Below are 115,343 nucleotides of genomic sequence, written 5' to 3'. Positions count from 1 at the left end.
GTAATCTCGTTCAAGTAGCCATTTCATTTTAGGTACCTTCGCCTCGACAGCTAGAGGTTACGCAATACCCCTCGTAATGAATCCGGGAATGAAATGTACTTCATGACGTTTACAATGGCTGTCTTATTTGCACAACTTCCAGTGTATAGATATTGATGAAATAAGTCAAGTCTAAAAAACAAATTAAAGGAAAGACTACTAATTTCAAAATAGTAGACGTATCTAAACGAAGTTCGGGGTATAATAACCTATAAGAGTTTATAAGAAAGAAGGGACCTCCATGGATACGCACGTAACAGATCATCTTCATACAATTATGGAAGAGCTATATTGTTCCCTTCTAGCTGAGGGAGAGTTAACGGGGAATGAACGAGTTAGGCTCCTCGACCAACGCAAACAGGTTATTTGTGCTGTACTTCCCGAGAAACATCAATCGGACAAGTTTTCCAATAATGATGACAGAGACCCTTCTATTACGTATATTATGCAAGAATCAAAGCCCTTTACAATAGAAAACTATACCATGATTGTTACTGTAGAAGGTACAAATGCAGACAAAGTGCTCTTCCTTCCAGAGACTATTCGTAAAGCATTACTCATTCTCATTCGAACAACGTTGCCAGTACATCGCAAAGCAGAAGCAGAAAAGGACGCTGTGCTACAACTATTATCTGAAATGTCTGAAGACCACAGTTTATTAAGCTTCTCAGAACGTTTTATTCATTACTTTAAACATATCGTGCAGGAATATCCAGTTACGTTGTTTTTAAAAGAAGAGGCGACAAATACCTTCCATCCATTAGCCTCTTCATTGGAGTCTATAAAGGCAACTCCACAGGAACATATTGTTTCAGATATTGAAATTTCACATTGGCAGCCTTTAAGAGTCCATAACCTTCAGTTTGAGCAAGCAGATGCTTGGGAGGGCCTCCTATCTGGCGAACCGATCTTTTTATTACCTATATTGTCGCAGAAAGAGATCATTGGTGCTGTTGGCGTGCACACAACCTTTAGCGCATTTTTGCAGGAGCAAAAAAATACTATATCAAGCTTTATTCATTCGTTCTCACCTTGGTTTGCAACGTTACGTGTGCAAGAAAAAATGTTAAAAGAAAAAATGCGTAAAGAGCTTTTATTAAAAGTAAATAAAACGTTCCACTCTTCTATGGATGTAAACAAAATTCTAGAGGAAGTACTTCTAGCAATTAAGGGAGCTTATCCTTCGTTCCGATTACAGTTATTTCTATCCCATGACTGGGAAGTAGCAGATGAATTACCTGTAAAACCGCTTGATTTGCAGACGTATCGCGATGGCGAGGCTGCGCAGGCGTATTTAAGTGGTCAAACGCAAGTAGTTCGAGGTAACGGCCAAACCCATGTATACGTTCCTTTAAAAGGGAAGCAAGGTATTTATGGTGTCTGCCAAATTAAGACGCCTTTCGCTAGAGCGTTTACCGATGAAGAATTGAGCTTTATTCAAGTCCTAACGGACACGGGTGGAATGGCCATTGAAAATGCGGATCTATATCAGCAGTCAAGACAGCATATTGAGGATCTGCAGATCATTAATCAAACTGCACATGAATTGAATGCGAATCGAGATATATCAGAGGCAGTTCATTTTATGGAAGCGAAGATGAAACAAGTTTTTGAGGCTGATGCTGTAGGGTTTATGATGTTCCAAGATAGATGGTATAACAAAAGCCATCGCTTTACTCTCTCGGAAGAAACTCTAATGAGCGATATCATGCGATCACACATGCAACCACTTCTTGACCGTATGCAAAATGGCAAAGAAGAAATTTTTATTGGTGATTGGAGCAGAGAGAGTGAAAAACCTCCGTTCTTATCCGTTATTGGTATCCCAATGATACACGATGACGAAGTCATTGGAGCAGCCTTTGTTTTTGGAAAGAATATGTATGCATTTAGCTTTGAAACATTTAAGCTATGTCAATCACTGGTCCATCATTCTACCTTAGCCTTTGTTAATGCAATGCTCCTTGAAGAGATGAAGAGCTTACTTGTAACCGATTATTTAACGAACCTCTATACTCGTGCACACATGGATGAACGTGTTCAACAATCGATGGAACAAGATGAGAAAGGGGCATTTATTCTCTTAGACATTGATCGCTTTAAACTGATTAATGATAAGCACGGTCATCAAATTGGTGATGCTGTTTTAGTTCAAGTCGGACAAGTCATTAAAATGCTTGCGAGGGATGCTCTAGATATTCCTGTTCGCTGGGGAGGAGAGGAGCTCGCCTTATATCTACCAAGTGTAGATATGGAGTACGCGTATGATGTTGCCGAAAAAATTCGTGAGCTCGTGCCTACTAAGACGAATCCTTCCGTTACGGTGTCATGTGGCGTATCCGTTTGGAAAAAAGCCGATGGCGTCCCTTCTTTAACAAAGCTATTTGGTCGAGCTGACGAAGCTATGTATCATGCCAAAAACTCAGGCCGAAATAAAGTAGTATTAGAAAATAAGACGCAAGCTACAAAAAAAGAAAATCACATGTAAAAAAGCAGCGGCCAATGGTCGCTGCTTTTACATATGTTATAAGTGTTTTTGTAGGATTTCTACGAATGCTTCTAATCCTTTTTGGTCTGTCTCGCTAAAACGAGCTTTAGAAGGGCTGTCGATGTCTAAAACACCATAAATCTCGCCATCCTTAATTAAGGGGATAACAATTTCGGAATTAGAGGCTGCATCACAAGCAATGTGACCAGGGAACGCATGCACGTCCTCGATTCGCTGCGTTTTTCTTTCAGAGACTGCAGTGCCACAAACGCCTTTACCTGATTTGATGCGAACACAGGCAGGTAACCCTTGGAAAGGACCTAATACGAGCTCGTCATCCTTCCACACATAGAAGCCAACCCAATTAACATCATCTAAAAATGCATTAAGTAAAGCAGAGGCATTACTTAAATTTGCGATCGTATCCTGCTCTCCATCAAGAAGTGCATCTAATTGCTTGCCTAGAAGGTTGTACTGCTCTTCCGTTGTACCGCTGTATGCTTGTGCTTGAAACATAATACCCTCACCTTTCCGAACTTTTTGAAAAGTATAGCACACCTTTATAAATATAAAAACCGTCAAGATTTGTCGAGCGAAAATTAAAGGATTTTCTGCTCTTCATACGAATTTAACATGACGGAGGGAAAGGGGTTTTGGCATGTGAGAAAGACATCTAAAGAAAAAGTACTTGAAGCTGCTGTAGAGCTATTTTATGCGAAAGGATATGCTAATACATCTGTGCGTGAAATTGCATCTCGTGCAACGGTTAATGTAGCGCTAATATCCTACCATTTTAATGGCAAGCAAGGACTTTTAGAAACGCTAATGACTACTTTTTTTGATGGATATATAGGTGCTTTAGAAAAAGAATGCGAAAAAGTAACGAATAGTACCAACAGTATTCGCTCTCATCTGGAGTCTGCCTGTAGATCCATGCTCCTTTTTCAGCAACAGTTTGATGTGCTCTCTCGCTTTGTGCATCGGGAAATGACGCTCGACTCCATTTTAGTAAGAGAAATTATGTCATCGTATTTAACGAAGGAGCGTCACTTATTTCGTTATTTGTTAGAAGAGGCGTTTGCTCAAGGAGAGATGATCACTCCGGTCAACGAATATATGATTATTCAGCTTCGTGGCCTATTAACATTACCGTTTTTGCATTCTCAATATATTCGAGAAGTGCACTACATGGTTGCGAGCGAATCGTATTTCTTAGATCGCTATTTTGAGACTGTCCGTAAGTGGTTAGATGCTCATATTGGAGAACCTAGTATTGTATAAATTAGGTAGTGGCAAAACCCTCCACTATTTCTCGATCAGCCCCTAAGGTGGAAATATCATGTGAATCCGACCCATAAATAAGGGGGATTTGCTTCTCTTTGGCTTGTTTTTGAATCTGTTCATCGGGATAAATCTCTAGGCAGTGTTCCTTTCGTAAGCCTGCCGTATTTAAATCAAGTGCGTATCCTTTTTTTGCAACAGCCTCCAGTACCTCTGAAATATAGTAGCTATCATTAAAATTTCGGGGGTGAGCGACTTGGAATTTGCGAGCTAAGGTCATGTGGCCAATCCTGTTAGGCTTATAGATTCCAAGATCTGATTGAATAGACTTCAGAACTGCCTGGTAGTATTCTTTGTAAACGTTTTGCACGCCTCCAAATGCCGTAACCAATTCCCCGAATGCCTCTTTACTTAAATCCATACATTCGTAGATTGAACCGACCTTTAAAAAGTGGACCGATAAAATACCATCATCGAGCTGATCACCGTACTCGTTTAAGAATGCCTTCGTCTCATGCTCGAATTCTGCTATATAATCGACTTCGAGCCCTGTTCGAATAAGTAGACGACCTTTATACTCCTGTTTCACCTTTTCAACAGAGGTAAAATAGGCTTCGAGATCATGTAACGACATCGCGCTATCTTGATCGGGCACAGGGTCTCTGAAGGACGGAGGAAGTGGTGCATGCTCGGTAAAGGAGATCTCCTTCAACCCCAATTCTATTGCTCTTTCGCAGTATTGCTGAAGAGTGTCAGGCGAGCCGTGTGGACAAAATGGTGTGTGTACATGCCGATCATACGTAATCATCTAAATCCCTCATTTCATTATGTCTGAAAATAATTTGCCAGGAATGTGAATAAATTGTTTCAATCCGTCTCATACATGATAAAATACACATATGAGACAGACGTAAAAATAGTTATTATGAAGCATTAATGCGATTAACAGATGAATCTAGTATATATAATCTTTAAATAGAACGAAAGGTTGTTAGCTTAGGGGGTTAGTTCATGACAGTATATGTAATTATTGGTGTAGTCGTTGTGCTTGCAGCACTCATTGGCTATGGAGCTTTGTCTAGAAAACGAATCTATCAGGAAGTGGACCGGCTTGGTGCTGTTAAGATGGAGCTTATGAATAAGCCTGTAACAGAGGAGCTCTCTAAGATGAAAGGCTTAAAAATGTCTGGAGAGACAGAAGCAAGGTTTGAGCAGTGGCGTGAAGAGTGGGATAGTATCGTTACCGTTCAATTACCCGATATGGAAGAAAAACTGTTTAATGTCGAAGAGTATGCGAATAAATATCGATTCTCTCGTGCAAAGCAAGAGCTTGAATTAGTAGACGAACAACTACTCGCAATTTCTCAACATATGGAGCAACTCGTAAAAGAAGTGAAAGAACTCATACATAGTGAAGAGAAGAATCGGTCCGATATCGGAAGCATGAAAGAGCTTTATGATGAGACAAAAAAGAAGCTATGGGTACAAAAAGGAACGCTTGGTCCAGCGGTTCCTGCGCTAGAACAAACACTGAAAGACGTACAAGAAAAGTTTACTGTTTTTGAAGAACAAACAGAAGAAGGCAACTACTATCAGGCACGAGAGACGCTTCAAGAAATAGAGACTCAGTTGAATCAATGTCAACAAATTATCGAAGAAGTTCCTCATTACTTATTAAAGACACAAAAGGAAATTCCGAATCAGCTGTCTGATTTAAAGGCTGGTATGCAAGAAATGGCAGCAGAAGGGTACCCAATGGAACATTTTTCGGCATCTTGGCAAGTCGAAGAAATAGAAAAGCGACATGAGATGCTACTTCCTCTAATTGTGAATCTGCAAATAGAAGAAGTAAAAGAGCCAGTTGAAACTATTGAGTCAGATATTAATGATATTTATGACAAGCTAGAGCATGAGGTCTTGGCACGTAAAGCAGTGGAATCAGAGAGAATAGATGTCGCAACTAAAATGGAACAACTGCCTATCTTATTGCAAGATTTAGAAACGGAAATGGAACTTGTAAAGGCGAATTATCGTCTGACGGAAGAGGATGATCGTAAGCTCATTCAAATTACAAAAGAGCTTAGAGAAATCCAAGCGAAATTTGCCGTTTTGGATGACGTCATTACAGAGCGTAAGCAGACATTTACGACAGCTAGGAAGAGAATGGACGAATTCAAAGAAGAGCTAGAAGCATTCACTCAAGAACTCACCCAGTCAAAAGAAAACTTCCGTCATTTACGCAGTGATGAACGAAATGCGGAAGAAGCAATATTGCATATGAAGCAAGAAATGACTCGTGGGTTACGCACGTTAAAGCGAAGTAACCTTCCTGGAATACCAGAGACACTCGTTCATACGATGGATGCTGCAGAGGACATTCTTCAGGAGGTTAGTGAAGAGCTCAAGCAGACACCCATCTCGATGCAAGAGGTGAAGCGGAAGCTACAAATAGCTGAAGATGAAGTAGAAGGTGCTATTGGACAATTAGAGGACACGATTTATTTCGCTACGATGGCTGAACGAGTAATTCAATACGGTAATCGCTACAGAAGTACACATGATCATATTCATATTTTACTTCTTCAAGCAGAAGATCGTTTTAGAAGCTATTTATACGAAGAAGCCCTTGAATTAGCGCTTGAAGGGGTAGAATCAAAGGATCCATATGTACTAGATAAAGTAAAGGATAAAGATCTTGTATCTCAATCTAATTCTTAAGTCATGTTTAGGTCGTAGATAATGTGGTATAATAGAACTAATATATCATCTTAGGAGGCCATTCACGTGAAAAAAGAGCGCATCATCGTAGGAGCTGCCATTCTCGCATGTGTATCGATTTGGGGAGTAGTCCTCGTATTATTTCTCGGAGATGAAGAAATGGATGTACCTGACTTAGGGGTATTTTATGCAGATGAGTTTAAGTCTGCGGAATCAACTCCAACGACTATTACGACGACTGAAACGTTGACACCAATTGTAGCAGAGCCGCGAGAGCCGAATAGAACAATTCCTATTGAGGAAGAAGTGACAGAAGACACCACGCCACCTATTGACGCAGATCTTGCCGTCGATCAGGATGAATTGTTCTATAAAGAGGACGGGAATTGGCTAATCGATGAGCAAATATTAGAGGAAGTCGGATTTAATCGACGTGATATAGAGACTATTTTTGGTGAAACAAACATTTCCATTGATGACGTATTGGCGCTCTTGGATGTATCGGAAGAATAAATACTTAGGCTGGGGCACGCTGACCCAGTCTTTTTTTGTGCGAGGATTAACCGGAAATGAGGCACAATTAACCGAAAGTGGTCGTTGATTAACCGGAAACATGGCGTCATTAACCGAAAGTGGTCGTTGATTAACCGGAAACATGGCGTCATTAACCGAAGCGGAGCGTTGATTAACCGGAAACATGGCGTCATTAACCGAAGCGGAGCGTTGATTAACCGGAAACATGGCATCATTAACCGAAGCGGAGCGTTGATTAACCGGAAGCATGGCATCATTAACCGAAAGTGGTCGTTGATTAACCGGAAACATGGCATCATTAACCGAAAGTGGTCGTTGATTAACCGGAAACATGGCATCATTAACCGAAGCGGAGCGTCGATTATCCGAAAACGTAGCTCCATTATCCGAAAACGTAGCTCCATTATCCAAAAATGCCTCTACTTATTCGCCTCTTCCTTACCCTATCCTTTTTTTAACAGGACACGTTTTTCATATAACAAACAAACCTAGTCAAAACATATCCCATTATGTATGTTTTTTCGGCGCCATATATGCTAAGATAACGTGTTGAGAATACGAACGGAATGGGGCAGAAAGACATGATTTATTTTGACAACAGTGCGACGACAAAGCCAAGACAAGAGGTCATGGACACATACCTCAAAGTAGCAACAACGTATTTTGCAAATCCTAACTCTATTCACCCACTAGGACATCAGAGTAGAAACCTCATGGAACAGGCGAGAAAGCAAATACTTGACGTTATGAAAGCAAGGGGCAAGCAAGCCTATTTTACTTCTGGTGGGACAGAAGCAAACAACCTTGCATTACGTGGGATAGCAAAGTCTTTCGCTAATCGAGGAAAGCATATTATTACAACAGCCATGGAGCACCCTTCTATTTTGGAATCAGCAGAAGCGTTAAAAGCAGAAGGGTTTACAATCACAGTTATTAATCCAGATGAAACTGGAAAAGTATCTGTAGAGGAAGTCATGGCAGCGGTGCGAGAAGATACAATCTTAGTTTCTGTCGTGCATGTAAATAGCGAGGTAGGTACGATAAATCATATCGAAGAGCTCGCAGACAAATTAAAGTCTTCTTCAACCACCTACTTACACGTCGATCATGTACAGGGAGTCACGAAGGTGCCGCTTTGTTTAGATGATATAGATTTAGTCACGATCTCAAGCCATAAGTTCCACGGTGTCAAGGGCAGTGGGTGCTTGCTTGTGAACGAATCTATTCGTATGGAGGCGCAAATTCTAGGCGGCGGACAAGAAGAGGCTGTTAGATCTGGGACGGAGCACGTGCCAGGCGTTGTTGCGATGGCTAAAGCGTTGCGTTTAGCTGAGGAAACTCGGGAGGAGACCACAGCTAGATTGCGAGAGATAAATGTGTTTTTAGAAGAGAAACTATCGCTCATGGACGGTGTCATTATAAATAGTCCAACGGACCGAGCGCCTCATATTTTGCAATTTTCTATCCCAAATCTTAAACCAGAGGTCCTCATTCAAGCTTTGGCTGAAAGAGATATCTATGTATCAACTACAACAGCTTGTGCTTCGAAACACCAAAAGCCAAGCCAGGCATTAATGGCAATGAACAAAGAAAAGCTTGCAAGCTCTGCTATTAGAGTGTCATTATCCTCATTTAGTACAATGGAGGAAGCAGACTGTTTTATTGTCGTGATGCAAAAATTACTAAAGACATTAGCAAAGGTAGGAAGATAGCATGCAATATGAGCACGTGTTAGTAAGGTACGCGGAATTATCGTTAAAAGGGAAAAATAGAAAAAAGTTTGAAAGACAGCTTGATCAGAATATTCGAGAGGCTTTAAGCGAATATCCAGCTGTAAAAACAACACGCTCATTTGGGAGACTCTATGTGTTACTTAATGGGACGGCCTATGAGGATGTTAGAGAAAAACTAAAACATGTATTTGGGATTCATTCTTTTAGTCCAGCAATGAAAGTAGATTTTGACGTTGATGCCATGTGTGAAGCCGCTTATACGTTAACAAAAGAAGCACTTGAACAACGTAATGGTGCAGGCACATTCAAAATAAATGTTAGACGAATAAATAAAGGATTTCCTCACGGCTCAGCTGAACTAAATTATACGTTAGGTAGCTATGTGCTAGCTAGAATGGAAAAGCTAACGGTTGATGTGAAAAAGCCAGATGTAGAGATAAAAGTAGAAATTCGCTCAGAGGCCGTTTTTGTGACAGGCCAAACAGAAAAAGGGGCTGGAGGATTACCAGTCGGTACGAGTGGGAATGTATTACTTATGTTATCCGGTGGAATTGATAGTCCAGTAGCAGGCTACTTAGCGTTAAAGCGTGGAGTAACACTAGAAGCCATTCATTTCCATAGTCCTCCTTATACGAATGCGCAGGCAAAGAAAAAAGTAGAAGATTTGGCTAGAAAATTAACAAAGTATGCGGGAACTGTGAAAGTGCATTTTGTGCCGTTTACGGAGCTTCAGCTCGCGATTCATAAACAAATTCCAGACAACTGTGAGATCACCGTAACAAGGCGATTCATGCTTCGTATTGCTGAGCAGTTTGCAAAACAGAATGGCAACAAAGCACTTGTAAATGGGGAGAGCCTTGGACAAGTTGCTAGTCAAACGCTTGATAGTATGGTAGCGATTAATGACGTGACAACGATGCCAGTTCTGCGTCCGTTAGTCACAATGGATAAACAAGAGACGATTGAGATTGCCCGGGAAATAGATACGTATGCAACATCCATCTTACCATTTGAAGACTGTTGCACGATTTTTTTGCCGGCAGATCCTAAAACTCGGCCGAAGCTTGAAAAAATCCGCTATTACGAGAGCTTTATGAACGTGGAAGAGCTTGTGAATGAGACCGTAGCAAAGATCGAGACAGTGGAAATAAGAGAGAGAGAAGAAGAGGAGTTTACCTCTTTACTTTAACCATAAAATGATTTGGAGGAGAAGCTGTGAAGACGTTATGGTATGGGGGACGTGTGAGAACGTTAGTTAGTCCAAAGCAAGTTGAAGAGGCAATTGTCACAGAAGAGGGAAAGGTTATTGCGGTCGGGCAAGAAACGGATTTGCGCGCACGCTTCGCTATTTCCGAGGAAATAAAAGTAGACGGTGTGATTTACCCTGGCTTTGTCGATAGTCATTTACACATGGTTGGACATGGAGAGAAGCTGTTGAAGCTAGATGTATCAGAGCTTACATCCATTCGAGAATTAGTGGAGGAGCTACGAGTAATCGCCAACGATACGCCCAAAGGGGAATGGATCTTAGCAGAAGGATTTAATGAAAATCTGTACGAGGGCTACACATTACCTGACAAAGAGGTATTAGATAACGTGTCAGTAGACCATCCCATCATGGTAACGCGAGTTTGTCGTCATGCGATGGTAACGAACTCAACTGGTTTAAAGCTTGCGGGAATAACGGCAAATACAGATGACATCGCGGGTGGTGTGATCGTTCGAGATGACCACGGAGAGCCTACTGGCTACTTACATGACCAGGCGCAGGAGCTTTTAAAAGAAGTGCTTCCTAAAAAAGATCGAGCATATGTAGGACGAGCTCTTCGAGCATCTGTGAAGGACCTCTTATCAAAAGGGTTTACTGGTGGACACACAGAGGATTTATTTTATTATGATAGCCCAACAGACACGCTTGACGTCTTTAACGAAGTGCTGGATGAAACCCCGTTTCGAACGAATATGCTCGTACACCACGAAGCGGCGGAGGAGATTTTAAGCCTAGACGAGAAGCTTCATGAACATATCACGTTAGGATCGGTCAAGATCTTTGCTGATGGTGCATTAGGTGGACGGACGGCTTATTTATCTGAGCCATATGCGGACGATCCATCAACGCATGGGGTAGCAATTCATTCGCAGGAAGGGTTAAACGAATTAGTTCGTTATGCGAGAGAAAAAGGGATGCCCGTAGCCATTCACGTAATAGGAGATCAGGCTTTAGAGATGGCTATCATAGCAATTGAACGTTATCCGGTTCCAGTAGGGAAGAGAGATAGATTAATTCATTTGCAAGTAACGAGAGAAGAACTTGTGGAGCGATTAAAGCAACTTCCTGTTATTTTAGACATTCAACCACGCTTTGTTGCATCTGATTTCCCTTGGGTAGAGGAGAGATTAGGGGAGAGAGCAGCGCGTTCATTCGCATGGAAGTCACTTCTTGACGAAGGGATTATCTGTGCAGGAGGTTCTGACGCTCCTATTGAACCAATAGAGCCGATGCTAGGCCTGCATGCTGCGGTAACGAGAAGACGACCTTTTGAGCAACATCCGGGATACAACCCTGATCAAAAGCTTTCCGTATTTGAATCGCTTAGGTTGTTCACCTATGGAAGTGCGCAGGCGATCAGTAAAGAAGAAGAGTACGGACTTATTAAACCAGGCTATCACGCAGATTTCACCATCCTTTCTCACGACTTAGAGGACTTAGAACCCGACGAGTGGTTAAAGGTACATGTCGAGAAGACGGTAATAGGTGGCGAGGTTGCCTACGAGGCACATTCTTAACACAAAAAGGCGCATTAGGTAAGGGCTTCACTCTAATGCGCTCTCTTTCTATCTACTTATAAAAAGCTTCTCTTTACTTTGTGTAAGAAGAGATTATCCTTCATACGAAGCGTTTTAATTTCTTTATCAGAAACCTTAATACGAACCTCATGTGAATGGCGAATGCTCATTGCTTCGTTATCAAGACCAATGATAGGATGGTCATTTCCATCTTGAACGATCTTTAAAACAAGCTCTCGTCCTTTACTTAAAAGTAGAGGAGCGCCGAGCGTTCGATACTGGCTATTGTTAACAGACGCAATTTCTGTTAATTGCATCGCTTTTAGCTTAGGGTCGACAACTGCACCACCTAAGGATTTGTTATAAGCAGTACTTCCTGTTGGTGTGGATACTACTAAGCCATCACCTCGGAATGTCTCGAAGTATAAGCCATCGATATGTACATCGATTACAAATGTCTTAATAATATTCGAACGAATCGAGAATTCATTTAAACAGTGGAAACTTTTCATGCCATCAATCGTAACTTCTAGAGTAGGGTAACGAAGGACTTCGATTAATTCGGATTGCATACCGAGTTCAATTCGTTCTAAGTTATCTAAATGGAAGTCGGTATAGAAGCCTACAGAATCATCATTAACGCCGATGTAAAGGCAGTCTTCTCTAAAGTGCGTCTTTCGCACAGCCTGTAAAAAGGCACCGTCTCCACCAATGCTTGCAATGATGGATGCTTCGCTTGGGTGATCGACAAGTTTAAAATCGTATTTACGACCAAGTTTTTTTACTTCTTCGAGCTTTGAATCAATGTCATCCGAATGTTTGTAAAATAAATACGCGTTTTTCTGGTTTGTCATTATAGTCAATCTCCCTTTCTTTTATTAAGAATGCGGTTTCCTATTTACTATGATAACAAAACCTTTAAATAATAACAGCTTTCTATCGTTTAGAAGAGAGCAATTTTTTTGAGGAGGAAGATACAATGAATGGAAAACGCTGGATAGCACTTATAGCGGCAGCATCACTTTTACTCTTTTCATCTGCGATTAGTTTCTTTCAAGCAGGATTAGGGAGTAATATGGAGGAATTTTTTGCTTCTACGACAGACCCAGTTAATGAGCGGGTAATTGAACCCGGGACTGGTCGAGATAAAATTGCGGTCTTATCTCTAGATGGCATCATTCAAGGTGGTGCAGCAGGATTATTTGGTGGAGGATACGATCATCAATTATTTTTATCTCAGTTAGACCATGCGGCAAATGATCCAAATGTTTCAGGTGTCGTTCTTCGAGTCAATACGCCTGGTGGTGGAGTTGTGGAAAGCGACGAGATACATAGAAAGATTGTAGAGCTCCAAGAGGACTTCGGTAAGCCAGTATACGTAGCAATGGGTTCTCAGGCTGCGAGCGGTGGCTACTACGTCTCGGCACCAGCAGAAGCGATTTATGCGAACCCTCAAACGATCACAGGTTCACTTGGTGTGATTATGTCATCGATTAATTTTAGTGGTCTTGCAGAAGATTTAGGCATTGAAGAGCAAGTGATTAAGAGTGGCCCTTACAAAGATATTATGTCTGCTACTCGTGAAATGACGGACGATGAGCGAGAGATTTTACAGTCCATTGTAGATGATGCTTACGGACAGTTTGTAGACGTTATCGATAGCGGACGTGATAATTTATCTAGAGAGCAAGTATTAGAGCTTGCTGATGGAAGAATTTATACGGGTTCACAAGCAGCTGAGAATGGATTGATTGATGGGGTTGGTGACACAACCGACGTTATTGAAGCGTTAAAGGAAAATCTTGGTCAGCCAGATATAACGGTTGTGGAGTATGAACCAGGATTAGGTTTTGGATCCCTATTAGGTAGCACGCTAGACGGCGTATTTAATCAGCAGGCACAGCTAACGGACTTTTTAAACCAGCATCAAGGTCCAAAACTTATGTACCTATACACAGATTGAGGTGATATCAATGGCAACTAAACTAAAATATGAAGGCGAGTCGCTCGCGTACGCAGGATTCTGGATGCGTTTTTGGGCGTACTTTGTAGATATTATTTTAACATCTTCATTAACTGGAGCTGTGATTGCGTTAGTTTTCGGTCAGTCTGAATGGTCATTTGGTGTCATCACATTAAGTGGCTTAATAGGAGCAATAATCACGTATGGCTATTTTGTCATACTGACAAAACTCTTTCAGCAAACGCTAGGGAAACAATTATTTGGGATTATCGTTCTTTCGAATGAGAAGAGAGAGCTCTCATGGCTTGATGTCCTTTTCCGCGAGGTGATAGGACGATTCATTTACCGATCCTTAGTATTCACGAATTTGCTTTACCTTATCGTACCCTTCCAGAGGGAAAAGAGAGGGATTCACGATTTTATCGGTAACACCTACGTGGCTTTAGAGCCAAGGAAGAAAAGAGTTGTTACACCAGTTGAAGAAGTAACTGCTTATCCAGTAACCCCAGAGGTTTCTTCGTAAGTAGTATGAGGAAAGGCACCTTCGTCCACAATGTGGAAGGAGGTGCCTTCTTATGTATGTCATTCTTGTGATCTTCCTACTTCTATGGATATGGTACTTACCACTATCTGTACAAATCCGTCTGCGCGGCACGCATCAAGAACTATCCGTTGAATGCAAGCTCTACGTTTATATAAAACAATTAGGTATTACAAAGAAATGGGAAAATATCTTGCTTACGCCTGAAGGGTTAAAGGCGACTAGTAAGACGAAACATAAACAAGAGAAATCACGATTTACGCTTAGGGACGTCCTTGTTGATCTTGAAATCTGGAAAAAGATCCAGGCGAATATCTCTGGCCTTCATCGTTTAGTGAAAGCATGTTTAGGTGGCATTCATATCAAGAAGTTTTCCTTCGTTTCTCATCTTGCCTTAAAAGAAGCGCATCATACGGCCCTCGTTACGCAAGGCGTTCACACGTTTGTGTACCTGCTTCTTGCAATCATGTCGACTTATATGAGGCTTGACCGTAAGCCTCATGTTGTCGTGATTCCACACTTTAGTAAAGGAAGAGGAGCTACTGTCCGGTTCGATTGTATAGGGAGAATAAAAGTCGGTCATACTATTCGTATTCTAGTAGCAGGTATTCGCTATGGTTTAATACGTACGTGGCGATCCATTCGAGAGGAGTTAAAGCATGAGCGAGCATCCGATTCAAGGGTTAATGAAAACAGCAATGGAAAACATTAAAGAGATGGTGGACGTAAATACCATCGTTGGTGATCCTGTAGAATCCCCAGATGGAAGTGTTATTTTGCCAATTTCACGAGTGGGATTTGGATTTGCAGCAGGAGGAAGTGAGTTTGTCGTTGGTAAAGAAAGCAGCCTTCATGGCGAGAACGCTCATCCATTTGGCGGAGGGAGCGGGGGCGGTGTGTCGATCACGCCAATTGCGTTCCTTATTGTTAACGGACGTGAGATTCGACTTGTTCACGTGGATCAGCAAACACATTTACTTGAGAAGCTTCTAGAAGTGGCGCCTCAGGCTTATGAGAAGATCCAAGAGCTGATGGCAAACAAAAATAGAGGGAATCACAACTCTTTTTAGGATGAAGTTCTCCTTTTTCTGTGGTAGGCTTTAAGAAAAAGGAGGAATTTACATATGACACAATTTACATTTAAGCACAACCCAATTACGTTAGTAGGGGACACAGTAAAAGTTGGAGAAAAAGCACCTTCTTTTACTGTACTAAAAAATGATCTATCTCCTATTTCTCTTGAAGAAGCAAAGGGAAAGAAGCTTTTAATTAGCGTCGTTCCATCTATCGATACAGGTGTATGCGATGAGCAAACTCGTCGCTTTAATAAAGATGCGTCTGAAATCGACAATACAGAGGTGTGGACGATTAGTGTGGATCTTCCATTCGCACAACGTCGCTGGTGCGCAGCAGCAGGACTCACAAATGTACTCACGCTTTCGGATCATAAGGATCTAGATTTCGGCAAAAAATATGGTGTTGTTATTGAAGAAATGCGTTTACTTGCGCGCTCTGTATACGTGATCGATACGACGGGAACTATTTCGTATATCGAGAACGTTCAAGAAGGTAGCGATCACCCTAATTACGAAGCAGCAATCGAAGCGTTACGTCAAGCAAAGTAACAATTGGGCGTCGTCACTTATAGATAGTGGCGACGTTTTGCTTTTCTTTAGCATGATATTCTACTATCATGGGTAAAGGAATTTAGAGAAGAGAGAGGGATACTATGGCACAAGCGACAGATACAGAGAAGTACTTTGAATGGTTAGATAAGGGAACGACCCGTTTACAAAAGGAGCTTGATCTCGTTTACCTAGAGGCATTAGCCCTAATGGGTGAGAGCGTGTTTCAGAAAGAGGTTCCTGCAGAGATAAAAGAAAAAGAGCTAATTAAAAATCTTATCAATAAAATAGAAAAGCTCGAGGCACCTAAAGAAGCCGTTAGACGGGCCATTCAACTTGCGGTGTTAAAGGGGATGAGAGAAGCAACGCAACCTCATCACGCCATGACACCTGACGCAGTTGCTTTATTTATTGGATTTTTACTAGATAAACTCCTATCTAAGACAATGGACGAAAATAAATATGTTCTCTACGATCCGGCATTAGGAGCAGGCAATTTGATGACGGCCGTGAGTAATCAAATGAAGTCTGACACACATTTTATTGGGGTCGAGCCTGACGAGACACTCTTGCAGCTAGCTTTTGTCAATGCTAATTTACAAAAGCACTCTGTAGACTTATTTCATCAGGACAGCGTAGCCTCACAAGCGATAAAAAATGTACATGCTGTTGTATCGGACCTACCAATTGGCTATTACCCAAATGATGATATTGCAAGTAAATTTAGTGTTGCGGCATCGAGTGGCCACACGTACGTGCATCACCTTCTTATCGAACAGGCAATCGACCATACGGTTGAAGGAGGCTTCCTAGTATTTTTAGTGCCAAACAGTCTGTTCCAATCGGAGCAATCCGATAAGCTACATGCTATGGTAAAACAAACGTCGGACATTTACGCGTTTCTCCAGCTTCCTGCAACGATGTTTAAAACGAAACAGGCTGCTAAGAGTATTCTTGTATTAAGAAAGAAGAAGGACGGTGTTATTCCACCAAAGCAGGCACTTTTAGCTGAGCTACCTTCCTTTGCAAGAGAGGATGCACTTAAAGACATGATGGCGCAAATTTCCACCTGGTTTGATCAAAACTTATAAACGAAGCAAACTGTACTATTTTGTATGCATGTATACGATTACAACTGTGTAATAGGATACAAAAAACTCTGAAAAATATTGATTTGTAAGGTTTTTAAACAATTCGATGTGTTATAGTCTTTATTGTGAAAACATTATTACAGTACTTGCAATCTCGTGTTGTAGGTGGTTTAATAATGGAGAGTCTAAATCGGATTTTTAAACGAATGAAGGAGCGATGTAACGATGTCAAAAATCATGGCAATCAATGCCGGTAGCTCATCTTTAAAGTTTCAGCTACTAGAAATGCCTAGTGAAGAAGTCGTAACGAAGGGAATTGTTGAGCGGATCGGAATGAACGATTCTATCTTTACGATCGAAGTCGATGGCGAGAAGAAAAAAGAGGTTGCTGACATTCTTGACCATGCAGAAGCGGTTAAAATTCTTCTCGACAAGCTTACAAAGTACTCCATTATTAATTCTCTAGATGAAATCGAAGGAATTGGTCACCGTGTCGTTCACGGCGGAGAGAAGTTTAACGACTCTGTATTAATTACAGACGATGTTATTAATGGAATCGAAGAAGTGTCCGAGCTTGCACCACTTCATAACCCAGCTAACCTAACAGGAATTAACGCATTCCGCGAAGTACTACCAAACGTACCTGCAGTAGCCGTATTTGATACAGCCTTCCACCAAACAATGCCGGAAGAATCGTACCTATACAGCTTACCTTACGAGTACTATGAGAAATACGGAATTCGTAAGTACGGTTTCCACGGTACTTCTCACAAGTATGTATCGGAGCGAGCTGCAGAAATGCTTGGTCGTCCAGTTGATAACCTACGTTTACTATCTTGTCACCTTGGTAACGGTGCTTCTATCGCAGCCATCCAAGGCGGAGAATCGATCGATACGTCCATGGGCTTCACACCACTTGCTGGTGTAACAATGGGAACTCGTTCAGGTAATATTGACCCGGCCCTAATCCCATACATCATGTCTAAAGCGGACCTATCTGCTGAGGAAGTCATGGATGTGTTAAACAAGAAGAGTGGTATGCTTGCGTTATCTGGTTTCTCCAGTGACCTACGTGACATTGAGCTCGAGTCTAATGACGGCAACGATCGTGCGAAGCTTGCTCTAGATGTATTCACATCTCGCATTCACAAGTACATTGGCTCTTATGCTGCGCGTATGCACGGCCTTGATGCAATCATCTTCACGGCTGGTATTGGTGAAAACAGTGAGTTTATCCGTAGCCAAGTATTAAAAGGTCTTGAATTTATGGGCGTTTACTGGGATCCAGCACTTAACAAAATCCGCGGTGAGGAAGCGTTTATTAACTACCCTCATTCACCGGTAAAAGTTATTGTTATCCCTACGAACGAAGAAGTAATGATTGCACGTGACACAGTACGTCTAGCGTCTAAATCGTTTGCTTAACTTATAATGGTCTTCTCTCACGCGAGTGAGGGGAGGCTTTTTTGTTTTGGAAACGATGAGGATTCTATTTTTGCAGGTGGGTTTGGAGGAGGAGAAGCATTTTCTTTTGCAATAATAAAGGATTCCTTCGTCACAACACTACCTAAAAACGATAAAGCGGGTGGAAAGAACACATCGTGCTCTTACAGGTTTCTTGATTTTTCTTAAAAAAAGAGGCAATTGCTCCCCCAAAAACGATAAAGAGATGTACTTATGTGTTGGAGAGCGGTTTATATGGTTAGTTGCTATAACGCTACTTCTCTTATAAGATTGGGGGCTACCATAATGAGTGCAACAAAGGTAATGATGCAAGCGAATGAGTACACGAAGCTTAGACAATTTAGTCGTTTTGAAACGTTGGACGAACTTAATGATACAGTGAGTCACTATCTTACATATACGAAGCTAGGTCGCACAGAACGCCAATTTCTGCGACTCTTATCTCGCTATTCTGCGTTTGATACGCATAGAGGGGTTTGTTGGCGGAAAGCTGCTACACTTGCGGATGAATTAGAAGTAACGACGAGATCCATTAGTCGATACATTGCTACCTTAGTTAAGCTCGGGATAGTAGCGATTGTGGAAACCTATTCGTTAACGGCTGATCGTAAGGCAAAGAGAGGGGCAAATATCTTTGTGATTTTACCCTATCAAAAAGAAGAAGTATTACTACCTCAGGCAGAAGCGAATCATCAGTCAGAGGACAATATGTCTAGGTTAATAAAACGTGAAAAACAATCTAATACTAAAACAAAAAGAGATACGGGGATTGTCCATGAAGAAGAAGTCAGTGGAAGTCATTTAAAAAATAGTATTCCAAAAGCACTTTACAATATGTTGAAGATTTTTCATGTGAAGGATATGTACACACTAATCGGTGTTATTTTCCGTGCGAAGGCAAGCATTTCAAGCGAAGTGACGATCGAAGAGAATGAAGGACTCTATATGGATGCTCTTAGAGGGTGTATCTTTAATCTAAAGCGTAACAAAGTTCGTAATTTGTATAGCTATATTTTTAGTGCTGTGCAACGAGTAACGGCTCAAATAACGCGTATGCATGCACAAACTGGCTCGTGGCTTGATCGGTAGTGTAGTAAAGGAAAAGAGCACGCCGCCTTGGATGAAGAAATGCACGTAGTGGACGAAGAAATGCACATAGCCAAAATAAATGCAGACGAACGGGGTGTGAATGCAGACAGCGCGGGTAAGAATGCACGCGGTCAAAAAAATGCACATTTAAAGACTTCATATGCATAACATCATCCCAAAAAGCGCCACTTTTCTCCCATTCTATAGAGATACATAAAAAAATGCTGAGACACTCATCTCTGTCCCAGCATCCGTGTATTTAATCGTTTAACGGATTGTCCTCACATTCCGAACGAACGATAAGTACGTCGCATTTTGCGTATCTGGTGATGTGCTCGGATACACTACCAATGAGGAAGCGTTCGACAGCATTTAAGCCAGTAGCACCAGTAACAATTAAATCAACGTTATGTTTAACTGCGACGTCTTTCGCTATTTTTACCTTGGGAGAACCGTAATCAATCACCATGGATACATTGCTTAATCCTTTTTCTTTTGCTAAATCCTTATACTCCGCTAACATTTTTTTTGCGTACATTTCTGCTTCGGTAAAAATGGTGCGGTCGTAGTGTTCGACAGAAGCGAATGTTCTTGTATCAACAATGTGAGTCAGTAGTAAAGTAGCATCATGATCTAAAGCTAGGAGAACTGCTTTCTTAAACGCTCGTTTCGCTTCTTGTGATCCGTCCACGGCAACAAGTATTGTCTTGTAACGAACTGGCATTAGAATCTCCTCCTTTATTGGTGATGATTGATACCTTAATTATAAAGATAACGCTTTCATTAGGTCAATAGAAGAAGAAAAAATGAGTATTTCCTCTAACTTAAGATCAGAATTTTTTACTTCATATACCAGAGCAATTATACTAGTAAATAGAGATGCCAAATGAACTAGCCAGACACATTTAATGAGGTGATGGATTGATGCGCCACGCAGTAATTACAGCAGGATCGAAAGGTCTTGGGCGGAAAACGACAGAAGCACTATTAAAAGAAGGATATTCAGTCACAGTTCAATACAGGTCGGACAAAGAAGCAGCTGAAAAGCTTCTTCATGATCTTGCTCCTTACAAAGACCATATTCAACTTGTCCAAGGAGATGTACAACAAAAAGAAGATCTTATCACACTAATCGATAAAGCCTACAACTCGTTTGGGCGCATTGATGTGTTAGTGTTAAACGCTGGTCCTTATATTTTTGAACACGCAACTCTTGCAGATTACGAGGAAGAAGACTGGCATGCCATGATAAATGGTAATTTAAACGCAGCATTTTATTTACTTAAACAAACGATTCCTATTATGCGTAAGCAGAAGTTTGGTCGTATCATCACCTTTGGTTTCCAAGACGTTATGCATACACCAGGGTGGCTTTACCGCGCCCCGTTTGCTGCAGCCAAGGTTGGACTTGCTTCTTTAACAAAATCAATTTCAATTGAAGAAGCTTCAAATGGCATTACGGCAAATATGATTTGTCCTGGCGAGATTTTAGGGGAGATGAAAGAAGCAAACATTGAAGACGCTACGGATGATGGTAAAACACCAGTAGGACGTTCAGGTACAGGGGAAGATATCTCTCGCGCTGTTTTATTTTTAGCAGACGAAAAAGCGGGGTTAATGACAGGCTCTGTTATCGAAGTAACAGGTGGGCTCGACGTCTTGCATAAAAATCGAATAAAGTAACGAGTAATGGGCATTCTACTCATGAGGTGATCATGATGAGAATGCTTTTTTTATTGGTTGCAACGACAATAGGTCTTTATCCATTTAGTTCGATAGATATTACGTTGATGATGGAGGATAAGCAGGTAGAGTGGGAATATCAAAACCCAAATAAAATCGAGTTTGAAGAAGGCTCTTCTATTTACCGAGATGAGCGTGCTGTAAAATCCTTTGAAGAAATAATGGAAAGCCTCCCAGATGGTGCGTATACGTCAGCTTCACTAGAAGCAGTCCGGGAACTGTATCCTTCTATGACGTCTATACTCGTAAAGAAAGTGACCAAAGACAAAGAAGAGTTCATTTGGTCATGGCAAAAAGACGAGGAATAACCTAAAGGAGCGGTATCATCCTAAACTGATGAGACCGCCCCTTGTGTGGTGGGTAACTATGTGATTATCTTATTTATTAAAGATTAAAGTAAGTCCAACGTATTTCGACGGTTTGCGCCAGGTGCCTGGTACCCCTAGACTCGTTCCTTCACCACCGTTAATTCCTTCGTAAACGAGGTTAACGTCTCATAACCAGATTCTGTTACAAGGACATCATCTTCAATACGAACGCCCGCTTTGTTTGGTACATATATACCTGGTTCGATTGTAAAAGTAAACCCAGGCTCTAATACTTGCTCGTTCGTTTCTGTCACATAAGGTGCTTCATGCACGTCAATACCTAGCCCATGACCTAACCGGTGTGGGAAGAAGTCGCCATAGCCTGCTTCAGCTATATGTGTACGTGCAAGAATGTCCAATTCTTTTAACGCTCGTCCTGGAGCACTATGCTCGAGGGCTTTTTGCTGCGCTTCTAAAACGGTTGTATAGATGTTCGTTTGCTCCTCACTCGCATGCCCGTAAAACACAGTGCGTGAGATATCGGAGCAATATCCTTTATGAATGACTCCTAAGTCAAATAATACCGCATCTCCTGGCTGAAGCTTTCTGTCTCCAGGATTGCCGTGAGGATCACCTGCTTTTTCGCCGAAAAGAACGAGAGTACTAAAGGACATTGCGCGAACACCGTGAGTCTTTAACTGGTGCTCGATGTGCGCGATTACCTCCGTTTCTGTCACGCCTGTGCGAAGAGCATCAATTCCAATTTGTACACCTAAATCAGCTAGCTTACAAGCTTCACGCATAATAGTGATCTCTTCATCCGATTTTACTTGACGAAGCTGCTGAAGTGTCGCATCAAATTCGGTATAGGAAGCATCAGGATAAAGGGCAGAGAGTGATCGGTATCTACTCCAGCTAATCCCGCCTTCAAGAGCAATGCTCGAAAGCTGAACATCTTGAAGTCGTTCTTTTAACAAATCCCATGGATTTTGTGTATCTTTGTAACCAATAATCTCACCTTTAAATACGTCGCTAATTTGATTGACCTCCATAGAGGGGCAGATCAGAATTGGCTCATGGTCTTTAAAAATAAAAACTCCGATTAAGCGTTCGTGAGGGTTTGCATTAAAACCTGTGGCGTAAAAAACATTTGACTGTGATTGAAGAAGTACAGCATCTGTATTTGTTGACTGTAAAACGTGTTGTAGCTTATTTAGTGTCGTCACAAGGACCATCCTCTCCATATGTATATAGTCACATCTTAACACATATTGTGCTTATTTTAAGACGATTCGGGTAAAGGACTAGGTGAGCACGTACCATATTTTGAAGGAGAGGGTTATTCATGAAAGTATCGTATCATGGTCATTCTGTCGTAAAAATCGAAACAAACGGAACAAATATTTATATTGATCCTTTCATAACAGGTAACGGTGAAACGGACTTACATGCAGATGATACAAAGGCAGATGTCATTCTTTTAACACATGGCCACAACGATCACGTTGGTGATACTGTCGAGATGGCAAAGCGCAACGATGCGTTAGTTGTTGCTCCATTTGAGCTTGCTACTTACTTAGGTTGGCAAGGAGTTAATGCACATCCTTTGGCGATTGGTGGAGGCTATGACTTTGGATTCGGTCGTGTGCAACTAACGCAAGCCTTTCACGGATCTTCCTACACGGAAGAAGATAATCAAAAAATTGTCTATACTGGAATGCCAGCAGGAATTTTATTCACCGCGGAAGGTAAAACCATTTACCATGCAGGAGATACTGGGTTGTTCTCCGACTTAAAATTGATTGGCGAGCAATACGAGGTAGATCTTGCATTTCTTCCTATAGGAGACAATTTTACGATGGGACCAAGAGATGCAGCGCTTGCTGCTGAATGGGTAAAGGCCAAAAAAGTTGTACCAATTCACTACAATACGTTTCCGCAGATCGAACAAAATCCAGCTGACTTTATTAATCAGCTATCAACCAGTGAAGGAATTGTACTAAAAGCTGGAGATTCAATCGATTTGTAACAATAAAAAGCTAGTGCCTTCATTTCAGGCACTAGCTTTTTATGAGTTTGTTGCACGGGTAGATAAAGATTCTAAGACCTCTTCAGAGTAGCGTTGAGCGATTGCTACTGTATCTAAATCTACGCCATCCTCTTCTCTATACTTGGCTTGTAAAATAGGGTAAAGTTCTTTCCAAATGACTGTCCGTTCAGCATGGTCGCGATCAAACTCTTTAAAAAAATCTTCTAATGATAGCTGAAGTGAGTTTGCCATTCCGACAGCTGAAGCCGGCGGACTATCTTGATAAAGATCATATGCATAAGACGCCTGTTGCTCAATAGAGTCTTCTGTTAATTCAATCTCATAGTTTGTTTTCGCTAATTGCTTCCACTCATGTTCATACATCGTTCGTTCTTGAGCTAGCGTCATCATCTCATCAGGAGACCATACCTCTCCTGCTTCTTTCATTTGGATGTAGTACCTGATAAACCATTTTCGAATCTGATCAGATTGCTCTGATTGATATGGGATCATACTATTAAACACTTCTACTGCTTCGTCCGTAAAGATTTGATAATCTATTTCATCGAGTACTTGCTGATCGTTGTCTAAGATGAGCTCAACTGTCTCTGGTTCAACCTGAGAGGGAGTGTTAATGGATGTGCTTGACTCCGAACAGCCTGCTAGTATTCCTATAATAATAATCAGGATGGATGCCTTCATTATCCTCATCCCCTTTCTATATGTAAACGTCTTCCATTCTACTAATACCCATTATTATACTTACTATATCAAATTTTTAAGAAAAACCTGTAAAAATCTCAAATAACATGTATTTAGTACTAGTTTTACTGAATAACTGACTTGAAGAACCTTCCTTCTACGTCTATACTTGTAGTAGTACAGAAATTATCAGGAGTATAAACAGTTTTCAAACAAGGGAGTGCGCCTTACAATGACAAAGCATGAACAAATATTACAGCATATCCGAACCTTAGAAGTAGGGAATAAAATATCCGTTCGTCATATTGCAAAAATACTTCAAGTGAGTGAAGGTACGGCGTATCGAGCTATTAAAGATGCTGAGAATCAAGGACTAGTGAGCACGATTGAGCGAGTTGGAACGATTCGAATCGAAAAAAAAATAAAAGAAAACATTGAACGTCTTACATTTGCGGAAGTTGTCAATATTGTGGAGGGCACAGTACTTGGAGGGCGTAACGGACTTTATAAGACGTTAAATAAATTTGTAATTGGTGCCATGAAGGCTGACGCCATGATGAGATACGTGGAAGCCAACAACCTCTTGATTGTTGGGAATCGAGACACCGTTCACGAGTTAGCGTTAAAAGCGGGATCTGCTGTCCTTGTTACAGGAGGATTCGATACATCTGAAGAAGTCAAAAAGTTAGCAGACGAGCTTCAACTCCCTATTATATCCACATCTTATGATACATTTACCGTTGCTACGATGATTAACCGAGCTATTTATGATCAGTTAATAAAAAAAGAGATTCTCTCTGTTGAAGACATCTTAATTCCGATCACGCAAACAAGCTATTTAACGACAGACCAACACGTAAGCACGTATCACGAGTTAAATAAAGCAACAGGGCACAGTCGCTATCCGGTCATTGATGAAGCGGGACGTATTCAAGGAATCGTGACATCGAAGGATATTATAGGATCGGCGCTTCACCTAGAGATCGAAAAAGTGATGACAAAGCAGCCGATCGTAGCAACGGAGAAGACGTCTGTTGCATCAGCCGCTCATATGATGGTGTGGGAGGGTATTGAGCTCTTACCGGTAATTGGTACGTCTAAAAAGCTAATAGGTATCATTAGCCGTCAGGATGTTTTAAAAGCGCTTCAAATGGTGCAACGCCAGCCACATGTTGGAGACACGATCGAGGATTTAGTAACAAGGCATTTAGAGGATGTTTCTACTACAAAAGAAACTCGATTTAAGCTTGACGTTACGCCTCAAATGACGAGTCACCTTGGTACCATCTCTTATGGAGTGATGACAACCATTATGTCTGAAGCGGCAAGTAGAGCGCTCCGTCGTTTTAAAAAGGGTGACTTAGTCGTCGAAAACATGACCATCTTTTTTATCAAGCCCGTGCAAATAGATGCGTCTATACACATCCATCCTAACGTATTAGAGGTTGGACGGAAGTTTGGTAAAGTAGATGTAGAAATTTATCATGAAGATCAAATGGTTGGGAAAGCGATGCTGATGGCGCAGTTAATTGATCGATAAGAAACGGATCGGTTAGGGGAAGATTCGGATAATGGGAGCACATTTTCGGATAATCGAAGGGTGAACGCGGATAATGGGAGGCCATTTCCGGATAATCAAAGGGTAAAAGTGGATAATGAGCGCACATTTTCGGATAATCGCGGCACACCACCGGATAATCAAAAATTAAAACAGGATAACTAAAGCCCAAACCAATAAAACAAACGTAAATCCACGCAAAAAGGCTGAGACAAATGGATCGCTCCGCTCTTGTCCCAGCCTTCCTAGATTCCATTATGCTTCGCGTTCTTTTAACGCATACGGCTTTACTTCTTTATGGCGCTGCCAACCAAAGAAAATGTTGGCGCCACCCATTAAAATAAATACAATTGCTACAAACAAGGCAACTTGCGTACCTAACCCCATATAGCTATTCATACCAAACGCAAGCATGAACAGCCCGAAGCACATGCTACCTTTAGCAGCATAAAACTTCTTCTCCATTGGACCTTGGACGCGTGCCTGTTGGACCTTGAAATAGACAAACAAAATTAACGAACTAACGATAGCTATTATAAAAATCAGCATGTATGTGACCCCTTTATCAAAATCTAGCTTCACTATCTATTCTAGCGAAGCAAAGGCGAAGTCGCAACATCAGATAGGAGTATGTCAAATGACGGATGTAAAAAAGCGAATTATTGAAGAAATTAAACAATGGGATTCTATCATCATTTTACGCCATGTTCGTCCTGATCCGGATGCTATCGGCTCTCAGGCAGGATTAAAGGAGCTTATTCTCACCTTTTTCCCCGATAAAAAGGTATATCTAGGGGGCGAAACGGAGCCGTCGCTCTCATTCTTGAGTGAAATGGATGAAATTAGCGAGGAGACGTTCGAGCAGTCACTTGTTATTGCATGTGATACCGCGAACACGGAGCGAATTGATGATGAGCGCTATCAAAAGGCGTCTAAGCTGATTAAAATTGATCATCATCCAGAAGTGGATCGGTACGGGGATATTCAGTGGGTTTCGACTGACGCATCTTCGACGTGTGAGATGATTACGGAGTTGTACTTGGAGCTGTCGAACGATACTCCTGAGAACGATTTAGCGCGCCTTTTATACGCAGGGATCGTTGCTGATACAGGTCGCTTTAAATTCTCTAATACGACAGAAAAAACGTTTAGGTATGCGAGCTTTTTAATTAATGCGTCCTTTTCTCGGGATGAGATCCACGAGAAGCTATATGAAAAAAAGCGTAACGTCATGAAGCTTGAAGGGTTTGTCCTATCAAACGTGGACGTGATGCCGTCTGGGGCTGCAGCTATTAAGTTAACGAAAAGCGTATTGGAAAACTATCAAGTGACGTCTAAGGATTCCTCGGCTATCGTGAATTGCTTCTCTACACTAGAAGGTTTAAAGGCGTGGGTATTTTTTGTAGAAGAAGAGGATATTATTCGCGTTCGACTTCGCTCTAAGGAGCCCATTATTAACACACTTGCTGAGCAGTATAACGGAGGAGGGCACCCGATGGCGTCGGGTGCGAGCGTTGCGACTTGGGAAGAAGCTGATGAGTTAATTAAAAAGCTCAATCAGCTTTGTGAGGATGCTTCGTGAACCTCCACGTGAACTTCGAGCGTTGTGTATAAAAATAGCTGAATGAGGGATACTTGGTATTCTTGTTGGTTTACCGTAAATGTTTTATTTTCGAGCATTCGTTGAAGGAAAAACCGTGATTCGGCAACGTGGGCGATATCTTTATTTCGTACATCTTCCACTTCCTGCTCAATCAAATCTTTTAACTCATATAAAGTCCATTCACTTAACTTAGAGGTGCGCTCATTAGCAATAATGATGCGGACCTCTTGTACGGTTAAGCGACGTTCATTTTCTTCGTTTTGCTTCACCTGATCCTCCCGTAAAATATCAATTGTACGCGTTTGTTTGGCGAGTTCAGATTCGAGCGTTTGAATGTCGAGTAGTAGAGATTCGTGCACGTCCCCATATTGATAAATAAAAAATAGCCAGCCAATTAACATACCTAATACGACCCCAACTAAAAATCGTTTTACTGCGGGAGTGGGAGTTTCCGGGACTCTCATCGCAAGCCTTCCTGCGTTAGCCACTGAATAAACACAGATCCAGAGTGTGCGCCAAATAAGGCAGCAACAATAATAATGCTTGTCTTCACGATATCAGCATGCGTGCCTTCAAAAATGCCTCGTTCAATGGTAGAAATAGCGTCGAAGGTACCTCCAATTGCAGCTACAAGAGCCCAAATCTTTAAAGTCGTTGCTAAATCGTTCATAATAGTTAAAGGAGGCTTCCCGATTAAATAGGCACCGATTCCTCCTAGAAATGATCCACCGACAATAACACCGAACGCGACAAAAAAATCAATAATTAAAGTTGCTAAAAAGTCTTTGTCCACTTTTATCTCCTCCTTAGCTCGGCTCCTTTTTATAGCTATGCAGAGAGATTGAATTATATGAGAATATTTATAGAACTTACGTTCGTATTTTGTTTGTTGCCATGGTAAACTAAAAAGAAAGGAGGGATTTCAATGAGTTTCGTACATTTGCATGTACATAGTGAATATAGCTTACTTCAAAGTGCGGCTAGAATTGATGGTTTAGTGAGACGTGCAAAAGAACTTCATTATGACACGTTAGCATTAACAGATATTGATGCGATGTACGGGGCGATCCCGTTTTTTGAAGCATGTCAAAAATATGAGATAAAGCCTATTATCGGCGTGGAAATAAGCGTGGAGTCAGCGAGTACCAGGCTTCTTTTACTCGCTAAAAATCAGTCTGGCTATGAAGGCCTAGTAAAGCTTGTCACGATATGTAATACAAAAGAGGAGCGCGAGCGATTTATTACGTATGAAGAACTTGCAGAATTCGCTTCTAATTTCGTTATTATTTCGCCATTTATCGAAGGACCCATTCAAGCTGCTGTAATGTCAGGACAAGACGCCCTTGCTATATATAAACAACTTAAAGCCATGACGGAAAACGTATATGTGGAGCTTCAGCCTATTCGTACGAGAGAGGCACGTCAAAAGCTCTTAGATGTGAGCGCTTTTGCAAAAGCAAACACAATTCGAACAGTTGCATCTAATCATGTGCAGTTTTTATATCCTGAGGATATGGAAGCAACAAAAACACTTCATGCGATTAAGCTAGGGTGTTCGATTGAAGAACTGCCTACAGTTACCGCAGAAGAAAATTATTTAACGAGTCCAGAAGAAATGGTAGAGCACTTTTCCTCTTTGCCAGAAGCGATTCGAGCCACTCGTGAAATAGCGGATATGTGCTCGTTTGAGCCACCAATGAATGAATTACACCTTCCGTCTTTTGATGTCGCAGATAGTAAACGAGAATTAGCAGAGTGGTGTGACAGAGGGCTTCATAAACGCTATGGGAAAGCCATAACAGAGGACATTCAAAAGCGACTTCAGCATGAACTATCCGTTATAGGCAACATGGGGTTTGAAGATTATTTTTTGATCGTCGCAGACTTCATGCAATTTGCTCACCGAGAAGGGATTCCTACAGGACCTGGTCGAGGATCGGCTGCAGGTTCCCTCGTTGCCTACGTGTTGGAAATAACGAATGTGGACCCGATTAAATACGGGCTATTATTTGAGCGGTTTTTAAATCCAGAGCGTGTCTCCATGCCGGATATTGATATCGACTTTTCTGACATAGATCGGGATCTCGTTATCCAATACGTTGCGAATAAGTATGGAAAGGAGCGAGTCGCGCAAATCGTCACGTTTGGAACGTTGGCGGCTAAAGCGGCCCTTCGAGATAGTGCGCGAACACTCCAAATTGACCCACGGAAGATTGATCAGCTTGCGAAGCTTGTTCCATCAAAGCCTCAGACCAAGCTCAAGGATGCGATGGAAGTGAAGCGATTTAAAGAGCTTGTCGATGGAGATGAGGAGCTTGCGCGTCTCTATCGGATCGCGGAGACGATTGAGGGACTGCCGAGACATACTTCTGTCCATGCGGCCGGAATCGTGATGAGTAAAGAGCGGCTCGATTCTTTAGTACCACTCCAATCAGGTAACGATGGACTATACATCACGCAGTACCCCATGGGTGTTTTAGAAAAAATCGGTCTACTTAAAATGGACTTTTTAGGATTGCGCAATTTAAGCTTTATGCAACGCGTGCTTTATTTATCTCGCGAGCAGGGGAATGCGATAGACATAGAAAACCTTCCGTCGTCAGATGAAGCGACCTTTAAGGTATTAGGTGATGGTGATACATCTGGTATATTTCAGCTTGAATCTCAAGGGATGAGGAGTGTATTACGTCGTCTTAAACCTACTTCTTTTGAAGATATTGTGGCAGTAAATGCTCTTTATCGTCCAGGTCCGATGGAACAAATCCCTGTCTATATTAATCGAAAGCATGGGAAAGAGGCAGTTCAATATCCACATACTGATTTAACGGACATTTTAAAGCCAACTTACGGGGTTATGATTTATCAAGAGCAGATCATGCAAATAGCTGCCAAAATGGCTGGGTATCGTCTTGGAGAGGCAGATTTATTACGTCGAGCCGTTAGTAAAAAGAAGCGTGAGGATTTAGAACAAGGAAGAGAGCAGTTTGTTAATGGAGCGCGTCGCCTTGACTATTCGGAGCAGGATGCTCTTACTGTCTATGATTTAATCGTGCGTTTTGCCGACTATGGATTTAACCGTAGTCATGCGGTCGCCTACTCCATGATTTCCTACCAGCTTGCCTATTTAAAGGCGCATGTCCCACATGCCTTCATGTCTGGACTTATGGATACGAGCCTTCATCACCACGAGAAGCTAGCTGACTACGTGAATGAGACGAAAAAGATGGGGATAGCTGTCCTTGCTCCATCTGTCACGGAGAGTCACGTACGTTGTACGCTTGAAGGAGACGCGATTCGTTTAGGGTTAGGGATGATTAAACATATTGGCTACCGGGCGATGCAACAGATCGTCGATGCACGTCGGGAAAAGCGATTCGCAGACTTCTTTGACTTCGTTGACCGCTTGCAACATGTCCTCAATCGTCGTGCACTAGAGGTGCTTATCGTGAGCGGAAGCTTAGACGATATTCATCCGAACCGTAATGAACTTTTAGCTTCTTTAGATGAAGCGCTCGTGTTTGCTGAAAAAGAACAGGAAAAACGTCAGCAGGGCGACGACTTTCTTTTCTTCGAAGAGGATGTTCGTCCGACGTATAAAGAAGCGAAGGAGCTTCCGCTTTTAGAGCGACTTCGCTTAGAAAGAGAGACCGTCGGATTTTACTTGTCGGGTCATCCACTAGAGGAGGCCATGGAGCTACTTAGCACGTATAAGCGGATGACGATTGCGGAAGCGAAGGAGCAAAAGCCTCACGTGTCTGTTCGGGTCGCCGGTCTTGTGGAGTCCGTGCGTGCAATCGAAACGAAAAAGAAGGAACAAATGGCGTTCGTTCTTTTAAGTGACGAAAGTGGCGAATTAGATATTACTGTTTTCCCTAAGCAGTATAAAGAGCATCAGCTTAAGCTAACTCCAGGAGATCAATTGTTTATTGAAGGGAAGCTCCAAGAATATTCAGGAGAGCTTAGTCTTATACTAGATAAATGTACGACAGTCGAGACACTCATGGAGCGAGCAGAGGCGGAGAGAGAGCCAACTCTTTATTTATTTATTCCTACTGTGAAAGAGAAAACGGGACTCGACGAGTTAAAAAAATTATTAGAAGATACGCCTGGAGATACGAAGGTTGTGATGAAGTACGAGTCAACAAATCAGGTCATTCGGTTATCGGAGATGTGGAATGTTGGCGTTGATGCCTCGTTTATCACAAAGCTTAAAGGACTTTTAGGTGTGAAAAATGTCGTGTTAAAAAATCAAAGGGTGTAATGTACACCCTTTTTTGTTATAATAAAAATTGCTTAAAAGTGGTCAGACCACTTTAGATAATCGGACAATGATAAGGAGAGTGGAATGTTTGGCGACACTAAGAGAAGAAGCATTACATATGCACCGTATTAAAAAAGGGAAAATTGAGACGAAAGCAAAAGTCCCGGTACGTAATGCGCGTGACTTGTCGTTAGCTTATTCACCAGGCGTAGCAGAGCCTTGTAAAGAAATTTTTAAAGATCCTCAAACGGTTTATGACTATACGGTGAAAGGAAATATGGTAGCCGTTGTGTCGGATGGAACAGCCGTACTTGGACTCGGGAATATCGGACCTGAAGCAGCAATGCCAGTTATGGAAGGAAAGGCTGTGCTATTTAAATCCTTCGCGGGAGTAGACGCATTTCCTATTTGCTTAAACACAACGGATGTAGATACGATTGTTCAAACGGTAAAACTAATGGAACCAACTTTCGGTGGCGTTAATTTAGAGGACATCGCGGCACCTCGTTGCTTTGAAATCGAAGAGCGTCTGAAAAAAGAAATGAATATCCCAGTTTTCCACGATGATCAGCATGGAACGGCAATTGTAACAGCTGCTGGACTGTTAAATGCACTGCGCATCACGGACAAGACCATGGGCGAAGTGCGAGTTGTTATTAATGGAGCCGGTGCAGCTGGTATTGCCATCTTAAAGCTTTTACGCACAATGGGTGTAAAAGACATTATTCTTTGTGATTCAAAGGGTGCTATTTACGAAGGGCGTCCTTATGGAATGAACGACTTAAAGCATGAGATTGCTCAAGTGACAAACCGTAATAAAGTGGATGGGAAGCTAGAGGAAGTTGTAAAGGACATGGACGTTTTTATCGGTGTATCTGTTGAAGGAGCATTAACACCTGAGATGGTCGAGTCAATGAATGCAGATCCTATTATTTTTGCCATGGCCAATCCAGTACCTGAAATTATGCCAGACTTAGCTAAAGCGGCAGGTGCAGCTGTTATTGGTACAGGTCGTTCAGACTTCCCAAATCAGGTGAATAATGTACTTGCTTTCCCTGGTATTTTCCGCGGGGCATTAGACGTGTATGCCACGCATATTAACGAAGAAATGAAGCTTGCAGCGGTTAAAGCAATTGCAGACCTTGTAACTGACGAAGAGCGTCATGCAGACTACGTCATTCCAGGACCTTTTGATGCGCGTATTGCTCCAGCTGTAGCAAGAAGTGTAGCAAAAGCAGCGATGGAAACAGGCGTAGCAAGACGTAAAGTAGACCCAGAGGAAGTTTGGAAGCGTACGATGGAGCTTACAATGATCGAAGAATAGCTTTCCTAACATCTATAGGGTTGTGGCGAGTAGGGGATTCCTATCTGCCGCAACCCTTTAGAGGTTTACTACCCCCCATTTTATAAGACTAGGAGGACCTCCATGGCGGTGACAGAAAATAAGGTATACGTTCGGATCTTAAAAGAGATTGAACAACTAATCATGACAAATGATTTAAGTGCCGGGGACAAGCTACCCTCTGAGCGCGATCTATCAGAGCGACTACAGGTAGGAAGATCGTCTGTCAGAGAGGCACTGCGTTCTCTAGAGCTATTAGATTTAATTGAGACAAGAAAAGGAGAAGGCACCTTTGTAAAGCAAGCAGGAAGTCACCGATTGGCGGAAATTCTGGCAAGCTTTTTTTTACAGGATCCGAGAGCGAGAAGGGATCTTAGAGAGACAAGGCGAATGATAGAGGTAGAAGCTGTCAGGCTCGCATGTGACCGAGCGACAGCCGAGGAAGTAGAAGAATTAGAGAATGTTCTTCGTGATTCTTACCACGTATGGCGTGATGGCCACATTCCTGTAGAGGAGGACATCCTCTTTCATAAAACAATTGTTCAAATCAGTCAAAATAAACTCATGATGAATATTTGGAGACCGCTCGTCGAATATAGTAAAGTCGCGCTTAGAGAATCCCTATCAAGAGAAGGGCGCATGGAGCATGCTTTAGAGGAGCACGAGTCAATCGTCGAAGCAATTAAATGTAGAGATGTTAGTAGAGCCGTTGATAAAATGAATATTCACTTAGCAAATAGTCAATTTTAAAACCTAACTTATGAGGTGATTTCCTATGATAAGGGACTTATTTTCAAAAAAACCGAAATATGCAACCATCCCTTCTGAAAAAGCAAAGCAAGAAGTGCCAGAAGGGTTAATGAGTAAATGTCCTAAATGTAAATCTATTAGTTACATAAAAGAGCTTCGTAACAACAAACTTGTTTGTGACCAGTGCGGCTTCCATCATCGTATAGGTGCCGAGGATCGCATTGAGTGGACGCTTGACGAAGGTAGCTTCGAGGAATTTGACCGCGACATGATTGCGAAGGATCCCCTTGGCTTCCCCGAATATGAGCGAAAGTCTGCGATGGACCGAGAAAAGACTGGCTTAAACGAAGCTGTTGTGACGGGCCGTGGTACTATTGATGGCTACGGAGTCATTGTTGGGATCATGGATGCTCGCTTTCGAATGGGGAGTATGGGATCTGTTGTGGGCGAAAAGATGGTGCGTGCGATCTCTATTGCGATTGAAGAACGCAAGCCATTCCTCATGTTTGCAGCCTCTGGTGGCGCGAGAATGCAGGAGGGCGTCTTTAGTCTTATGCAGATGGCTAAGACAAGTACTGCACTCAGACGCTTGCACGAAGAGGGGCTTCTATTTGTAAGTATCATGACTCATCCAACTACTGGTGGGGTTTCTGCAAGTTTCGCATCATTAGGCGATATTAATATCGCAGAGCCTGGCGCACTTATTGGATTTGCGGGAAGACGAATCATTGAACAGACGATTCGCCAAAAGCTACCGGATGATTTCCAAACGGCCGAGTTTTTAATGGAGCACGGGCAATTGGATATGGTTGTTCATCGACATGAAATGAAAGAAACATTAAAAACAATCGTTGCGATTCATTCAGCATAGAGGGGAGAATCAAGCATGCCAGAAGAATTACCGTTCGAGAAGCCAATTACAGAGTTACGAGATAAAATATCAGAGCTCAAAGCCTTTACGGAGGAAAAAGAGATTGATATGTCTGGAGAAATTGAGAAATTAGAGAAGCGTTTAGAGCAGTTAGAACAAGATATTTACGGCAACATGACGGCGTGGGATCGCGTGCATATTGCGAGACACGGCAAACGTCCAACAACACAAGATTATATTGATCGCTTATTCACCTCTTTCTTAGAGTTGCATGGAGATCGTACCTATGGAGACGACGAAGCGATAGTTGGCGGAATTGCTATGTTTGAAGGACAACCGATAACGGTTATAGGTCATCAGCGGGGGAAGGATACAAAGGATAACATTCGCCGCAACTTTGGAATGCCTCACCCAGAAGGGTATCGTAAAGCATTACGCCTTATGAAGCAGGCAGAGAAGTTTGGTCGACCGATTATCAATTTCATCGACACAAAAGGGGCCTACCCAGGTAGAGCAGCGGAAGAGCGCGGTCAAAGTGAAGCAATCGCTCGTAATTTAATTGAAATGGCGGGTCTTCGCGTCCCAATTATTTGTATCGTCATTGGAGAAGGTGGAAGTGGGGGAGCGTTAGCGTTAGGTGTAGGAGATCGCCTTCTGATGCTCGAAAACTCGACGTACTCCGTTATTTCACCAGAAGGTGCGGCCGCTTTACTATGGAAGGATGCAAGCCTAGCGAAGCGCGCAGCAGAAACAATGAAAATCACAGCTCCTGAATTAAAAGAGCTGGGCTTAATTGATGAGGTAGTTCCTGAAGTAAGGGGCGGGGCACATCGAGATATGGAGACGCAGACTGGGTATATCAAGCAGTCCTTGCAAAAAGCGTTAAAGGAGCTTACAAATATTGACGGAGAAGCGCTCGTTTACGAACGTTACGAAAAATTTAATAAAATCGGAGAGTATACCGATGTAAACGGTGTCATCGTTGGTAAATAAGTAATACTTTCAAACCGTTGTCGCAGTAGGCTAAAGTAAGAGGTCTGATCTCTATTGTAAATGCATTTCGAAAGTGTTATTTTAAAACCATATGAAAAAAGTATGCCAAAATTCGAGGTGAACGATTTAGATGAAACGTATTGGAGTTCTCACTAGTGGAGGCGACTCGCCAGGCATGAACGCTGCGATTCGCGCAGTCGTCCGTAAGGCGATTTATCACGGTTTAGAAGTGTATGGTATTTATTATGGGTATCAGGGCTTAATCAATGGTGATATTGAAAAGCTTGAGCTAGGTTCTGTAGGTGATATTATTCACAGAGGTGGAACAAAGCTATATACAGCTCGCTGTGAAGAGTTTAAAACTCGTGAAGGTCAGCTAAAAGGTATTGAGCAATTAAAGAAATTTGGTATTGAAGGTCTTGTCGTAATTGGTGGAGACGGTTCATTCCAAGGCGCGAAAAAATTAACAGAGCACGGCTTCCCGACTGTAGGGGTTCCAGGGACAATCGATAATGATATCCCAGGCACAGACTTTACAATCGGATTCGATACAGCTTTAAACACAGTTATTGATGCTGTGGATAAGATTCGTGACACAGCAACATCTCACGAACGCACATATGTAATCGAAGTAATGGGCCGCGATGCAGGAGATCTTGCACTTTGGGCAGGTCTTGCAGACGGTGCCGAGACGATTATGGTGCCAGAAGTAAGTGAGAATATGGAAGACATTATTAAACGATTAAAGCGCGGCCATGACCGTGGCAAAAAGCACAGTATTATCATTGTTGCAGAGGGCGTAGGCTCTGGTGTTGATATTGGTAAAGCGATCAATGAGGCTACTCAGTTAGAAACTCGTGTAACCGTGTTAGGTCACATTCAGCGCGGTGGTTCTCCAACTGCTCAAGACCGCGTTCTTGCTAGTCGTTTAGGAGCTAAAGCAGTAGAACTATTGATTGAAGGACAAGCAGGTAAAATGGTTGGAATTCAGCAAAACGTACTCGTTCATCATGATATTGATGATGCCTTAGCTCAAAAGAATGTGTTAGACGAAGAGATGTACCAGCTATCTAAGGAACTGTCGATTTAATGAGCATAGCTAGGGCACTTGCGTGTCCTGGCTTTTCTATGGGTATTTTCCCAAGCTTTTTAAAAGCGACTAAATCATAGGAGGAATAACATAATGAGGAAAACGAAAATTGTTTGTACGATCGGACCAGCAAGTGAGTCGAAAGAGAAATTAACAAAGCTAATTGACGCTGGGATGAACGTATCTCGCCTAAACTTCTCTCACGGAGATTTTGAAGAGCACGGAGCTCGTATTAAATCGATTCGTGAAGCTGCAAAGGAAGCAAACAAAAGTGTAGCTATTCTTTTAGACACTAAGGGTCCTGAGATTCGTACGCAAACGTTAGAAGGTGGCGTGGCTGAGCTTGAAAAAGGTCAAAAACTTCGCGTTTCAATGACAGAAGTAGTTGGTAATAACGAAGTCATCTCTATCACGTATCCTGGTCTTGTTAAGGATGTAGAGGTAGGATCAAAGCTACTATTAGACGATGGACTTATCGAGCTACTAGTAACGGAAGTGCGTGACGAAGAGCTAATCACAGAAGTGTTAAACAGTGGCACACTTAAAAATAAAAAAGGCGTTAACGTACCAAACGTGAGCGTAAACCTTCCTGGTATTACAGAAAAGGATGCAAATGATATCCTATTCGGTATCGAGCAAGATGTAGACTTTATCGCAGCATCATTTGTTCGTCGCGCTTCGGACGTTCTTGAAATTCGTGAGCTTCTTGAAAAGAACCAAGCTGCACACATTCAAATTATTCCTAAGATCGAAAACCAAGAGGGTGTCGACAATATCGACGAAATCCTTGAAGTTTCTGACGGACTAATGGTTGCTCGTGGAGACCTTGGCGTAGAGATTCCAGCTGAAGAGGTACCACTTGTACAAAAAATGCTTATCAAAAAGTGTAACCGTCTAGGTAAGCCAGTTATCACTGCGACTCAAATGCTTGATTCAATGCAACGTAACCCACGCCCAACGCGCGCGGAAGCATCTGACGTAGCAAACGCAATCTTTGATGGCACAGATGCTATCATGCTTTCTGGTGAAACAGCAGCAGGAACGTATCCGGTAGAATCAGTAAACACAATGGCTAACATTGCCGTGCGCGCTGAGTCTGCGTTAAAGCACGAAGAAATTCTTCGTCGTATTTCTAAAGAGAGCGAGCACACAATCACTGAAGCAATCAGCCAATCTGTGGCTCACACTGCGTTAAACCTTGAGGCATCTGCTATTCTGACAGCTACTCAAAGTGGACACACAGCTAAAATGATTTCGAAGTATCGTCCAGAAGCTACGATCGTTGCTGTAACTAGCGACGAGCGTGTAAGCCGTTCTCTATCTCTAGTATGGGGTGTAGACGCGCACGTAGGTAAAGCAGTAGATACAACAGACGAAATGCTTCAGCTTTCTGTTGACGAAGCAACGAAGACTGGTCTAGTGAAAAACGGAGACCTGGTTGTTATTACAGCTGGTGTTCCAGTTGGTGAAACAGGTACAACAAACCTTATGAAGATCCACGTTGTTGGAGAAGTATTAGCTTCTGGTCAAGGTATTGGCCGCAAGGTGACAAAGGGGAACGTTGTTATTGCGAAAACTGCTGAAGAAGCAATCCGCAAAACACAAACTGGTGACATCCTTGTAACAACAATGACAGACCGCGACATGATGGAAGCATTCGAAAAAGCAAGTGCTGTCATCACAGAGCAGGGCGGATTAACATCTCACGCTGCCGTAGTAGGTCTTAACCTTGGAATCCCTGTAGTAGTTGGCGTTGAAAACGCAACGAACTTATTAAATGACGGTGAACTAATCACAGTCGATGGTACACAAGGGAAAATCTACAAAGGTTCAGCTAGCATTCTATAATAAAGACGTTTTTGAAAGAGAGGCTTAGCGCATAGAGATGCGCTAAGTCTCTCTTGATTTTGTGAGGGTTGATCATCGGTGCTGTTTGGGGTAGCTGTTATGGCATGAAGTCCATAACTCTGAAATGCGGCACATAAAAACCAAATAAGGCACATAACAGAGTGCAAAAAGAGGACGAAGTCCATAACTTTCAAATGTGGAACATAAGTCCAGAATAAAGTCCATAACTCTGAAATGCGGCACATAAAAACCAATTAAGGCACTTAACTAAATCACAAAGCTACAAAACCATTACTCATTCTAGTTAACCATCATGTTAAACAATATGAATTTCCTCCTTAGCAACTTTCAATAGGCAAACCTACAACTTTACTAGCAACTAGCGCGAATGAATCAGTAAGGGTTTTGATAATGTGGCACTTCGCGCATAAAAGCTGTTCATGTGCGCATTACACACGAAGGGTTAAAAAGATCATAGAGTCTCCAACAAACGAGAAGAGAATCTAGTGCGTAAACAATAACCTCTCAATAAAAGCGACATACCCGACTTAAAATTAGTATAATAAAAGAAACGCAGAATCACCTGCGCCGTATATAAGATAGAAGGACGTCGTCCACATGGCGTCACAGAATAGGAGGACAAGACTATGGGTAGAATATTTCTGCTACTAATGATCATCGTACCAGCTCTTGAAATAGTTGTATTTATCTTGGCTGGGAATTGGATAGGCATCTGGCCAACATTTGGACTGATCGTATTAACAGGTATCATAGGCGCGTGGCTTGCTAAAAAAGAGGGGCTACAAGCGTATAGAAGAGCGCAACTCAAGTCTCAACAAGGCATGGTGCCCGGCGAGGAAATGCTTGATGGAGTCTGTATTTTAATTGGTGGACTACTACTTCTCACACCCGGATTCCTAACCGATACGGTTGGTTTCTTACTACTGCTACCGCCAACACGCAAAGGCTTTAAGCAAATCCTCCAGCGTTTCTTTCAAAAAATGGCGTCAAATGGTAACTTTATTTACATGAACGGGATGGGAAGAAAGTTTTAATCTAGAAAGGAATTAACGAATGTCACAGGCTACTATCTTTATGCTCATTTTACTTGCGATAGGCATGTTTGCTAAGAATCAGTCTCTTATAATAGCCTGCGCATTTTTGCTTATCGTGCAATGGAGCGGATTAGGGGATCGAATTCTACCGTTTGCGCAATCAAGAGGTATTCAAATAGGAGTAACAATTATTACAATAGCTGTGCTTGTACCGATAGTAACGGGTGAGATTGGCTTACGTGATTTGCAGGGAGCGATAAAATCTTCCTATGCATGGATTGCGCTTGGTTCAGGAATATTCGTTGCGATTATCGCAGCAAACGGGATAGATCTCCTGCAAAATGATCCACACATTACTGTAGCGCTAGTAGTAGGAACAATCCTCGCTGTCGCTCTGTTTGGTGGGGTTGCGGTAGGTCCTTTAATTGGCGCTGGTATCGCGTATTTAGCAATGCGGGCTGTACAATTTTTCTCCTCATTAGGTGGCTAATGGGGAGGGTAGTTTGTGAATTGTAAGACAAATTAAAATAATAATATAAGTATGAATCTTTGTTGGATTTAGGATTTATGAGTTCACAAAAATGTGAAAAATGGTATAATAGGAAGCGTAATCAAACCAAATACATAATTGATGCTATTTTGGTTCAAGCGATTAAGGTTTTTCGTAACCGCTTTCTAACATATCTTTGCCATATCAAGCAGGTTTTGTTTGTGAGCAGTTAGGGTATTCATTATATCGATATAATAGATTCCTTCACAGGTTACGTTTACACCAAGTTCCTTCGCGCAAACGGGTTCATAATTCCCGCATTTCATTTGTAAAGGAGAGGTAGCATGAGTTCAACTAAAGGATTAGAAGGTGTAGTAGCTACTACATCAAGCGTAAGTTCGATTATTGATGGCGTGTTAACATACCACGGCTATAACATTGACGATCTAGCAGATAATGCAAGTTTTGAAGAGGTTGTTTACCTGCTTTGGAACCACAAATTACCTACTAAATCTGAGCTAGATTCCTTCAAAAAGGAGCTTGCAAAAGCGGCTTCTGTACCTTCCGAAGTAATTGATCAGCTACGTTCATTCCCTATTGATAAAGTCCATCCTATGGCGGCGTTACGCACGGCTGTTTCAAACTTAGGATTGTTTGATGAAGAGGCTGACGAAGCAGATGAAGAGGCTAATAAGCGAAAAGCAATTAAGTTACAGGCTCAAATGCCGACAATCGTAACTGCTTTTGCTCGCATCAGACAAGGGAAAGATCCAATCGCACCAAAAGAGGAGCTTAGCTTTGCAGCTAACTTCCTATACATGCTAAATGGAGAAGAGCCAGACGCAATCTCCGAAGAAGCATTCAATAAAGCATTAGTGCTTCACGCAGATCATGAGCTAAATGCTTCTACATTTACGGCTCGCGTATGTGTAGCAACATTATCTGACATGTACTCAGGCGTTACAGCAGCAATCGGTGCGCTTAAAGGTCCACTTCACGGTGGAGCAAACGAGCGCGTGATGCAAATGCTTGCTGAAATTGGCGAAGCTGATAAAGCAGAAGCGTACATTAAGGATGCTTTATCTCGTAAAGTTAAAATCATGGGCTTCGGTCACCGTGTTTATAAAGATGGCGACCCACGTGCGAAGCACCTAAAAGAAATGTCACGTCAATTGACGGATATTACTGGTGAAACGAAGTGGTATGAGATGTCTGTGAAGATCGATGAGATTGTTGTAGGCGAAAAAGGCTTATTACCAAACGTTGATTTCTACTCTGCATCTGTTTATCACAGCTTAGGCATTGATCATGACTTATTTACACCAATCTTTGCTGTAAGCCGTGTATCTGGTTGGATTGCGCACATTTTAGAGCAATACGAAAACAACCGTCTTATCCGTCCGCGTGCGGAATATACGGGTCCAGATAAGCAAGAGTGGATTTCCATCGAAGATCGTTAATCAAACATGCTACAATATTTAGGAGGAGGCCACACTGGTTTCCTCTCTACATAAAATTTAGGAGGTTTTTTTTCATGTCAGGACAAAAGATTACTGTAACTAACGGAGAAGTAAACGTACCAAATAACCCAATTATCCCTTATATCGAGGGTGACGGAATTGGACCAGACATCTGGAAAGCAGCTTCACGTGTTATTGAAGCTGCCGTAGACAAAGCTTACAATGGCGAGAAGTCCATTGAGTGGAAAGAAGTTTTAGCTGGTGAGAAAGCATTCGAACAAACAGGCGAATGGCTACCAGAAGCAACACTTGATACAATCCGCGAGTATATCATCGCAATTAAGGGCCCTCTAACAACGCCAATCGGCGGCGGTTTCCGCTCGTTAAACGTAGCACTTCGTCAAGAGCTTGACCTCTTTGCGTGTGTTCGTCCAGTTCGTTGGTTCAACGGTGTACCTTCACCTGTTAAGCGTCCAGAAGATACAGATATGGTTATCTTCCGTGAGAACTCTGAGGATATCTATGCAGGAATCGAGTATCAAGAAGGAACAGACGAAGCGAAGAAGCTTATTGACTTCCTACAAAACGAAATGGGAGCAACGAAGATTCGTTTCCCTGAAACTTCTGGTATCGGTATTAAGCCAGTATCAAAAGAAGGTACAGAGCGTCTTGTACGTGCGGCGCTTCAGTATGCAGTAGACGAAGGACGTAAGAGCCTTACACTTGTTCACAAAGGTAATATCATGAAGTTTACTGAAGGAGCTTTCAAAAACTGGGGCTACGAAGTTGCTGAAAAAGAATTTGGTGATAAAGTATTCACTTGGGCTCAATATGACCGCATCGTAGAAGAGCAAGGCAAAGATGCTGCAAACGAAGCTCAGTCTAAAGCAGAAGCAGAAGGAAAAATCATCGTAAAAGATTCTATCGCTGATATTTTCCTACAGCAAATCCTTACTCGTCCAAAAGAGTTTGATGTAGTAGCAACAATGAACCTAAACGGTGACTATGTTTCTGACGCATTAGCAGCTCAAGTAGGCGGAATCGGTATCGCGCCAGGAGCAAATATTAACTACGATTCTGGACACGCTATCTTTGAAGCAACTCACGGTACTGCACCGAAGTATGCGGGACAAGATAAAGTAAACCCATCATCTGTCCTTCTATCGGGCGTACTAATGCTTCGCCACTTAGGATGGGGAGAAGCTGCGGACATGATCGAGCAGGCAATGGATAAGACGATTGCAAGCAAGACAGTAACGTATGACTTCGCTCGTCTCATGGATGGGGCTACGGAAGTGAAATGTTCGGAATTTGGTGACGCACTAATTAGCAACCTATAAGAGACACTCATTACAAAGCAGAGGAGCGTGCGTAACGTATGACTACGATCAAACGTCGAAAAATAACTGTCGTTGGCGGTGGATTCACAGGTACAACGACAGCTTTAATGGCTGCTCAGAAGGAGCTCGGGGATGTCGTATTAATCGATATTCCAAATAACGAGAATCCGACAAAAGGGAAAGCACTCGATATGTTAGAAGCGAGTCCCGTTCAAGGCTTTGACTCTCATATAATTGGTACCTCAAACTATGAGGATACAGCTGAATCAGACATTGTTGTTATCACTGCCGGTATTCCGAGAAAACCTGGTATGAGTCGTGATGATTTAATTAGCACAAATGCTGGAATTATGAAAAGTGTTACGAAGGAAATCGTAAAATATTCACCTGACTGCTTTATTATTGTATTAACAAATCCAGTTGATGCGATGACGTACACGGTTTATAAGGAATCTGGATTCCCTAAGAATCGTGTTATTGGTCAGTCTGGCGTACTTGATACAGCGCGCTTTAACACGTTTATTGCAAGAGAACTAAATGTCTCTGTAGAGGACGTGCAAGGCTTTGTATTAGGTGGTCACGGTGACGATATGGTTCCGATGCTACGCTACAGCTCTGTCGGAGGTATTCCGGTAGAAAAGCTAATTGAAAAGGATCGTCTCGAGCAAATCGTCGAGCGAACTCGTAAGGGTGGCGGCGAGATTGTCAATTTACTTGGTAATGGAAGCGCGTATTATGCGCCAGCTGCTGCGATCACGCAAATGATTGAAGCAATTGTAAAGGATAAAAAACGCATCCTTCCAACTATTGCTTACTTAGAAGGAGAGTACGGCTATTCCGATCTTTATTTAGGCGTACCAACTATCCTTGGTGGTAGCGGTATTGAGAAAGTGTTTGAGCTTGAATTAACAGACGAGGAGAAAGCTGCGCTTGATAAATCAGCCGACTCTGTTCGCGATGTAATGAAAGCATTATAGGTGTTAGGGAGCGGTCCGTTGTGGCCGCTTCTTTCTCCATAAGTTTTGAAAGCGCTTACTAACGTGAGGGGGATGACCATGTTTTCGAAAAGAAAAACGCTCGGTAAGACATTCAAAGACTGTCAGGTAGGCGACGAATTTGAACAAACAATCGAGATAAAAGATAAGGATATTTTGCTATACTTAGGTTTTACGGATGATGCAAATCCGATCTATATTCAGCATGATTATGCGACGCGAACGCCTTATAAACGCCCGATCGTGCCTCAAGTAATGCTACACGGCATGATTACAAAGGCCGTGTCGATGCACCTGCCTGGTCCTGGATCTGTTATTATGAAAGAATCGCACTCCTACGATAAACCAGTGTATCACTACGAATCTGTACATCTAAAGCTTACTCTTGTCGAAAAGCGAGAAAAAGAGCATCAGGTTGTGATACGTGTAGAAATGCGCGATCAGCTCGAGGATGTAGTCATTTCAAGTGAACTCGTAGTCGCGCCGCCATATCCGTGGAAGTCTATGACCGAAGAAGAAGGAACGTTTGAGAATTTTTAAATGACTTAAGGAAATTCGTTAGAAAACTTAGTTTTATGTTTGGTAGAGGGCTCGATGGAATTCATCGGGTGCTCTATTTTTTTGTGGAAATCTTGTGAAAGAGTGCGTTTTCGGATAATGGTGAGACGAAACTGGATAATGAGAGTACGTTTTCGGATAATCGAGAGCATAAATCGGATAATCAAGCAACGTTTACGGATAATCAAGCTACTCAAGAACGACGTTAACACGTAAAAGCAATTCAAAATTACATAAATATATAGTAAGATGAAACAGATAAGGAAAAAGAGCTCGATCAGGGGAGAGCGTAAAGGGAGGCTAACATAATATGGCACAAAAAGTGCTTGTGGTTGATGATGAAGAATCAATTGTAACATTGTTACAGTTTAATCTTGAGCAAGGTGGCTTTGAGGTTACTACAGCGGAGAATGGTAGAGAAGGTTTTAATAAAGCAATGGAAAATTCGTTTGATCTAATTGTTTTAGATCTCATGCTTCCTGAAATGGACGGCCTTGAAGTATGTAAAGAGCTTAGACAAAATAAGGTCTCAACTCCTATTCTGATGCTTACAGCAAAGGATGACGAGTTTGATAAGGTGCTTGGCTTAGAGTTAGGTGCTGATGACTACTTAACAAAGCCCTTTAGCCCTAGAGAGGTAGTGGCTCGAGTTCGTGCGATATTACGACGTATGCAAGCCCAACCTCCTACCGAAAAACCACAGGAAATTAACAAAGTGAGCTTCGGTGACGTGGAGATTCACCCTGATAACTATGAAGTTTTCCTTAAAGGAAAGCCATTAGAGCTTACGCCAAAAGAATTTGAACTGCTTGTTTATTTAACAAATAATAAGGGCAGAGTACTGACACGTGATCAGCTATTAAATGCGGTCTGGAACTACGAATTTGTTGGAGATACTCGAATAGTTGATGTGCATATTAGCCATTTGAGAGAAAAGATTGAGCCAAACACGAAGAAGCCAACCTATATAAAGACAATAAGAGGTCTTGGTTATAAGCTTGAGGCGTCACAGTAAATGACTAGTTACAGATTCCGTTTAATCTTTCCACTCTCATTAATTGTACTTTTAGTTTTAGCTAGCTTAGGCGCAATCATGGGACCATACTTTCAAAACTTTTATCTAGATAGAATGAATGAGCGGATAAGCCAAGAGGCGGCTGCCGTAAGCTATGTACTAGAGCAAACGGGTGTAGATGATATAGACCAAGTTCAAGAGACAATCGATGATCTTGCTGAGGCTCTAGATATACGAATAACGTATATTTCATTAGATGGGGATGTATTAGCAGAGACCGCCGCAGATCCTACGACTATGGAAAATCATATAAATAGACCTGAAATAAGAGGAACTCAAAATGGATCCGATCAAATTGAGATTCGTTTTAGCACAACACTTAATCAGGAACTATTATATTATGCAAGACCTCTCACGATTGAAGGGGAGGAAGAAGGCTACTTAAGATTAGGACTACCGATGGATGAACTATCAGATGTGTATCAACGAGTGTGGGCCTTATTATTTATATCTTTTTTAATTGCCTTTTTTGTAATCACACTATTCGCTACTAAGCTTACAAATCAACTAACAAGACCAATTGATGATGCTAGAAGAGTGGCGAATGAGCTTGCAAAAGGTAATTTCAAAGCAAGGACATTCGAGGGACACAATATTGAGACAGGAGAGCTAAATCGTTCCATCAATGTATTGGCGGAGAATCTCGAACAAATTACAAATACCTATGAGAGTCAGCAGGAACGTTTAGAGACGCTGATCGAGAATATGGGAAGCGGATTATTACTTATAAACGCTAAAGGTGATATTACGCTAATTAATAAATCGTGCTCAAATATCTTTGATGTAAATACCGATAAATGGAAGAACAAGCTATATTACAATGTCATCCCTCCTAAAAAGGTTATTAAGTTTATTCAGGAGATTTTTCTGACTGAAAAGCCACTAAGACGTCAGCTGAATTGGTCAACAGATATTTATATCCGCCATTTTGACGTTCACGGTGCTCCAATTATAGGACATGACGAAAAGTTAAAAGGGATTGTCGTTGTTTTCCACGACATTACGGAGCTCAAGAAATTAGAGCAGGCGAGAAAAGACTTTGTAGCTAACGTCTCGCATGAGCTAAAGACGCCAGTAACGTCTTTAAAAGGGTTTACAGAGACACTGCTTGACGGTGCAATGAACGATGCAGCGCTCCGAGAACGCTTTTTAACAATCATTGCTAATGAGTCAGAGAGATTAGAAGGTCTCATTCACGATTTACTTGAGCTATCTAAAATCGAAGGAGAGCACTTCCAACTTAACTGGCAGGATGTAGACGTTGAGGAGCTGATTGATTCGACATTCACCGTTCTTTCTGAAAGAGCAACGGAAAAGAACATGACGCTTACGAAGAAAATTCAAGGGAACGTGACGATCCCAGCGGATCCGGCTCGCCTAAAACAAATCGTCATGAATTTAATTAACAACGCAATCGTGTATACACCAGAAGGAGGAGAAGTGACGGTTCGCGCCAAAGAGCTGGCGGAGTCGATCGTTCTAGAGGTGTCTGATACGGGGATTGGGATTGCGAAAAAAGAAATACCGAGAATTTTTGAGCGGTTTTATCGCGTAGACCGAGCAAGGAGCCGTAATTCAGGGGGAACTGGTTTAGGTCTTGCGATAGTGAAGCACTTGGCAGAAGCGCATGGTGCAAAGCTTTCGGTTGAAAGTAAGCCTGGTAAAGGGACGACGTTCCGAATTGTGTTTTTTAGATCTTGGAAGGAAACGGAGTAACTTTACAAATTATTTACACACGCTTCACGATAGCTTGATAATCGTGCCGTAAAGTAAGGGGTGTGAACTGTTTACGCGCGTGTAGCTACCCTGCTACACATGTGTTACATCCCCTTTGATTAGGATGAGAGACTCCCCCTGAGCTCTCATCCTATTTTTTGTACTTTTTTAGATGCTAAGGAGCTAACTAGCTTTCTAAGCTCTTCGAGCTTTTATTGATGAAGTGCTGACTAGTTACGTTCTGTTCGTTGAGTTAAAGAAGGTAAGAGCAGTCAGCCCTCCGGACACTCTACGACATCCATTGACCGTGTGGTCTTCCACGGTCTGAAAAGCATCACAAAAAGCTTGCGGTCTTTGCGAGCTTTTTGAGGTAGCCTTGCCCTTAGAAAGCAGTGGGTGATTTTCCCGCTGATTTCAGGCTAACGGTTGATGCTATCTTTAAAGGAGATTCATACCACCCCAAGCCGTCAGCCCTCCGGACACTCTACGACATCCATAGGGCCGGTCTTTGAGCTTCCTCGTCGGCAGGACTCGACTGTCGTCTCCTCCTAAACGCCTCCTGTGGGATCTCAATGATCTCTTTTCCCTATGGATTGTCTCCGAATGTCCTTCGAGTCTGCCTGCTTTCGAGCTTCTTTGTGATGAAGCTTAATTAATTAGTAGATAGATTAGTAACAGGTAGCACTTACTTCTTTTTTTTATTCTTTTTTAGCGACTTAATTTACCCAAGTTCCGAGCTGTTTCTTGCTTGTTCCGCGTTTGTTCTGGCAACTTACGCCTTACTTCAAGTAAGTTATCCATTACTTCTTTTACAGGTTGATTTTCAAAATAAAAAGAAGTAAGTCACATATATTCTGTAGCCGTAAGCGAACCGGAGCGGCGGGTGCGAAATACCCGTGTAGCACTATCGCGCAACGAAAATCCTTTCGAACGGCCGCTGGTTCGGCCGTTCGAAATAGTTGAGTAAGCCACACAGGTATGCAGCGCCCGCCGCGCAGGGGCGCCGAAGGTGCCCGCACTTGAACTCCAATATAGAAGCGCTCTGTACCGCCTGCCTTTTCTTTTCTACCCCCAAACATGGTAAACTAACGGTATCAAATGATTAACGAGGTGTTTTCATGAAAAAGCTTGTATTAGTCGATGGCAATAGTATTGCGTATCGAGCGTTTTTTGCGCTGCCATTATTGAATAACGATAAGGGTGTGTATACGAACGCAGTATACGGATTTACAACTATGCTACTAAAAGTACTAGAAGAAGAAAATCCTACACATATGCTCGTAGCGTTTGATGCGGGTAAAACAACCTTCAGACATAACACATTTAAAGAATATAAAGGAAAGCGTCAAAAGACACCGCCTGAATTAGCGGAGCAACTACCGCTAATGCGTGACCTGTTAAAGGCGTTCAACATTAGCTATAAAGAGCTTGAGAACTATGAAGCGGACGATATTATTGGAACAATTGCAACACATGCGAAGCAGGACGCTGATACGGAAGTAAAGATTTATAGCGGAGATAAGGACTTGCTGCAGCTTGTGGATAAAAACGTCAAAGTAGGGCTAACTCGTAAAGGGATTACGAATGTGGATACGTATGACTTAGCTATGTTAGATGAGACGTATGGACTAACTCCATCTCAAATTATCGACATGAAGGGACTCATGGGAGATAGTTCGGACAATATTCCAGGAGTGCCTGGTGTTGGAGAAAAAACGGCGCTGAAGCTTTTAAAGGAGCATGGAACAGTCGAAGGGGTGTATGAGAATCTCGACGCGGTTTCTGGGAAAAAGCTGAAGGAAAAGCTTGAAGATAATAAAGAGCAAGCATTTATGTCAAAAGAGCTTGCGACGATTATGATTGAGGCGCCGATTGAGGTGACGATGGATGAAATGGTACGTCAGGAGTATGATGCCACTAAGGTAACGGAGCTGTTTAAGGACCTTGAATTCCAATCGTTATTAAATCGCATTGACGGAGAGGCTGAAGAGGTCGAGGAAGTCGAAGATATTTCTGTCGAAATCGGGAAAGAATTTGCTGACATTATTACAGACGATCAGGCGGCGCTCGTCGTTGAGTCGCTCGAAGAAAATTATCATAACGCATCCATGGTTGGAATTGCGATTGCGAATAAAAATGGCGTGTACTACTTTGATCCGAGTGTGACGGAAAGCGACGCGTTCCAGGCTTGGGCGGAGGACGAAACGAAAGAAAAGTTTGTCTTTAATGCAAAGCGTGCTGTCGTGACGCTTGGTTGGACTGGTGTGCGCGTTGAAGGCGTTGCGTTTGATATGCAAATTGCGTCGTATTTATTAGATCCATCTGCAAGCTCACATGATATTTCGGATATCGCGAAGCGAAAAAAGGGCATTCAAGTGCAGGACGATGAAGTGGTGTATGGCAAAGGGAAAAAGCGTCATGTACCGGGCACGGACGAGCTTGCGCAACATCTAGGTAGAAAAGCGAAAGCGATCTTTGAGCTGCAGGACGAGCTACAGCGCGAGCTTGAAGAGAATGAGCAGCTGGAGCTGTTAACCGAGCTTGAGATGCCACTATCGGTCATATTAGGACGCATGGAGCAAAACGGCGTTGCCATTGATCAAGAAGCGCTCAAAGCGATTGGGGAAGATCTCTCTTCGAGGCTTGCTACCATGGAAGAGAAGATTCACGAGCTTGCAGGAGAGTCCTTTAATATCAATTCACCTAAACAGCTTGGCGTGATTTTATTTGAGAAACTTGGACTACCTGTCCAAAAGAAAACGAAGACAGGCTATTCGACATCTGCAGATGTGTTAGAAAAGCTTGAGAGTGAGCACGACATTGTCAAAGAGATTCTTTTATATAGACAGCTAGGCAAACTGAACTCAACGTATATTGAAGGATTGTTAAAGTCTGTCCATACAAAAACGAGCAAGATCCATACGATCTTTAATCAGGCGATTACCCAAACGGGACGACTTAGCTCCACGGAGCCGAACCTGCAAAATATTCCGATCCGTTTAGAGGAAGGACGTCGCATTCGTCGCGCATTTGTACCAGAAGAGAAGGGCTCTATTATTTTAGCAGCCGATTATTCCCAAATTGAGCTGCGCGTATTGGCTCATATTTCTCAAGATAAGGGATTGATTGAGGCATTTAAGAATAATATGGACATCCACACGAAGACGGCAATGGACGTCTTTGGCGTCACGGCTGATGAAGTAACAGATCTGATGCGTCGTACGGCTAAGGCGGTAAACTTTGGGATTGTGTATGGGATTAGCGATTATGGCTTGTCTCAAAACCTCTCGATCACGCGTAAGAAGGCGCAGGAGTTTATTGATAAATACTTTGAAAGCTATCCTGGCGTGAAGGATTATATGGAGTCAATCGTTGATGAGGCGAGAGAGAATGGCTTTGTCACCACGATGTTAAAGCGTCGTCGCTACTTGCCTGATATGACGAGCCGTAACTTTAATTTGCGAAGCTTTGCTGAGCGAACAGCCATGAACACGCCGATTCAAGGTAGTGCTGCGGACATCATTAAAAAAGCCATGGTTGATATGGCGCATGCGATGGAAGAGAAACAGGTACAATCGCGCATGCTCTTGCAGGTGCACGATGAACTGATTTTTGAAGTGCCCAAGGACGAAATAGAAGTGATGCAGGATCTCGTGAAAAAAGTGATGGAAGAAGCCGTTGCATTAGATGTGCCTCTTACAGTTGATGTGTCATCAGGTGACACATGGTATGACGCAAAGTAAGCAGGAAGGGGAGAAAGGCAGTGCCAGAATTACCAGAGGTTGAAACCGTTCGCCGAACGCTGTCCGGCTTAATCGTCGGAGAGAAGATAAAAAAGGTGACGGTGACATTAGCGAGAATTATTATAAAGCCTGAGGATATTCAGGAATTCGAAACGATGCTTGAAGGACAAACCTTTCAAGCATTGCATCGTAGAGGAAAGTTTTTGCGTTTAGAGCTTGACGATTACACGTTAGTTTCTCACCTACGAATGGAAGGTCGCTATGGGGTCGTAGAAGCGGATGAAGAGGTAGATAAGCACACGCATGTGCGATTTACGTTTGAGAGTGGGAAGGAGCTGAGGTACTCTGACGTGCGTCAGTTTGGAACGATGCACGTGTTTAAAAAGGGAGAGGAGTTAACGGAGCTCCCACTGAAGCAACTAGGGCCAGAGCCATTAGATGCGGACTTTAATGCGAGCGTATTGAAAGACAAGGTGAAGCGGTCTCAGCGTGCGATTAAGACCGTGCTGTTAGATCAGACAAAGCTTGTAGGTCTTGGGAATATTTACGTGGATGAGACGCTCTATCGGTCGCGCATACACCCAACGACTCCTGCAAATAGCTTAACGGATAAGGAGTATGAGGAGCTCGCGCATCATATAAAAGCGACTCTACAAGAGGCGGTTGACCTTGGCGGATCCTCGATAAAATCGTATGTGAATGGGCAAGGAGAGATGGGAATGTTCCAACAAACGCTCGCTGTTTACGGACGTACTGGCGAGCCTTGTCATCACTGCGAAGCGTCGATTATTCGATCCGTTGTGGGAGGTCGCGGTACGCATACGTGTCCGGTTTGTCAGCCGATTCGCACATAAAAGCCCAAATCTCATATAGTAGTCTAACGAATGAAGGAGGGCTATTATATGATGATTCTCCTGGCTTTGGCGGTCAGCTTAGATAGTTTTGGAGTAGGATTTACGTACGGCTTGAGGAAAATGCGTGTGCCATTTAAATCGATTCTTGTTATTGGTGCTTTTTCCGGCGTGGCTGCTGGCGTCGCCTTTATCGTTGGACGTAGTCTGTTTCAATTTATTTCACCAACTGTCGTGAATCAAGCGGGAGCCTATTTATTGCTAGCCTTAGGAATTGTCGCGCTCTTACAAGCATCGCGACCAAGTGAGCTTAAAAAACATGAGATGACGATTCCTTTTTTCGGGCTAGTGGTGACCGTTCTTCGCACGCCAATGCAGGCAGATATGGATAAGTCAGGGTCAATCAGCGTACGCGAGGCCTGTCTGTTAGGTACAGCATTAGCGCTCGATGCAGCAGGAGCTGGTGTCGTTGCTGCAACACAACACTATTCGTGGATCTTCCCAGTGATTGTTGGAGGACTGTGCGTGCTCTTTTTAACGTTAGGAAAGGGACTAGGATTACGGTGTGAAAAAGCGTTAGGCTTCGCAACCTATATTCCGGGACTGCTTCTTATTTTATTAGCATGTTTAAAATTGTAGCTGGAGGTGACCGCATGATTATCGGATTAACGGGCGGAATAGCGACAGGTAAAAGTACGGTCAGCAAGATGTTTGAGGAGTTTGGTATTCCAGTAGTCGATGCAGATATTATTTCACGTGAAGTCGTGATGCCTGGCAAGGTAGCTTATCAGGAGATTGTCGACCATTTCGGTGAGCGCGTTTTACTCGAGGATCGAACAATCAACCGGCCAGAGCTTGGCAACATCATTTTTTCCGACGAAAAAGAACGGCTTGTGCTGAATGACATCGTGCATAAAGAGGTACGGAAGGAGTTACGTGCCAAAGCAGAGGCGCTTCTAGAAGAGGGACATACGCACGTGGTGATGGATATCCCTTTATTAATCGAAAGTGAGCTGTACTATTTAGTTGATACAGTTGTTGTTGTGTACATACCCGAGGGGGAGCAGCTCGAACGCTTAATGCGCCGCAATGATTTTACTGAGGACGAGGCAACTAGTCGGATCCGTTCGCAACTCTCGATTGAGTCAAAGCGAGAGAAGGCGAATGTCGTCATTGACAATAGCGCTACGTTGGCAGAAACGAAGGAGCAGGTGCGGCAGTTTTTAGCGAGTCTTGAAGCGAGTAAATAGTGGCAAACTGCCACATACATAGCGAGGCTGGGACAAAGGGATGAAGATTCTTTTGTTCCGGCTTTTTTGTGTGGTGAGGTTGAGTAATTCGTTTTGGGGCGTTGGTTATCCGGATTAGGACTTCGATGGATTATCCGAAAATAAGCTTCGATTATCCGAATATCAGTATGGATTATCCGAAAATAAGCTTCGATTATCCGAATATCGGTATGGATTATCCGAAAATAAGCTACGATTATCCGAATATCAGTATGGATTATCCGAATATCGGTATGGATTATCCGAAAATAAGCTACGATTATCCGTTTCCGTCCCGTCCCTTACATGATCCGACTACGGCCTCCTATTCAGCCGCTTCTTTCTATTGAATCCTCAAGAATTAGCAATTCCTCGATTTTCTATAATTATTTGAAGAAAAATGTCGGCAATTCCCAATTAAATGATAGTCATAATAAATAATTATGTTATACTTATTGTGGGAAATAAATTATTAAGTATATCATTATTAAAGGGGATGTCTGTATGCTTCGAATCGCAATTAATGGTTTTGGACGAATTGGTCGAATGGTATTTAGGAAAGCAATATTAGATGAACGGGCGGAGGTTGTAGCAGTAAACGCTAGCTATCCTGCGGAGACACTCGCACATCTAATTAAATACGATTCCGTACACGGGACATTTTCAAAAGAGATAAAGGTAGAAGAGGATGCATTAATCATTGATAATAAGCGTATATTAATTTGTCACGTGAGGGAGCCTGAGGCACTTCCGTGGAAAGACTTACAGGTAGATATCGTCGTAGAGGCGACTGGTAAATTCCGCTCGAAAGAAGAAGCGGGCAGACACCTCACAGCCGGAGCGAAAAAAGTTATTATCTCAGCGCCTGGTAAAGACGAGGACGTTACTATTGTGTATGGAGTAAATGAAAGCGCGTACAAAAATGACGTGCATCACGTTATCTCGAACGCATCTTGTACAACGAACTGTCTCGCACCGATTGTCAAAGTACTCGATGATGCGTTTGCGATTCAATCTGGGATGATGACAACAGTCCACGCGTATACAAATGATCAGCAAACGCTTGATAATCCCCATAAGGATTTGCGTCGAGCGAGAGCATGCGGACAGTCGATCATTCCAACTACAACTGGTGCAGCAAAAGCGATCAGTTTAGTGCTTCCTCATTTAGAAGGAAAGCTACAGGGTCTCGCGCTACGTGTGCCTACGCCAAACGTTTCTCTCGTCGATTTAGTGCTTGATGTGGAAAAGAAGGTAACGGTCGAAGAAGTAAATGACGTATTAAAGAAAGCGGCGCAAACAAGTATGGACGGTATTTTAGGGTATACAGAGGAGCCCCTTGTATCCGTGGATTTTGTTGGAGATGATCGTTCCGCAATTATCGACGGCCTTTCGACAGCTGTTTACGGCAAGCAAGTGAAGGTGCTCGCATGGTACGACAATGAGTGGGGCTACTCATGTCGCTTAATGGACCTTGTCTATGAAGTCGGAAAGCAAATGAGCGCAAGCGAGTATGCGCTTACGATTGACAACTAAATCCTATTAATTTAAAAAAATGTTTGCATTGCACTCGTATAATTAGTATACTATCCCCTGTAATGTTCGTTAAAAAGCATGGGTAGGCACTTTGATTATGTAAAGGGTTAGGACCTCTTTGGACTAACTTTCCCCCAGTAATCGTGTTTCCTTTCTGCTTATGAAGACATGATAATTATTGTAAAGGGGGATACGTTCATGGATACAATGGGTAGACACGTTATTGCGGAGCTTTGGGAATGTGATATCGATAAGCTTAACAATATGGACTACATTGAACGTGTATTTGTTAATGCTGCACTAGAAGCTGGTGCAGAAGTAAGAGAGGTTGCTTTTCATAAATTCGCGCCTCAAGGAGTTAGTGGAGTAGTTATTATTAGTGAATCACACTTAACGATTCACAGTTTCCCAGAGCACGGTTATGCGAGCATTGATGTATACACGTGTGGGGATCGAATTGACCCTAACGTCGCTGCTGATTATATTGCACACTCTTTAGAATCTAAAAAGTCTGAAGTAGTGGAGCTTCCACGAGGAATGGGAGAAATCACATTAAAACCTCGTCAGGAAAACGTTTATTCTAAATAATTATGAAGGCCCCTCGCACACGTGCGATGGGCTTTTTTCGTCGTTGAAGGTATGTTAGAAATACTGTTCTAGGGGAGATTGCTGGCAGTTTTGTCTAAAAAAGCGAGAAAGCGGCGACTTCAAAAATTGGTCTGTATTATTTCTTTTTGTACCTTACTTTAACTTGGTTCCGCGCTTTTTCTCGCTCGTTCCGCGTTGGTTCTGGCAACTTGCGCATTATTTCTCATCGTTTATGCGTTACTTCTTTTTTTAAACTTACTTCAGCAAAGTTCCGCGCTGTTTCTCGTTTGTTCCGCGTTGGTTCTGGCAACTTACGCCTTACTTCTTGTCAATTTCGCACTATTTCTTTTGCGGAGTGGTTCCTCTAAATAGAAGGTTGCTAGCTGTTAAACATTCCGTAACCGTAGGAGACCCGGAGCGGCTGGTGCGGAATACCCGTGTAGCTTTTTCGTGAAGCGAAAATCCTTTCAGACGGCCTCTGGACGACTGAAATAGTTGAGCAAGCAACACAGGTATGAAGCGCCCGACGCGCAGGGGCGCCGAAGGTGCCTGCCCTTGAACTTGAACTACACGAAAGAAGCATGCTCTAAAACTTCCCCTAACTACCGATGTGTGACGCAGACTCCCCCTATTTTCTCAGAAGAAAATCACGAAATCGTCCACCACACATATCTCCTCCTCCCAAACCATGGATTTACATTGAATAGTTGCCTGTTTCTTGCTATCCTTAAGGGGGTGAGGTGTCTAATATGGGAATAAAACAAACGTTAAAAAAGATGGTTAGTACAAAAGTAGAAACTCATGAAAAGCATGAGGATGAAACACTGCAAACGCACTATTACAAAGCACTAAAAGACAAAGTTATTGAAGAGATTGAGGCACTTCTAAATAAAAAGCAAGGCTACGAGGTTGCGTCGATTTCAGAAGAGCACGGGGAAATGATCGTAAACATTAAAAAAGGAAGAAAAGCGTTTATGGTTATTACCGTAATTATGGTTCGACCTTTCCGCACAGCGGTTGATTTTTCGATCCAAACGGAGACGTTTATGTTCAGTGATTTTGGTCACAGCGCAAAGCTTGCTCGTGAGCTTTACAAGGAATTAAACGGACGATTAACGTTTATTGGAACCGGGCTTGGAGAAGAGAGCTCTTCAAGAGGGTAGGGGGAGTTAGAAATGAAATGTCCACAATGCCAGCATAATGGAACGAAAGTTTTGGACTCTCGTCCTAGTGATGAAGGAAGAGCGATCAGAAGGCGCAGAGAATGTGAGTCTTGTGGTTATCGGTATACGACATTTGAGCGCGTGGAAAAAACGCCGCTTATCGTCGTCAAAAAAGATGGAAATCGCGAAGAGTTTTCCAGAGAAAAGCTGTTAAGAGGATTAGTCCGAGCTTGTGAAAAACGTCCGGTACCGGCTGAGCGGCTTGAGAAGCTATCGGAGGACGTGGAGAAGGAAATGCGAAATCGTGGCACAACGGAAGTAAGCAGTAATGATGTTGGGGAATATATTATGCAGCATTTAGCTTCCATTGATGATGTAGCCTACGTTCGCTTTGCGTCTGTCTATAGGCAGTTTAAAGATATCAACGTTTTTATTGATGAATTAAAAGAACTAATGGAACGAGATAACGGCACGTCTTGACGATGAAAGAGAATGTGTGGAAGGGCGCTTCGACTCTTCCACACATTCTCTTTTCCGTGAACGTGAGGGGGGAGAGGTTTGATGCAGCACTGGAAAGAAATACTGCCATCCCATCATTATGTCGCCTACACACACGATAAGGCGTACATGATCGACTATGAAGTATTAACGCTACTCTATCAGCCATTAATTGGCTCTGTTGCATTTAGTCTCTACATGACACTACTTGCGGACGTTCAAAAGCAGGCTGGCAAGCAAATCAAAAGAAGCCATAAGCATCTTATGCTTTACACAGGCCAGCCACTAAACATCCTCTTCGAAGAGCGTAAAAAGCTTGAGGCCATCAGACTTTTAAATGTGTACAGAAAACAGGTAGAGGAAGAATATGAATATTATTACGAGCTACTACCACCTATGTCACCGAAGGAGTTCTTCCAGGATGACTTTTACAGCGTGTTTTTATATAACAGACTAGGCAGTAAAGAGAATTATTTGGAGCTTCGCTCTCATTTTTATCAAGAAGAGCCTAACAAAGAAGGCTTTGAAGATGTGACGACAGCATTTGATGCAGCATTCTCGTCTATTCACCCTTCCGAGCTACAGGCGTCTTCACCAGAGATGAAGGAGATTCTAACGTCTAATCAAACGTTTAGAGGCAGGTCCAATGAGAGAGAGTCGCAACAATTTTCTAAAACAATCGGAGAGGTAATAGAGGAGCTCCCGAGCTATGTAAATAAAAAGAGCGTTAGTGAGCAGGCGGAGACGATTGAGCAGTATATGTTCTTGTATCAGTACTCGGCAAAGGATATGGCGTTTGCGATACAGGAAGCGATGCTCCACACAGATGAATTGGATATGAAGGAGCTCCAAAAAATTGCGAAGCGAAAGTATTATGTGACGGAGGGGCAAACCCCTCCAATGCTCGGATTGAGACAGCAGCCGCATGTGCTTCGAACGAATAGTGGTCAAGAGTCGGAAGAGGACGGCATGATTCACTATTTCGAAACGACATCGCCACTTGAATATTTGCATTCACTGAGCGGTGGAGCGAAGCTATCTGAAGGGGACATCTCTATCGTTGAGCGGCTTATTGCAGAATATAAGCTACCTCCAGGCGTGGTGAACGTTCTCGTTGATTATTTATTTACCGTTGATGATAAGAAGCTTTCAAAAAATCTGGCATTTAAAATTGCGGGCCACTGGAAGCGGAAGAAAATTGACCGTGTCGCGGATGCGATGGAGCTTGCACGTAAAGAATATGAGGACCGGAAAAACTTTAGTCAAAAAGGAGCTCCCAAAAAAGCGCAGGTTAAAACAGAGCTTGTGCCAAAGTGGATGGAAGCAGAGGATACAACCAATAAGCAGGCAGCCTCTACTTCTAACACAAACACGGAGGAGCCTGTTGGGAATGACAAAGAGCTTTTAGAGCAACGTCAAAAGGCAGCGCTACTTCGTGAGCAATTAAAAGAAAAGAAACGACGAAGGGAGGAAGGCTAAATGGATCCGATCAATAAGCCACTGCGACAGTTCGCTAATGACAGACTAGGAGAGCGAATGGAGAAGATGCGTGCGGATATTTTGCAGGACCGACGTGTGCAAGCATTTATCGAGGATAACGAAGAATGGGCCCAGGAGAATCTAGAAGCAGGACTAAATGAACTTTACCAATACAAAACGCAGTGGCATAACTGCGATCATTGTCCAGGGCTTTTTGAGTGCCCCAACTTAGTTAGGGGCTACCAGCCTAAGCTCGAAGTTGTTCGCAATAGCCTCCAGGTTACCTATGAGTCGTGCTCGCTAAAGCGAAAGGACGATGAGCGTAGGCGCCAGGCTTCCTTCATTCAAAGCTTATATATTCCTAAAGAGATGACAACGGTCACCTTCGATGATTTTTATGAGGAATCTAGCCGTATGGATGCGTACACGACAGCCTTGGAGTTCTGCTCGTCTATTGCTCCTGGTGAAAATGGAGAGGGACTCTATATACATGGATCCTTCGGTGTTGGTAAAACGTTTTTAGTTGGAGCGATCGCCAATGAGCTTGCCGATCAAGAAGTACGCACCATGCTCGTTTACACACCCGATTTTTTACGAGAGCTAAAGAGTGGCATCTCCGACGGCTCGTATCAAGCGAAGCTCGACATGATAAAGAAAGCACCTGTGCTTATCTTGGACGACATTGGAGCAGAATCCATGTCCCAATGGGTAAGAGACGATATACTAGGGTCGTTGCTTCAGTTTAGAATGATGGAGAAATTACCGACCGTATTTACATCTAACTTTAACCTAGAAGAGCTCGAAATCCACCTTTCTCAAACGAATAGAGGTGGCGTAGAGCGAGTGGATCAGCTGAAGGCTCGGCGAATTATGGAGCGCATTAAGTATTTAAATAAAGAAATTGAGATGAAGGGCAATAACAAACGTCAGACGCCGTAACTCTCGCAATTTACCATATAGATATGATAGGATAATAAATGAAGCCTACTGGATTGGGGGACGTACGTATGAGCATTGACGATATTTTAAGTCGTGCACGAAGCGGAGAGCGACTATCAGTCGAAGACGCGATCCGTTTATACGAGAGTGATGAAGTCGAAAAAATGGGTGAAGTTGCAAACGAAATGATGCAAAAATTCCATCCAGAACCAGAGACAACTTTCGTAATTGGTCGAAACATTAACTATACAAACTTCTGTGATACTTATTGCCGCTTCTGTGCATTTTACAGACCACCGAATTCGAAGGAAGGATACACATTAGACGATGATGTGATCTTCCAAAAGATTCAAGAGACATTAGACGTAAACGGTACAGAAATTTTAATGCAGGGTGGAACAAACCCGAACCTACCATTTAGCTACTATACAAATCTGCTAAAAGAGATTAAGAAGCGCTTTAACATTACGATGCACTCTTTCTCTCCAGCAGAGATTTACAAAATGGTAGACGTTTCAGGTCTTACGCTTGAGGAAGTTCTTCGTGAGCTTCACGCAGCAGGCCTTGATTCTGTCCCAGGTGGAGGTGCGGAGATTTTAGATAACCGCACGAGAAGACGCATTAGCCGTCTAAAAGGCACGTGGGAAGAGTGGATTGAGTGTATGAAGACAGTCAAGAAGGTCGGCATGCACGGAACAGCAACAATGGTAATTGGTTTTGGCGAGACATTCGAAGAGCGCGCGCTTCACTTAAAGCGTGTACGTGATGCACAGGACGAGACAGACTGCTTCTTAGCATTCATCTCATGGACTTTCCAGCCTGACAACACAAACATGAAGGGTGAAAAAGTAACTCCTCGTGAGTACTTAAAGAACCTAGCTATCTCTCGAATCTTCTTAGATAACATTCCAAACTTCCAATCTTCTTGGGTAACGATGGGACCAGAAGTTGGTAAGCAATCTCTTTCTTACGGATGTAACGACTTCGGAAGCACAATGATCGAAGAAAACGTTGTTTCTGCCGCTGGTGCAACGCACAAAGTAGATACTAACTTAATCCTTCGACTCATTCGAGAAGCGGGTAAGATTCCGGTACAGCGTAACACGAAGTACCATCACCTGCATGTGTTTGAAGAAGGCGAATCGGTAGAGAAAGACTTTATTATGCAAAACTAATCATTGTTTATGGAGCGCTCCTTTGTGGGGCGCTTTTTTTGTTTGCTGTGGTTTTAAGATCAAGTTCAAGTGCGGGCACCTTCGGCGCCCCTGCGCGTCGGGCGCTGCATACCTGTGTGGCTGGCTCAACTATTTCGACCGGCCAAATCAATGGCCGATCGAAAGGATTTTCGCTGCGCGAAAGTGCTACACGGGTATTTCGCACCCGCCGCTTAGGGTCGCCTGCGGTTACGGGATGTTTAGCAGCTTACTTCTTTTTTTAGTAGGTCAAGTTCAAGGTCAAAAGCAGGCACCTTCGCCGCCCCTACGGTTACGGAATGTTTTAAATTTACTTCCTTTTATTTAAAAGATCAGTTCGTAAAAGAAGTATTTTGCAACCTCCGAGAAGTAATGCATAAATTGCCAGAACAAACGCGGAACGAGATAGAAACAGCACAGAACATAAGGGAAGTAAGTCGCAAAAAAGAAGAAACACGTGTTTTCAAAGAAATATGCTGCAAAAGCAAAAGACTAAACTAATAATAGTAAAAGTCTACTATTACTCAAATTGATTTTTACTAATTAAACAAACTATCCTCTATAGAAGCACAAGAGCAGGCAGACTCGGAGGACATTCGGAGACAATCCATAGGGAAAAGAGGTCGTTGAGATCCCGCAGTAGGCGTCAAGGAGGAGACGACAGTCGACTCCTGCCGACGAGGAAGCTCAACGACCGGCCCTATGGATGTCGTAGAGTGTCCGCAGAGCTGACTGCTCTTACTCTCCTAAACAATTAAACCTGTAAGTAACTGTTTGGCTCTTCATCGATTCAGCTCAAAGAGCTGAGGGGCTTAGAAGTAACTGTTTGGCCCTTCATCAATTCAGCTCGAAGAGCTGGGAACTTAGAAGTTACTAGTTAGCACTTGATCAACTAAAGCTCGAAGAGCTGAAGAACTTGCCTTTGACTAGTTAGCTCTATATCATCCTAGCTCGAAGAGCTGAAGAACTTGAACGAAACGAAAAAAACACTCATACACCGTACCTCCACCCATATACATGTACTACTTACCAAAAGAGCTTTGCAATCGACGTCAGCAAGAGAGGGACAATTGCCTAATTTCTTGTTTACGTATCTGGGGGGAGTGTCTTTGCTTGAGATCATGATAGAGAGCGTATCGACACGCCGTTATTTTAAACAATTGCTCCATAACAGTGGCGTGCCCTATGAAATAAATGAGGATTGTGTATGTATTGATGAAACGAACTGCCGCAGTCAAGAGGATAAAAATCGTCTGACTACCTTACTAATGAATACAACGATTGCGAGCTATTTTCCTGAGCTATGCGAAACCATGTTAAAGGAGCTTTATCACATTCACCATGACCCTGAACGTGCGTCGATTATTGCCATTATTAAACGTTTTTTTTACTCCACTGATATTGTCTCAACAAAAGCTTCCTCCTTAACGATCTTAGATTGGCAACGTATTGTGAACCATGCCCTGACGCCCTTTGTCAAGAATGGACAACGTATTGGGCTAGAGGCATTCCTCTTGTTTCGACTAAAAGAGGTAAAAGAAAGGCTCATTTATGTCATTGAAGAGGCGATTGACGAGCATCATTTGGAGATGGACTATCAGCAGATGGTGAATACGTATCGGTGTTATATTAAAGAGACTGAGCCGAAGGTTGCGACGGTGCATGTGGAAGTAGGAGAGACGGTAACGTTTTACAACAAGTCGATGCATAAAGTACCTTTGAGGGATATTTATTTATGGTCGAGGGCGATTCCTATCTCGGACAAGGAGTTACCGATTAATCAGCGCGTCATTACACCACTTGTTGGCATGGCCCCACTTGAGGTTATTGTGGACAAGACGTGTGATGATTCCTTGTACCATACCTTACAGCTAATTTTTGAAGAGAGATTAAAGACGTCGACTAAAAGTTGGACTTGATTTATTCGAGCAGCATGCTTATAATACGCTCTATAAGCATATATTGCACATGCATAGATGAGGACATGTTTGACGTCAATTGACAGCAAAGAGAGGGAGATGGTCGCTGAGAGTCTCCTCTGTACAGGACATCAAATACCACCTCGTAGCATTCATTCGGAAAGTCCTACGATTAGTATGAATGGACGTGCCTCTACGATACAGAGATGAACGAAGCAGACAGGTTGTCTGGAATAAGGGTGGAACCACGATTTCACACTCGTCCCTTTCTATAGAGGGAGGAGTGTTTTTTGTTTGCCTAAAAAACCTCTCCCCTCTTTGTGAAACATATAAATGAAGGAGTGTTACGATGGCAGAGCAAGTAGTACTTACGTTCCCAGATGGTGCAAAAAAAGAGTTTGCCGCTGGGGTTACAATGGAGGAAGTAGCAGGATCTATTTCTTCAGGTCTAAAGAAAAGTGCATTAGCAGGTAAAGTAAACGGAGAGCCAATCGATCTTAGAACTCCGATCCAAGAAGACGCTGCAATTGAGATCTTAACATACGATACAAAAGAAGGTATCGATGTATTACGTCACAGTACGGCTCACTTGTTAGCGCAAGCAATTAAACGTATTTATTCTGATCATGAGGTAAAGCTCGGAATTGGTCCAGTCATTGAAGAGGGCTTCTATTATGATATTGATATTGACGTTAATTTAACGACCGAAGACCTTCCAAAGATCGAAAAAGAAATGAAGCGTATTATAGATGAGAATTTAGAAATTAAGCGCGTCGAGGTTACTCGCGAAGAAGCGATCAAGCGCTATGAGGAGCTTGGAGATGAGCTAAAGCTTGAGCTTCTGCAAGATATTCCTGAAGGAGAGACGCTTACGATTTATGAGCAAGGAGAATTCTTTGATCTTTGCCGTGGCGTTCACGTGCCATCGACAAGCAAGCTGAAGAAATTCAAGCTTATGGCGATCAATGGCGCCTACTGGCGTGGAGATAGTAATAACAAAATGCTTCAGCGTATTTACGGCACAGCTTTCCAAAAGCAGTCGGAGCTAGACGAGCACCTTCGTATTTTAGAGGAGCGTAAAGAGCGCGATCACCGTAAGCTCGGGAAGGAACTCGGAATCTTCGCGTTAAATCAAAAGGTGGGTCAAGGCTTACCGCTATGGCTACCAAAGGGTGCGACAGTAAGACGTACAGTAGAGCGATACATTGTGGACATTGAGGAACGTCTTGGTTACGATCACGTGTATACGCCAGTTTTAGGTAGCGTGGATTTATATAAGACATCTGGACACTGGGATCACTACAAAGACGACATGTTCCCAGTACTTGAGATGGATAACGAGGATCTCGTGCTTCGTCCAATGAACTGTCCGCACCATATGATGGTCTATAAAAATCAAAAGTACAGCTACCGTAACCTGCCTGTTCGTATTGCCGAGCTTGGCACGATGCACCGCCACGAGATGAGTGGAGCACTTGCTGGTCTTCAGCGCGTTCGCGCGATGACGCTTAACGACGCCCATATTTTCTGTCGCCCAGATCAGCTTAAAGAGGAATTCATTCGAGTGGTAGAGCTCATTCAGGCTGTTTACAAGGACTTTGGCATCGATGACTACTACTTCCGCTTATCCTACCGTGATAAAGAGAATAAAGAGAAGTACGTCGATAACGATGAGATGTGGGAAAAGGCGCAAGGCATGCTTAAACAAGCAGTCGATGAAATGGGTGTTGAGTACGTAGAAGCAGAAGGCGAAGCGGCCTTTTACGGTCCGAAGCTAGATGTGCAGGTAAAGACAGCTCTTGGTAAGGACGAGACTCTCTCTACAGTTCAGCTCGACTTCCACCTTCCAAATCGATTTGACTTAGCGTACACAGGGGAAGACGGCAAGGATCATCGCCCAGTTGTTATTCACCGCGGCGTCGTATCGACGATGGAACGCTTTATTGCCTTCCTTCTAGAAGAATACAAAGGTGCATTCCCAACGTGGCTTGCTCCGGTTCAAGTGCAGGCTATTCCTGTTAGTGACGTGCACATGGATTATGTGAGAAAAGTGGAGGACAAGCTCAAGCAAGCAGGAGTACGTGTCAACGTGGACGTACGTGACGAGAAGCTTGGCTATAAAATCCGTGAGGCTCAAATGCAAAAGATTCCTTATCTCCTCGTTTTAGGGGATAAAGAAATTGAGAGCAATGGTGTAAACGTAAGACGTTACGGACAACAACAAACAGAAGAACAATCGTTAGATGAGTTTGTTGAGCATATTCAACACGTAATTGCACAAAAACAGAAGTAGATCTATTGGGACTTCTCTCTATATTTTTAGAGAGGGTCCTTTTATTATAGTTATAAAGGTATATATATGGACAAATAAGGTGGATGTTATGGGAAATAGCAATTGTTGTTATAGGTATTAAAGCGTATAATGGTAGTAATAACTGGTATATGATAGAGGATGTGACGATGAGCTATGTGGCGGTCAACAAATGTGGTGGGTGATTGGATCGAAACATTTCGATTCCAGCTTGAGAAAGATTATGGCGTTATTTCAGAAAGCCTAAACGAACATTTATTCACCTTGGAAGGAATTTGGGATGCAGTTGATTCCTCCAATATGATTGCTATCTTTTCTAATCAAGGAGAGATCCTCCACGCAAACGAGACGTTTTGCAAGGTCAGTGGCTATGCAAATAAGGAGCTCGTTGGAGAAAGCTATACGATTCTAAAATCAGATAAGTATGACCCCGCGCTTTATAAAGATCTGTGCAATCATTTAAAAAACAACGAGTATTGGCACGGAGAGCTCAAAAACCAAACGAAGTCTGGCGATAACTACTGGGTGCTTGCTCGCGTATTCCCTATTTTAAGTGAGAACGGCGAAACAGCTGTATATTTGACGATACAAACAGATATAACAGAAGGTAGACTTGCAGAAGTGCAGCACCGCGTCGAGCTTGAAAAGGATTTTGCGTCTGTGATTAAACACTTACAAAATTTTGTTTTACGCGTTGTGCAAACGAATCATACATATAAAGTGAAGCTATTAGAAGGAAAGCTTGCTGAAGCGTTAAAGTTGAAGCAGCTTGATTTAGACACGCTAGATGTAAGAGACCTGTTAGGCGCGGAAGAAGATTATCCTTATATTGACCGCCAGTTTCAAAAAGCATTTCACGGTCAAACCGTTCATTTTGAGTTCGAAAAAAGCAATTACTACTTACACGCTAGCTTATCGCCGATCTATAAAAGAGGGCAAATTACCGAAGTGGTTGTCTCTGTTAGTGATGTGACAGAGATGAAGAAGGCGGAGCTAACAGCGAAGAGTATTGCTTTTCAAGATACGCTGACAGGACTTCCTAACAGGCGACTTCTAGAGGAACAACTTTTATACGATTTAGAAGAGGCAAAGGAAAAGCAGCACAAAATGGCACTTCTCCTCATTGATCTCGATCATTTTAAGCATATTAATGATATGTTTGGCCACTCTATTGGCGATCAATTCATTATGATGATCGCAGAGCGACTTCAAGCTATTCCATTACAGGACTTTGCTGACGAGCATCGCCTTTACCATCTCGGCGGAGACGAGTTCGCTATTTCTTTAGTGGGCTACTCGGAAGAGACGTTGATGGACTTACTCGATGTCGTCTTAGAATCCTTCGACGAGCCCTTCCCTCATTTAGAGGATGGTTTTCATCAGCTCGCAAGTATAGGAGTGGCAGAGGCTACGAGTAATTATGTACAATCTGAAGATCTCATGAAGAATGCAGATATGGCTCTCTACAGTGCCAAGCATGCGGGTGGCCAAACGTACCGATTCTTCGAAGACAGAATGAGAGGCGAATTCCTTGTTTCTGTCCAAATAGAGAATGACATTCGTCAAGCGCTTAAAGCAGGCAATCAATTTGCTTTACATTATCAGCCAGTAAAGCGCGCAGATACGAAAGAAACAATCGGTGTGGAGGCGCTCGTTAGATGGTTTCACCCTAAAAAGGGGCTCATCTCTCCAGCGGAATTTATTCCGGTTGCAGAGCGTACAGGGCTCATCATCCCACTCGGAGAGTGGATCGTGCGCAAGGCTTGCCAAGATCTTTATGCGATGAGGCTTGAAGGGCTCACGTTAACCGTTGCAATTAATATCTCTACCGAGCAAATGAAGCAACCGGACTTCGTTGATATCATTCGTACAATTGTGCGGACAGAGGGCGTAGACCCTTCCAATATTCAGCTTGAGATTACCGAGAATGCTCTAATGGAAAATACGGCTGAGTCTGTTGCAAAGATCGATATGCTTCGTGCATTAGGGTTTACGATTGCGATTGATGATTTCGGCACAGGCTATTCGTCACTAAGCTATTTAAAGCATTTTAAAGTGGACTCGTTAAAAATTGATCAGTCCTTTATTCGAGATTTGCCACGAGAAAATGCTGATAAAGCAATCGTCGCAGCAACGCTCCAATTAGGAGAGAAGCTAGGAATAACAACTGTTGCAGAAGGTGTAGAAACAGAGGCAAGTAGCCAATATTTAAAAGAGAGTGGCTGCTCTTATTTACAAGGCTATCACTTCTCAAAGCCTATTCCATATCAAGAACTAATGATGTATCTTGATAGAGAGAAGGTAAAGTTTTAGAAAAGGGTTTGACACCAGTTTTTAGCTATGGTATATTACTTGAGTGAACATAATACGGAAAGCAAAGCAAGAAGAAGCGCCCGCTTCTCACCTAGTCGGCAAAGGCTGTCAGGTTACTATGTCTTTATTACGATTTAAACGTAGAAGTGTGGGCGATTATTCTCCCGCACTTTTTTTGTGTGCTACAAACTTATTTTTATGAGTATGATAGCAGCGGAAAGTCTTGCTTTGATCCGCAATTTCATGGAGGTGGCTCAATATTAGTAAGGATATGTTTGTTAACGAAAACATTCGTGCTCGCGAAGTGCGTCTAATTGGTGCTAACGGCGATCAAATCGGCGTGAAGTCGAAGCAGGAAGCACTAGAGATGGCTCGTAACGCAGAGCTTGATTTAGTTATGGTAGCACCTAACGCGAAACCACCTGTATGTCGCATTATGGACTACGGGAAGTTCCGCTACGAGCAACAAAAGAAAGAAAAAGAAGCTCGTAAAAATCAGAAGGTAATCAATATTAAGGAAGTACGATTAAGCCCAAATATTGATGATCACGACTTTAACACGAAGCTAAAGAATGCTCGCAAATTCTTATCTAAAGGCGATAAGGTAAAAGCAGCAATCCGTTTCCGTGGTCGTGCAATTACACACTCTGAATTAGGACGTGACGTTCTAATGAAGCTTGCAAAAGAGTGTGAAGATATTTCAACGATTGAAGCAAAGCCAAAGATGGAAGGTCGTAGCATGTTCCTCGTGCTCGCACCTGTGGAAGAAAAGTAAAAACATCATGTAGCTTCCTCTACATGGTTGTATAGATCTTTTTATATAACACCAACAACAACGACAACAAATTATTGGACAGGAGGATCTTGGACATGCCAAAAATGAAAACGCACAGAGGTGCTGCAAAACGTTTCAAAAAGACAGGTACTGGTAAGCTAAAGCGCGCGAAGGCGTATACTAGCCACCTTGCTGCTAACAAGAGCCAGAAGCAAAAGCGCAAGCTTCGCAAGTCTGGTATCGTTTCTAAAGGTGACCAAAAGCGCATCGGTCAAATGATCTAATTGCCTAAGAGTTAGGCATCTCAATAGAACACCAAAAAAATTCATTTATGAGGAGGGATTACGATGGCTCGAGTAAAAGGCGGATATGTAACACGTCGTCGTCGTAAAAAGATTTTAAAACTTGCTAAAGGGTATGTAGGTTCGAAGCACCGTTTATTTAAAACTGCACAAGGACAGGTAATGAAGTCCTTCCTATACGCTTACCGCGATCGTCGCCAAAAGAAGCGCGACTTCCGTAAGCTATGGATCACGCGTATTAACGCGGCAGCTCGTATTAACGGTCTTTCTTACAACCGTTTTATGCACGGTCTAAAGACTGCTGGAATCGACATGAACCGTAAGATGCTTGCTGATCTTGCTGTTAATGACGAAAAAGCATTCGCAGACTTAGCTGCTAAAGCTAAAGAAAACCTAAAGTAATAAGTTAGAAAGGAGTCTCCTCGAGCGTTAGCGCAAAGGGATTCTCCTTTTTTTGTTGTGGATAAGTGAACCAAGTGCTAACTAGTATTCTAAGCTCTTCGAGCTTTTATTGATTAAGTGCTAACTAGTTACGTTCTGTTCGTTGAGTTAAAAGAGATTAGAGCAGTCAGCTCTGCGGACACTCTACGACATCCATAGGGCCGGTCTTTGAGCTTCCTCGTCGGCAGAGTTCGACTATCGTCTCACTCTAAACGCCTCCTGTGGGATCTCAAAAACCTCTTTCCCCTATGGATTGTCTCCGAATGTCCTCCGAGTCTGCCTGCTCTTGAGCATCTTTATGGAGTAGTGAGTTCAATTAGTTATAGTTGGTTGAAATAATAGTAGGCTTTTTCTTTTGTTAATTTACTCTTCTTCTTTTTCGACTTACTTCTTAAAGAATACGCACTACTTCTTTTGAAATAGACAGGTACTCTGCTAGAGTAAGTACAAGATTTACGCACCATGCATTATTCTAAATGAAACAGGAAATAGATAGTTTGGTAACGATCCTTCGTCTAGTGTTTACTTAGAAATAGAAAGTCAATTAGTTTTATTCTCCGTAACCGTAGGCAACCCGGAGCGGCGGGTGCGAGATACCCGTGTAGCTCTATCGCGCAGCGAAAATCCTTTTGAACGGCTGCTGGTTCGGCCTATCAAAAAGCCCGCCAAGCCACACAGGTATGAAGCGCCCGACGCAGAGGGGCGCCGAAGGTGCCTGCACTTGACATTGATCTTAATCTCTTAAAAGAATTTATGAAAGAAGGTACACGACATGGAAGCACTTATCCTCTTTGGATATTTACTTGTCATAAATATCATAGCTGCAACATTATTTATAGGAGACAAGCAAGCTGCACGAGCAAAAAAGCGACGCATCTCTGAAAAGAACCTACTAACGATCGCGTTTCTTGGCGGTGCATTAGGCATGCTTATAACAGGACAAGTTATCCGACACAAAACAAAAAAGCCGGTCTTTAAGCTTTTATTGCCCGTATTTGTCCTTGCACATGCTACACTGCTCATATATCTTGGATTTATTTAGTAAAGGAGGGGCTCACACATGGATATCGACATGATCCAACATCAAATCGCGCAAGTGATTGAAGAAGCAGGAGTAATTGCCCCAATCCTATTTGTTTTACTGCATCTCTTTCGACCAATATTATTTTTGCCAGTCGTACTAGTATGTGTTGCTGGCGGGTATTTCTTTGGCTTTTTGTATGGAACGCTTTATTCAATTATCGGACTTAGCTTGATGAGCTTTGTTTTTTACATCATCGTGAATAAATTTCCTACTTTTAGAGAAAAGATAGCGAGCTTAAAACAGAAGGTGTTTAAGGATCGAGAAATGTCTGTCGGGCAAGTCATGATTCTTCGAATGATGCCATTTGTGCATTTTCATTTGCTCTCACTTTATTTAATGGAGATGACGAAGACATTTAAAGGCTATATGTATTATTCGGTTGTTGGTATTCTACTACCGGCTGCTATCTTTACAGGGTTTGGTCATGTCTTAACAGATGTGCCGTGGGAGGTATCTATTGTTCTAATCGCTCTTGCCTTAACAGCTTTTGGGCTTTTAGAGTGGAGGAAAAACCGATCGCCTGCTGATAAAAATCAGGTAGATCCACAATAAAAGGGAAGCAAATCAAGATCGTTGTGATCTGTTTGCTTCCCTTTTTACGTATCACGTCTTTAAACGTTTTCTAACCTCTTTTATAGGACTTCTCCACTCGATTTCTGCTTTCGGATAACGCACCGTTAGCTCTTTTTCGAGGAAGACGAAGTCTTGCGCCTGCATGCCTTGTAATTGGTCTATATCGTCTGTGTGAACAGCGATGCGAACAACTTCAAACGAATCTTCTGAAGGACCAAGAAATTTTTCGCCATAAAACAACGCGCCGTGAACGGTGAATAACACATTTTTACGAACCTGATCAACATCATCTAATAAATAAAAGTCTCCGCGCTGCTTCGCGCGCTCGAGCTTACGCTTTGGATCAAGCACGTACTTTCCAATGCTGAAGACGATAATACCAACAGCGATTAGAAGGAATAGCCGAAATAATAGAACAGTCATCGTCATCTCTCCTTCTTCCTTCTTTAAATGCGACACTACGAACAAGCTCTTACCTATGCTACGATAGAGTGGTAGGCGAGGTTTCATTTTTCTTCAAAAATAATTCGTATATCTTTTAGTATGAACAAATGAAGCCCAGTTGCAAAGTAATTTGATTGAGCGAAAGGAAGACTTACTTATGACAAAGACAGTTGGAGTAAAACGATTAATACAAGAGGCGCGGCTACCTCATCGAGCAAACGAAACGGATGCGGGTCTAGATGTATATGCGGCCGAGGATAAATGGATTGAGGCGGGTAGCTATGAGACGATTCGCACCGGAATTGCAATCGAATTACCGCCATCAACAGAGGCACAAATTCGACCGAGGAGTGGCCTTGCTCACAAGTTTGGCATTACCGTACTAAATAGCCCTGGGACAATTGATGAAGGCTATCGCGGAGAAATTAAAATCATGCTCATTAATCATGGAAAAGAAGCGTTTCAAGTCGAAGTAGGCATGCGGATTGCACAGATGGTCATTGCACCTGTTTTACTTTCTCCTATTAAGGAGATACAGGAATTAACAGAGACACCGAGAGGCGAAGGGGGATTTGGTTCGTCTGGTTTGCGAGATGACGTGTAACTATTTCGAAGATCGAAAAAAATTGAGCAAATTCAGAAAAAACGCTATACTAGGATATGTACATATAGAATTTGAGGAGGGTATCACATGGAAGACATGCTACAAATGCTGAAAGATTTAACGGATGCTAATGGGATCCCAGGTAACGAACGTGAGCCACGTGACGTGATGAGAAAGTACATCACACCGTTCGCGGATGATGTAGAAACAGATCACTTAGGAAGTCTTATTGCCAAAAAAGTAGGTGATGAGAACGGACCAAAAATCATGGTTGCAGGTCACTTAGATGAGATCGGATTTATGGTGACAAACATTGATGACAGAGGGTTTATTAAGTTTCAACCAGTCGGAGGTTGGTGGGAGCAGGTAATGCTCGCGCAACGTGTCACGGTGATGACGTCTAAAGGCGATATCCCTGGCGTAATCGGCTCAAAGCCACCGCACATCTTGCCTCCAGAAGCTCGCAAAAAATCTGTTGATAAAAAAGATATGTTTATCGATATCGGTGCGACAAGCAAAGAAGAAGCGATGGAGTTTGGCGTAAAGCCAGGTGACTCAATCGTGCCTGTTTGTGACTTTACGGTCATGAAAAACGAGAAGCTATTAATGGCAAAAGCATGGGACAACCGTATTGGCTGTGCGATTGCGATTGAAGTATTAAAGCGTCTTAAAGGCGAAGCGCATCCAAACGTCGTGTACGGTGTTGGAACGGTACAGGAAGAAGTAGGACTTCGCGGAGCGCGTACTTCTGCGCACCACATTCAGCCAGACATCGGCTTTGGCGTGGACGTTGGTATCGCAGGAGATACTCCTGGCGTAACGGAGAAAGAAGCACTATCTAAAATGGGCGAAGGTCCACAAATTATTATGTTTGATGCATCGATGGTTGGACATAAAGGTCTGCGTGATTTTGTCACAAATACTGCGGACGAAAAAGGCATTCCGTACCAGTATGATGCTGTGCCAGGTGGCGGAACGGACTCCGGTGCGATTCACTTAACAGCAAATGGGGTACCAGCGCTATCGATTACGATCGCAACTCGTTATATTCACACGCACGCAGCGATCTTACACCGTGATGATTTCGAAAATGCGGTTAAACTGATTGTAGAAGTAATCAAAAAGTTAGATCGTAAGACTGTAGATGCGATTACGTTTGACTAAAGTGAGTGTTTAACTTGAATAAATTTGGAGGAACCGATGCGAGGCGTCGGTTCCTCCTTTTTTATGTTTAGGAAAGTCTGTGATTAGCCTAATCTTCTATTCGAGTTACAGCGGATAACCTCTTCGCTTGAACGGAAAACCACACCGCATTTCCGGATAACCCTTTCGCTTGAACGGAAAACCACACCGCATTTCCGGATAACCTCCGCTCATAAAATGAAAAAGCGCACGCTGAAAAGGAAAAAGCGTACGCAGGATGCTACAATAAATGTTCTCGTAACTTACTTCGTCAGAGCCTCTGAAATTCGTGCAGTTACAGTCGCTTTTTCTTCTTCCGATGCTGTTTGCCAAAGTAGCTCCATCATGACACCTAGACCTGGTAGCATTTTCTCTTCATTACGTGAAATAGCATCGACGATCGTTGCTTCCACTTCCTCATTTGAATTCCCTTGAATGTTTGCCAGAATAGCTGGCCGAAGCGCAAAAGACATGATTTTCCTCCTAAAGTATAGATTTATGAACCGATCTGGTATAGTATGAGTAAGTTATAGAAGGTTTATAATAAATATAGTTAGCAATTTATGTGAAATAGAGGTGTGTACGATGGAATATATCTCGTCTGTGCAAAACCCGAGGGTAAAGGCGTGGAAGAAGTTGCATAAAAAGAAGGAGCGCGATCGTTCCGGCCTGTTTATCATTGAGGGGCGGCATTTAGTCGAGGAGGCACTGAAGGCTGGACTTAACGTCAAAGACTTGATCATCGAAGAGGGTGTAGAGCTTTCAAAAGAGTGGGATGTGTGCGACGTTCTCCGTGTAGAAGTGCCGGAGCGAGTCATGAAAGAGATTTGTGAGACAGAGACGCCACAAGGGATCGCGGCGATTTGTGAACTACCTGACAGACAAAATATTTTATTTGAAAAAGGCAAGTTTTTATTAATAGATAATGTACAGGACCCAGGTAATATCGGAACGATGGTACGTACGGCAGATGCTGCTGGACTCGATGGCATTATTTTAGGTGAAGGCTGTGCCGATCCGTTTAGCGGGAAAGTGTTACGTGCGACGCAAGGTAGCCTATTTCATATTTCTGTACAAAAGATGGATTTGCATGAAGCCATTGAGCGCTGCAAGGAGAACGGTGTACCAGTGTTTGGCACGAGCTTGCACGGCAGTACGTTTAATGCGATTGCCCCTCAAGAAAACTTTGCGCTCCTTTTAGGTAATGAGGGTAGTGGGGTCGATCCGACGCTGTTAAAGCAAACGGATCAAAATTTATATATTCCGATTCACGGGGAAGCGGAGTCGTTAAACGTAGGGGTTGCTGCTGGAATTTTAATGTATCATTTACGTGGCGACTAAACAAAGCGTTGCACGATTTGGCAATTGACTATATAATGATAGCGAATAGAACGATTATTTGACGTTGAAAGAGAGTAGTACGCGGACTCGCGATGCACCTAGGGAGGAAGTGCCTTGACTGGAAGCACTTCTTGCAAACGCCCCGCCGAATTCACTCTGGAGTTAGCGCCGTAATGGTTGCTCGGTTTGAAGTCCGTTATCTTCTTTACACGAGAGAGTAGACACTTGTCTACTAACAAGGGTGGTACCGCGAAGTCTTCGTCCCTTTTGGGTTCGAAGGCTTTTTTGTGTTTTCTCACAAGAAAAGAATTAAGGGAGGCATCAATCATGCTAGATAGACTGCAGGAGCTTCATGACGAAGCAATGGTGCGTGTAGCTGAGGCGAGCACGCTCCAAGAATTAAACGATGTGCGAGTGGCGTACTTAGGGAAAAAGGGTGCGATCACAGAAGTAATGAAGGGCATGGGCAAGCTAACGCCTGAAGAGCGCCCAATTGTTGGAGAAAAGGCGAACGTTGTCCGTCAGTCCGTAGGACGATTGATTGAGGAGAAGGAGCAGACGCTTCAGGAAGCAGCGATACGCGAGCAACTCAATAAGGAAAGCATTGATGTCACACTACCAGGTCGTGATGTACAAGCCGGTGGACGTCACCCATTAACGTCGGTTGTAGAGACGATTGAAGACGTCTTTATCGGTATGGGCTTCCAGGTTGCAGAAGGTCCAGAGGTTGAGACAGACTACTATAACTTTGAATCATTAAACTTACCAAAGCATCACCCAGCGCGTGATATGCAGGATACATTCTTTATTACGCCAGAGCTTTTACTACGCACACAAACGTCGCCTGTACAAACGCGTACGATGGAAAAGCATGAAGGCAAAGGTCCTGTTAAAATCATTTGTCCTGGTAAGGTATACCGTCGCGACGAAGATGATGCGACGCACTCTCACCAGTTCATGCAAATTGAAGGACTTGTTGTTGGCGAAGGAATTCGCATGAGTGACTTAAAAGGAATTTTTGAAAAATTTGTTGCGAACTACTTCGGACCAGAGCGCAAAATTCGCCTCCGTCCAAGCTTCTTCCCATTCACAGAGCCATCGGCTGAGCTTGATATCTCGTGTGCAATCTGTCACGGAGAAGGCTGTCGTACGTGTAAGCAGACAGGCTGGATTGAAGTATTAGGCTCTGGTATGGTACATCCAAACGTCCTACGTATGGGTGGATTTGATCCAGAGAAATACAGTGGATTTGCATTTGGAATGGGCGTAGAGCGCTTCGCTATGCTTAAATACGGAATCGATGATATTCGTCATTTCTATACAAACGACACGCGTTTCTTATCACAATTTACTCAAGAATAGGCTTAACAAAGGAGGAATAACGTTGCTAGTATCATATAACTGGTTAAAAGAATATGTAGACGTGGAAGACTTAACACCACAAGAAATCGCAGACAAGCTAACGCTTAGCGGGGTTGAAGTGGATGCTGTGACAAAGCTTGACGCGGATATCACGAATTTAGTAGTAGGTAAGGTGATTTCCTGCGAAAAGCACCCTGAAGCGGATAAGCTAAAAATTTGTCAGGTGGATGTTGGCGAAGAGACGGTACAAATCGTCTGTGGCGCGAAAAACGTAGCAGAAGGCATGTTTGTTGCCGTTGCACGCGTTGGTGCACGCCTTCCTGGTGGCATGAAAATCAAGCGCGCAAAGCTTCGTGGCGAAACGTCCGAAGGCATGATTTGTTCGTTACAGGAGCTTGGCTTTGATTCGAAGGTTGTTGCGAAAAAGTATAGCGAAGGCATCTTTGCTTTCCCAGAGGAAATGGTTCCAGGCGAATCAGCAACAGAAGTACTTGGTCTTAACGACACGGTGCTTGAGCTTGATCTAACGCCAAACCGCTCGGACTGCCTGAGCATGCTAGGTGTAGCGTACGAAATTGGAGCGATTTTAAATCGTGACGTGATTGTACCAGAGCCAAGCATCGTGCCAGTAGCAGAAACAACGGCAGACTATATGTCCGTTAAAGTAGACGCGCTAAAGGACAATCCTTTTTACGAAGCGACGGTTATCCGCAACGTACGTGTAGGAGAATCGCCACTATGGCTACAGTCGGCGTTAATGGCAGCAGGCGTTCGTCCACTTAACAACGTCGTTGACGTAACGAACTACGTCTTACTTGAATACGGTCAGCCACTTCACGCGTTTGATTACAATAAATTTGGATCAAAAGAAGTGGTGGTACGTCGTGCAACAAACGACGAAAAGATTCAAACACTTGATGGACAAGAACGCACGCTTCAATCCGATCACCTCGTGATTACAAACGGTCAAGCGCCTGTTGCAATCGCTGGGGTTATGGGTGGATCGAACTCCGAGGTGTCAAACGAGACAACAGACGTATTAGTCGAAGCGGCATATTTTGATGCAGCAGTTGTACGTCAAGCGCAGCGCGACCTTGGTATCCGCAGTGATGCAAGTGTCCGTTACGAGAAGGGCGTAGATCCAAACCGCGTGCGTGAAGCGGGAGATCGTGCTGTATCTCTTATTCAGCAACTTGCTGGCGGAGACGTGTTAGCAGAGCCTGCGGTTATTGACGAGCTAGATCGCGAGAATAAGTCTGTATCGATCACGCTTAACAAGATCAATAACACACTCGGAACAGGTCTTACTGTAACGCAGGTTGGCTCTATCTTTAAGCAGCTTAAGTTTGACTTTGACGAGAGTGACGAAACGTTCACAGTTTCTGTCCCAACTCGCAGACAGGATATTCAGATTGAAGCAGATATCGTCGAGGAGGTTGCGCGTCTGTTTGGCTACGATAACATCCCAACGACGCTACCAAACATTCCAACGACTCAAGGTGGATTAACTGCGACGCAGCGCAAAAAGCGTCAGGTGCGCCGCTACCTTGAATCTGTAGGCATGCACGAGGCCATCAGCTATTCGTTAACAACATCGGCAAAGGAGTCTGCGTTTGTTTCTCCAGAAGCAGCTCGAGTATCTGTCTCACTCCCAATGAGCGAGGAGAGAAGCACGCTCAGAACGACGCTTGTGCCTCATCTCTTAGATGCGCTGTCGCACAACAAGAATCGCAACACATACGACGTTGCGCTGTTTGAGCTCGGCTCAGTATTTACGACGGGAGAAACAACGATCACGGAGCAACCATCGGAGACGACGAAGCTTGCTGGTGCTGTGATGGGCCTCTGGCAGGAGCATGCATGGCAGGGCGAGAAGAAGGCAGTGGACTTCTTTGTTGTGAAGGGCATTGTCGAAGGACTTTTAGAGAAGTTGCATGTAACAGAAGGCGTTGTTTTTGAGAAGGCAGAACGTATGGGCATGCACCCTGGACGTACGGCGAAGTTAACCGTTCACGGCGAAGACGTTGGCTACATTGGGCAAATCCACCCATCAACAGCGAAGGCATGGTCCCTACCTGAGACGTACGTGTTTGATTTAGATATAAGCAAGCTTATGGACATCGAAGAAGCAACGATGCGCTATCAAGCAATCCCGCGCTACCCGGCAGTAGCTCGTGATATTGCGCTTGTCGTCGATGAATCCATCTCGGCACATCAGCTTGAGACGATCATTCGCTCGCACGGTGGAAGACTTCTTGTAGACGTCTCTCTATTTGACCTTTATCAAGGAGAGCACGTGGAGGCTGGTAAGAAGTCTGTCGCGTTCTCGTTGCGTTATCTCGATCGTGAGAAGACGTTGACGGAGGAAGAAGTGAGTGCGGCTCACGGTAAGGTGTTAGTAGGCTTAGAGCAGGAAGCTGGCGCTGTTTTACGGACGTAAGTGCTAGACCTCCGGTCCTCCTACGCTCCCAGCTGACGCTTTCCTGAGGGGCTTGCTCAACTATTTCGATCGGCCAAACCAATGGCCGTTCGAAAGGATTTTCGCTGCGCGGAAGGTCCCTCTAGGAGTCGCCAGCCTCCGCTCCGGAGGCCCGGAGGGGAACGGTGTTTTACGACATCGTTCCTTTTTTTTATGGGATTTTACTAGGAGCAAGGGCGTTGCCTAGCTTTTGAAGGACAAAACGTTACTCATTTCTTTAAGAGGTAAACTAGGAACTGATCTGCTTGCTTGTTGTAAGATACCGATTCACGGCGAGTGTTTCCAAAGTCTCTATGTAAAGGCTGGTGAAATAAGATGAATGCTGATAAAAACGTGCCACAGGACTTAAAGGTAAGACCTATAACCATGAATGATTATGACACTGTTTTGACATGGAGCAAGGATGATCTTTTTTGCTCAGCTAATGGATGGGATTTAAATAGAAGCCCTGAAGAACTATATAGTTGGTGGCTCAGATGTGTTCATAACGAAGCGGAAGATTTTATTAGGATGGGAATTGAGCTTAACGAGAGTCTAATTGGATATGCAGATGTGGCTTGTATTGAAGATCAGACTGCTGAGCTAGGTATTGCAGTTGGTGATAGTAAGTTGTGGGGAAAAGGGCTTGGATACCATTCTGCCATATGTATGATGGAGTATGCCTCAAAAGAGTTAGGAATTACAACGTTTAACGCAGAAACACACGAAGCCAATGTTCGCTCGATAAACATGCTTAAGAAGATAGGATTTAAAGAAACAAGTAGATTAGGAAGCGAAGAATATCAAGGGAAGAACAGCCGACAAATACAATATGAATATAACTTATAATTGAGCCCAATAAAAAGAGCCCTCCTAACCAACTAGAAGAGGGTTCTTTTCTTATGCTCATTTTAAATCAAACGCAGAGGTGGCAGGCCCGGAGGACATTCGAAGACAATCAATGGGAGCAGGAGGTTTTTGAGATCCCACAGGAGGCGAATTATGCCGACGAGGAAGCTCAAAGGCCGACCCCATAGATGTCGTAGAGTGTCTGGAGGGCTGACAGCTCGAAGAGTAGATTTAAACTAATTAGCACTTAAGCAATTCAAGCTCGAAGAGCTGATTTAAACTAGTTGGCACTTTAGCAACATATTATTTCAACGCCCGCTGCGTATTCGAAAAATGCCACTTCGTCACACTCTTCAACACATCTTCCCCGTGCGTCCGCACAATTTCTCTGGCAGAAGCATCTACTTTTGCACTCGCACCTTTAAGCAAGGTCACACCTAATTGCTCAGAAAGTTTATCCATCTCTCTCAAAAAGGCATACCTAGCCAATACGGACGCTGCAGCAACTGCTGGATGAAGTCCCTCAGCTTTAGTCGCAAAGTAAAGGGGTTCCTCACGTTTCCACGAGTGGCCCATCGAACGTAGGTATTCCATGTACCGATTCGGCGCGACGAACTGGTCAATTAACACGCCATCCGTGTGTAAGCCGCCATCCTCTAGCTTTTTAAACACCTTTTGCAACGCTTGATGATGCATAAGAGCCTTCATTTGGCCTTGGTTAAGCCCTTTCTCGTTAAGCTCATTATACTTTTCGTTTCTCACCACGACTAAGCCATACGTACATTCTTTAAGTAACTTAGGCGCGAGCGCTCGAATGACGTCATCACGAATCGTTTTAGAATCGCGAATGCCCCAGGACTCCACCGTCTCAAGCTGATCACGAGTGAGATGAGCTGCCACAACCGTCATCGGACCGAAGTAATCGCCCGTTCCCGTCTCGTCGCTCCCGATTAGCTCTAAATGTAGGATTTCGCTCGGCGGCGCATACTGATGATCACCGACTGCCTTGCGCGTTTTACTCGCCGTAGGCCCCTTGCCTGCAGAAGCCTGCGATTGCCAAAGGCTTGCTTCCTCTTCCGCCCCTTTTCCTTGAAACATCACTTTACCTGACTTATAGCCAGTGATATTGCAATCATCAAGCTTGGCAACAAATACAGCGCCAGGCGGCAACTTCGCCTTATGGTAGCGACTATAATGCGCCTTTATTTTTTGTAACGTCGCAGCCGACACAGCTAATACATGATTCGACATTCGTGATCCTCCTTATTTACCTAACAAATTCTCTAACAATTGAATTTTCGTTTGATCCTTATCATTATTCTTATTAACTCGATAGCTATCCTTCGATGAAGCCTCATACACACGTAAATACTGACTTGGCGTTAACAAATAGAATCTTACTCCTCGCACTGTATGTATCTCTAAATCCTCAAGCTTAATTCCCGCAAAGTCTGGCAACGTATCTATGATACCAAACTCGACCATCTCTTTTCCGTTCGAAAATGCGTGTTCATGCAAATCAATTAAGGTAAAGTCTAGGGACTCCATCACTTGCATGATATTCTCCCACTGAAAGACATTTTCTGTAGCAGGGACCTCCCAACCTCTTTGATCACCAGGAACATGAATATCTATATCCTGAGCATCAACATGTAAACCGGTAACCCTCTCAAAGCCTACCGACCCCATCAATAATGGAGTGATCCCTATCAAATTTAATGAGCGAGCTATGTGAACAAAAACATCAAATTTAGACATCCATTCTCTCCTTTTAACAAACAATCAGTTCATTCTACCATATAAGATGTAGATTCTATCTTTCAATTACATTTTTGAAACATCTAAGCAAGTCCACTCGTATGATAAGAGAGCTACTACAAAATAATAATAAGCTAACTCATAAAACAAACAGTCGCCAAAGCTTTAAATATAGATTTTCTAAAGAAAATTATTCACTTCTTATCTAACCTTATAAGATGCAACTCATCGGATACTACTTTAAAAGTCTATTCCTTTTACGTATGTTCCATAAATCCAATTGTTCAATTGGTGAGCAAAAATACTAAGGATTTATCACTTAACGCTCCTCCTTCACCTGCTAAGAGAGCTGGCAGACCCAGAGGACATTCGGAGACAATCCATAGGGGAAAGAGGTTTTTGAGATCCCACAGGAGGCGCTTAGGGTAAGGCGGCAGCCGCACCCTGCCGACGAGGAAGCTCAAAGACCGGCCCTATGGATGTCGTAGAGTGTCCGGAGGGCTGACAGCTCGAAGAGCAGCGTGAAACAAGTTAGCACTTGATCAACCTAGCCCGAAGGGCTGCACGTAAAAACTAGTTAGCACTTAAGCATCCTCAGCTCGAAGAGCTGTCTGCTTTAAGCAACCCTCCATATTATTTACCGAGTCTAAATGATTATTTCATTCCTTGATCCGACATGATATGATTAAATGTAGCATTTCTATGGCGAGGAGGCTTATTGGTGGATCAAGGGTCAGATAAAATCAAAACAGTCGTAACAATTTATAACCAGCAGTATACCGTCGTAGGAAATGAGCGCTCCGAGCACGTTCAGGAAGCAGCTACGTTTATTAACGATAAAATGAAAGAGTTAAAACGCTCTAACCCTTCATTAACTGGGACGCAGCTAGCAGTGCTTGCGGCTCTTAATATTAGCAACGACTATATAGCCTTAAAACGGGCGAATGAAAAGGATGAGGACTAACGAATGTTAAGTTTGATATTATTTTTACTGCTGTTAATAAGCTTTTTCGTCGGATTTAGACGAGGCTTTGCTCTGCAGTTTGTACATTTACTAGGATTAATAGCGGCACTCGTAGTAGCCTATGTATACTATGAGCCAGTCGCAGAGTTTATACGATTATGGATTCCGTTCCCAACATTATCATCGGATTCTAACTGGAGCCTATTAGTAGATTCCTTTAATTTAGAGGCTGTTTATTATAACGGGATCGCGTTCGCTGGTCTGTTCTTTATAACCAAATTTGTTGCGCAAATCATTGCTTCTCTCTTTGATTTTTTAGCACATCTCCCTATCCTAAACTTTGTGAATAACTGGTTGGGTGGAGCGCTTGGTTTTGCAGAGGGCGTTGTCATGATTGCCATTGCTGTACATCTTGCAGCGTTGTTACAGGTTGACGCTGTTCAGGCGGCACTCCAATCGTCGACTGTCGCTCAATATATTTTTGACTACACTCCCGTGGTTTCCGAGGAAATCAAGGATCTATGGGTGAATGGTAGAAACGGATAAGAGTGTGAGGCGCTGTGACGTGATGTCATGGCGCTTTTTAGCGTCCCAATGCTTGCTAAAGGGGAGAAATATTCGCTATAGTGGGTAGAGACAATTCGATCGGAGGAACTATTGATGAACAAGAAGGATATTATTCAGATACTAGAAAAAATTGCAGTATATATGGAGATTAAGGGTGAGAATGGATTTAAAATTTCCGCGTATCGAAAGGCTGCGCAAGCGCTTGAGAAGGATGAGCGTCCGATTACGGATATTGAGGATCCGGCGAGCTTAACGGGCATTGGTAAAGGGACGGCTTCGGTAATTAACGAGCTAATAGAATCTGGGGAGTCGAGCGTACTAAATGAGCTTAAACAAGAGGTACCGGAGGGGCTACTATCCCTACTATCGCTACCAGGGCTTGGTGGAAAGAAGATTGGTAAGCTATACGCGGAGCTTGGAATCACGGATGCAGAGAGCTTAAAAAAAGCGTGCGAGGAAGGGAAAGTGAGAGAGCTCGCAGGTTTTGCTGCTAAAACGGAGGAAAAGATTCTCGCTGGCGTTGCGGAGATGGGGAAGCGTCCTGATCGCTTAACGCTCGCGCAAGTGTATCCGGCGGTCGTTGATCTAGAGCAAAAGCTAAATGATGCGCCTGGCGTGAAGCGCTGGGAGCTTGCAGGTAGCTACCGCCGTGGCCGTGAGACCGTAAAGGATTTAGATTTTATCCTGTCGACGGAGGATCCGCTTGCAGTTAGAGACTATTTAACGCAGTTTGAGCATATACACGCCATCATTGGGCAGGGTGAAACAAAGGTATCACTGGAATTAACGTACGGAGATACGATCGTACCTGTTGATTTTAGAATGATTGAAGACCGTTCGTTTGCAACAACGCTCCATCACTTTACTGGTTCAAAGGATCATAATGTGATGATGCGTCAGCTTGCGAAAAAGCGTGGCGAGAAGATCAGTGAGTACGGTGTGGAGGTAGAAGAGACGGGAGAAGTGCTGTACTTTGAGACAGAGTCAGACTTCTTTGCGCATTTTGATCTACCGTTTATTGCACCTGAAAGACGAGAAGGAACAACGGAAATGGAGCAGGACGTCAAAGACCTGGTTCAACTTGACGATATAAACGGCGATTTACACATGCACACGACGTGGAGCGATGGTGCTCAGTCGATTGAAGAAATGATCGAAAGATGCCAAGAAAAAGGCTACTCCTTTATGGCAATCACCGATCATTCGCAGTATTTAAAAGTGGCGAATGGCTTAACGGTGGAAAGATTGAAACGTCAGCATGAGGAAATACGTACATTACGAGAGCAGTACAACGATATTTATGTGTTCACTGGTATTGAGATGGATATTTTACCTAATGGCGATCTTGACTATGAAGATGAGGTATTGGAGCACGTCGATTTTGTGATTGCGTCGATCCACTCCTCGTTTCAACAAGATCAAGAGACGATTATGGAGCGGTTAGAGAAGGCGTGTCGCAACCCGCATGTGGCGATGATTGCTCACCCTACAGGGCGACTCATCGGTAGACGTGATGGCTATGATGTCGATTTAGATCGTTTAATTGAGCTTGCAAAAGAGACAAACACGATTTTGGAGCTAAACGCCAATCCAAATCGATTAGATTTAGAAGCAAAGTGGTTAAAGAAAGCGCAGGAGGCAGGAGCCCTCATTGCGATTAATACAGATGCACACCGCTACGATATGCTCGAGCATATGCCGGTTGGTGTTAAAAACGCGCGTCGCGGCTGGTTATCGAAAGACACGGTAGTAAATACGTGGTCAAAGGAGAAGCTCGCGGAGTGGTTGCAGAGTAGATAACGGAAGGATGACTAGATGATGATGGAACGAGTTTGTCGTGTCCTTGAATACGATAAAATGAAGGAGCAACTCATGCCATACGCTGGCTCAAGCTTAGGTAAGCAGCGTGTGAGTGAGCTCATGCCTTCATTAGATTTTACCCATATACAAAAAGAGCAAAAGAAAACGGCGGAAGCGAGCAAGGTTGTCCGTCTAAAAGGACAGGCTCCTTTAGGCGGCCTGCGCGATATCCGCGCGTCCATTAAGCGTACGGAGATTGGCGGATCGCTAAATGCGCATGAGCTACTAGACATCTCCTCGACGATTTATGCGAGCAGACGCTTCAAAACATTTGTTGAGACGATGGTAGAGGACGAGATTGAGCTCTCGATTTTACCTGAGATGGTAGCGGAAATTGTGCCTCTAACGGATCTGCAGCGTGAGATTGATCAAGCAATCGATGAGAACGGGCACGTGCTTGATTCGGCGAGCCCAGCGCTTCGCACGATCAGACAACAGATTCGCTCGCATGAATCCGCGGTCAAGTCCAAGCTCGAGAGCATTACTAGATCTTCTTCGGGACGGAAAATGCTGTCGGACGCCATCGTAACGATCCGTAATGATCGTTACGTTATTCCAGTTAAGGCAGAGTACCGTGGTCACTACGGTGGAATCGTGCATGACCAGTCTTCATCTGGTGCGACCCTCTTTGTAGAACCGGAGAACGTCGTCCAAATTAATAACCAGCTTCGCGAAGCCCGCACGAAGGAAAAATACGAGGTGGAGCGAATTTTAGTGGAGCTGTCTGGAAAAGTAAGTGAGTTTACAGGTGAGTTATCGGTGATCGTCGCAACGATGACAGAAGTAGACTTCATGTTTGCGAAAGCAACGTATGCCGCTGCGATGAAGGCAACGGAGCCTAATCTAAACGAAGATGGCGTTGTAAGTATGAAAAAAGCGCGGCATCCATTAATCTCAAAAGATGATATCGTTCCTATTGATATTGAGCTTGGCGACCGTTTTACTTCGTTAATTATCACGGGTCCAAACACAGGTGGTAAGACCGTTACGCTCAAAACGCTCGGTCTCCTCACCTTGATGGTACAATCCGGTCTTCACATTCCGGTTGAGGACGGATCGACTGCTGCTGTCTTCCAAAAGATTTTCGCAGACATTGGTGATGAGCAGTCCATTGAGCAAAGCTTGAGTACCTTCTCCTCGCACATGACAAACATCGTTTCGATCATGGAGCAGGTGGACTTCCAGTCACTCGTCCTCTTTGACGAGCTTGGCGCAGGGACAGATCCTACGGAGGGGGCGGCGCTTGCGATGTCGATCCTCGATCACGTGTACCGAGTTGGCGCGCGAGTAATTGCAACGACTCACTATAGTGAGCTCAAGGGCTATGCGTACAACCGCGAAGGCGTCATGAACGCGAGCGTAGAGTTTGATGTGGAAACATTGAGACCGACGTACCGCTTACTTATCGGCGTTCCTGGCCGCAGTAACGCCTTTGCAATCAGTAAAAGACTCGGGCTGCGCGATGCCATTATTGACGAGGCAAAAGGATACGTGTCCGAAGACAGTAACAAAGTCGAGAAGATGATCTCTTCTTTAGAGGATAGTCGCAAGCAGGCAGAGCTCGATCACGAGGAAGCGAAGAAGCTTCGCGCGGAAGCGGAGCAACTCCACCGCGATCTTCAAGAAAAAATGGAAGAACTCGATGAAAACCGAGACAGACTGCTTCAGTCAGCAGAAGATAAAGCAGCTAAATACGTGAAAAAAGCGCAGGAGGAAGCAGAGCAAATCATTGCAGAGCTTCGCGAGCGTCAAAAAAATAACCCTGCGATTAAAGATCACGAGCTTATCGATGCACGAAAGCGATTGAGCGAAGCGGAACCAAATCTCGTAAAGAAAAAGGCTCCAAAGCCAAAACTACCAAAGCCGAAGATCGATAAACTGATCCCAGGTGATGAAGTCAAAGTCATTAGCTTTGATCAAAAGGGTCACATTGTAGACAAAGTAAATGACAAAGAATATTACGTCCAGCTCGGCATGATGAAGATGAAGGTTAAAAAAGACGATATCCTTTATCTTAACCGTCCTAAAGCAGTCGAAACGAAGGCACTGTCAAACGTACGAGGTAGAAATGCGCACGTGAAGACGGAGCTCGATCTGCGTGGAGAGCGCTTTGAGAATGCGATGCTAGACGTTGAAAAGTATTTAGATGATGCGGTATTAGCTGGCTATCATCAAGTATCCATCATTCACGGTAAAGGGACCGGCGCGCTTCGAAAAGGCGTACAGGAGCTATTGAACAGTCATCCTAACGTAGCAGAAACGCGTTTAGGCTCTGCAGGCGAAGGTGGCTCAGGCGTTACCGTGGCCAAGCTGAAGTAAAGAGGGGGACTCGAACGTGGAGGCATTTTTTCAGCACAGCTACATGTTTACAGCAGGTATTTACAGCATCGTCGTTATCTTCATTATCGTAGCATTAGCGATTTTTGAGTGGATCACGTCCTATAAAACTTGGGAAGAGATCAAACTCGGCAACATCGCAGTCGCACTCGCAACTGGCGGAAAAGTGTTTGGGGTGGCAAACGTTTTCCGTTATTCGATCGAAGCAAACGACTCCGTCTTAGCCATGCTTGGCTGGGGTGGATTCGGATTTTTACTCCTGCTGTTCGTTTATTTTATCTTTGAATTTTTAACGCCAGGCTTCAAAGTAGACGCAGAACTCAAGGCAGATAACCGCGCCGTCGGACTCATCTCCTTCATCCTCTCCGTCTCTCTGTCGTTCGTGATCGGCGCAAGCATATAAGCTCTTGGAGGTCTAAGTTGTGGAAACATTATCGAAGGTATTAATGGTGCTATGTGCACTATTTGTAGTGGGTGGCTTCATCTACTGGTTTTTCTTCATATAACAAGTTGGCACCGTACCTAAAATAGGTACGGTGTTTTTTATTCGAATCTTCGATTCTCCTACGCTCTCGGCTGGCACTTTCCTGAGGGGCTTACTCAACTATTTCGACCGGCCAAACCAATGGCCGTTCGAAAGGATTTTCGTTACGCGAAAGTTCCCCTCTAGGAGACGCCAGCCTTCGCTTCGGACAATCAAAGGTAACTGAACTTAATACGGTTTTTCTATTTATTAAGTGATGAGGAGTCAGCTCTGCGAACGCCCTTCGACATTAGCGAGAAGTCTGCGGACTTTGCAGACGAACGAAAGCATCAAGGAAGCAAGCCTTGCAGTTAGAAATCAGTGAGTGCTTTTCTCGCTGGTTTCAGGCAAGCGGTTGATGCTAACCATATGGTAAGAGGAGTCAGCTCTACGAACGCCCTTCGACATTAGCAGGGTCAGTGCCTGAGCCTACTCGTCGGGCAGGAGTCGACTGTCGTCTCCTCCTAAACGCCCTTCTGCGTGGTCTCATTCCCTGCCTATTCCTGCTAATTGTCTCCGGGCATTCTCCGAGTCTGCCTCCTCTAGAGATTCTAGGGAGAAGGGTAATTAATAGATTAGGAAAGGTCGAGAGCTAACCAAAACAAAGAGCCAAACCCAAACGCAAATTTACGATCGCAGAAGTATTAGAAATGAAAACACGGTGTTAAAAAATGTAAGGTAGCAGCAAGTGAAGGGAACCGCCGATATTGTGAAGAGAAAGCACCACGTTATGAAGAGAAATGCTTACAGTAATAAGCGAAGGATTTAAAGATGAATGGACCCCATCGATTAAGTTAGAGGATGTTCAAGAATGTTTTAATGGACCTACTACTCCGATAAATACATCTTTTCTTGATAACAATAAATGGGCTCAAACCACGCGTTTCTGTTGATTTACTATGTTTTAAACCATGTTTTTGGCAAAGAGTTAGGAATATTTGACGAAGTCGCATCGGCTATTCCTGATTTTAATCACTATGATGTTACTGAAAAAGTAGATGTGCTGTCTGTTTTGCAAGAGGTCTTGACCAATTCTTGGTCGGAAGAGGGAGAACTAGCCTACTTTTGTATCGTCAAAGTGGTGGCAAATGAATATTCAGAAGGACTTCATTCAATGTTGAAACAAGATATAAGAGACAGCGTTTATTTTGAAAAACATTGTCTCAAATTAAAAGAAGTACTTCTACTATTTAGTCGAGCTGCGGTGCAGCAGTACTATCTAAAAAACCATTAAGAACATATAAATTTATCACGAAAATAATTAAATTTAAGGAGACTAGGGTTTTATCCCAGCCTCCTTCTTTGCTGTTTCTTCAATATATTCTCTAAAATCCCTACAAAAAGTTTTAACAAAAGTTCTAAATGTTACTTGTGCAATTGGTTCTTGTTTTACTTGATTTTAGACGTATTTTCAATTTCGGTGTACTAAATTTGGGTAAGTAATTAGTTAACCGTCATTTCAATATCATTTATCTCTATCTCATGCTGCTTTTCATTAACACTAAATTTAGCTAATAGATTCAGTGTATAAGTGCCAGGCTCTAAATTCAGTGAGCCAGATTCTTTGTAACTATGATTCTTATTTAGTATTGTAGTTTGTCTAAAATCATCAAAGGCATAACTAGTATTATCAACAGCAATAGCTGTTAAAGGAGAACCGAAAACTAATTCAACTGAATCCTCGCCTGTATAAGTCAAAATAGTTTCGATATCTCCTTCCGTACTAAGATTGTAATCAAGTTGGAAATCCTCTTCATCATTAGTTGGATTTAAATTTTGGTTTGTACTAGCTCCATTATAGTTATTTCCACATGCAGAAATCAAAACAACAATTATTAGGAAAAAGGATAATTTTTGCATAGTTATCACCTCATTATAATATTTCTTACCAAGTAACTGGAGTTAGACCTAGTTGACGTGTAACGTGAGTAACATGAGAATAGACAGTCCATCCCTCTAATTTCCCTTTGTGAACGCCCTTCAGAGTATTGTTGTGATGTATTAATCCACCGCTATCGCCAACTTGGCTGCTATAAAGAGAAGCTCTTAACCCTTCAAAATATCTTCGCCCATAAAAGGATCGATTTGTTGTATATCCGTTAGCATTTTTGCCATGAATTATACTACAAGAGTTACCATGCATCCCGGATTTACATACAATGTCACCAATTTGATCGTTGCCTGCTACCTCTAAATTTGATAATCTAGTAGCTGTGTTATAAATTCTATTACTTAACAAAGCATTAGAAGATACCCTAATACCCATTGCATCGACAGCCCCCCCATAATGAGCTCTACTGCTTACTGTACCTATATAAGAGCCACCTTGATAAAGACCTAAACCCTGTTGTCCTGCCCAACAATGACCAGCCGTAATTATATAAGGGTTATTAGATGAATCTATAGCAGAATATGCGATGGAGCAATTACCGGTTGTATTTGGGTTTCGATCAATTACTAATCCACTTCTTAGAGGCCTAGTTGTTGCCGATCTAGATTCGTCGAATATTGGAGCAGGGGAATCAAGCATAATAATATTAAAAACTGAGTAGTCTTCGAGTTTTACGTATTCACTTAAAACTTGAATAACTTTCGAGTTATTGATCTCATTGTCTTCTAAAATTCCAATATCTATTTTTTGATTTACAAAATCTACGAACATAAACTCATAATTTATCTGTTTAGCTATATCATTTAGGTTTTATTAATTATAGAAGTTATCTCATCAAGCTCGTCTTCAGAATACTCAGCATGATATAGGACAATATCAATTTCTGAATTATTATTTAGCGTATTTAGAGAACGATTATTATTTTTTATAATATTTAAATCAGTGCCCGGTTTAAAGCCGAAAAAAATATCTCCACCACTTGCTTGATCGATATAGCTTCCTAAGTAGTTATCCTCTAAGTATTTAGAACTTTTGATTATATCTTGAATCTTATTGGTAGTCTCTTTTTGTTCTTCAAGCCTAGTTGATAAATCCTGTTCTTCCTCATCAGTCATATGCACTCCAAATTTCAAAGAAATATTCCCCTCTAAAATAAGATCTTCTAAATCAGTAGCATCGCTATTTATACCAAAAAGCTCTCTTTCTTCAATCACTTTATTAACAGTTTCTTCTGTTACAGACATATTATTAGAGTTAGAATTTGCATGCGCATAAGAAAAAGGGATAATAAAAAAAGCTAAAAATGCACCTATAATTGTTTTCATAAAATAAAACTCCTCAGTTAATTTATTTGTGATGAAAATTAATAACCCTCCTTATAATTTTTGGAACCACCCAACTAACAATATTTAGCATAAAAGAATATTGTTAGTTTATCATTAATAAATTTAGTAACTGATTATATTATTAAAATAGATAAGAATATGCTAGTAAATAGTTTAGTAAGTTTAATAATTTAATACAGACATCGAAATGTACTAATAATAATATCACGACGTTATGACGAGCAAGATGCCGGAAGTGACGCGCAAGGTGAGAGAAGTAATGAGAAAGCACTAAGTGAAGCGAACCGTTGCTTTTGTGAAGAGAACGCACCACGTAATGAAGAGTAAGTTGCCAGAAGTGACGTGCAAAGTGGAAGGAGTGACGAGAAAGCAAAAATACGTAGTGTCACTAACCTAAAGAAGCTCTTTTCTCTTGCCTTCTTAAATCAAACGCAGAGCTGGCAGACCCAGAAGACATTCGGAGACAATCCATAGGGGAAAGAGGTCTTTGAGATCCCACAGGAGGCGTTAATGGTAAGGCGGCAGCCGCGCCATGCCGACGAGGAAGCTCAAAGACCGGCCCTATGGATGTCGTAGAGTGTCTGGAGGGCTGACAGCTCGAAGTGCAGATTTAAACTGTTTGGCAATTAATCAATCTAGCCCGAAGGGCTGATCTTGAAATTAGATAGCACTTGATTAACCGTTTCAAAAACCTCTCCAATTCACAATTTTTCAAAAATATAGCTTTTAGTGTTTCTTTTTGTATCCGTTTTCATTACAATATTAGTAAGAGAGAAGAATGCCTGATTTGGAGGAGCATAAAAAGAGACGCCCTCTAAGCTTAGAGAAAGGAAAAGCGAATAAGAAGGAGGTTGTGCCGTGGAAACGTTAACGAAAAAACCTTGGTTTGATCAATATCCAGCTGAAATACCGACTTCCATTGAGTACGAAGAGATGACGCTACAAGGGTACTTGAAGCGAGCAGCAAACGAATTTCCTACTAAGAGTGCCCTTCACTTTATGGGAACGGAAATGTCTTATAAAGAGCTATATGAGGCATCACTCAAGCTTGCCAATCAGCTTCGTACTATCGGCGTTGAACAAGGGGACCGCGTAGCCATCATGCTTGCCAATACACCACAAGCCGTTATTTCTTATTATGGCGCACTGTTTGCAGGAGCGATTGTCGTGCAAACGAACCCTCTCTATGTGGAGAGGGAAATAGAGCACCAAATGACGGATTCAGGTGCGAAAGTGATGATTTGCCTAGATCTCGTTTATCCAAGAGTGGCAAAGGTAAAGGACAAAACGCCTCTAAAACACATCATTGTGACGGGGATTAAAGATTACCTTCCTTTCCCTAAGAACGTGATCTATCCGTTCATTCAAAAGAAAAATACGGGTATCAAAGTGGATTTAACTTACACTGACACACTTCTAAGCTTTACCGCTCTTTTAGAAAAAGGGTCGAAGGAAGAAATACCGCTTTCGATTGATCCAAAACAAGATTTAGCTCTTTTGCAATACACAGGGGGAACGACCGGACCTGCAAAAGGAGTTATGCTTACGCACTATAATTTAGTTGTTAATACTCAGCAGTGTGAAGAGTGGATGTACAAGATGAAGCACGGCGAAGAGGTTATTATCGCCGCTCTCCCATTTTTCCACGTATACGGGATGACGACTGTGATGAACTTAGCGATTCGGATGGCATTTAAAATGATTATTATTCCTAAATTTGATCCGAAGGCTATTTTAAAATCGATTGAGAAGCATAAAGCGACGCTCTATCCAGGCGCGCCGACGATGTACATTGGGCTATTAAATCACCCAGATATTCAAAAGCACGATTTATCCTCGATAAAAGCGTGTATTAGTGGATCGGCGCCACTGCCTGTCGAGGTGCAGTCACGATTTGAGACAGCGACAAAAGGTAGCCTAGTAGAAGGATACGGATTAACGGAGACATCACCTGTAGCCATTGCTAACTTTATATGGGGAAGAAGAAAGCAGGGCTCCATTGGAGTACCGTGGCCAGATACAGATGTCACCATTCTTTCGGCAGAGGCAGGGGAGGAAGCAGAGCCGAATGAGGTTGGTGAGATCATGATTAAAGGTCCGCAGGTGATGAAGGGTTACTGGAATCAGCCAGAGGCTACGCAAGCATCCTTTAGAGGAGATTGGTTCTTGACTGGTGACATGGGTTACATGGACGAAGAAGGTTTCTTTTATATTGTTGATCGTAAAAAAGATATGATCATTGCAGGTGGATTTAATATTTATCCACGTGAAGTGGAAGAGGTTCTTTATGAGTATGATAGCGTGCAGGAGGTTTGTGTCATTGGCGTTCCTGATCCTTACCGTGGGGAGACGGTTAAGGCGTTTATTGTACCAAAAGAGGGCCAATCGATTAATGAGTCTGACTTAGATGAATATTGCCGTAAGCACTTAGCTGCGTTTAAAGTACCAAAGTTTTATGAGTTTAGAGACGAACTCCCAAAAACAATGGTAGGTAAAATTCTAAGACGTGTACTCGTTGAGGAAGAAAAGAAAAAGAGAGAAAATACGTAATCAGCCTATCAGGGGCACGCGTTTTCGTGTGAGCCCCTGATTATCTGTTTAGCATTTTTGCGCAAGAGAGAGGGTTGCTTTCTTCTTCATAGAGGGAAGGAATAATGGAGGAGAACATCATGCAGCAAGAGACAATCGCACGACCATGGATCGATCAATATCCAGCAGATATTCCAGAGACAATCGAGTACGATGAGCATACGTTGCATCACTATTTAAAAAAAGCAGCAACAGAGGTACCAAAAAAATCGTTGCTTGAATTTATGGGTAAAGAAATGTCGTATCAGGAAGTCTATGATGCAGCTCTACGATTTGCCAATGGATTACAAAAGCTCGGAGTGAAAAAAGGGGACCGTGTCGCGATTATGCTCGCTAACACCCCACAGTCCGTGATTAGCTACTATGGCATACTGATGGCTGGTGGTATTATTGTCCAAACAAATCCGCTCTATATGGAGCGCGAGCTTGAACATCAAATGATCGACTCTGGAGCGACAGTCATGATTTGTTTGGACCTTGTTTATCCAAAGGTGCAAAACGTTCGTGACAAAACGGCGTTAGAGCATGTGATCGTCACGCGGATTAAGGACTACTTGCCTTTCCCAAAAAACGTGATCTATCCGTTCATTCAAAAGAAAAATACGGGTATGGACGTCAAAGTCGATTTTGATGCACACAATCACGACTTTGTCCGATTCATACAGTCAAATAGAAGTCTTGAAATGAATGTGTATATTGATCCAAAAGAGGATCTAGCGCTACTACAATACACTGGTGGAACGACAGGCGTTGCGAAGGGCGTTATGCTCACACACTACAATTTAGTTGCAAATACGACACAGTGCATTCGCTGGATGCATAAGATAGATCATGGCAATGAAGTTATTTTAGGAGCACTTCCATTCTTCCACGTGTATGGAATGACGGTTGGCATGAACTTTTCTGTCATGGATCGCTCGAAGCTTGTTATCCTGCCTAAGTTTGATACAACGCAAACGTTAAAAGCGATTCAAAAGCAAAAAGTAACGATCTTCCCTGGTGCACCAACGATGTACATAGGGCTTTTAAACGATAAGAATGTCGAGAAATTCGACCTGTCTTCTATCAACATTTGTATTAGTGGATCAGCGCCACTTCCGCTTGAAGTGCAACAGCAGTTTGAGTCCAAAACAGGAGGCAAACTCTCAGAAGGATTCGGATTAACAGAGGCGTCCCCTGTCACGCACTTTAATTTAATGTGGGGCAAACGCCCGCAAGGTAGCATTGGCTTACCTTGGCCAGATACAGACGTAAGCATTGTTTCGGCCGAGACGGGAGAGCAGGCTAAGCCAGGCGAGGTGGGCGAATTAATTATTCGCGGTCCGCAGATTATGCGCGGATATTGGAATCGTCCTGAAGAAACCGCGGCGACCCTTCAAAACGGATGGCTGTATACGGGTGACATGGGATACATGGATGAAGAAGGCTATTTTTATATTGTCGATCGCAAAAAAGATATGATTATTGCAGGTGGATTTAATATTTACCCCCGTGAAATTGAAGAAGTCCTGTTTGAGCACCCAGCAATAATGGAGGCCGTCGCTATCGGGATTCCAGATCCTTATCGCGGGGAAACGGTAAAAGCGTTTATCGTACTTAAAGATGGTGCGAAGGCAACGGAAGAAGAGCTAAACGCTTTTTGCCGAAAGCAGCTTGCCGCGTATAAAGTGCCACGTAGCTATGAATTCAGACAAGAACTACCTAAAACGATGGTAGGGAAAGTGTTAAGACGCGCGCTCCAAGAAGAAGAGAAGGAGCGTATGACTAGCTAATGACGCCATTAATCTGATAAAGTAAAAAATATACCGCTCTTTTATTGACAGAAAGAGCGGTATTCGGTAACATGACATTATGAATGAATGGTCATTCATTTATTGGGTCAGCGAGGAGTCGAAGCACAATGGCAAAAAAGCGCGGAGTTAAATACGATAAAATAATTGATGCCGCTGTCAAGGTGATTGCCAAAAATGGCTATCATCACTCACAGGTTTCTAAAATAGCGAAAGAGGCAGGAGTAGCAGATGGCACCATCTATCTCTACTTTAAAAATAAAGAGGACATTTTAATCTCGCTCTTTGAAGAGAAGATGGGTTCCTTTGTCGGACACATTAAAGAGACGATGGAAAAAGAGGAGTCAACGAAGCAAAAGCTTTTTATCCTCATTGAAATGCACTTAAAGCAGCTGGAGAAAGATCATGACTTAGCGCTTGTCACACAGTTAGAGCTAAGGCAGTCCAATATTTCGATTCGACTACGAGTCAACGAAGTGTTAAAGGGCTACTTGAAGCTCATTGATTCTGTCATTTTAGAAGGGCAGGAAAACGGACTCTTCGATACAGACTTAGACGTTCGAATCGTGAGACAGCTCATCTTTGGGGCGATTGATGAGGTCGTAACAAACTGGGTTATGAAGGATCACCGCTATGAGCTAGCTCCTCTTGCAGCAAGCATACATGCGTTTTTGTTAAAGGGATTAGCAAAAGCTACATAATTAAAAAGGTGAGTGATAGTAATGGAAGCCTATCAATATGTAAGGCTCAAGACAGATGACAAGGTTGGTATTATCACATTAGATAACGCTCCAGCAAACGCTCTGTCACAAGGCATGATTCAAGAGATCGGGAAAGCAGTCGAAGAGTTAACAGAGTCTGGTGACGTATACGCTATTGTCATCCACGGGGAAGGTAGATTTTTTGCGGCCGGAGCTGACATTAAAGAATTTACGGACGTGAAGCACGGAGACGATTTTCAGACACTAGGTCTCGACGGTCAACGAATTTTCCGTTCCATTGAGACAGGCACGATCCCTGTTATTGCGGCTATTCACGGCGCAGCGCTTGGAGGCGGATTAGAGCTTGCCATGGCCTGTCACCTGCGAGTTGCAGCAACGAACGCAAAGCTTGGATTGCCAGAGCTAACACTTGGACTAATTCCCGGATTTGCTGGAACGCAACGCTTACCTAGACTAATCGGCCAATCAAAAGCAATGGAGCTTCTACTCACTTCTGATTCGATTTCCGGAGAGGAAGGCGCGCGACTAGGTCTCGTCAACCGTGCTGTCGAAGAAGAGAATGTGCTAGATGAGGCTCTAGCTTTGGCACATAAGATAGCAGCTAAAAGTCGCCTAACCGTGGAATATTCGATGGAGCTATTGGCTATTGCTGATCGTGAGCCGTTAGAGCGAGGGCAAGAGAAGGAAGCGGTGTATTTCGGCAACGTCTTTGACAAGCGAGATGCAAAAGAGGGTATTCAAGCCTTTTTAGAAAAACGAAAGCCAACGTTTAATAAGAAATAGTTAAGCTGCCTTGTGCAGCTTCTATTATAAATGGAAATGAAAGCGTTTAACCACTTAACTTATCCAGGAGGGGTAAAGCATGAACATTTTTGTTATCTTAAAGCGAACATTTGATACAGAGGAAAAAATCTCGATTAAGAACGGAAAAATAGACGAAGACGGTGCTGAATTCATCATTAACCCATATGATGAATATGCCGTTGAAGAAGCAATCACACTGCGCGATGAGCACGGTGGTGAAGTAACGGTCGTGACAGTAGGGGAAGAAGAAGCAGAGAAGCAGCTCCGTACAGCGCTCGCAATGGGTGCCGATAAAGCCGTACTGCTAGACTCCGAGGACGTAGAAGATAAAGATCAGTTTACAACGCAGGCGATGCTTACTGCATATTTTAAAACACAAGAAGTAGATATTATTTTAGGTGGGAACATTGCCGTTGACGGTGGCTCTGGTCAAATTGGTCCTCGTGTCGCGGATCAACTAGGAATCAACTATGTGACATCTATTACAAAGCTTGAAATCGAAGATGGTGTAGCAAAGATCGAGAAGGATGTGGAAGGCGATCAGATGATGGTAGAAGTACCACTACCTGTCCTTGTTACAGCGCAACAAGGCCTAAACGAGCCACGCTATCCATCGTTACCAGGAATTATGAAGGCGAAGAAAAAGCCTCTAGAAACGCTAGATTTAGATGATCTTGACTTAGATGAAGACGATGTAGAGGCGAAAACGTCTGTCATTGAACGTTACCTACCACCTGAGAAGCAAGCGGGTAAAATTCTTGAGGGTGATCTTGATACGCAAGTACAAGAGCTCGTTACACTACTAAAAAATGAAGCGAAAGTAATTTAAAGGGGGAGCTACGAATGTCAAAAGTTCTTGTTATAGGTGAAGTAAAAGACGGCGCGTTTCGTCAAGTATCCTTTGAGGCGATCGCAGCAGCAAAATTAATCGACGACGCGGCAGAAGTAGTTGGAGTCGTACTCGGAGCAAACATTACAGATGTCGCATCTGAGCTATATGCGTATGGCGCGGATCGCGTTGTCGTAGTCGAGCATCCTCACTTAAAAGAGTATACTCCTGAAGGCTACTCACAGGCACTTCAAGAAGTTATTTCCGAAGAAAATCCAGAAGGAATTGTGATGGGGCATACGGCAATCGGCCGCGATATCATGCCTAAGCTCGCAAGTAAGGTTGGCTCTGGACTAATCTCAGACGCAGTCGCAATCGAAGACGGTCCAGTCTTCATTCGACCAATCTACTCCGGTAAAGCATTTGAGAAAATTGAGGTCGAAGATGGGCTAACGATGGTTACGGTCCGTCCAAACAACATTGCATCACTTGAGCAGGATACTTCCCGAACAGGTGACGTTTCAAAGATAGACGTTGATGTGAAGAACCTACAAACGATTATCAAAGATATCGTGAAGAACACAACGTCAGGCGTTGATTTATCGGAAGCGAATGTTATCGTAGCTGGCGGACGCGGTCTAAAAAGCGGAGATAACTTCGGCATTTTAGAAGAGCTTGCTGACGTATTAGGTGGAGCAGTTGGAGCTTCTCGTGGAGCGTGTGACGCAGAATACTGCGACTACGCTCTCCAAATCGGGCAAACAGGTAAAGTTGTTACACCAGATTTATATATCGCTGTAGGTATCAGCGGAGCAATCCAGCACGTTGCTGGAATGTCTAACTCGAAGATTATCGTTGCGATCAATAAGGATCCAGAAGCAGAGATCTTCCAAATTGCAGACTACGGAATCGTAGGCGACCTATTTGATGTACTACCAAAGCTCACGGACGAATTTAAAAAAGTACTCGTTTAATGATTTGCGCAGGGCGGGGGAGTGAATGCCCTCTCTGCGTTTTTTTATTTTGGACTTATCTGTGAGAAATGCTGTCTCTGCTTAGAATACAGTGGCGATGTGCGCATGAGATTTTTCATGCGCACATTCAAGTAAGAGAAGTCTTTATTCTTTGAATAAGGAACATAACTTTGGGATAAGGCACATAACTCTATGCAACATGCTTTAGAATACAGTGGCTCTTCGCGCATGCTATCTTTCGTGCGCGCATTCAAACATAGAAGTCCATAACTTTAGAATGAGGCACATAAAAACAGAATAAGGAACATAACTTTGAGATAAGGCACATATCTCTGTGCAAAAGGTAGGAGAAATCCATAACTTTGAAATGCGGAACATAAAATCTTAATAGGGAACATAACCACTCCAATAAAGCACATAACTAAAGCATGCGGAACATAACTACCCCAATACGAGCAAAACAACTCTATTACCACTCCCTTTTAACCCAATCACCATAGATAAACCCCGTATAATCACCTTACAATCCGCAAAAGCTAGTAAAACTGAACGCATTTCATCTTCGTGAGCAGTTATTTTGCACTTTACCAATTATTACGTTACTGTCTAAGAAGCAGGAAGCAGAGTGTTTTTCTTTTCTTGCTTCGTGTTGTATAATTCAATATGTGAAATCAAGCATACATGAGGAAAGATATAAGGAGGAGTTTTAACAATGGCAATTACAAATGTAACAGATCAGACTTTCGCAGAACAAACTGGTAATGGTGTTGTATTAGCAGACTTTTGGGCACCTTGGTGTGGACCTTGTAAGATGATCGCTCCTGTACTTGAAGAGTTAGACGGAGACATGGGTTACCAAGTGAAGATCGTAAAGCTTGATGTAGACGAGAACCAAGAAACTGCAAGCAAGTTTGGCGTAATGAGCATCCCAACGCTTCTAGTATTCAAGGATGGCGAAGTTGTTGACCAAATCGTCGGCTTCCAACCAAAAGAAGCACTTGCAGAAACACTAAACAAGCACCTGTAAAAAGTAGATAAACAATGGATATAATGGTGTCATGACGCGTAATGTCATGGCGCCATTTTTTAAAGACTTTACCCATATTTTCTGCCAAAAAATAAAGAGAAAAGGAGGAGTTTGGTGGAAAACATCCGCAATAAGCTAGCAATTTTACCGGGGCAACCAGGATGCTATTTAATGAAAAATAAGCATGATCAGATTATTTATGTAGGGAAAGCCAAAACGCTAAAAAATCGAGTGCGCTCGTACTTCACAGGGTCGCACGATACAAAAACGCAGCGGCTAGTGAGTGAAATACGTGACTTTGAATATATTGTGACCTCTTCAGACTTGGAGGCACTGGTCTTAGAGCAAAATCTCATCAAAAAATATGAGCCTCGCTATAATATTTTACTAAAAGACGATAAAACATATCCTTTCCTCAAAATAACGAATGAAGCACACCCTAGGCTCATCACGACAAGACGGGTAAATAAGGACGGGGCTAAATATTTTGGGCCGTACCCGAATGCGCAGGCGGCAAATGAGACGAAAAAGCTACTTGATCGACTTTATCCGCTGAGGAAATGTCGCACGATGCCAGACCGAGTGTGCCTGTATTATCACATCGGTCAGTGCTTAGCTCCATGTGAATTCGAGGTTACGAAAGAAACGAATCAGAAGCTTGTTATGGACATTACGCGTTTTTTAAACGGAGGACATAAAGAAGTAAAAGAGGATATTACGAAGAAAATGTTTGAAGCATCGGAAGCGATGGACTTTGAACGAGCGAAGGAATACCGTGATCAGGTGCAACACATTGAGGCCGTCATGGAAAAGCAAAAGATGACGATGACGGATCAAACGAATCGCGATGTGTTTGGGTATCACGTGGATAAAGGGTGGATGTGCGTGCAGGTCTTCTTTGTGCGCCAAGGGAAACTGATCGAGAGAGATGTCACGATGTTCCCGACTTATCAAGATCCAGATGAAGACTTTTACACGTTCCTAGGGCAATTTTATTTGGATGATCAGCATGCGAAGCCGAAAGAAATCTTTATTCCAAAGCAGGCGGATCCAGAGATTGTTGCGTCGTTTTTAAATACGAAAGTCATTCAGCCTCAGCGTGGTCAGAAGAAGGAGCTCGTGGAGCTGGCAACGAAAAATGCAAAACTTGCTTTACAGCAGAAGTTCCAGCTGATCGAACGTGATGAAGAACGCACTGTGAAAGCCGTCGAACGTCTAGGGCAAGCGATGGGGATTGATGCTCCGTATCGTATTGAGGCGTTTGATAACTCTAACATTCAAGGTGTGGATCCTGTATCTGCGATGGTGTCGTTTGTTGATGGGAAGCCGGATAAAACGAATTATCGAAAGTACAAAATTAAGACGGTAGAAGGACCTGATGACTACGGCTCCATGCGAGAAGTAGTGAGACGCAGGTATTTACGTCTCTTGAAGGAGGAGCAACCACTACCTGACCTTATCGTCATTGATGGTGGTAAGGGCCAAATCTCCGCTGCACAAGAAGTATTAGAGGATGAGCTTGGTCTATCCATTCCTGTTTGTGGGTTAGCGAAGGATGATAAGCACCGAACGTCTCAGCTGATGATGGGGGATCCCCCTGTTATCGTGCCATTAAAGAAAACGAGCGAAGAATTTTATCTCCTGCAACGAATTCAAGATGAAGTGCACCGCTTCGCTATTTCCTTTCACCGCAATGTTCGGAAGAAAAATGTGTTTACCTCCCTTCTCGATCACGTCGATGGAATTGGCGAAAAGAGAAAGCGAGCGTTATTGAAAGAGTTTGGTTCGTTAAAACGTCTTAAAGAGGCGTCACAGGAAGAAATCGAGCGAGTAGGCATCCCTTCGTCCGTTGCGAAGAGCTTACTCGACGCTATGAACGAAGAAACCCAAAAATAACCGGAGAGCCTGTTTGTCATAGCAGGCTCTTTTTGCTAGGCTTAAAAGGTGCGTGTTTAAACCAAAAACAGGTTTCTAGCACTAGAAAAACAGGAATGTATGATGCGAAGGTTGGATTTTACGAAGGAGGAGTTCACATTGACAACGATCGTTCAGAAGTTTGGCGGTACTTCTGTAGGAGATGTACAAAAGATCAAAAGGGTAGCTGAACGTATTAAGGAACGTATGGACCGAGGGGAGAAGGTTGTTACCGTAGTTTCTGCCATGGGTAAATCAACAGATGCATTAGTTGATCTAGCGAATGATATTACGGATAATCCAGATCCTCGTGAGATGGACATGCTTCTCGCAACAGGTGAGCAAGTGACCATTTCTCTTGTCGTGATGGCACTAAAAGAAATTGGTGTAGACGCCGTTTCCCTTACTGGCTGGCAGGCTGGCATTATTACGGAAGAAAATCATCAGGATGCACGTATCACCGATATTCGTACCGATAAGATGCAAAAGCACTTAAATGATGGGAAAGCAGTTCTCGTCGCAGGCTTCCAGGGAGTAAGTGAAGATGGCAATATTACGACGCTCGGTCGTGGTGGCTCAGATACAACTGCGGTTGCATTAGCAGCGGCATTGGACGCAGAATCTTGCTCGATTTACACCGATGTAACAGGTGTTTATACAGCCGACCCTCGTTTCGTCAAAAAGGCACGTCAGTTAGCGAGTATCTCGTATGATGAGATGTTAGAGCTTGCGAATTTAGGGGCTGGAGTATTGCACCCTCGGGCGGTTGAGTTTGCGAAGAACTATAACGTAACGTTAGTTGTACGATCTAGTATGGAAGAAGTGGAAGGAACATATGTAGAGGAGGAAGCATCGATGGAGCAAAATCTCGTAGTGCGAGGACTAGCATTTGAAAAAAATATTACGAAGGTAACGGTGGAACGGTTACCTGATCAATTTGATACGATGTCTAATTTATTTACGCTGTTAGCGGATGCGAATATTAACGTAGATATTATTATTCAGCAGATGACCTCTGACCATGGCATCAATGTATCATTCTCTATTGATAGCTCGAATCTAGGGAAAACGTTAGATCTTATTCACAGAGAGAAAGCATCCCTTTGCTATAGCGAAATCCGTCATGAGAGCTCGCTCGCTAAAGTGTCGATTGTAGGATCTGGCATGATTAGTAACCCTGGTGTAGCTGCTAATATGTTTAAGGTACTAGCAAGTGAACAAGTGGCGATTAAAATGGTTAGTACGTCTGAGATTGCCGTATCTGCAGTTGTTCCTGAGGAAGATATGATCCGTGCTTCTGAAGCACTGCATACATCATTTGAATTGGATGCAAAAGAGAAGGAAAAGATTGAAGCGGCAAAAGCGTAACAAGTAGATAGAGGGCTTTGGTCGATAATAGAGTAGAGGCTGAGACAAAAGTGTTTTTACTTTGTCTTGGTCTCTTTTGTTTATGATGGGGGGAAGGAATTCAGAGTGAAAGTGGATAATGGAGGGCTATTTTCGGATAATGTGGGAGTAAAAACGGATAATCGGAGCAGCTTTCCGGATAATGAGGGAGTAAAAGTGGATAATCGGAGGAAGTTTCCGGATAATGAAGGGGCTAAAGCGGATAATCGGAGGAAGTTTCCGGATAATGAAGGGGCTAAAGCGGATAACCGGAGCCTGTTTTCGGATAACTGAAGGGCAAAAGCGGATAATCGGAGTGCTTTTCCGGATAACTGAGGGAGAAAAGCGGATAACCGGAGCCTGTTTCCGGATAACTGAAGGGCAAAAGCGGATAACCGGAGCTTTTTACCGGATAACCAATCCGCACTCCCACTAATCACAGCCCCTCACCCAGCACAAAAAAAGCTAGGACAAAATAATTCTCTTTGTCCCAGCTCCTACTTTTCCTCATTTTACGCGTCTTCTCTCATCGAAGAAGGATCTTTTTTGTCCCATCTCACAGTGATGTGCAGACACGTTGGTTTTTTCTTTTTAACTTCATAGGTCGCTTCCGCAAGTAAGTCCATTTCAAGCTCTGTTAGCTGCGCTAAAAAGCCAGCCTCGAGAGAAAAAGGTCGTTTCGGTTGATAGTCATTGGTCGTTAATTCATAGATGCGTTCACTTCGTTTTTCTTTTAAAAGAGTGAGTGCACCGAAGCTTGCTTTTTCAAAAAAAGTAGCAAGTCCATCTGTTTCAATTTCTTCATGCTTTTTACGTGCAAGGGCTTTTCCTGCCCAATAAAGAATAATTTCTTCATCTTCGCCTAATAGTTCTGGTAAAAGCTCGTGGCGAAATAAGTCGTAGCTGTACTCATTCGTTTTTGACATGCGTCTCCTCCGTCTTATGCGATAAACTATTTATATAGTCTATCATAAATGAAACCCAAAGAAGGCGTAGTCGCGTATAAAATACATATGGTTTTAGAATTTAGCACATGGTATACTTAACCGCGAAATCACGAAGAGGTAAGGTGGCAGTTTATGAAGCTTACGACATTTTTAAGTCCTTTTAGGATTATTGTCATCTCATATATTTTAGCGATGTTTGTTTTTAGTATTTTATTGTTTCTCCCATTTTCGACACAATCTGGCGTGTCGATTAGCTATTCGGATGCTCTCTTTACGGCTGTTAGTGCCGTGAGTGTAACTGGACTAACCGTTTTTAATGTTTCGGAGACGTTTAGTGGCATCGGAATCTTTTTTCTTGCGCTCGCAATTCAGCTAGGTGGAATTGGCGTAATGACGCTAGGGACGTTCATTTGGATGATTCTTGGACGTAAAATTCCACTTTCGCAAAGAATGCTTATCATGGTTGACCAAAATCAAATTTCATTTTCTGGATTAGTAAAACTCATGAGAGGGATTTTATCCGTTGCTCTTGGGATCGAACTTATTGGTGCCTTCATTTTAGGTACATACTATTTAAACTACTTTGATACCGCTGCAGAAGCTTACTACCAAGGGGCTTTTGGAGCATTGTCTGCGTTTACAAATGCGGGATTTGATATAACGGGCCAATCTCTTGTCCCGTTCGCAGATGATTATTTCGTGCAATTATTAACGATCCTATTAATCTTTGCAGGTGCGATTGGTTTTCCAGTATTGATGGAGCTTAGAGAATACTTCTCAAAAAACAATCCTCAGTTTCGATTTAGTTTGTTCACAAAAATTACAACAACAACGTATTTTATTGTTTTCTTAATCGGTGTAGTAGGACTATGGTTAACAGAATTCCAAAACTACTATTCTGGCATGCCATGGCATCAACAATTATTCTTTTCCATGTTCAACTCGGCGACAGCAAGATCTGGAGGTCTCTCTATTATGGAGATGTCGGATTTAACACTTGCTAGTCTTTTGTTACTTTCAGGACTGATGATTATTGGCGCGAGTCCATCCAGTGTGGGTGGGGGAATTCGAACGACCACGCTTGCCGTCATGTTCCTTACGATCCGAAGCTTTGCACAGGGTCGCAGTGATGTAAAAGTATTCGGTCGCGAGGTACACCCAGAGGATCGTCAAAAAGCATTTATTGTCTTATCAGTTTTTGCAATCGGTCTGTTTGGCGCGATTATTTTAATTTCTGCATTCGAGCATAGTGGGCAGTTCGAGCTGATGGCGATTATCTTTGAGGCGAGCTCTGCCTTCGGAACGTGCGGACTGTCGATGGGAATCACAGGCGATCTGTCGTTACCTAGTCAAATAACGCTGATGTTTTTAATGCTCGTGGGTCGCGTGGGCCTTGTTGCCTTCCTATTCTCGATCCGTGGTAAAGAGAAGTCGACGCATTACAAGTTTCCAACGGAGCGCATTATCATTGGCTAATGATTATTGTAAGAAAATAGCGTGTGTATCTATGCACAATGTTTTTCATGCTTTTAGGGAAAGTAGAACTCATCTACTTTCCCTCTTTTTTTGTTTTAAAACGAGAAAATCATATTTTGTAAGCAGAATTATCCATTTTATCCCCAAGGCATGATATACTTTAATCAGAATATTAGTAAGATTGTTCAACTCTAAACGCTTTCCTAACAAAGTAAAATGGTGGTAACGCTTTCTTGACGCAGAGCAATGGGAAGAGTAGAATAATAGATGTCAAAAACCTTCCCACGTTTCCACCAGACGACAAAAAGTAAGCGCATCCGAGTGAGAGTGTGAAGAGGGGAACTATGCACGAATGTATCAACCACTACTTACAGAAATCATTGTTTTAGGAGGAAAGGCAGATGTCTAACAATCGAGAGTTTTTTTACCGCAGGCTTCACTCACTACTAGGGGTCGTTCCACTAGGAGGCTTCATCCTTGTCCATTTTATGGTCAACTACTTCGCAACAAGAGGTGAAGAGGAATTCAATCGCGCAGCAGGATTCATGGAGTCACTTCCATTCCTATATGCCCTTGAAATCGGACTTATTTTTCTTCCATTAATATTCCACGCTGTATATGGCTTATACATTGCCTTTCAAGCAAAGAATAATACTTCCTCCTTTAGCTATTTCCGAAACTGGATGTTCCGCCTTCAACGAATCTCTGGTGTAATCGTCCTTATTTTCGTTACATGGCACGTGTGGGAGACGCGTATAGCAAAGATGTTTGGTGCTGAAGTCAATTTCAATATGATGGCTGAGATCGTGGAGAATCCACTTGCACTTATTCTTTATATCATTGGTATCACCGCTACTACGTTCCACTTTGCAAACGGTTTATGGTCATTCTTTATTTCATGGGGAATCACTGTATCACCACGTTCACAGCAAATTTCAAGCTACGTTTCAATGGGTGTTTTCGTAGTCCTAACGTTTATTGGTGTAAGAGCAATTCTAGCATTTGCAGGAATCGGCGTTTAGCCTAAGAGAAGGAGTGTCAGCATATGAGTAAAGGTAGAGTGATTGTTGTAGGTGGCGGTTTAGCAGGCCTCATGGCAACAATCAAAGCAGCAGAAAAAGGCATGCACGTTGATTTATTTTCAATCGTACCGGTAAAACGCTCGCATTCTGTTTGTGCGCAGGGCGGAATTAACGGTGCACTTAACACAATGGGTGAAGGAGACTCTACATGGGAGCACTTTGATGATTCCGTTTATGGTGGAGACTTTTTAGCAAACCAACCTCCTGTTAAAGCAATGTGTGATGCAGCACCAGAAATTATTCACTTATTAGATAGAATGGGTGTTATGTTTAACCGAACGCCTGAAGGTCTTTTATCCCTTCGTCGTTTTGGTGGTACTCAGCATCACCGTACTGCATATGCAGGTGCAACAACTGGTCAGCAATTACTATACGCGCTTGATGAGCAAGTTCGCCGTCATGAAGCAAGCGGATTAGTAACAAAATATGAAGGCTGGGAATTCCTACACGCAATCCTTGATGATGAGGGTTCTTGTCGTGGAATTACTGCTCAAAACTTAAATTCTTCTGAAATTCATCCGTTCCGCGCAGACGCTGTTATTATGGCGACTGGTGGACCTGGTATCGTATTTGGTAAATCGACAAACTCCATGATCAACACTGGCTATGCGGCTGCTGCCGTTTACGAGCAAGGTGTTTATTATGCAAATGGAGAGTTCATTCAAATTCACCCAACAGCGATTCCTGGAGACGACAAGCTTCGTCTTATGAGTGAGTCTGCTCGTGGTGAAGGTGGTCGAGTTTGGACTTACGATGAAAACGGTAAGCCGTGGTACTTCCTTGAGGAAAAATATCCTGCTTACGGTAACCTCGTACCACGTGATATCGCGACTCGCGAGATTTTCCACGTCTGCGTAGATTTAAAGCGTGGTATTAATGGGGAAAACATGGTGTACCTTGACCTATCTCATAAAGACCCTAAAGAGCTTGATATTAAGCTTGGCGGAATCATGGAAATCTATGAGAAGTTCATGGGTGATGACCCACGTAAAGTACCGATGAAGATCTTCCCAGCGGTTCACTATTCAATGGGCGGACTATGGGTAGACTACGATCAAATGACTAACATTCCTGGTCTATTTGCAGCAGGAGAGGTTGATTATTCAATCCACGGTGCAAACCGTTTAGGAGCAAACTCCTTACTATCATCTATCTATGGCGGTATGGTAGCTGGACCAAATGCAGTTAACTACATTAATGGTTTAGAGACAGCTGCTGAAGATATGTCAGACGAGATCTTTGATCGCCAAGTAAGAGAGGATCAAGCGTTCTTTGATGAAATCCTACAAATGAATGGTACAGAAAACGCGTTTGAGATTCACAAAGAACTAGGTACTCTCATGACAGAGAACGTAACGGTTGTTCGTGAGAATAAAAAGCTACAAGAAACAGATGATAAAATCGTCGAGCTTTTAGAGCGATTTAAGAATATTAACCTCGCTGATACAGCGAAGTGGACGAACCAAAGTGCTATGTTTGTTCGCCAGCTTCGTTCGATGCTAAACCTTGGCCGTGTTATTACAATCGGTGCGTTAAACCGTAACGAAAGCCGAGGCGCTCACTATAAGCCAGAATTCCCTGAGCGTAATGATGAAGAGTGGCTAAAGACTACTAAGGCGAAGTTTAATCAAGCAACAGCTTCTCCGGAATTCGAATACGAAGAAGTGGATGTATCGTTGATTAAGCCTCGTAAGCGAGACTATACTTCGAAGAAAAAGGCCGGTGAGAAGGCATGAGTACAGAAACAAACAAAACAATTGAACTAGTCATCAAGCGTCAGGCGGATCCTAACAGTGCGCCTTACGAAGAGAAGTTTACGATCCCATATCGTCCAAATATGAACGTTATCTCTGCTTTAATGGAGATTCGTCGTAACCCTGTCAATGCAGAAGGTGGAGACACAACGCCAGTAGCATGGGACGCAAGCTGTCTAGAAGAAGTTTGTGGAGCTTGCTCGATGGTCATTAATGGAAAGCCGCGTCAGTCATGTACAGCACTTATCGATAAGCTTGAGCAACCAATTAAGCTTGAGCCAATGAATACGTTCCCTGTTATGCGTGACTTAACGGTCGACAGAAGCCGCATGTTTGACTCGCTAAAGCGTGTGAAGGCATGGGTTCCAATCGACGGCACATACGATTTAGGTCCAGGACCACGTATGCCAGAAGCAAAGCGTCAATGGGCGTATGAGCTTTCTAAGTGTATGACGTGTGGTGTATGTTTACAGGCTTGTCCAAACGTAAACAGCAAGTCTGAATTTATCGGACCTGCAGCACTCTCTCAAGTACGTCTCTTTAACGCTCACCCAACTGGTGCGATGCACAAAGCGGAGCGTCTCCAAACATTAATGGATGGAGAAGGCGGACTTGCAAACTGTGGTAACTCTCAAAACTGTGTAGAAGCTTGTCCAAAGGGTATTCCTTTAACAACTTCTATTGCAGCACTGAACAGAGAGACAACGCTTCAGTCATTTAAGAACTTCTTTGGTACAGATAACACAGCGTGATTTTATAAAGACACCGATGCAGATTGCATCGGTGTTTTTTTTGTCTTTTTGGGGGTGGGGGTTATTCGGATGAGTGCGTGGGCAGTTATGACAAAACGGAGCTTGATTAACCGGAACCTGGGGTCGATTAAGTCAAACTGGAGCTCGATTAACCGGAATCTGGGGTCGATTAAGTCAAACTGGAGCTTGATTAACCGGAACCTGGGATCGATTAAGTCAAACTGGAGCTCGATTAACCGGAACCTAGGGTCGATTAAGTCAAACTGGAGCTCGATTAACCGGAATCGAGGGTCAATTATGACAAACTGGAGCTCGATTAACCGGAATCTGGGGTCGATTAAGTCAAACTGGAGCTCGATTAACCGGACCCGGTACCCAATTAAGTCAAAACAATGCTCACTTAACCGTTCATCCGCTCTCATTCACCGCAACTTAATGATCCAACACTCTCACCTAGACAAATACACACAAATAATGGTAATATTGAATGAATGGTCATTCATTTACTATTAATTAAAGGAGCTGGATAAGATGGCATTACCTGCATACATTGATGATTTGAACACGTGGAAAGAGAAGTTTACATATTTTCAACAAATCCCAGTAAGGTTTTCAGAGACAGATGCATTTGGGCATGTGAATAACACAGTCGCATTCGTCTATTTCGAGCAAGCGCGAATCTCTTATTTTATGGAGCTTGGACTTATGGATGATTGGCAGAAGGAGTCGACCATCGTTGTCACAGCAGATCTACAGTGTGATTACGTGCGTCAGGTTAAATTTGGGGAAACCTTGCATGTTGGTGTTCGTGTCGCACACGTTGGTCGGTCATCGATCGACGTTCATTATATGATCGAAAATGATGATCGCGATCTTTGTATGATTGGACGCGGGCGCATTGTACAAGTTAATAAGGAAACAGGTAAATCACAGGAGTGGACGGATACTATGAGAAATAAATTTACCCAATTTTCGCCTGCTTAAGCACGCATGGAGCCCTGACCTCATAGAGTGAAGGAGAGGACGGGAAGAGGTGACTGAGGTGAGGGATAATCGCTATCGAGAAATATTAACAACGAGAGAGCGGGAAGTATTTGAATTATTGATTCAAGATCGCACAACAAAAGAAGTGGCTGCAGAGTTATTTATTAGCGAAAAAACAGTGCGGAACCATATATCAAACGTGATGCAAAAGCTTGGGGTGAAAGCAAGAACTCAGGCAATCATTGAACTAGTCCGACTTGGAGAGCTGCATATTTAAGTGTACTCATTTCGCGAGCCTCGATATTTGTGCTAAACTTAACGCACGAATATGCAGGGGGAGTAACAACATGGCAGAGTCCTTCACAGTGGAAAAGGTGTTAAACAATAACGTTGTCATATGTCAGTCGGAGGCGAATCAAGAGGTCATTTTTATCGGGAAAGGGATCGGATTTGGTAAAAAGCCTCAAGATGCGTTTACGTCAACGAATTACGATAAAGTATATGCGCTCATTAACGAAGCGGAGCAACAGCAATATCAGCGTCTTGTCACGAATGAGAGTGAGGAGGTACTCTTGATCATTCATGAGGTTATTTCCTTTATTCATGAGGAAATTGGGATTCCTCTTCGTGAGAAGACGATGTTTGCTTTGACGCAGCATTTAGTGCTCGCGCTAGAACGGACGCAAGATGGAGCCGAGATTCAAAACCCATTCTTAACTGAAACAAAATGGTTATACTACGATACTTATTTACTTGCTGAGGAAGTTGTCAGACAAGTATCATTAAAGACGGGCGTAACATTGCCTGAAGCAGAGGTAGGATTCGTGACGCTGCACATTCAAAGTGCGCGACTCGAGCAAGAGCCGGAGCAACAGGTCGACCTCTCTCGCTTTTTAAATTATATCGAAGAAAAAAGTGGACAAAAGCTTTGCAGAGATTCTGTCTCCGTTAGAAGGTTAACGCAGCACCTGCATTTACTAGCAGAGTTTCCTTTCGAACAAGCGGTAATTGATACAAATGTCGATTCCTTATCTTTTTGGTTGAAAGAAAATCATCCCTTATGCTATACTATCTCTCGGAACGTTGTTCGAATGATGGAGAAATCCAAGGGGATCACATTAGCCCAAGGTGAAACAGTGCAGCTAGCGCTGACACTCATATCAGTTGTTAAATCAAAAGCTTAACTCATTTACGTGTAACTGATTCGATCAGGCATAAGTAGAGGGGATAAGAGAGTATAGGCGCAATCCGTCTATTCTGTCTACCTTTACTTATGCCTTTTTTGTTTTACTTTGAGTGGATTTGTGTAAAAATACTTGCAACAAGGTTCTTACATTTGTATCATTAAAGGCAGCAGTGGAACGCTTACAATTATTCTTTAACGGGTATACCCATCTAGGAATGTTTAGTTCCCAGTGCATTCGAACATGCAAACCCTATTTTAACTATACTAAAGGAGTGTTTAGTAATGGCAGAACAAACTTACAAAGTAACAGCAGAAACAGGTATCCACGCACGTCCAGCAACACAGTTAGTAAACAAAGCAGGACAATATGAATCTGAAATTACACTTGAGTATAATGGAAAGTCTGTAAACCTAAAGTCAATCATGGGTGTTATGTCTCTTGGTGTAGGACAGGGTGCTGAAGTAACAATTAAAGCTGAAGGTCCAGATGAGTCTGAAGCAATCGCAGGTCTTGACGAAGTTATGAAGCAAGGATTAGCTGAGTAATGAGCACAACGCTTACCGGTATTGCTGCTTCAGCCGGCATCGCAATCGCAAAAGCCTTCCGCTACGAAGAGCCAGATCTTACGGTTGAAAAAAAATCTGGAGTTAACGTAGAGCAAGAAATTGCTGATTTCGATGCGGCATTAGCAACTTCTAAAGACGAGCTTAAGGTCATTAAAGAGAAAACGCGTCAAGATATGGGTGATGATCACGCAGAAATCTTTGAAGCACACCTTCTCGTATTAAGTGACCCTGAGCTTGTTGATGCAATCCGTACAAAAATTAAGGACGAGGACGTTAATGCTTCCTTCGCTCTAAAAGAAATTTCTGACCAATTTATTTCTATGTTTGAAAGCATGGACAATGAATACATGAAGGAGCGTGCTGCTGACATTCGCGACGTATCGAAGCGAGTACTTGCACACATTCTAGGTCAAGATATCGTTTCTTTAGCTGAGATTAATGAAGAAGTAGTCATCGTCGGAGAAGACCTTACACCTTCAGACACTGCACAGTTAAATAAAGAATTCGTACTTGGTTTTGCCACAAATATCGGTGGACGTACGTCTCACTCTGCGATCATGGCGCGTTCGTTAGAAATTCCTGCAGTAGTAGGAACGAAGACAGTGACACATGATACAGCGAAAGACGTTATGGTTATCGTAGATGGCTTAGACGGTAAAGTAATTATTGATCCAACGGACGCAGAGCTTTCTGAATACCGCCAAAAAGCGGATGACTTTGAAGCACAAAAGCGTGAATGGGCAAAGCTTGTTAATGAACCAACTGTATCAACAGATGGTCATAAAGTAGAGCTTGCTGCAAACATTGGTACACCTAACGATTTAGAAGGTGTAAAAAACAATGGTGCAGAAGCTGTTGGTCTTTACCGCACAGAGTTTTTATATATGGGACGTGACGAGCTTCCTACAGAGGAAGAGCAATTCACGGCCTACAAAAAAGTAGTAGCTGACATGGATGGTAAGCCTGTTGTTATCCGTACACTTGATATTGGTGGCGACAAAGAGCTTCCATACCTTGACTTACCAGAGGAAATGAATCCATTCCTAGGCTTCCGTGCGATTCGCCTATGCCTGGAGATGGATGATATGTTCCGCGTGCAACTTCGTGCGTTACTTCGTGCGAGCGCGTTTGGTAACTTAAAGATCATGTTCCCAATGATTGCGACATTAACAGAATTCCGTGAAGCAAAAGCGATTCTTGAAGAAGAAAAGCAAAAGCTTGTTAAAGACGGCGTTGACGTTAGTGACAAGATCGAAGTTGGAATTATGGTTGAAATCCCATCTACAGCTGTTATGGCGAAGCAATTCGCGAAGGAAGTTGACTTCTTTAGCATTGGTACAAACGACTTAATTCAGTACACGTTTGCTGCAGACCGTATGAATGAGAGAGTGTCATACCTCTATCAGCCTTACAGTCCAGCGATCTTAAACTTAGTTAAGATAATTATTGATGCTTCTCACGCTGAAGGCAAATGGACTGGAATGTGTGGAGAAATGGCTGGCGATTCTATCGCAATCCCACTTCTACTCGGACTCGGCCTAGATGAATTCAGTATGAGCGCAACGTCTGTACTACCTGCGCGTAGCCAAATTTCTAAGCTTAGCCAGAGTGAGGCGGCTGAGGTTGCAGAAAAGGCATTAACGCTTCAAACGGCAGAAGAAGTACAAGAGCTTGTAGAATCAACATTTATGAAGTAATTTATGTAGAGCCATCCTTTTTGGATGGCTCTTTTGTATACATAAAGTGACGAGCCAAAATCATACATATATGACCTGTTTTTGCACTTTACCACCCACAAAAAGTAACAGCACTTGATATTTTTCTACAAAACAAGGAAAATGAACGGTAAGAAACTACGTCTACCATACGAAAGGAAGAGGGACATGACAAATAACCAGCAAACTACTTCAATGACACAGGTGGCACATATCGAGAAGTCACTACGAATGATTTCGGATATTATTAAGCAGAAGGGCCGTGAGATTCTTAATGAATTTCCGATAACTCCGCCACAATTTATTGCACTACAATGGCTTCATGAGTATGGGGATATGACGATAGGAGAACTATCTACTAAAATGTATTTAGCTTGTAGTACAACAACAGACTTAGTAGATCGCATGGAAAAAAATGAGCTAGTTGAGCGTGTGAAAGATACAAACGACCGCCGAGTTGTACGCATACATTTATTAGATAGAGGGAAAACAATTATCCAAGAAGTAATTAATCAACGACAAGAATATCTTGATAACGTACTCTCAGGATTTTCTCAAGAAAATACGGACTTCTTAGAGTCAAACTTAGCGCAACTTTTAGATGAAATGAAGAAGGATGCGGAGACGTGGAAGTCATTTTAACGTAAGAAAGAGGATGACAATGGAATTTGTTAGGGGAACGTCAGCCCAGAATCGACCAATAGGGGTCATCGATTCGGGCGTTGGTGGAATGACAGTAGCTTCCGAGATCATGCGACAGCTACCTAAAGAAGAAATTATTTATATCGGCGATACGGCAAGGTGTCCGTATGGACCTAGGTCTGAAGAAGAGGTTGTCGAATTTACATGGGAAATGATCCGCTACTTAATGACACAGGACATTAAGCTTTTGGTCATCGCATGTAACACGGCTACAGCCGTAGTTTTAGAGGAAGCAAAGGAAAAGCTTTCGATTCCAGTAATCGGAGTTATCCACCCTGGAGCTATTGCAGCACTGAAGGTGACTTCTAATCAGCATGTCGGTGTCATCGGCACGGAAGGGACAATCTCAAGTGGTGCCTACTACCATGAGCTTACCTCGATTAACAGTGGCGTGAAGGTAGTAAGCCTTGCATGTCCGACTCTCGTTCCGTTGGTCGAAGCTGGAGAAATTCGCGGAGAGCGTGCAAAGGGGATTGTGCGAGAAGCGCTTGAGCCGATTTTGGAGTATGATATTGACAGCTTAATTTTAGGATGCACGCACTACCCGCTCCTATCAAGCCTCATTAAAGAGGTTGCCGGACCATCTGTCAATATCATCTCTTCAGGCGACGAAACAGCCCGTGAAGTAAGCTCCCTCTTGTACCACGGGAAATTACTTTACCAGGGGTCGCGAGTTCCTGAGCATCAGTTCTATACGACTGGCGCTTTCACAAGCTTCAAATCAGTAGCCGAATCATGGCTCAAAAAAGAACTAAACGTTCGCGATTTGGAACTACAGCCACTTGCGAGCTACGAATAAAACCATTACTGAGAGAGCGCATATGCGTTCTCTTTTTTATTTTGAGAAATTAAAGCTTAAATTGCTTAAGTGCTAACTAGCTAAGGGACTAAACCAGCTCTTCGAGCTTCTAATTGCTAAAGGGCAAAATAGTTTCGTTCGATTTTGCTAAATGATGAGGGTTGGAGGAGTCAGCTCTATGAACGCCCTACGACATTAGCAGGGTCTTACGCTGAGCCTACTCGTCAGGCAGGGTGCGGCTGTCGCCTTACCCTAGGCGCCTTCCTGCGTGGTCTCATCGCAAGCTTGATCCTGCTAATTGTCTCCGGGCATTCTCCGAGTCTGCCTCCTCTTGAGTTTCTAGAAGGGAAATGCAAACGCAAATTCAAATGCTAGGTAAGGTCAAGTTCAAGGTCAAAACCAAAACCAAAAATAAAATCTAAACCTGCACAAACGTATATCTCTTTTTTAAGAAGGATAGGCTTTTATTTAATTGAAGAAAATAGCGCTTAATATTTGTACTTTATTCCCTAATAATGACATAAAAGATGAAACAATCTTAAGTGAACAAACGTCAATTAGGGAAAGGAGGTTGAGATTATGAAGTATGTAATTTATGTTAGTTTGTTATTTCTAATTACAGGATGCGGTAATTCAAGTGAACCGAATGAATCTGACGCAACTTTCGAAAATAAGGACGCTGTAGCGTCAGATATGACTAACGAAGAAGTAAATGACAATATGGTAGAGTATGCTGAGTTTGAGGGAGTAGTAGCAAACAAGTATAATGAAGCAATTTTAGTAGTCCCGAACATGAACAAAGAAGAAGTGGAGAATTTTCTCGATAAAACAGATGGAGTACCATTGGGGAAATTAATCGAAGAAGCTGTATTTTATAAAGTGGAAACTGATGATTATGAACGAGTAGAGCTAGGTGATCGTGTGAATATTCATTATGATTCTTCAAAAACACAGCAAGAATCTCACCCACCTATACGAATTTCAGTGAAGTTAGAAGTTGTTGGATAGAATGAACTATAGCTCTATAGTGCAATCATCAGGAGCGTTTGTTGGTTAAGTAAAAGAGAAGTCACTTAACTTATAGTGGGTAAGTAGATCATGTTCAAGAAGTGAAGACAACCAATGCCGTTGTGAAGAGAAAGTATGTAGTTATGAAGAGGAAGGTGCCAGAACTGACGCGCAAGATGGAAGAACTGACGAGAAAGCAAGAAGTGAAGACAACCGCCTCTGTTATGAAGAGAAAGCACGAAGTTGTAAAGAGCAAGATGACAGAAGTGACGAGTAATTTGAAAAAACTGACTAGAAAGCAAGCAATGAAGAATTGCTACATGTAAAAAGGCTCTTATCTTATCTTAAACACTTTTAAATCGAACGCAGAGGTGGCAGACCCGGAGGACATTCGGAGACAATCCATAGGGGAAAGAGGTTTTTGAGATCCCGCAGGAGGCGATTAGGAGGAGACGGCAGTCGACTCCTGCCGACGAGGAAGCTCAAAGGCCGGCCCTATGGATGTCGTAGAGTGTCTGGAGGGCTGACGGCTCGAAGTGAATGATCTTCCTTTAACGTTAAGCATCAACCGTTAGCCTGAAATCAGCGGGAAAATCACCCACTGCTTTCTAACTGCAAGGCTAACTCAAATAGCTCGCAAAGAACGCAATCTTTTTGTGATGCTTTTCTGATCGTGAAGACCACACGGTCAATGGATGTCGTAGAGTGTCCGGAGGGCTGACAGCTCGGAGAGC

Annotated in this window: 107 protein-coding genes and 2 other annotated features; of the genes, 89 read left to right on the top strand and 18 right to left on the bottom strand. The window is 43.0% G+C overall.

Annotated elements, in window-relative coordinates; genetic code table 11:
- Positions 1–280 precede the first annotated feature (280 nt).
- Entirely contained in the window at positions 281–2,527 is a 2,247-nt protein-coding gene (locus FLK61_RS14225; RefSeq protein WP_176010054.1) for a sensor domain-containing diguanylate cyclase, read from the top strand.
- A 36-nt stretch (positions 2,528–2,563) separates the two neighbouring features.
- Here FLK61_RS14225 and FLK61_RS14220 read toward each other — a convergent pair whose 3' ends face one another.
- On the bottom strand, positions 2,564–3,043 hold the full coding sequence (locus FLK61_RS14220; RefSeq protein ID WP_176010053.1) for a GAF domain-containing protein: 480 nt from the start codon (positions 3,041–3,043) through the stop codon (positions 2,564–2,566).
- A gap of 144 nt (positions 3,044–3,187) precedes the next feature.
- Here FLK61_RS14220 and refZ point away from each other — a divergent pair, with 144 nt between their 5' ends.
- Positions 3,188–3,808 carry a forespore capture DNA-binding protein RefZ gene (gene refZ, locus FLK61_RS14215; RefSeq protein WP_249777601.1) on the top strand — a complete coding sequence of 207 codons (621 nt, stop codon included), beginning with the start codon at positions 3,188–3,190 and terminating at the stop codon, positions 3,806–3,808.
- Position 3,809: 1 nt separating this feature from the next.
- Here the strand turns inward: refZ and hisJ are convergent, their stop codons facing one another.
- Positions 3,810–4,616: a histidinol-phosphatase HisJ gene (gene hisJ / locus FLK61_RS14210; RefSeq protein ID WP_176010051.1), complete on the bottom strand. Its 807-nt coding sequence runs from the start codon at positions 4,614–4,616 to the stop codon at positions 3,810–3,812.
- Between the two features lie 203 nt (positions 4,617–4,819).
- On the opposite strand from hisJ, the gene FLK61_RS14205 reads away from it, so the two are divergent.
- The 5 genes from FLK61_RS14205 (at position 4,820) to FLK61_RS14185 (ending at position 11,580) form a co-directional block, all read left to right on the top strand.
- On the top strand, positions 4,820–6,526 hold the full coding sequence (locus FLK61_RS14205; RefSeq protein ID WP_176010050.1) for a septation ring formation regulator EzrA: 1,707 nt from the start codon (positions 4,820–4,822) through the stop codon (positions 6,524–6,526).
- Positions 6,527–6,592: 66 nt separating this feature from the next.
- Positions 6,593–7,039 carry a hypothetical protein gene (locus FLK61_RS14200; protein ID WP_176010049.1) on the top strand — a complete coding sequence of 149 codons (447 nt, stop codon included), beginning with the start codon at positions 6,593–6,595 and terminating at the stop codon, positions 7,037–7,039.
- Between the two features lie 602 nt (positions 7,040–7,641).
- Positions 7,642–8,772, top strand: coding sequence for a cysteine desulfurase family protein (locus FLK61_RS14195; RefSeq protein WP_176010048.1), 1,131 nt, complete (start codon positions 7,642–7,644; stop codon positions 8,770–8,772).
- A gap of 1 nt (position 8,773) precedes the next feature.
- Positions 8,774–9,982, top strand: coding sequence for a tRNA uracil 4-sulfurtransferase ThiI (gene thiI / locus FLK61_RS14190; protein WP_176010047.1), 1,209 nt, complete (start codon positions 8,774–8,776; stop codon positions 9,980–9,982).
- Between the two features lie 26 nt (positions 9,983–10,008).
- Positions 10,009–11,580: an amidohydrolase gene (locus FLK61_RS14185; RefSeq protein WP_176010046.1), complete on the top strand. Its 1,572-nt coding sequence runs from the start codon at positions 10,009–10,011 to the stop codon at positions 11,578–11,580.
- A 56-nt stretch (positions 11,581–11,636) separates the two neighbouring features.
- Here the strand turns inward: FLK61_RS14185 and FLK61_RS14180 are convergent, their stop codons facing one another.
- Complete coding sequence (locus FLK61_RS14180) at positions 11,637–12,434, bottom strand: NAD kinase (protein WP_176010045.1); 798 nt, start codon at positions 12,432–12,434, stop codon at positions 11,637–11,639.
- 125 nt (positions 12,435–12,559) lie between these two features.
- On the opposite strand from FLK61_RS14180, the gene sppA reads away from it, so the two are divergent.
- From sppA to FLK61_RS14135, 9 genes are all read left to right on the top strand, one after another.
- A complete protein-coding gene (gene sppA / locus FLK61_RS14175; protein WP_176010044.1) occupies positions 12,560–13,543 on the top strand; it encodes a signal peptide peptidase SppA in 984 nt (327 codons plus the stop codon).
- A gap of 10 nt (positions 13,544–13,553) precedes the next feature.
- A complete protein-coding gene (locus FLK61_RS14170; RefSeq protein WP_176010043.1) occupies positions 13,554–14,066 on the top strand; it encodes an RDD family protein in 513 nt (170 codons plus the stop codon).
- A gap of 52 nt (positions 14,067–14,118) precedes the next feature.
- Positions 14,119–14,796: a DUF2953 domain-containing protein gene (locus tag FLK61_RS14165; protein WP_176010042.1), complete on the top strand. Its 678-nt coding sequence runs from the start codon at positions 14,119–14,121 to the stop codon at positions 14,794–14,796.
- Positions 14,744–15,154, top strand: a complete 411-nt coding sequence (gene ytfJ / locus FLK61_RS14160; RefSeq protein ID WP_176010041.1) for a GerW family sporulation protein — start codon at positions 14,744–14,746, stop codon at positions 15,152–15,154. Before FLK61_RS14165 ends, ytfJ begins: the two co-directional genes overlap by 53 nt.
- A gap of 54 nt (positions 15,155–15,208) precedes the next feature.
- On the top strand, positions 15,209–15,709 hold the full coding sequence (tpx, locus tag FLK61_RS14155) for a thiol peroxidase (protein ID WP_176010040.1): 501 nt from the start codon (positions 15,209–15,211) through the stop codon (positions 15,707–15,709).
- Between the two features lie 104 nt (positions 15,710–15,813).
- The gene (locus FLK61_RS14150) at positions 15,814–16,800 is read left to right on the top strand and encodes a class I SAM-dependent methyltransferase (protein WP_176010039.1); all 987 of its coding nucleotides are present in this window, start codon (positions 15,814–15,816) and stop codon (positions 16,798–16,800) included.
- A 225-nt stretch (positions 16,801–17,025) separates the two neighbouring features.
- Positions 17,026–18,225: an acetate kinase gene (locus FLK61_RS14145; RefSeq protein WP_176010038.1), complete on the top strand. Its 1,200-nt coding sequence runs from the start codon at positions 17,026–17,028 to the stop codon at positions 18,223–18,225.
- Positions 18,226–18,549: 324 nt separating this feature from the next.
- Positions 18,550–19,353 carry an HTH domain-containing protein gene (locus tag FLK61_RS14140; RefSeq protein ID WP_176010037.1) on the top strand — a complete coding sequence of 268 codons (804 nt, stop codon included), beginning with the start codon at positions 18,550–18,552 and terminating at the stop codon, positions 19,351–19,353.
- Positions 19,354–19,380: 27 nt separating this feature from the next.
- Positions 19,381–19,521 carry a hypothetical protein gene (locus tag FLK61_RS14135; RefSeq protein WP_176010036.1) on the top strand — a complete coding sequence of 47 codons (141 nt, stop codon included), beginning with the start codon at positions 19,381–19,383 and terminating at the stop codon, positions 19,519–19,521.
- Positions 19,522–19,612: 91 nt separating this feature from the next.
- On the opposite strand, the gene FLK61_RS14130 is transcribed toward FLK61_RS14135, so the two are convergent.
- Complete coding sequence (locus FLK61_RS14130) at positions 19,613–20,077, bottom strand: universal stress protein (protein WP_176010035.1); 465 nt, start codon at positions 20,075–20,077, stop codon at positions 19,613–19,615.
- A gap of 200 nt (positions 20,078–20,277) precedes the next feature.
- Between FLK61_RS14130 and FLK61_RS14125 the strand changes: the two genes are divergently transcribed.
- Positions 20,278–21,036: an SDR family oxidoreductase gene (locus FLK61_RS14125; RefSeq protein ID WP_176010034.1), complete on the top strand. Its 759-nt coding sequence runs from the start codon at positions 20,278–20,280 to the stop codon at positions 21,034–21,036.
- 32 nt (positions 21,037–21,068) lie between these two features.
- Positions 21,069–21,404, top strand: coding sequence for a hypothetical protein (locus FLK61_RS14120; RefSeq protein WP_176010033.1), 336 nt, complete (start codon positions 21,069–21,071; stop codon positions 21,402–21,404).
- A 134-nt stretch (positions 21,405–21,538) separates the two neighbouring features.
- Here FLK61_RS14120 and FLK61_RS14115 read toward each other — a convergent pair whose 3' ends face one another.
- Positions 21,539–22,630 carry a M24 family metallopeptidase gene (locus FLK61_RS14115; protein WP_430708761.1) on the bottom strand — a complete coding sequence of 364 codons (1,092 nt, stop codon included), beginning with the start codon at positions 22,628–22,630 and terminating at the stop codon, positions 21,539–21,541.
- Positions 22,631–22,749: 119 nt separating this feature from the next.
- On the opposite strand from FLK61_RS14115, the gene FLK61_RS14110 reads away from it, so the two are divergent.
- Positions 22,750–23,433, top strand: a complete 684-nt coding sequence (locus FLK61_RS14110; protein ID WP_176010032.1) for a metal-dependent hydrolase — start codon at positions 22,750–22,752, stop codon at positions 23,431–23,433.
- Positions 23,434–23,472: 39 nt separating this feature from the next.
- On the opposite strand, the gene FLK61_RS14105 is transcribed toward FLK61_RS14110, so the two are convergent.
- Positions 23,473–24,135 (bottom strand): hypothetical protein, encoded by a 663-nt coding sequence (locus FLK61_RS14105; protein WP_176010031.1) that lies wholly within the window; start codon positions 24,133–24,135, stop codon positions 23,473–23,475.
- A 232-nt stretch (positions 24,136–24,367) separates the two neighbouring features.
- On the opposite strand from FLK61_RS14105, the gene FLK61_RS14100 reads away from it, so the two are divergent.
- Positions 24,368–25,675: a DRTGG domain-containing protein gene (locus FLK61_RS14100; RefSeq protein WP_176010030.1), complete on the top strand. Its 1,308-nt coding sequence runs from the start codon at positions 24,368–24,370 to the stop codon at positions 25,673–25,675.
- Positions 25,676–25,948: 273 nt separating this feature from the next.
- Here the strand turns inward: FLK61_RS14100 and FLK61_RS14095 are convergent, their stop codons facing one another.
- A complete protein-coding gene (locus FLK61_RS14095) occupies positions 25,949–26,242 on the bottom strand; it encodes a YtpI family protein (RefSeq protein ID WP_176010029.1) in 294 nt (97 codons plus the stop codon).
- An 88-nt stretch (positions 26,243–26,330) separates the two neighbouring features.
- On the opposite strand from FLK61_RS14095, the gene FLK61_RS14090 reads away from it, so the two are divergent.
- A complete protein-coding gene (locus FLK61_RS14090) occupies positions 26,331–27,275 on the top strand; it encodes a DHH family phosphoesterase (RefSeq protein WP_176010028.1) in 945 nt (314 codons plus the stop codon).
- Here the strand turns inward: FLK61_RS14090 and ytrI are convergent.
- On the bottom strand, positions 27,251–27,760 hold the full coding sequence (ytrI, locus tag FLK61_RS14085) for a sporulation membrane protein YtrI (RefSeq protein WP_176010027.1): 510 nt from the start codon (positions 27,758–27,760) through the stop codon (positions 27,251–27,253). The two genes, FLK61_RS14090 and ytrI, sit on opposite strands and share 25 nt — an antisense overlap.
- Positions 27,757–28,095 carry a sporulation membrane protein YtrH gene (gene ytrH, locus FLK61_RS14080; RefSeq protein ID WP_430708820.1) on the bottom strand — a complete coding sequence of 113 codons (339 nt, stop codon included), beginning with the start codon at positions 28,093–28,095 and terminating at the stop codon, positions 27,757–27,759. The genes ytrI and ytrH overlap by 4 nt, the downstream gene beginning before the upstream one ends.
- Positions 28,096–28,221: 126 nt before the next feature.
- On the opposite strand from ytrH, the gene dnaE reads away from it, so the two are divergent.
- The 34 genes from dnaE (at position 28,222) to FLK61_RS13910 (ending at position 70,095) form a co-directional block, all read left to right on the top strand.
- Positions 28,222–31,557: a DNA polymerase III subunit alpha gene (gene dnaE, locus FLK61_RS14075; RefSeq protein ID WP_176010025.1), complete on the top strand. Its 3,336-nt coding sequence runs from the start codon at positions 28,222–28,224 to the stop codon at positions 31,555–31,557.
- Positions 31,558–31,645: 88 nt separating this feature from the next.
- A complete protein-coding gene (ystJ, locus tag FLK61_RS14070) occupies positions 31,646–32,881 on the top strand; it encodes an NADP-dependent malic enzyme (RefSeq protein ID WP_283811854.1) in 1,236 nt (411 codons plus the stop codon).
- Positions 32,882–32,983: 102 nt separating this feature from the next.
- On the top strand, positions 32,984–33,649 hold the full coding sequence (locus tag FLK61_RS14065) for a FadR/GntR family transcriptional regulator (RefSeq protein ID WP_176010023.1): 666 nt from the start codon (positions 32,984–32,986) through the stop codon (positions 33,647–33,649).
- Between the two features lie 25 nt (positions 33,650–33,674).
- Positions 33,675–34,520, top strand: a complete 846-nt coding sequence (accD, locus tag FLK61_RS14060; protein ID WP_176010022.1) for an acetyl-CoA carboxylase, carboxyltransferase subunit beta — start codon at positions 33,675–33,677, stop codon at positions 34,518–34,520.
- A 15-nt stretch (positions 34,521–34,535) separates the two neighbouring features.
- A complete protein-coding gene (gene accA, locus FLK61_RS14055) occupies positions 34,536–35,513 on the top strand; it encodes an acetyl-CoA carboxylase carboxyl transferase subunit alpha (protein WP_176010021.1) in 978 nt (325 codons plus the stop codon).
- Positions 35,514–35,643: 130 nt separating this feature from the next.
- Positions 35,644–36,603, top strand: a complete 960-nt coding sequence (pfkA, locus tag FLK61_RS14050; protein WP_176010020.1) for a 6-phosphofructokinase — start codon at positions 35,644–35,646, stop codon at positions 36,601–36,603.
- 93 nt (positions 36,604–36,696) lie between these two features.
- A complete protein-coding gene (pyk, locus tag FLK61_RS14045; RefSeq protein WP_176010019.1) occupies positions 36,697–38,451 on the top strand; it encodes a pyruvate kinase in 1,755 nt (584 codons plus the stop codon).
- A 647-nt stretch (positions 38,452–39,098) separates the two neighbouring features.
- Positions 39,099–39,506, top strand: coding sequence for an FxsA family protein (locus FLK61_RS14040; RefSeq protein ID WP_176010018.1), 408 nt, complete (start codon positions 39,099–39,101; stop codon positions 39,504–39,506).
- 19 nt (positions 39,507–39,525) lie between these two features.
- On the top strand, positions 39,526–39,996 hold the full coding sequence (locus FLK61_RS14035; RefSeq protein WP_176010017.1) for a DUF441 domain-containing protein: 471 nt from the start codon (positions 39,526–39,528) through the stop codon (positions 39,994–39,996).
- Between the two features lie 344 nt (positions 39,997–40,340).
- Complete coding sequence (citZ, locus tag FLK61_RS14030; protein ID WP_176010016.1) at positions 40,341–41,456, top strand: citrate synthase; 1,116 nt, start codon at positions 40,341–40,343, stop codon at positions 41,454–41,456.
- Positions 41,457–41,530: 74 nt separating this feature from the next.
- Positions 41,531–42,796 carry an NADP-dependent isocitrate dehydrogenase gene (gene icd / locus FLK61_RS14025; RefSeq protein WP_176010015.1) on the top strand — a complete coding sequence of 422 codons (1,266 nt, stop codon included), beginning with the start codon at positions 41,531–41,533 and terminating at the stop codon, positions 42,794–42,796.
- A gap of 38 nt (positions 42,797–42,834) precedes the next feature.
- On the top strand, positions 42,835–43,773 hold the full coding sequence (mdh, locus tag FLK61_RS14020) for a malate dehydrogenase (RefSeq protein ID WP_176010014.1): 939 nt from the start codon (positions 42,835–42,837) through the stop codon (positions 43,771–43,773).
- A 78-nt stretch (positions 43,774–43,851) separates the two neighbouring features.
- Entirely contained in the window at positions 43,852–44,331 is a 480-nt protein-coding gene (locus FLK61_RS14015) for a MaoC/PaaZ C-terminal domain-containing protein (RefSeq protein ID WP_176010013.1), read from the top strand.
- A 328-nt stretch (positions 44,332–44,659) separates the two neighbouring features.
- Positions 44,660–45,364, top strand: coding sequence for a response regulator transcription factor (locus tag FLK61_RS14010; protein ID WP_176010012.1), 705 nt, complete (start codon positions 44,660–44,662; stop codon positions 45,362–45,364).
- Entirely contained in the window at positions 45,365–47,140 is a 1,776-nt protein-coding gene (gene pnpS, locus FLK61_RS14005; protein ID WP_176010011.1) for a two-component system histidine kinase PnpS, read from the top strand. It abuts the gene before it with no gap.
- Between the two features lie 1,118 nt (positions 47,141–48,258).
- The gene (gene polA / locus FLK61_RS14000) at positions 48,259–50,883 is read left to right on the top strand and encodes a DNA polymerase I (protein ID WP_176010010.1); all 2,625 of its coding nucleotides are present in this window, start codon (positions 48,259–48,261) and stop codon (positions 50,881–50,883) included.
- Between the two features lie 20 nt (positions 50,884–50,903).
- Entirely contained in the window at positions 50,904–51,737 is an 834-nt protein-coding gene (gene mutM, locus FLK61_RS13995; protein ID WP_176010009.1) for a DNA-formamidopyrimidine glycosylase, read from the top strand.
- A 48-nt stretch (positions 51,738–51,785) separates the two neighbouring features.
- On the top strand, positions 51,786–52,373 hold the full coding sequence (ytaF, locus tag FLK61_RS13990) for a sporulation membrane protein YtaF (RefSeq protein ID WP_176010008.1): 588 nt from the start codon (positions 51,786–51,788) through the stop codon (positions 52,371–52,373).
- Positions 52,374–52,387: 14 nt separating this feature from the next.
- On the top strand, positions 52,388–52,984 hold the full coding sequence (coaE, locus tag FLK61_RS13985; RefSeq protein ID WP_176010007.1) for a dephospho-CoA kinase: 597 nt from the start codon (positions 52,388–52,390) through the stop codon (positions 52,982–52,984).
- A gap of 522 nt (positions 52,985–53,506) precedes the next feature.
- The gene (locus FLK61_RS13980) at positions 53,507–54,538 is read left to right on the top strand and encodes a glyceraldehyde-3-phosphate dehydrogenase (protein ID WP_176010006.1); all 1,032 of its coding nucleotides are present in this window, start codon (positions 53,507–53,509) and stop codon (positions 54,536–54,538) included.
- 198 nt (positions 54,539–54,736) lie between these two features.
- On the top strand, positions 54,737–55,126 hold the full coding sequence (gene speD / locus FLK61_RS13975; RefSeq protein WP_176010005.1) for an adenosylmethionine decarboxylase: 390 nt from the start codon (positions 54,737–54,739) through the stop codon (positions 55,124–55,126).
- A 749-nt stretch (positions 55,127–55,875) separates the two neighbouring features.
- Positions 55,876–56,289 (top strand): DUF1499 domain-containing protein, encoded by a 414-nt coding sequence (locus FLK61_RS13970; protein WP_176010004.1) that lies wholly within the window; start codon positions 55,876–55,878, stop codon positions 56,287–56,289.
- Positions 56,290–56,301: 12 nt separating this feature from the next.
- Complete coding sequence (gene nrdR, locus FLK61_RS13965) at positions 56,302–56,769, top strand: transcriptional regulator NrdR (protein WP_176010003.1); 468 nt, start codon at positions 56,302–56,304, stop codon at positions 56,767–56,769.
- Between the two features lie 81 nt (positions 56,770–56,850).
- Complete coding sequence (locus tag FLK61_RS13960) at positions 56,851–58,266, top strand: replication initiation and membrane attachment family protein (RefSeq protein ID WP_176010002.1); 1,416 nt, start codon at positions 56,851–56,853, stop codon at positions 58,264–58,266.
- Positions 58,267–59,205, top strand: a complete 939-nt coding sequence (gene dnaI, locus FLK61_RS13955; protein WP_176010001.1) for a primosomal protein DnaI — start codon at positions 58,267–58,269, stop codon at positions 59,203–59,205.
- Positions 59,206–59,273: 68 nt separating this feature from the next.
- Positions 59,274–60,380, top strand: coding sequence for a cyclic dehypoxanthinyl futalosine synthase (mqnC, locus tag FLK61_RS13950; protein WP_176010000.1), 1,107 nt, complete (start codon positions 59,274–59,276; stop codon positions 60,378–60,380).
- Positions 60,381–61,507: 1,127 nt separating this feature from the next.
- Positions 61,508–62,317: a sporulation protein YtxC gene (gene ytxC, locus FLK61_RS13945; protein WP_176009999.1), complete on the top strand. Its 810-nt coding sequence runs from the start codon at positions 61,508–61,510 to the stop codon at positions 62,315–62,317.
- 349 nt (positions 62,318–62,666) lie between these two features.
- Positions 62,667–64,610, top strand: coding sequence for a threonine--tRNA ligase (gene thrS, locus FLK61_RS13940; protein WP_176009998.1), 1,944 nt, complete (start codon positions 62,667–62,669; stop codon positions 64,608–64,610).
- Positions 64,611–64,784: 174 nt separating this feature from the next.
- Complete coding sequence (locus FLK61_RS13935) at positions 64,785–66,941, top strand: EAL domain-containing protein (RefSeq protein ID WP_176009997.1); 2,157 nt, start codon at positions 64,785–64,787, stop codon at positions 66,939–66,941.
- 62 nt (positions 66,942–67,003) lie between these two features.
- Positions 67,004–67,123 (top strand) — a sequence feature (ribosomal protein L20 leader region).
- Positions 67,124–67,212: 89 nt separating this feature from the next.
- A complete protein-coding gene (gene infC, locus FLK61_RS13930; RefSeq protein ID WP_176009996.1) occupies positions 67,213–67,716 on the top strand; it encodes a translation initiation factor IF-3 in 504 nt (167 codons plus the stop codon).
- Positions 67,717–67,811: 95 nt separating this feature from the next.
- The gene (gene rpmI / locus FLK61_RS13925; RefSeq protein ID WP_176009995.1) at positions 67,812–68,000 is read left to right on the top strand and encodes a 50S ribosomal protein L35; all 189 of its coding nucleotides are present in this window, start codon (positions 67,812–67,814) and stop codon (positions 67,998–68,000) included.
- A gap of 63 nt (positions 68,001–68,063) precedes the next feature.
- Entirely contained in the window at positions 68,064–68,420 is a 357-nt protein-coding gene (rplT, locus tag FLK61_RS13920; protein WP_176009994.1) for a 50S ribosomal protein L20, read from the top strand.
- A gap of 811 nt (positions 68,421–69,231) precedes the next feature.
- The gene (locus FLK61_RS13915) at positions 69,232–69,501 is read left to right on the top strand and encodes a DUF1294 domain-containing protein (protein WP_176009993.1); all 270 of its coding nucleotides are present in this window, start codon (positions 69,232–69,234) and stop codon (positions 69,499–69,501) included.
- Positions 69,502–69,519: 18 nt separating this feature from the next.
- On the top strand, positions 69,520–70,095 hold the full coding sequence (locus FLK61_RS13910; RefSeq protein ID WP_176009992.1) for a TVP38/TMEM64 family protein: 576 nt from the start codon (positions 69,520–69,522) through the stop codon (positions 70,093–70,095).
- Positions 70,096–70,146: 51 nt separating this feature from the next.
- Here FLK61_RS13910 and FLK61_RS13905 read toward each other — a convergent pair whose 3' ends face one another.
- Positions 70,147–70,539, bottom strand: a complete 393-nt coding sequence (locus FLK61_RS13905) for a sigma-w pathway protein ysdB (RefSeq protein WP_176009991.1) — start codon at positions 70,537–70,539, stop codon at positions 70,147–70,149.
- Between the two features lie 178 nt (positions 70,540–70,717).
- On the opposite strand from FLK61_RS13905, the gene dut reads away from it, so the two are divergent.
- Both dut and FLK61_RS13895 read left to right on the top strand, forming a co-directional pair.
- Positions 70,718–71,164 carry a dUTP diphosphatase gene (gene dut / locus FLK61_RS13900; RefSeq protein ID WP_176009990.1) on the top strand — a complete coding sequence of 149 codons (447 nt, stop codon included), beginning with the start codon at positions 70,718–70,720 and terminating at the stop codon, positions 71,162–71,164.
- A gap of 87 nt (positions 71,165–71,251) precedes the next feature.
- Positions 71,252–72,328 carry a M42 family metallopeptidase gene (locus tag FLK61_RS13895; RefSeq protein WP_176009989.1) on the top strand — a complete coding sequence of 359 codons (1,077 nt, stop codon included), beginning with the start codon at positions 71,252–71,254 and terminating at the stop codon, positions 72,326–72,328.
- Positions 72,329–72,609: 281 nt separating this feature from the next.
- Here the strand turns inward: FLK61_RS13895 and sspI are convergent, their stop codons facing one another.
- Positions 72,610–72,819, bottom strand: coding sequence for a small acid-soluble spore protein SspI (gene sspI / locus FLK61_RS13890; protein ID WP_176009988.1), 210 nt, complete (start codon positions 72,817–72,819; stop codon positions 72,610–72,612).
- 112 nt (positions 72,820–72,931) lie between these two features.
- Between sspI and FLK61_RS13885 the strand changes: the two genes are divergently transcribed.
- The 4 genes from FLK61_RS13885 (at position 72,932) to FLK61_RS13870 (ending at position 78,356) form a co-directional block, all read left to right on the top strand.
- Positions 72,932–73,687 carry a TrmH family RNA methyltransferase gene (locus tag FLK61_RS13885; RefSeq protein WP_176009987.1) on the top strand — a complete coding sequence of 252 codons (756 nt, stop codon included), beginning with the start codon at positions 72,932–72,934 and terminating at the stop codon, positions 73,685–73,687.
- A 55-nt stretch (positions 73,688–73,742) separates the two neighbouring features.
- Positions 73,743–73,956: a binding site (T-box leader), on the top strand.
- Positions 73,957–74,014: 58 nt separating this feature from the next.
- Entirely contained in the window at positions 74,015–75,049 is a 1,035-nt protein-coding gene (gene pheS, locus FLK61_RS13880; RefSeq protein WP_176009986.1) for a phenylalanine--tRNA ligase subunit alpha, read from the top strand.
- Positions 75,050–75,071: 22 nt separating this feature from the next.
- Positions 75,072–77,489 carry a phenylalanine--tRNA ligase subunit beta gene (gene pheT, locus FLK61_RS13875; protein WP_176009985.1) on the top strand — a complete coding sequence of 806 codons (2,418 nt, stop codon included), beginning with the start codon at positions 75,072–75,074 and terminating at the stop codon, positions 77,487–77,489.
- 354 nt (positions 77,490–77,843) lie between these two features.
- Entirely contained in the window at positions 77,844–78,356 is a 513-nt protein-coding gene (locus FLK61_RS13870; RefSeq protein ID WP_176009984.1) for a GNAT family N-acetyltransferase, read from the top strand.
- Between the two features lie 303 nt (positions 78,357–78,659).
- Here the strand turns inward: FLK61_RS13870 and rnhC are convergent, their stop codons facing one another.
- Entirely contained in the window at positions 78,660–79,607 is a 948-nt protein-coding gene (gene rnhC, locus FLK61_RS13865) for a ribonuclease HIII (RefSeq protein WP_176009983.1), read from the bottom strand.
- Between the two features lie 12 nt (positions 79,608–79,619).
- Positions 79,620–80,114, bottom strand: a complete 495-nt coding sequence (locus tag FLK61_RS13860) for a phosphoribosylanthranilate isomerase (protein ID WP_176009982.1) — start codon at positions 80,112–80,114, stop codon at positions 79,620–79,622.
- A gap of 721 nt (positions 80,115–80,835) precedes the next feature.
- Between FLK61_RS13860 and zapA the strand changes: the two genes are divergently transcribed.
- From zapA to FLK61_RS13830, 6 genes are all read left to right on the top strand, one after another.
- On the top strand, positions 80,836–81,078 hold the full coding sequence (gene zapA / locus FLK61_RS13855) for a cell division protein ZapA (protein ID WP_176009981.1): 243 nt from the start codon (positions 80,836–80,838) through the stop codon (positions 81,076–81,078).
- A gap of 3 nt (positions 81,079–81,081) precedes the next feature.
- A complete protein-coding gene (locus FLK61_RS13850; protein ID WP_176009980.1) occupies positions 81,082–81,624 on the top strand; it encodes a CvpA family protein in 543 nt (180 codons plus the stop codon).
- Positions 81,625–81,738: 114 nt separating this feature from the next.
- Entirely contained in the window at positions 81,739–83,445 is a 1,707-nt protein-coding gene (gene polX / locus FLK61_RS13845; RefSeq protein WP_176009979.1) for a DNA polymerase/3'-5' exonuclease PolX, read from the top strand.
- Positions 83,446–83,463: 18 nt separating this feature from the next.
- Complete coding sequence (locus FLK61_RS13840) at positions 83,464–85,824, top strand: endonuclease MutS2 (protein ID WP_176011251.1); 2,361 nt, start codon at positions 83,464–83,466, stop codon at positions 85,822–85,824.
- Positions 85,825–85,840: 16 nt separating this feature from the next.
- Positions 85,841–86,245 carry a DUF350 domain-containing protein gene (locus FLK61_RS13835; RefSeq protein ID WP_176009978.1) on the top strand — a complete coding sequence of 135 codons (405 nt, stop codon included), beginning with the start codon at positions 85,841–85,843 and terminating at the stop codon, positions 86,243–86,245.
- Positions 86,246–87,254: 1,009 nt separating this feature from the next.
- The gene (locus FLK61_RS13830) at positions 87,255–87,599 is read left to right on the top strand and encodes a hypothetical protein (RefSeq protein ID WP_176009977.1); all 345 of its coding nucleotides are present in this window, start codon (positions 87,255–87,257) and stop codon (positions 87,597–87,599) included.
- A 209-nt stretch (positions 87,600–87,808) separates the two neighbouring features.
- Here FLK61_RS13830 and FLK61_RS13825 read toward each other — a convergent pair whose 3' ends face one another.
- The 3 genes from FLK61_RS13825 to FLK61_RS13815 are packed head-to-tail and all read right to left on the bottom strand — an operon-like array spanning position 87,809 to position 89,581.
- Positions 87,809–88,225, bottom strand: coding sequence for a hypothetical protein (locus tag FLK61_RS13825; RefSeq protein ID WP_176009976.1), 417 nt, complete (start codon positions 88,223–88,225; stop codon positions 87,809–87,811).
- 25 nt (positions 88,226–88,250) lie between these two features.
- A complete protein-coding gene (locus tag FLK61_RS13820; protein WP_176009975.1) occupies positions 88,251–89,027 on the bottom strand; it encodes a chymotrypsin family serine protease in 777 nt (258 codons plus the stop codon).
- A 32-nt stretch (positions 89,028–89,059) separates the two neighbouring features.
- Positions 89,060–89,581, bottom strand: a complete 522-nt coding sequence (locus tag FLK61_RS13815; RefSeq protein ID WP_176009974.1) for a hypothetical protein — start codon at positions 89,579–89,581, stop codon at positions 89,060–89,062.
- An 879-nt stretch (positions 89,582–90,460) separates the two neighbouring features.
- On the opposite strand from FLK61_RS13815, the gene FLK61_RS13810 reads away from it, so the two are divergent.
- The 9 genes from FLK61_RS13810 (at position 90,461) to FLK61_RS13770 (ending at position 101,619) form a co-directional block, all read left to right on the top strand.
- Complete coding sequence (locus FLK61_RS13810) at positions 90,461–92,152, top strand: long-chain-fatty-acid--CoA ligase (protein ID WP_176009973.1); 1,692 nt, start codon at positions 90,461–90,463, stop codon at positions 92,150–92,152.
- A gap of 119 nt (positions 92,153–92,271) precedes the next feature.
- A complete protein-coding gene (locus tag FLK61_RS13805; RefSeq protein WP_176009972.1) occupies positions 92,272–93,963 on the top strand; it encodes an AMP-binding protein in 1,692 nt (563 codons plus the stop codon).
- Between the two features lie 128 nt (positions 93,964–94,091).
- Positions 94,092–94,682 (top strand): fatty acid metabolism transcriptional regulator FadR, encoded by a 591-nt coding sequence (gene fadR, locus FLK61_RS13800; protein WP_176009971.1) that lies wholly within the window; start codon positions 94,092–94,094, stop codon positions 94,680–94,682.
- A 21-nt stretch (positions 94,683–94,703) separates the two neighbouring features.
- Positions 94,704–95,486, top strand: coding sequence for an enoyl-CoA hydratase (locus FLK61_RS13795; RefSeq protein WP_176009970.1), 783 nt, complete (start codon positions 94,704–94,706; stop codon positions 95,484–95,486).
- A gap of 79 nt (positions 95,487–95,565) precedes the next feature.
- Entirely contained in the window at positions 95,566–96,336 is a 771-nt protein-coding gene (locus FLK61_RS13790) for an electron transfer flavoprotein subunit beta/FixA family protein (RefSeq protein ID WP_176009969.1), read from the top strand.
- A gap of 14 nt (positions 96,337–96,350) precedes the next feature.
- Positions 96,351–97,310: an electron transfer flavoprotein subunit alpha/FixB family protein gene (locus FLK61_RS13785; protein ID WP_176009968.1), complete on the top strand. Its 960-nt coding sequence runs from the start codon at positions 96,351–96,353 to the stop codon at positions 97,308–97,310.
- Between the two features lie 712 nt (positions 97,311–98,022).
- Positions 98,023–98,337: a thioredoxin gene (gene trxA / locus FLK61_RS13780; protein WP_176009967.1), complete on the top strand. Its 315-nt coding sequence runs from the start codon at positions 98,023–98,025 to the stop codon at positions 98,335–98,337.
- Between the two features lie 111 nt (positions 98,338–98,448).
- Positions 98,449–100,233 carry an excinuclease ABC subunit UvrC gene (gene uvrC / locus FLK61_RS13775; protein ID WP_217706291.1) on the top strand — a complete coding sequence of 595 codons (1,785 nt, stop codon included), beginning with the start codon at positions 98,449–98,451 and terminating at the stop codon, positions 100,231–100,233.
- A gap of 138 nt (positions 100,234–100,371) precedes the next feature.
- On the top strand, positions 100,372–101,619 hold the full coding sequence (locus tag FLK61_RS13770; protein ID WP_176009966.1) for an aspartate kinase: 1,248 nt from the start codon (positions 100,372–100,374) through the stop codon (positions 101,617–101,619).
- Positions 101,620–101,893: 274 nt separating this feature from the next.
- Here the strand turns inward: FLK61_RS13770 and FLK61_RS13765 are convergent, their stop codons facing one another.
- On the bottom strand, positions 101,894–102,070 hold the full coding sequence (locus FLK61_RS13765; protein WP_176009965.1) for a hypothetical protein: 177 nt from the start codon (positions 102,068–102,070) through the stop codon (positions 101,894–101,896).
- 79 nt (positions 102,071–102,149) lie between these two features.
- Positions 102,150–102,563 (bottom strand): DUF2507 domain-containing protein, encoded by a 414-nt coding sequence (locus FLK61_RS13760; RefSeq protein WP_176009964.1) that lies wholly within the window; start codon positions 102,561–102,563, stop codon positions 102,150–102,152.
- 153 nt (positions 102,564–102,716) lie between these two features.
- On the opposite strand from FLK61_RS13760, the gene FLK61_RS13755 reads away from it, so the two are divergent.
- The 13 genes from FLK61_RS13755 (at position 102,717) to FLK61_RS13695 (ending at position 114,935) form a co-directional block, all read left to right on the top strand.
- Positions 102,717–104,060, top strand: coding sequence for a TrkH family potassium uptake protein (locus FLK61_RS13755; RefSeq protein WP_176009963.1), 1,344 nt, complete (start codon positions 102,717–102,719; stop codon positions 104,058–104,060).
- Positions 104,061–104,461: 401 nt separating this feature from the next.
- Positions 104,462–105,082 (top strand): succinate dehydrogenase cytochrome b558 subunit, encoded by a 621-nt coding sequence (locus tag FLK61_RS13750; protein WP_176009962.1) that lies wholly within the window; start codon positions 104,462–104,464, stop codon positions 105,080–105,082.
- Between the two features lie 23 nt (positions 105,083–105,105).
- Positions 105,106–106,878 carry a succinate dehydrogenase flavoprotein subunit gene (gene sdhA, locus FLK61_RS13745; protein WP_176009961.1) on the top strand — a complete coding sequence of 591 codons (1,773 nt, stop codon included), beginning with the start codon at positions 105,106–105,108 and terminating at the stop codon, positions 106,876–106,878.
- Entirely contained in the window at positions 106,875–107,648 is a 774-nt protein-coding gene (sdhB, locus tag FLK61_RS13740; RefSeq protein WP_176009960.1) for a succinate dehydrogenase iron-sulfur subunit, read from the top strand. The genes sdhA and sdhB overlap by 4 nt, the downstream gene beginning before the upstream one ends.
- Before the next feature lie 531 nt (positions 107,649–108,179).
- A complete protein-coding gene (locus FLK61_RS13735) occupies positions 108,180–108,632 on the top strand; it encodes an acyl-CoA thioesterase (protein ID WP_176009959.1) in 453 nt (150 codons plus the stop codon).
- A gap of 58 nt (positions 108,633–108,690) precedes the next feature.
- Positions 108,691–108,909: a helix-turn-helix domain-containing protein gene (locus FLK61_RS13730; RefSeq protein ID WP_176011249.1), complete on the top strand. Its 219-nt coding sequence runs from the start codon at positions 108,691–108,693 to the stop codon at positions 108,907–108,909.
- A gap of 70 nt (positions 108,910–108,979) precedes the next feature.
- On the top strand, positions 108,980–109,816 hold the full coding sequence (locus FLK61_RS13725) for a PRD domain-containing protein (protein ID WP_176009958.1): 837 nt from the start codon (positions 108,980–108,982) through the stop codon (positions 109,814–109,816).
- Positions 109,817–110,100: 284 nt separating this feature from the next.
- Complete coding sequence (locus tag FLK61_RS13720; RefSeq protein WP_176009957.1) at positions 110,101–110,364, top strand: phosphocarrier protein HPr; 264 nt, start codon at positions 110,101–110,103, stop codon at positions 110,362–110,364.
- Positions 110,364–112,082, top strand: a complete 1,719-nt coding sequence (ptsP, locus tag FLK61_RS13715) for a phosphoenolpyruvate--protein phosphotransferase (RefSeq protein WP_176009956.1) — start codon at positions 110,364–110,366, stop codon at positions 112,080–112,082. The genes FLK61_RS13720 and ptsP overlap by 1 nt, the downstream gene beginning before the upstream one ends.
- A 186-nt stretch (positions 112,083–112,268) precedes the next feature.
- Positions 112,269–112,742 (top strand): MarR family winged helix-turn-helix transcriptional regulator, encoded by a 474-nt coding sequence (locus FLK61_RS13710; RefSeq protein ID WP_176009955.1) that lies wholly within the window; start codon positions 112,269–112,271, stop codon positions 112,740–112,742.
- A gap of 19 nt (positions 112,743–112,761) precedes the next feature.
- A complete protein-coding gene (gene racE / locus FLK61_RS13705) occupies positions 112,762–113,601 on the top strand; it encodes a glutamate racemase (RefSeq protein WP_176009954.1) in 840 nt (279 codons plus the stop codon).
- Between the two features lie 579 nt (positions 113,602–114,180).
- On the top strand, positions 114,181–114,609 hold the full coding sequence (locus tag FLK61_RS13700) for a DUF3221 domain-containing protein (RefSeq protein WP_176009953.1): 429 nt from the start codon (positions 114,181–114,183) through the stop codon (positions 114,607–114,609).
- Positions 114,610–114,752: 143 nt separating this feature from the next.
- Positions 114,753–114,935 carry a hypothetical protein gene (locus FLK61_RS13695; RefSeq protein WP_176009952.1) on the top strand — a complete coding sequence of 61 codons (183 nt, stop codon included), beginning with the start codon at positions 114,753–114,755 and terminating at the stop codon, positions 114,933–114,935.
- The last annotated feature ends 408 nt before the right edge of the window (positions 114,936–115,343 follow it).

The sequence above is a fragment of the Paenalkalicoccus suaedae genome (assembly GCF_006965545.2).
GTDB lineage: Bacteria > Bacillota > Bacilli > Bacillales > Salisediminibacteriaceae > Paenalkalicoccus > Paenalkalicoccus suaedae.
Note: the sequence above shows the minus strand (reverse complement) of the source record. Positions and strands in the feature narration are given on the sequence as shown.

What these genes read in the sequence shown, in the direction of transcription:
- FLK61_RS13805 (WP_176009972.1), top strand. Translation starts at nt 92,272, where the DNA reads ATGCAGCAAGAGACAATCGCACGACCATGGATCGATCAATATCCAGCA.
- mqnC (WP_176010000.1), top strand. Translation starts at nt 59,274, where the DNA reads ATGAGCATTGACGATATTTTAAGTCGTGCACGAAGCGGAGAGCGACTA.
- FLK61_RS14220 (WP_176010053.1), bottom strand. Translation starts at nt 3,043, where the DNA reads ATGTTTCAAGCACAAGCATACAGCGGTACAACGGAAGAGCAGTACAAC.
- rplT (WP_176009994.1), top strand. Translation starts at nt 68,064, where the DNA reads ATGGCTCGAGTAAAAGGCGGATATGTAACACGTCGTCGTCGTAAAAAG.
- sdhA (WP_176009961.1), top strand. Translation starts at nt 105,106, where the DNA reads ATGAGTAAAGGTAGAGTGATTGTTGTAGGTGGCGGTTTAGCAGGCCTC.
- FLK61_RS13735 (WP_176009959.1), top strand. Translation starts at nt 108,180, where the DNA reads ATGGCATTACCTGCATACATTGATGATTTGAACACGTGGAAAGAGAAG.
- FLK61_RS13695 (WP_176009952.1), top strand. Translation starts at nt 114,753, where the DNA reads ATGAAGAGGAAGGTGCCAGAACTGACGCGCAAGATGGAAGAACTGACG.
- ytfJ (WP_176010041.1), top strand. Translation starts at nt 14,744, where the DNA reads ATGAGCGAGCATCCGATTCAAGGGTTAATGAAAACAGCAATGGAAAAC.
- FLK61_RS14105 (WP_176010031.1), bottom strand. Translation starts at nt 24,135, where the DNA reads ATGAAGGCATCCATCCTGATTATTATTATAGGAATACTAGCAGGCTGT.
- FLK61_RS13960 (WP_176010002.1), top strand. Translation starts at nt 56,851, where the DNA reads ATGCAGCACTGGAAAGAAATACTGCCATCCCATCATTATGTCGCCTAC.
- FLK61_RS14065 (WP_176010023.1), top strand. Translation starts at nt 32,984, where the DNA reads ATGGCGGTGACAGAAAATAAGGTATACGTTCGGATCTTAAAAGAGATT.
- thiI (WP_176010047.1), top strand. Translation starts at nt 8,774, where the DNA reads ATGCAATATGAGCACGTGTTAGTAAGGTACGCGGAATTATCGTTAAAA.
- FLK61_RS14205 (WP_176010050.1), top strand. Translation starts at nt 4,820, where the DNA reads ATGACAGTATATGTAATTATTGGTGTAGTCGTTGTGCTTGCAGCACTC.
- FLK61_RS13790 (WP_176009969.1), top strand. Translation starts at nt 95,566, where the DNA reads ATGAACATTTTTGTTATCTTAAAGCGAACATTTGATACAGAGGAAAAA.
- FLK61_RS14035 (WP_176010017.1), top strand. Translation starts at nt 39,526, where the DNA reads ATGTCACAGGCTACTATCTTTATGCTCATTTTACTTGCGATAGGCATG.
- pyk (WP_176010019.1), top strand. Translation starts at nt 36,697, where the DNA reads ATGAGGAAAACGAAAATTGTTTGTACGATCGGACCAGCAAGTGAGTCG.
- FLK61_RS13700 (WP_176009953.1), top strand. Translation starts at nt 114,181, where the DNA reads ATGAAGTATGTAATTTATGTTAGTTTGTTATTTCTAATTACAGGATGC.
- FLK61_RS13970 (WP_176010004.1), top strand. Translation starts at nt 55,876, where the DNA reads ATGGGAATAAAACAAACGTTAAAAAAGATGGTTAGTACAAAAGTAGAA.
- FLK61_RS13815 (WP_176009974.1), bottom strand. Translation starts at nt 89,581, where the DNA reads ATGAAAACAATTATAGGTGCATTTTTAGCTTTTTTTATTATCCCTTTT.
- FLK61_RS14015 (WP_176010013.1), top strand. Translation starts at nt 43,852, where the DNA reads ATGTTTTCGAAAAGAAAAACGCTCGGTAAGACATTCAAAGACTGTCAG.
- FLK61_RS14140 (WP_176010037.1), top strand. Translation starts at nt 18,550, where the DNA reads ATGAGTGCAACAAAGGTAATGATGCAAGCGAATGAGTACACGAAGCTT.
- racE (WP_176009954.1), top strand. Translation starts at nt 112,762, where the DNA reads ATGGAATTTGTTAGGGGAACGTCAGCCCAGAATCGACCAATAGGGGTC.
- mdh (WP_176010014.1), top strand. Translation starts at nt 42,835, where the DNA reads ATGACTACGATCAAACGTCGAAAAATAACTGTCGTTGGCGGTGGATTC.
- FLK61_RS13820 (WP_176009975.1), bottom strand. Translation starts at nt 89,027, where the DNA reads ATGTTCGTAGATTTTGTAAATCAAAAAATAGATATTGGAATTTTAGAA.
- FLK61_RS13825 (WP_176009976.1), bottom strand. Translation starts at nt 88,225, where the DNA reads ATGCAAAAATTATCCTTTTTCCTAATAATTGTTGTTTTGATTTCTGCA.
- ytrI (WP_176010027.1), bottom strand. Translation starts at nt 27,760, where the DNA reads ATGAGAGTCCCGGAAACTCCCACTCCCGCAGTAAAACGATTTTTAGTT.
- FLK61_RS13760 (WP_176009964.1), bottom strand. Translation starts at nt 102,563, where the DNA reads ATGTCAAAAACGAATGAGTACAGCTACGACTTATTTCGCCACGAGCTT.
- infC (WP_176009996.1), top strand. Translation starts at nt 67,213, where the DNA reads ATGTTTGTTAACGAAAACATTCGTGCTCGCGAAGTGCGTCTAATTGGT.
- FLK61_RS13915 (WP_176009993.1), top strand. Translation starts at nt 69,232, where the DNA reads ATGGAAGCACTTATCCTCTTTGGATATTTACTTGTCATAAATATCATA.
- FLK61_RS14165 (WP_176010042.1), top strand. Translation starts at nt 14,119, where the DNA reads ATGTATGTCATTCTTGTGATCTTCCTACTTCTATGGATATGGTACTTA.
- FLK61_RS13935 (WP_176009997.1), top strand. Translation starts at nt 64,785, where the DNA reads ATGTGGCGGTCAACAAATGTGGTGGGTGATTGGATCGAAACATTTCGA.
- rpmI (WP_176009995.1), top strand. Translation starts at nt 67,812, where the DNA reads ATGCCAAAAATGAAAACGCACAGAGGTGCTGCAAAACGTTTCAAAAAG.
- FLK61_RS13795 (WP_176009970.1), top strand. Translation starts at nt 94,704, where the DNA reads ATGGAAGCCTATCAATATGTAAGGCTCAAGACAGATGACAAGGTTGGT.
- thrS (WP_176009998.1), top strand. Translation starts at nt 62,667, where the DNA reads ATGGCAGAGCAAGTAGTACTTACGTTCCCAGATGGTGCAAAAAAAGAG.
- nrdR (WP_176010003.1), top strand. Translation starts at nt 56,302, where the DNA reads ATGAAATGTCCACAATGCCAGCATAATGGAACGAAAGTTTTGGACTCT.
- FLK61_RS14225 (WP_176010054.1), top strand. Translation starts at nt 281, where the DNA reads ATGGATACGCACGTAACAGATCATCTTCATACAATTATGGAAGAGCTA.
- FLK61_RS14145 (WP_176010038.1), top strand. Translation starts at nt 17,026, where the DNA reads ATGTCAAAAATCATGGCAATCAATGCCGGTAGCTCATCTTTAAAGTTT.
- FLK61_RS13725 (WP_176009958.1), top strand. Translation starts at nt 108,980, where the DNA reads ATGGCAGAGTCCTTCACAGTGGAAAAGGTGTTAAACAATAACGTTGTC.
- trxA (WP_176009967.1), top strand. Translation starts at nt 98,023, where the DNA reads ATGGCAATTACAAATGTAACAGATCAGACTTTCGCAGAACAAACTGGT.
- dnaI (WP_176010001.1), top strand. Translation starts at nt 58,267, where the DNA reads ATGGATCCGATCAATAAGCCACTGCGACAGTTCGCTAATGACAGACTA.
- FLK61_RS14150 (WP_176010039.1), top strand. Translation starts at nt 15,814, where the DNA reads ATGGCACAAGCGACAGATACAGAGAAGTACTTTGAATGGTTAGATAAG.
- tpx (WP_176010040.1), top strand. Translation starts at nt 15,209, where the DNA reads ATGACACAATTTACATTTAAGCACAACCCAATTACGTTAGTAGGGGAC.
- FLK61_RS14195 (WP_176010048.1), top strand. Translation starts at nt 7,642, where the DNA reads ATGATTTATTTTGACAACAGTGCGACGACAAAGCCAAGACAAGAGGTC.
- FLK61_RS13910 (WP_176009992.1), top strand. Translation starts at nt 69,520, where the DNA reads ATGGATATCGACATGATCCAACATCAAATCGCGCAAGTGATTGAAGAA.
- FLK61_RS13885 (WP_176009987.1), top strand. Translation starts at nt 72,932, where the DNA reads ATGGAATATATCTCGTCTGTGCAAAACCCGAGGGTAAAGGCGTGGAAG.
- pfkA (WP_176010020.1), top strand. Translation starts at nt 35,644, where the DNA reads ATGAAACGTATTGGAGTTCTCACTAGTGGAGGCGACTCGCCAGGCATG.
- dut (WP_176009990.1), top strand. Translation starts at nt 70,718, where the DNA reads ATGACAAAGACAGTTGGAGTAAAACGATTAATACAAGAGGCGCGGCTA.
- ptsP (WP_176009956.1), top strand. Translation starts at nt 110,364, where the DNA reads ATGAGCACAACGCTTACCGGTATTGCTGCTTCAGCCGGCATCGCAATC.
- dnaE (WP_176010025.1), top strand. Translation starts at nt 28,222, where the DNA reads ATGAGTTTCGTACATTTGCATGTACATAGTGAATATAGCTTACTTCAA.
- FLK61_RS14100 (WP_176010030.1), top strand. Translation starts at nt 24,368, where the DNA reads ATGACAAAGCATGAACAAATATTACAGCATATCCGAACCTTAGAAGTA.
- pheS (WP_176009986.1), top strand. Translation starts at nt 74,015, where the DNA reads ATGCTAGATAGACTGCAGGAGCTTCATGACGAAGCAATGGTGCGTGTA.
- FLK61_RS13840 (WP_176011251.1), top strand. Translation starts at nt 83,464, where the DNA reads ATGATGGAACGAGTTTGTCGTGTCCTTGAATACGATAAAATGAAGGAG.
- FLK61_RS13710 (WP_176009955.1), top strand. Translation starts at nt 112,269, where the DNA reads ATGACAAATAACCAGCAAACTACTTCAATGACACAGGTGGCACATATC.
- FLK61_RS14120 (WP_176010033.1), top strand. Translation starts at nt 21,069, where the DNA reads ATGATGAGAATGCTTTTTTTATTGGTTGCAACGACAATAGGTCTTTAT.
- polA (WP_176010010.1), top strand. Translation starts at nt 48,259, where the DNA reads ATGAAAAAGCTTGTATTAGTCGATGGCAATAGTATTGCGTATCGAGCG.
- coaE (WP_176010007.1), top strand. Translation starts at nt 52,388, where the DNA reads ATGATTATCGGATTAACGGGCGGAATAGCGACAGGTAAAAGTACGGTC.
- FLK61_RS13980 (WP_176010006.1), top strand. Translation starts at nt 53,507, where the DNA reads ATGCTTCGAATCGCAATTAATGGTTTTGGACGAATTGGTCGAATGGTA.
- FLK61_RS14180 (WP_176010045.1), bottom strand. Translation starts at nt 12,434, where the DNA reads ATGACAAACCAGAAAAACGCGTATTTATTTTACAAACATTCGGATGAC.
- citZ (WP_176010016.1), top strand. Translation starts at nt 40,341, where the DNA reads ATGAGTTCAACTAAAGGATTAGAAGGTGTAGTAGCTACTACATCAAGC.
- sdhB (WP_176009960.1), top strand. Translation starts at nt 106,875, where the DNA reads ATGAGTACAGAAACAAACAAAACAATTGAACTAGTCATCAAGCGTCAG.
- FLK61_RS14010 (WP_176010012.1), top strand. Translation starts at nt 44,660, where the DNA reads ATGGCACAAAAAGTGCTTGTGGTTGATGATGAAGAATCAATTGTAACA.
- FLK61_RS13750 (WP_176009962.1), top strand. Translation starts at nt 104,462, where the DNA reads ATGTCTAACAATCGAGAGTTTTTTTACCGCAGGCTTCACTCACTACTA.
- rnhC (WP_176009983.1), bottom strand. Translation starts at nt 79,607, where the DNA reads ATGTCGAATCATGTATTAGCTGTGTCGGCTGCGACGTTACAAAAAATA.
- speD (WP_176010005.1), top strand. Translation starts at nt 54,737, where the DNA reads ATGGATACAATGGGTAGACACGTTATTGCGGAGCTTTGGGAATGTGAT.
- accA (WP_176010021.1), top strand. Translation starts at nt 34,536, where the DNA reads ATGCCAGAAGAATTACCGTTCGAGAAGCCAATTACAGAGTTACGAGAT.
- icd (WP_176010015.1), top strand. Translation starts at nt 41,531, where the DNA reads ATGTCAGGACAAAAGATTACTGTAACTAACGGAGAAGTAAACGTACCA.
- accD (WP_176010022.1), top strand. Translation starts at nt 33,675, where the DNA reads ATGATAAGGGACTTATTTTCAAAAAAACCGAAATATGCAACCATCCCT.
- FLK61_RS13895 (WP_176009989.1), top strand. Translation starts at nt 71,252, where the DNA reads ATGGAAGACATGCTACAAATGCTGAAAGATTTAACGGATGCTAATGGG.
- polX (WP_176009979.1), top strand. Translation starts at nt 81,739, where the DNA reads ATGAACAAGAAGGATATTATTCAGATACTAGAAAAAATTGCAGTATAT.
- FLK61_RS13720 (WP_176009957.1), top strand. Translation starts at nt 110,101, where the DNA reads ATGGCAGAACAAACTTACAAAGTAACAGCAGAAACAGGTATCCACGCA.
- FLK61_RS13860 (WP_176009982.1), bottom strand. Translation starts at nt 80,114, where the DNA reads ATGTCTAAATTTGATGTTTTTGTTCACATAGCTCGCTCATTAAATTTG.
- FLK61_RS13755 (WP_176009963.1), top strand. Translation starts at nt 102,717, where the DNA reads ATGAAGCTTACGACATTTTTAAGTCCTTTTAGGATTATTGTCATCTCA.
- hisJ (WP_176010051.1), bottom strand. Translation starts at nt 4,616, where the DNA reads ATGATTACGTATGATCGGCATGTACACACACCATTTTGTCCACACGGC.
- ytaF (WP_176010008.1), top strand. Translation starts at nt 51,786, where the DNA reads ATGATGATTCTCCTGGCTTTGGCGGTCAGCTTAGATAGTTTTGGAGTA.
- FLK61_RS14130 (WP_176010035.1), bottom strand. Translation starts at nt 20,077, where the DNA reads ATGCCAGTTCGTTACAAGACAATACTTGTTGCCGTGGACGGATCACAA.
- FLK61_RS14090 (WP_176010028.1), top strand. Translation starts at nt 26,331, where the DNA reads ATGACGGATGTAAAAAAGCGAATTATTGAAGAAATTAAACAATGGGAT.
- pnpS (WP_176010011.1), top strand. Translation starts at nt 45,365, where the DNA reads ATGACTAGTTACAGATTCCGTTTAATCTTTCCACTCTCATTAATTGTA.
- sspI (WP_176009988.1), bottom strand. Translation starts at nt 72,819, where the DNA reads ATGTCTTTTGCGCTTCGGCCAGCTATTCTGGCAAACATTCAAGGGAAT.
- FLK61_RS13785 (WP_176009968.1), top strand. Translation starts at nt 96,351, where the DNA reads ATGTCAAAAGTTCTTGTTATAGGTGAAGTAAAAGACGGCGCGTTTCGT.
- FLK61_RS14170 (WP_176010043.1), top strand. Translation starts at nt 13,554, where the DNA reads ATGGCAACTAAACTAAAATATGAAGGCGAGTCGCTCGCGTACGCAGGA.
- FLK61_RS14110 (WP_176010032.1), top strand. Translation starts at nt 22,750, where the DNA reads ATGAAAGTATCGTATCATGGTCATTCTGTCGTAAAAATCGAAACAAAC.
- sppA (WP_176010044.1), top strand. Translation starts at nt 12,560, where the DNA reads ATGAATGGAAAACGCTGGATAGCACTTATAGCGGCAGCATCACTTTTA.
- FLK61_RS13905 (WP_176009991.1), bottom strand. Translation starts at nt 70,539, where the DNA reads ATGACTGTTCTATTATTTCGGCTATTCCTTCTAATCGCTGTTGGTATT.
- FLK61_RS13850 (WP_176009980.1), top strand. Translation starts at nt 81,082, where the DNA reads ATGTTAAGTTTGATATTATTTTTACTGCTGTTAATAAGCTTTTTCGTC.
- FLK61_RS14040 (WP_176010018.1), top strand. Translation starts at nt 39,099, where the DNA reads ATGGGTAGAATATTTCTGCTACTAATGATCATCGTACCAGCTCTTGAA.
- FLK61_RS13870 (WP_176009984.1), top strand. Translation starts at nt 77,844, where the DNA reads ATGAATGCTGATAAAAACGTGCCACAGGACTTAAAGGTAAGACCTATA.
- FLK61_RS14095 (WP_176010029.1), bottom strand. Translation starts at nt 26,242, where the DNA reads ATGCTGATTTTTATAATAGCTATCGTTAGTTCGTTAATTTTGTTTGTC.
- fadR (WP_176009971.1), top strand. Translation starts at nt 94,092, where the DNA reads ATGGCAAAAAAGCGCGGAGTTAAATACGATAAAATAATTGATGCCGCT.
- FLK61_RS14125 (WP_176010034.1), top strand. Translation starts at nt 20,278, where the DNA reads ATGCGCCACGCAGTAATTACAGCAGGATCGAAAGGTCTTGGGCGGAAA.